Here is a 113,778-nt window from a genome sequence, read left to right on the forward strand (position 1 = left end):
ACTGGCTTATAACGTAGTGCGTCGAGAAGCCAGTCAGGCGGCTGTAGCTCATAAGCGGGCTCCCAGCGAGGTGAGTTTCAAGTTTGCCTGTCAGCACATCGCCAGCCATCTAGTGGTCATGGCCGGAGCGGTCTCGCCCTCACACACGCCAAGACGCCTGGACGAGCTTCGCGGCAGCATTGGTGTGCTCTTCATAGTAAAACGCCCCAGGCCTGCGAGGCCTAGGGCGGTGAAGATGTCTAAAACCCGGTATCCGGTTAACCGCAAGGCTGCTCCGCTTAAGTGAACAGCATTGCGCTATCAAGCGGGGCTTTTCATTGGGCGATTATTAAATCAGATCGCTTCATTCCAGCGAATGTGCGTAATACCCAATTGTTGCGCTTTGATGCGCGCGGTTTCGAGGTTGGCGTGTGCGGCGATTTGACGGTCGGAGTCGGGATAAGCATGGGCGGACGCCGAATGTATCGCCTCGACATCGGAAAACTGTTCGGCCAGTTTGAAAAAGTGCTGACGAACGCCGTCGAACATATAGTGCACGGCATAGGGGATGAGTTTGCTCATATACTCCTCCTTGGGCCGAAGCTCAGTTTTTGAGAGTGGCTCGATGTCGGGTTCGTTCAGTTCTTTGGCGGAATGAACCCGGTCCATCAACTCAAACCTCTTCCAGCGTCAGAAAATCGGGGTGGGAGGCCCGATAACCCAAGGTCTTGTCGATCCAGGCGTTCAGCTCGTTGACCATGACTGGAGGTTTACCCGGATAGCGTTCGAGGGTTGTACGCAGGAGGTCGCCGATAGTGGCAATTGAATGCAGGTTGCGGGTCTTTATGTATTGCCCGATAAAACAGTCGAGTGGGTAATGTTCTGTCTTCGAAAGATAAACACACGCCAGACCATCGACTTGATTAATTATGAAATCGTCGCGCAATTTAATTCTCTGCAAGGCTTGTTGCTGTAAGGATTTCCTTGGTTTATTGACTCTCTGGTCAATTGCGGGGTGCCGAGGGAATGCGGCGAGCATGCTATCCATAGTTATTCTGAATGTATTGAAATGTCAGACAGGCGGTTAATAGTTAAATCGCCAAACAAAGGCAAGTGTTTCTTGGATGAGACGACATGTGTAACGATTAAGTGTTGAATATGTATATATAACTGTTGCTTATTCCTGCATTTATGTCTGTATTGATACGTTCAGGGTGTTTCATCAATCAGTGCAACGCCTTGATTTCTTGAATTGCCCACTGCTCTGTCAACCTTGTACCACTCGAAAACCTCGCTGACTTCACCCTGCAACAGCGCCATCTGCTCTGCGCGTTCTTTGGGGGTGGCCGGGTCAAGCCATTCCCGCGCCAGCGGCGCAGACAACACCACGGGGCGCCGGTCATGAATGTCGAGCATGCCGCCCGCACTGTCGGCGGTGATGATCACAAAACCGTCGTCGGCCCGCGACTCACCCCCCGCGCCGGGAAACTGTCCGATCGCCGCGCATAAAATCGGCGCCCGGTCCCGTCGGCGGATGAGCCACGGTTGCCTCGTCGAATCCCCGGTGTCGACCCATTCGAACCAGTTGTCGATCGGCACGATCGCGCGGTGCGGCCAGATCGCCCGGAAGAAGGCGCCGTGGGCGACTTTTTCGACCCGTGCATTGATCGGTGCCGCCCGATCCTTCGCCCAGTGCGGCCGCCATCCCCAGCGCTGAAAATCGGCGTGCAAGCCGTTGCTCTCCAGATGCAGGAGGGCGAGTTGCGTGGTGGGCGCCGCGTTGTAGCGGGCCAGCGGCTCATCACCGACGTGGTTGATCAACGCGTCGGGGATGCTCAGCACGGCGACAAAATCGTGAATGCCACGGTACTGCGACAGGCGTCCGCACATAGGCCGATACTCCCATTGAAGAGCTCCGATTGAAGAACTCTGACTGGAGATTTCAGCTTAGTTGCTCAGATCACATGGGCGCGCTGCAACTCGGTCAACGACAAGGCCTTGAGGCGAGCGAGCAGCGGGTCGCGCCGGTCACGAGGATGGGCCAGTTGCACCGCAAGCTCCTGACGAATGCTGCTGGGGCGATTGTCCATCACCAGCACCCGATCACTGAGGTACAGCGCTTCATCCACGTCGTGGGTCACCAGCAGCAGGGCGATGGCGTGACGTTCGCCCAGTTGCAGCAGCAGGTCCTGCAGTTTCATTCGGGTAAAGGCGTCCACCGCGCTGAAGGGTTCGTCGAGCAACAGCACCTGCGGTCGCGAGTAGAGGCCGCGAGCGATCGCCACCCGCTGCGCCATGCCACCCGACAGCGCTTTGGGCAGGGCTTGAGCAAAACCGCCGAGGCCGACTTCGTCGATCAGTTGCGCGACCCAGGCTTTGTCGTATTGGTTGTCGGCGCTGAAACCGATGTTCTGTTCGACTGTCAGCCATGGCATCAGTCGCGGCTCCTGGAACACAAAAGCGACTTCCCCGGCGCTGCTGAACACTTCGCCCTCAAAGTCCTTTTCCAGGCCGGCGATGATGCGCAGCAACGTGCTTTTCCCGCAACCGCTGGGCCCCAGCAGGCTGACGGCCTCCCGGGGTTGTAGTTGCAAATGGATGTTCTTGAGCACGGTGGTGGCGGCGAAGGTTTTGCGCTCGACGCGAATGTCCAGCAGGTGGTCGGTCATGGCTCAATCCTCTGCGTTTTGGCCGTTGAAGGTGTCGCGCCAGGCGAGGAAACGTTTCTCCAGGCCGGCGAGGATGCCGTCGCTGAGTTTGCCCAACAGCGCCAGCACGATGATTGCCGCCAGCACGATGTCCGGGCGTGAAGTCTCGCGACCGTCGCTGAGCAGATACCCCAAGCCTTTGGTCGCGGCGATCAGTTCGGCGGCGACCAAAAACATCCAGGCCAGGCTCATGCCGCTGCGCAACCCGGTGAACAGACCGGGCAGGGCGGCGGGCAGCAAAATTCGGCGCACCAGTCGCGGCCGGCTGAAACCGTACATCTGCCCGACTTCCACCAGTTTGCGGTCGATGTCGCGGATCGCCGCGACGCCGTTGAGGTACACCGGGAAGAAGGCACCGATGGCGATCAAGACGATTTTCGAGGTTTCGTCGATGCCCAGCCACAGCAGCAACAGCGGCACCCAGGCCAGACTTGGAATCGAGCGCAGGCCGGCGAACGTCGGCTCCAGCCAGGCTTCGGCTTCGCGGCTCAAACCGACCCACGCAGCAAACACCAGGGCCAGACCGGCGCCGATGGCGAAACCCAACAGCACCCGCAACAGGCTGGCGCTGATGTGCTTCCACAGCGCGCCTTCGGCGAGGTCGCTCAAGGTCAGCGCGATCTCGCTGGGGGCCGGCATTTGGTAGGACGGCAACCAGCCGATACGCACGACGAATTCCAGCACGAGGAGGATCAGCACCGGTAGGGCGAGGGCCTTGAGGCGGAGTTTTCAGGCGTTGTTGAGGCGTCGGAGTGCGGGCAATGCCAGCGGGGCGGACAGGTGTTTGCTTTTGCTGGTCATTGGGTTCTCCGGTCACGACGAATCAAGATCAAGAGATCGCAGCCTCGTTTCACTCGACAGCTCCTACACGAGCCACGGTTTCTTTGAAGCCGATGTCGATCAGTTGGTCGATCACTTGATCGACATTCACCCCACGACGAACCAGTTCTTCGGAAACCAGGATCGGTGCGGCAGCCTTGGAGGCGATCACATCCTTGGCGGTCAGTTGCGGGCTGCTCAGGTCGGTGCGCGACAATTGCAGCTTGGCCACTTCCAGCGGCAGACCGGATTCGCCAGCGAGTAGCTTCGCCAGTTCCTCGGGATTTTTTACCGCCCACTCGCGAGCTTGCTCGTAGGCATTCAGTACGGTGTCGATGGTGTGTGGGTGTTCTTTGGCATAGCTGTCGGTGACGCTGACCACGCCGTAGCTGTTGAAATGAGTGTTGCGATAGAGCAACCGGGAGCCGGCCTGAACCTGGCTCGCGGCCATGTGCGGATCGAGTCCGGCCCAGGCGTCGATGTCACCTTTTTCCAGCGCAGTGCGACCGTCCGGGTGCTGCAAATGCACCAGTTCCACATCGTCTTTGCCCAGGCCTGCCTGTTGCAGGCTGCGCAGGGTAAACAGGTACGGATCGGTGCCCTTGGTGGCGGCGATTTTTTTACCTTTCAGATCGGCCACGGTCTTGTAGGGCGAATCCTTGCGCACCACCAACGCCGTCCATTCGGCGCGGCTGTAGACGTAAACCGATTTGATAGGGCTGCCATTGGCGCGGCTCAGCACGGCGGCGAGGCTGGCGGAGGAGGCGAAGTCGACGCCGCCGCTGTTGAGGTATTCCAGCGAGCGGTTGCTGCCCTGGCTCAGCACCCAGCTGACCTTGGTCTGTGGCAGGGCTTTTTCCAGAAAGCCGAAGTGTTTGAGCACCAGGCTCACGGGCGAGTAATAGGCGTAATCCAGATGCACTTCGGCCGGTGGCGCTTCAGCGGCCTGGGCAAGCGGTAGCAGGCTCAGCGCCAGGGCGCAAGCGCTGAGCAGAGACCTGACGTGGGGAAAACGGAAGGTGGTTTTCATGGGACAGCTCCAGGCAAGGCGGCGAAGTTCTTATTTCCAAAAAAACATTTTTTATAAATGCTTCCTGCATAAAAGGAATATTGCATGCTCTGTGCCATGTTTTACGTGACGAGTGTTTTCAAGGCCTTGGAGCTGAAGCAGGGGCAGAGAAATGTTCAAGGGAAAACAGTCTGTTTAGTCGCTGTTGCTGGGCAAACACTGTTCGCTGCTGGTCATGAGCTTATGCATAAATCGAATTTTAAAAGCCTCTTGTAAGAGCGTTATGGTCTATCGCAATAACCCTCAAGGAGCCCCCGATGAACCTGTCCCGATTCGTGCGCAGTCTGCTGACTAGCGCACTGTTCGCCGCACCACTGGCTTACGCCGCCGAGCCCGTCGTCCTGCACGTCGGTGATCAGAACTACTACAACGTTCGCGCTTCGGTGGAGGCATCGGGCGTACTGAAAGACGCGCCTTATACTGTCGACTGGAAGCACTTCCAGGCCGCCGCGCCACTGGCCGAAGCGCTGAACACCGGCGCGCTGGATCTGGGTTTTCTCGGCGATTCGGGTTTTCTGTTCCTCGCCGCCAAGCAGGCGCCGGTGAAACTGATCGGCGTCTCGCGGCAAAACCCCGACACCATCGCCTTGCTGGTGCCCAAGGACTCACCGGTCAAAACCATCGCCGATCTGAAGGGTAAGAAAGTCGCTTATTGGCCCGGTGCCTGGAGCCAGCAACTGACCCTGCGCGCCCTTGAAAAAGCCGACCTGCCGGAAGACTATGTCGACTTCATCAAACTGATGCCGATCGATGCCGCCGCCGCGTTGCCTCAGGGCAGCATCGACGCGTTCCCGGTCTGGGAGCCTTACATCTCTCAGCAGATTCTGTTCTCCGGCGCCCGGCCGATCCTCACCGCCAAGAACCTGATGCCCGGCCTGAGCGCCATCGCCGCCTCGACGCCGTCGATCGACAGCAAACGCGAAGCCATTGCCGACTTTCTGGTGCGCCTGAAAAAGGCCCGGGCTTGGGTCGACAATCACACCGACGAGTACGCCGATCTCTGGGCGAAGAAAGCCAACCTTGACCAGAACGTCTCGCGCCATTGGTTGCGCCAGGCCCACATGACCGTCGGCCCGGTGGATGCGCAGGCCGCAAAGGATCTGCAAAGCACCGCGGACTTCCTGTTCAAGGTAAAAGCGCTGCCGGCTGCGTTGGCGACTGCACCGATTATCGACAGCTCGTTTCAGCAGGCGTTTGACCAGTAACCCACGATGCCGGGCAGCACTGGAACCAAACACTGTGTACCCTTATCCAACCTCGGCCCGCAGCGACCTGCGGGCCGACGAAGGATGAACGGGCGAAGGATTTTTGCCCTTTGAAGTGTTGATCGTAACGGTCTGGCCCAAGGCAAAACATGAAACAGCTGTTCAAGGTTCTATCTGCATTCATCATCGCCACAGGGCTGGTTGGGTGCATCGCTTCTCCCATCGAAATGACGCCGCAGACCGAACAGCGTCTGAGTGCGCAACCACCGATCCGTTTCCTGCTGACCTTCGACGACGGTCCCAGCGCATCGAGTTTCTGGAATCCGACGATGACGGTGCTCGACAGTCTGGCCACAAACCCGGTGCAACCGAACCTCAAAGCGGTGTTCTTCGTGCAGACCGGTGCGCCACGTGCCGGCAACAGCGAAATCGGTCGCGAGGTCATGCGCCGTGAACACGCAGAAGGGCAGATACTGGGCTTCCACACGGCCACTCACGGGCACACCAATCATCGGTCTCTGAGCCCGGAGGACCTGGAGCAGTCGCTGACTAAGGGCAGCGCTGACATCGCCGCGATCACCGGCGCGCCGCCGACCCTGGTACGTCCGCCATTCTGGAACTATGACAAACGGGTCTTCGCCGCCTATCAGCAACACGGCATGCATGTGCTGCTGACCGACCTGAGCGCCAATGACGGCAAGATCTGGGGCTTCAACGCCAGCCCCCGGCGGCGGGCCCACTTCTTGCGCACAATGTCCGAAGTGCGCGAGCGCATCGCCCTTGGCGAATTACCGGTGGTGGACGGGGTGATTCCGGTGGTGGTGACCTTCCATGACCTCAATCGCTATACCGCCCGGCATACTCGCGAGTACCTGCAAATCCTGCTCGACAGTGCACAGGCTGCCGGTGTGAAAACCGCCGAAAAGCCCTTTTACGACGACACGGCAGCGCTGCAACGGGCCGCCATGGCGCGTACCGTTCGCGACAGTTCACAGCCGGTTAAATTGCCGGGGCTCTGGAATTGGATCTGGGGTGGGGATTCTCACTGAAAGGTCGCCAAAGTGAGAAACAGCTAACACTTATTTTCAGCATTGGCGAGCGCAGGATGGGAAAAGCCCATCTATGCTGAGCAAGTTGGATCCGATTAATGGCCACGGAGGCGCCTGTCATGGTTTCAGTTCCTGAGCTTTGCCGCATTGTTGAGTCCGGTTTTCAACCGCGTTCCTGTGCCTGCACGGTGAATCCGGACGGAACGTTACGGATCAAAGTCTACGAACCCGCCGCCGGGCGAATTGATCTGTTGATTACTGGAGTATCGCCAGCACGGCTGACCACCGTTCGCGATATCTCCAATCTGATTGGCGAGTTGCGCATCGAGATGCGCGCCGGTCGTCGGGCGTTTGCCGGCTGAAGTGGATCTATGTAACAGCTGGCGTAGCCTGCGTTCGGTTCGGGCCGCGTTCGGACGAAGCGGTCGTGAAATCAGGCACTGCGGTGTTTCAGGTGAACTGCGGATACCGGTTTTACGACTGCTTCGTCCGAACGCGGCCCGAACCGAACGCAGGCTTCGCCAGCTGCGGATCGCGTTACAACTGCAATTACTTCCGCGGCTGCAGTTCATCAATCATCTGCAAGCAATGATTCAACCCCGGCGATACGTCGCCCACGCGCCTGCTGAGAATAATCGGCGAGGTCGCGTTGTCTTCCAGCAGCGGCGTGAAACCAATGTCGTCGCGGTGCAACAATTGCACCGAGGCCGGCACCAGGGTGACGCCGATTCCCGCTCCCACCAGACCGATGGCTGTTTGCAGCTCATTGGTCCATTGCGCCACATGGATGCTCACGCCATAGGATTCGAATAACGCGATGACGTGATCGGCGTAGCTGGGCCGCGGGTTGCCGGGGTACAGCACGAACGGTTCTTTCGCCAGTTCGCGAAGACTGATCGGCCCGGCCAGTAATGGGTGACCGGCGGGCAGGGCGGCGACCAGTCGGTCTTCAGTCAAAACAGTCTGGATGATCGCCGGGTCGTCGATGCGGATGCGGCCGAAACCGATATCGATACGCCCGGCCTTGAGCGCCTGAACTTGCTGCAGCGTGGTCATTTCCGAGAGCCCCAGTTCAAGCTCCAGGGGCTCGCCGCTGCGCAAACGGCGAATCAGTTCCGGCAGCACGCCGTACAGCGTCGACGGGGCAAAACCGATGCCCAGCCAGGTCTTTTCGCCGAGACCGATCCGTCGCGTGTTGTCGCACACCTTGCCCAGTTGCTCGAGCAGGGCGGTGGAGTGTTCATGGAAAAATCGGCCGGCGTCGGTCAGCTTCAGCGGCCGCCCGCGTTCCAGCAACAACACCCCGAGTTCATCCTCCAATTGCTGCATCTGCCGACTCAGGGGTGGTTGGGCAATGTGCAGAAGCTCGGCGGCGCGGGTGAAGTTGAGGGTTTGAGCCAACACCTGAAAATACCGCAGGTGACGCAGTTCCATGGAGCCTCCAGATGCAAGTCGGTTTCATACCTTAAAGGTATCAAGTCAGACCAATTCTATATTGGCTTCCCGAAAAAAGCCGTACCAGAATCGGTTCCAGAACTTTAAGAACCTGACGGGTATCGACATGCTTGCAACAGCCATTGAATCGATCGAGACGATCATCGTCGATCTGCCGACCATCCGCCCGCACAAGCTGGCGATGCACACCATGCAGAACCAGACCCTGGTGATCATTCGCGTGCGCTGCGCCGACGGCATTGAAGGTATTGGCGAATCCACCACCATCGGTGGCCTGGCCTACGGCAACGAAAGCCCTGACAGCATCAAGACCAACATCGACCGACACTTCGCACCGCTGCTGCTGGGCCAGGACAGCGCCAATGTGAATGCCGCGATGTTGCGCCTGGAGCGCAGCATCCGTGGCAACACCTTTGCTAAATCAGGTATCGAAACCGCCTTGCTCGACGCTCAGGGCAAGCGCCTTGGGCTGCCGGTCAGCGAGTTGTTGGGCGGCCGCGTTCGCGATGCCCTGCCAGTGGCGTGGACCCTGGCCAGTGGTGACACCGACAAGGACATCGCCGAAGCGGAAAAAATGCTCGACCTGCGCCGCCACCGGATTTTCAAACTGAAAATCGGCGCGGGTGAGGTCAACCGCGACCTGGCCCACGTCATTGCGATCAAAAAAGCCCTGGGCGACCGCGCCAGCGTGCGGGTCGATGTCAATCAGGCCTGGGATGAAGCGGTTGCGCTGCGCGCCTGCCGGATCCTGGGAACCAACGGCATCGACCTGATCGAACAGCCGATCTCTCGCAATAACCGCGCCGGCATGGCGCGCCTGAACGCCGTGAGCCCGGCGCCGATCATGGCCGACGAATCCATCGAGTGCGTGGAAGATGCGTTCAATCTGGCCCGTGAAGGCGCGGCCTCGGTGTTTGCCTTGAAGATCGCCAAGAACGGCGGCCCGCGTGCCGTGCTGCGAACCGCTGCGATTGCCGAAGCGGCCGGTATCGGCCTGTACGGCGGCACCATGCTCGAAGGTGGCATCGGCACCCTGGCCTCGGCCCATGCCTTTGTCACGCTGAACAAGCTGGCGTGGGACACCGAGCTGTTCGGCCCGCTGCTGCTGACTGAAGACATTCTCAGCGAGCCGCTGGTCTATCGCGATTTCGAGTTGCACGTGCCGAAAACACCGGGCCTGGGCCTGAGCCTCGATGAAGAACGTCTGGCGTTCTTCCGTCGTGACAAAACGTCTACTGCCATTCATCACGCCTGAGGAGAGCATTATGCTGTTCCACGTAAAAATGACCGTGAATCTGCCGGTCGACATGAATCCGCAAGCAGCCGCCAAATTGAAGGCTGACGAAAAAGCCCTGGCCCTGCGCCTGCAAGAGCAAGGCAAGTGGCGTCACCTGTGGCGCATCGCCGGGCACTATGCCAATTACAGCGTTTTTGACGTCGACAGCGTGCAGGAACTGCACGACCTGCTCATGCAATTGCCGCTGTTTCCGTACATGGCGATCGAGGTCGACGCGATGTGCCGGCATCCTTCTTCCATCCGCGAGGATGACCGCTGAACCCAGCCTGTTCAGTTCGCTACGCTAATAATTACAAGATGAGGAACCCACCAAAATGAACGTCAAGATTTCCCACACTGCCAGTGTCCAGAAGTTTCTCGAAGAGGCCAGCGGTCTGCTCAACGACGCCGGCGACCCGCGGGTCAAGGCCCTGGTCTACCGCATCCTGCGTGATTCGGTGAACATCATCGAAGACCTGGCCGTGACCCCGGAAGAGTTCTGGAAAGCCGTCAACTACCTCAACGTGCTGGGTGCGCGTCAAGAGGCCGGGTTGGTGGTGGCCGGGCTCGGTCTGGAGCATTACCTCGACCTGCTGATGGACGCCGAAGACGAGCAGGCCGGCAAGGCCGGCGGCACACCGCGAACCATCGAAGGCCCGCTGTACGTGGCGGGTGCGCCGCTGTCGGAAGGCGAAGCGCGACTGGATGACGGCGTCGATCCGGGTGTGGTGCTGTTCATGCAGGGCCAGGTCAAAAACACCGCCGGCGAACCGTTGGCCGGCGCGGTGGTGGATGTCTGGCACGCCAACACCGGCGGCACTTATTCCTACTTCGATACCACTCAATCGGAGTTCAACCTGCGTCGTCGTATCGTCACCGATGCCGAAGGTCGTTATCGCTTGCGCAGCATCGTGCCGTCGGGCTATGGCTGCCCGCCGGACGGTCCGACCCAGCAACTGCTCGATCAATTGGGCCGTCATGGTCAACGGCCGGCGCACATTCACTTCTTCATTTCCGCGCCGGATCATCGTCACCTGACCACCCAGATCAACCTCGATGGCGATCAATACCTGCACGACGATTTCGCCTATGCCACCCGTGACGAGCTGATTGCCAAAATCACCTTCAGCGACGATCCACAGCGTGCAGCGGCGCACGGTGTCAGCGGTCGATTTGCCGAAATCGATTTCGATTTCACCTTGCAGACCTCCGCGCAACCCGACGAGCAGCAACGCCACGAACGGGTCCGCGCACTCGAGGACTGATCGCGGGATGTGAGCGAACCCGACCTTGTGGGAGCGGGCTTGCTCGCGAAGGGGCCATCAGCTTCAGCATCAACGCTGACTGACACACCGCCTTCGCGAGCAAGCCCGCTCCCACACGGGTTTCGGTAACTGACTGGCAGCACGTCGGCCTACTGACACACCGTTGCGCGCACTGTTCTAGAATGGCCCGACGTTACCTATAACAACAATGAGAGTTACCCGATGATGCAAGCGCAACTGTTGAGTCAGCGCAGCACCGTATTCGACCACGCCGACCCTTACGCGGTGTCTGGCTACGTCAATCAGCATGTCGGTAACCATTGCATTCTGATGCCCCGGGCCGGGCGACCGCTGGCCAGTCTCAATCATCGCAAGTTTGCCAGCCTCGACCTGTGCCGCATCAGCTATGGCGGCAGCGTACGGGTTACTTCCGGTGCGCTGGAAAGCATCTATCACCTGCAAGTTCTGCTGCGCGGCAACTGCCTGTGGCGCGGCCACGGCCAGGAACACTACTTCGCGCCCGGCGAGTTGCTGCTGATCAATCCCGACGATCCGGTGGACCTGACGTATTCCGACGATTGCGAAAAATTCATTCTGAAAGTCCCTACCCCGTTGCTGGAATCCGTGTGCGATGAACAGCGCTGGCGCTATCCGGGGCAGGGCGTGCGGTTTCTGGAGAACCGTTATCAGCTCGATGAACTGGAAGGCTTTGTCGGTCTGCTGGCGATGATTTGCCAGGAAGCTGAGGCCACCGAGCAGATTCCCAGGGTGCAGGAGCACTACGCACAGATCATCGTCAGCAAGATGCTCAGCCTGATGAAGACCAATGTCAGCCGGATCAGTCTCGGCTCACAGACGGCCACGTTCGAGGTGATTGCCGACTACATCGCGGGCCACCTCAAACAGGACATCGACAGCGAAGAACTGGCGCGCCAGGCGCGGATGAGTTTGCGCTCGTTGTACGGATTGTTTGAACGCAACGCCGGCACCACGCCGAAAAACTACATCCGGCAAAAACGCCTTGAGCGCATCAACGCCTGCCTGAGCGACCCGACCTGCAACGTGCGCAACGTCACGGAAGTGGCCATGGATTACGGCTTCCTGCACCTGGGCCGGTTCTCCGACAGTTACCGCAAACAGTTTGGCGAACTGCCGTCGGACACCCTCAAACGCCGCCACTGAAACACCGGACCCCGTAGGAGCTGCCGCAGGCTGCGATCTTTTGATTTTGCTTTTTAAAGGCAAGATCAAAAGATCGCAGCCTGCGGCAGCTCCTACGGGGTTCTTGCATTTTGCAGTAAACGGATACGGGTCTGCACCCAGCGGATAGTCCGCCACTTCCGCCCGTCCTAGCATGGCCCTGCCTGAATAAAAACAATGGAGGCGGCGGCCATGTCCCTGCGACCCGAATACCTTCACTCCCTGCTCGAAGATGACAAAGAACAGGGCATCTATCGCTGCAAGCGCGAGATGTTCACCGACCCGCGGCTGTTCGATCTCGAGATGCAGTACATCTTCGAAGGCAACTGGCTGTACCTGGCCCACGAAAGCCAGATCCCCAACAAAAACGACTTCTACACCACCACCATGGGGCGCCAGTCGATCTTCATCGCGCGCAACAAGGACGGTGAGCTCAATGCGTTCCTCAACGCCTGCAGCCATCGTGGCGCGACGCTGTGCCGGCACAAGTCCGGCAACAAAAGTTCGTACACCTGCCCATTCCATGGCTGGACCTTCAACAACTCCGGCAAGCTGCTCAAGGTTAAGGATCCGGCCGAAGCGGGCTACCCGGCGAGCTTCAACTGCGAAGGCTCCCACGACCTGACCAAGGTTGCGCGTTTCGAGTCCTATCGCGGCTTCCTGTTTGGCAGCCTCAAGGCTGATGTCGTGCCGTTGGTTGAACACCTGGGCGAGTCGGCAAAGATCATCGACATGATCGTCGACCAGTCCGCCGATGGCCTGGAAGTATTGCGCGGTTCCTCCAGCTACATCTACGAAGGCAACTGGAAACTCACCGCCGAAAACGGCGCCGACGGCTATCACGTCAGCTCCGTGCACTGGAACTACGCGGCCACCCAGAACCAGCGCAAGCAGCGCGAGGCCGGCGATTGCAACCCGACCATGAGTGCCGGCAGTTGGGCCAAGCAGGGCGGTGGTTTCTACTCCTTCGACAAGGGCCACATGTTGCTCTGGACCCGTTGGGCCAACCCTGAAGATCGCCCGTTGTACGAGCGTCGCGACGAACTGGCCCAGGACTTCGGCAAGGCCCGCGCCGACTGGATGATCGAGAACTCGCGCAACCTGTGCCTGTACCCGAACGTGTACCTGATGGACCAGTTCAGCTCACAGATTCGCATCGCCCGGCCGATCTCGGTCGACCGTACGGAAATCACCATTTACTGCATCGCCCCCAAAGGCGAAAGCGACCACGCCCGTTCGAGCCGGATTCGTCAGTACGAAGACTTTTTCAACGTCAGCGGCATGGCCACCCCGGATGATCTGGAAGAGTTTCGTTCCTGCCAGACCAGTTATCAGGGCAGCGTGACCGCCTGGAACGACATGTCCCGTGGCGCCGAACACTGGATCGAAGGCGCCGATGAGGCGGCCAAGGAAATCGACCTGCATCCGCTGCTCAGCGGCGTGCGCACCGAAGACGAAGGCCTGTTCGTGCTGCAACACAAGTATTGGCAGCAGACCATGCTCAAGGCCCTAGCCGCCGAGCAGTCCGAACTGATTCCTGTGGAGGCCGTGCAATGACCATCACCTATGACACCGTGCGCGATTTTCTCTACCGCGAAGCGCGCTACCTCGATGATCGGCAATGGGACGAATGGCTGGAGTTGTACGCCCCGGACGCAACGTTCTGGATGCCGTCCTGGGACGACAACGACGAGTTGACCGAAGACCCGCAGCGGGAAATCTCGCTGATCTGGTACGGCAACCGCACTGGCCTGGAAGACCGCGTCTTCCGCATCAAGACCGAGCGTTCCAGCGCCACCATGCCGGACACCCGCACCTCGCACAACATCAGCAACATCGAGCTGCTCGAGCAGGCCGACGGCTTCTGCAAGGTGCGCTTCAACTGGCACACCCTGAGCTTTCGCTACAAGACCGTCGACAGCTATTTCGGCAGCAGTTTCTACACCCTCGATGTGCGCGGTGAAAACCCGCTGATCAAGGCCAAGAAAGTGATCCTGAAGAACGACTACGTTCGCCAGGTCATCGATGTTTACCACCTGTGAGGCAGCCGTCATGACTCATTCCATCGCATTCAATTTCGAAGACGGCGTCACCCGATTTATCGACGCCAACGCCGGCGAAACCGTGGCCGATGCCGCGTATCGCCAGGGCATCAATATTCCACTGGATTGCCGCGACGGCGCCTGCGGTACCTGCAAATGCTTCGCCGAGGCCGGCCGTTATGATTTGGGCGAGGAGTACATCGAAGACGCGCTCAGCGCGGAAGAAGCGGAGCAAGGTTTTGTCCTGACCTGCCAGATGCGCGCCCAGAGCGATTGCGTGGTGCGCGTGCCGACCTCATCCGAGGTGTGCCGCACACGTCAGGCCAGTTATGACGCGACCATCAGTGCCGTGCGCCAGTTGTCCGACAGCACCATCGCGCTGTCGATCAAAGGCGAAGCCCTGAGCAAACTGGCGTTCCTGCCGGGGCAATACGTGAACCTCGGGATTCCCGGCAGCGAGCAGACCCGCGCCTATTCGTTCAGCTCGTTGCAGCGCGACGGCGAGGTCAGTTTCCTGATCCGAAACGTGCCCGGCGGCTTGATGAGCAGCTTCCTCACCGGCATGGCCAAGGCCGGCGACAGCATGAGCCTGGCCGGGCCGTTGGGCAGCTTCTATCTGCGCGACATTCGCCGTCCGTTGTTGCTGCTGGCCGGTGGTACGGGACTGGCACCGTTCACGGCGATGCTGGAAAAAATCGCCGAGCAGGGCAGTGAGCATCCGCTGCATTTGATCTACGGCGTGACCAACGATTTCGATCTGGTGGAGATGGATCGACTCGAAGCCTTCGCCGCACGAATCCCGAACTTCAGCTTCAGTGCCTGCGTGGCCAACCCGGACAGTCAGCACCCGCTCAAGGGCTACGTGACCCAACACATCGAACCGCAGCATTTGAACGAAGGCGACGTCGATGTTTACCTGTGCGGCCCGCCGCCGATGGTCGAGGCCGTCAGCCAGTTCATTCGTGAAAAAGGCATCGCGCCGACAAACTTTTACTACGAGAAATTTGCCGCCAGCGCGGCGTAAGAATTCTCTGCGGCATTGTCCCTGTAGGAGCTGTCGAGTGAAACGAGGCTGCGATCTTTATAAGGGCGACATCAAAAGATCGCAGCCTCGTTTCACTCGACAGCTCCTACGGAGGGGTTGGCGCAAACACGAGGTATGTATGAACAGATTCCACGAAAAAGTCGCGCTGATCACCGGCGCCGCCCAAGGCATCGGTCGGCGCGTTGCCGAGCGCATGGCGGCGGAAGGGGCGCGGTTGATTCTGGTCGATCGCTCCGAGCTGGTGTTCGAGGTTCAGCAGCAATTGGGGCAGGGCAGCCAGGTGCTGGCGCTGACCGCAGATCTTGAGCAATACAGCGAATGCAGCCGCGTGATGCAAACCGCCGTCGAGCGTTTCGGGCGTCTGGATGTGCTGGTCAATAATGTAGGCGGGACGATCTGGACCAAGCCTTTTGAGCATTACGAAGCGTCGCAGATCGAGGCCGAAGTGCGCCGTTCGCTGTTCCCGACGCTGTGGTGCTGTCATGCCGCGCTGCCGTTCATGCTTGAGCAGGGGAGTGGCGCTATCGTCAACGTTTCGTCCATCGCCACGCGCAGTGTCAATCGCGTGCCGTACGGTGCGGCGAAGGGTGGGGTCAACGCGCTGACCGCTTGCCTGGCCTTCGAAACCGCCGGTCGCGGGATTCGGGTCAATGCCACCGCACCCGGTGGCACCGAAGCGCCGCCGCGGGTGATTCCGCGCAACAGCGCCGATCAGAGCGAGCAGGAGAAGGTCTGGTATCAGCAGATTGTCGACCAGACGCTCGACAGCAGTTTGATGAAGCGCTATGGCACGCTGGATGAACAGACAAGCGCTATTCTGTTTCTGGCCAGCGACGAAGCGTCCTATATCACCGGCATGATCATGCCGGTCGGTGGCGGCGACCTGGGCTGACGCGACTGGCCAACAACCCATCCTCAATCGGAGTCATCGTGATGAGCGACAAACCCACGATCGTGCTGGTCCATGGTTTTTGGGGCGGTGCTGCCCACTGGAACAAAGTCATCGCGGGTGATGGGCATCACCCAGAAAGCGCCACTGGCCAGCACCTTCGGCGACACCATTAACACGGTGGCGTGGAAGAAGAAGCCGTCGTGGTATCAGGTTTCCACAGATGACAGGATGATCGCACCACAAAATCAGCAGTGGATGGCGGAGCGGCTGAACGCCAGGGAGATCCTGACCCTGAACGCCAGCCATGCGTCCCTGGCGTCGATGCCGGTCGAGATTGCAGCGTTCATCGATAAGGCCGCGACGGCGTTGGCCGCAGGATAGAGAGCCTTACAGGCGACGCTGAAACGCTTTGATGATTCTGAGCGTGGCGTCGCTTGTGTTCAGGTTCTGTACCGCGTCCAGCGGATACCAGATGCAATCGAAAATTTCGTTTTGCGGGCGGGCCTCGCCCGGGTTCGTCACAAAGGCCTCGTACACATGGTGTCGGGTGCTGGCCGTTTGCATCTCCATCAGGTACAGCATCCCGTCGACCCCAAGCCCTGTCTCTTCCTGAAGCTCTCGCGTGGCGGCGTCGGCAATGGCTTCACCGCGCTCAACCTTTCCGCCGGGTAGCATCCAGCGACTCCTTGGCTTGCGCACCAGGAGAATGTGCCGGTCCTGCTCGCAAATGACGGTCGCGCGTACTTTCATGTGTTACCTGATTGCCGTTTGTCATAAATCAGTCATAAAAATGCAATATTCGAGCCGGGGTGTCTGTCTCAAGGGTTGGAGTGATGGTCGAGGTTGAAAGTGCAACCGGATGCCGAAATTCTGGCGCGACGTCTGGTCGGCACTTCATGGAAGGTCGGGTGTAAGGTATTCAAGTGAATCTAGGATCATCACTGCCGAAATGGAGGTGACTATGAGCGTTCCAATGCTGACCAAAATGCACATGAACGGTTATGACGTACTCAGCGTGAACAACGGCCCATGGCGAGTGTGCACCAAAGGTGACCGGCTTGGAGCCTTTGGCAGTAGAGAGGAAGCACTGGCCTTTGCGGCCGCTCTTCCCGGCTACAAGGCCAAAGCAAGTCGGCCTGCACGCAGCCAGAAATCAGATAAATAGCGCACTTGCAGCCCCGGTTCGCAGGGGCTTTTCTTCGCTGGGCGCTGAGGTCCCGGGCTAATAACCGCCGCCGGTGCTGCGGGAAGGCTCTCGGGCTTTTTGTTGCGCGTGGCTCCATTCCGCGCAAGTCATGAAGCTTGTATGGTCGACCTTGCCCTTGCCATCGAAACTGACGTTGTACGTCTGCTGATGGCCGGCCTGCGTGAGCTTGTAGTCAAAGCACGTGCCAGGCTCAACGGTGCGATCCGTTATGGATAAGGGCTGGCCGCCAATCTGCTGGACTTGATCCTTGCTCATGCCGGTCTCGACCTTTGCGACCAACGGCTGATCCCGATAGACACGCGACTCGGTGCTGCAGCCACCCGACGCTGCCAGTACAACGACCAGCGCGCATAGAGGCTTGTGCATGGCAGCGCTCCTGCTAATGAGCTTTCGTTCGAGTGATAAACTTGGCTTTCACTTCCTCGGCATAACCCTTCAGTCGTTCTTCATCTCCCTGAAATAACTCGCACAGTTTTAGGGTTGCTTGCGCATCCACATCATTGCCGGCCAAGCGTAGCTGCTCTGCGATGCGCAAAAGCTCTACCGCTGACCATCTCAAATCCGACGCAACGCTTTGCAGGTTACGCCGAAGTTCGTTTTCAGATTCGTTAAGCCACATGATGACCTCCTGCCAATCCCCGCTACGAAATTTTAGTCCCATTTCACAGGTCAGGGAGTTTTGTTCGTCTGGGCCGTGGGTGCAGCCTTTTGTCGGGAAAATGAACGCGAACCCGCAGTTCTGATGTCGTAGTGAGGTAGTGAATTTTTGCTAGGGCGAGGCAACTTCAAATGACGGCTACCGATGATTTTAGATTTCATGCCCATGAGCTGATGGTTGATCTGGACGCGGCCACCACGGAAATGATGAAACTGATTTCTGCGCATCAGCTGAGCGGCCCGGAATGGGAACGGGTTACTCAATGGCAGCATGAAGCGTATGAAAGATGGATGACTTATCTGAACGAGAGGTCGTATCCGGATCCCGGGGATCACAACGCCCCGTGCTGAGTTCTGTGTAACGGATGGATGTCCGGGCAGCGACGCGCTACATTTCCTTTTTTCGGGATAAGGACGCGTCATGCGCAATTTGATTGGGGGAGTAGGGTTGGCGTTGCTGGCGGGCTGTTCGTTGCCCGCGTCCCTGGTGCCAGGTGAGCCCAATCTCAGCAAGTACAGCAACAAGACGCCAAAAGACTATGCCGCGTGCGTTCTTCCGGCGTGGCAGCGGGAGATACCCAGCACGACCCAATCGGCGATTTCCAATGGCTACAGGGTCACGGCGCCGAGCATCATCACGGCCGACGAGATCGTGGATATCGTGAAATCGAAGGATGGCAGCCACGTATCGCTTTATCAGGGGCCGCCCTGGGCGAAATCCGGGGCGTTGCGTCAGGCAGTGCGTGATTGTCTGTAAGGTCTAGTCGGTGATATCGGTCACCTGGATGATCGGGTCGTCGCTTGCCTGAGCGCTCGCACCGATTTTCTTTTCCCGACGATCGTTCATCCAGTTGTCCACCTCAGCATTGAATTGCGCCGGCGCTTTTCGTCCAACCTTCCTGGCGAGATCAAGAATGGTCTGCTGGGCGAGAGCGTCTTCCATGCGTTTCTGCGCGGTCATCATGGCGGCATGCACCGAGCACTGACCTGCCAGCGCCCACGCCGGCGCGGAACCTTCGAACAAGGCGCAACGCCCCCGAATCTCTCGGCAATCGAAGATGAGCTTCTGGCCGTCGATGGCATTGACGATATCCAGAAGGCTGATTTCGTCAGAAGGCCGGGCCAGCTTGAACCCGCCGCGCACGCCTTCAGTGGCGACCACCAGTTTTGCCTTGGCCAGTTTGGTGAAAATTTTTGCCAGATAGTCCTGTGGTACGCCTTGCAGCTCAGCAAGGTCACGCACGCTCGCTTCACGGGTGTCGCCGCCATTGCCCACCAAAAAAATCAGGCAATGAATGCCGTACTCAACGCCTGCGCTGTAAAGAGACATATCAATCTCCGACTAAAGGTGTCGTAAATGTTAACAGCGGAAAGCGAGCCGAGCAACGCATCCGGTCGCGTATTCACTGCTCGTTGTGCGGCAGAGTTGGCTGTTTATAGCCTTTTCTGGACAAATCAAACTTTTCGATACTAACCATCAGTAATTTCGTTTTGTTTCAAGTAACTAGGATCAATATAGTCGCCGTTGTCCGGTCAGCAGTGGTAAGCAGTCGCTACCGAAGAGCGTGACCTTTAACGAATTCATCACTTGGTCTTCTCCCCGGAGTTAAAAATGAAACAGCACATCTTGGTTATCGGCGCAGGTTTCGGTGGCATGTGGACGGCTTTGAGCGCCACGCGTCTGTTCGACATTCATGGTCACAACGACGTTGAAGTGACCGTTCTGGCCCCTCAGGCCGAGCTGCGAGTCCGTCCGCGCTTCTACGAACCGAATGCTCACCAACTGGCCGCACCGATCGGCGAACTGTTCGATGCGGTCGGCGTCAACTTCATCAAGGGCTCTGCCGAAACCATCGACGTTGAGCAAAAACGTGTCGGCTACCTCGATGCATCCGGCAACCAGCAAGTGTGCAGCTACGACAAACTCGTTCTGGCGACCGGCAGCCGCCTGGCATTGCCGAACACGCCAGGTGTGGCAGAACACGCCTTCGACGTGGACCAGATCGAACAGGCCGTACGCCTGGAAAATCACCTCAAGTCCCTGGTGAACCTGCCAGAAAGCCAAGCTCGCAACACCGTAGTGGTGGCCGGCGGTGGCTTCACCGGGATTGAAACCGCGACTGAAATGCCTGCGCGGCTGCGTGCCATCCTGGGTGATCGCGCCGACATCGAAGTGATCATCGTTGATCGTGGCGAGAAAGTTGGCGGGTCCATGGGCGCCGAGATCGCCAAGTCGATCGCTGAAGCCAGTATTGAAACGGGTGTGAAATGGCGCTTGAAATCGTCGGTCGTCGCCGTCGATGAAAACGGTGTGACGCTGGCCGATGGTCAGCGCATCGATGCCAAAACCGTGGTCTGGACCACCGGTGTACGCGCCAGCTCGTTGACCGAGCAGATTCCGGCCGAACGCGATCACCTGGGCCGTCTGCACGTCGACGCTCACTTGAAAGTCATTGGCCAGGAAGACATCTTCGCCACCGGCGACGTCGCCTACGCCGCCACCGATGACATCGGCAACTTCGCACTGATGACCTGCCAGCACGCTATCGTATTGGGTCGCCATGCCGGCAATAACGTTGCTGCGCAGATTCTGGGCGTGGATCCGACTCCGTATAGCCAGCCTAAATACGTGACCTGTCTGGATTTGGGAGCTTGGGGTGCGGTTTACACTGAAGGTTGGGATCGCCAGGTCAAGCTGGTCAAACAGGAAGGCAAGTCGCTCAAGACGCAAATCAACACCCAGTGGATCTACCCTCCGGTGGCCAATCGCAAAACTGCATGGGCAGCGGCGGATCCGTTGATTCCGATTGCCTAAAAGTCGTTAGTGTTATCTCGATAACGCTGCCAGCTTAGAAAAAATCCCGCCCGGGTTCTCTTGGGCGGGATTTTTTTTGCGCCTTGAACGGTTGCGGTCGTGAAATTTAACGTGTACTTTTTCATGAAAATATAAGTATAAAAATTCACGAGGCCTGCATGTTTCAGCAATCTACCCAGCACGTCGCCAGCTATTACGCCCACACCTGTGCCGATCGTCTGTTCGATCGAGCCGCGTTGGAGGTCGAGCAGGACACTGACGTGTTGATCATCGGGGCCGGCTTCAGTGGATTGCATACGGCGTTGCGTCTGGCACTCGCCGGCAAGCGCGTAACGTTGCTGGAAGCCAGTCGGGTGGCCTGGGCCGCCTCGGGGCGCAATGGCGGTCAGGCCATTCTAGGTTGGTCGTGTGACATGCCGCCGTTGGAGGCAGCGCTGGGTTATGAGCGCGCGCGCCGGTTATGGGACAGCATGCGCTGGGCGGCACGGGAGTTGCGAGACTTGCCCGCGCGCCATGGTTTTGATTGTGACTATCGGCCTGGTCACCTCTGGACGTCGGTGATGCCGCGTCGGGTGAGTCTGCTGACAGAATGGCAACACGAGGCCAGCCACAAGTGGGGCCACGATGGTTTGCAGTTCATTTCGCGCGAGGCATTACCTGATTGGGTCGCCAGTGAGCGTTACCAGGCAGGTCTGTTCGATCCTGAAGGCGGGCATTTGAATCCGCTGAAATTGGCGCTCGGCCTGGCCGCTGCGATTGAACAGGCCGGTGGACGTATTCATGAACAGAGCAAGGCGTTGAGTTATCACGAAGAAGGCGATCGTTACGTGGTCACCACTGAGCGCGGTCGCATTCGCGCCGACGTGCTAGTGCTGGCGTGCAACGCCTACCTTGATCGGCTTGATCCGGAGCTTTCGAGTTGCGTGTTACCGGTTGGCACCTATCAGGTGGCCACCGCGCCACTTTCAGAGGAGCAGGCAACAGCGTTGCTACCCAGCAATGTATGCGTCACCGACAACCAGTTTGTTCTCGATTATTTCCGCCGTACGCCGGACAACCGTCTTCTGTTCGGCGGTGGTTGCACCTATTTGGGCGGCATGCCGAAGGACATCGCCGCTGCGACTCGGCCCTATCTGGAACGCGTGTTTCCTCAGCTCAAGGGCGTCGAACTGGACTTTGCCTGGGGAGGACACATCGATCTGACCCTCAAGCGCACGCCTGACATCGGTCGATGTGGCGATCTCTACTGGCTACAGGGTTACTCCGGGCATGGCGTGCTGCCGACTTTGGCCGGGGCGCGTGCCGTGTCCGACGCGATACTTGGCCAGCCGGATGAGCTGGCGTTGTATCAGGGTTTGATCAACGGCAGTTTTCCCGGTGGAAAGTATTTGGCAGCACCGATGGAAGCCATCGGCAAGGCCTGGTATCGGCTGCGCGACAGTATTTGAAGCATCAATTTCGGGAAGCTTTTAGATGGACATGCAAGAAGAAATCTCGGCGCTGGCGATCCTGATCCAGGACCTGCGCAAACACAAAAAGTACACGCTGAAAGACCTGGCGGACAAAATCGGTCGTTCGGTCGGCTTTCTCTCGCAAGTCGAGCGGGGGTTGTCACGTCCCACGGTGGCGGACTTGACCGCCATCAGCGAAACACTCGGCGTGCCGACCACCTATTTCTACAGCCTGCCCAAGCCCATGGCATTGCCTTGGGTGACCCGCCCGGATGAGCGACGCACGCTGTATTACGCCGACGGGATTACCGACATCCTCGTCTCTCCGAAAATGAGGGCGTCCTTTTCAATGCTTGAAAGCCAACTGGAGCCCGGCGCCAGCAGTGGTGATCGGCACATGAACGACAGCTCGGAGCAGGGTGGCTATGTCCTCGAGGGTGAGCTGACGCTGTGGCTGGATGACGATAAACCGGTGACATTGCGCACCGGCGACAGTTTTCAGCTGGCCAGTCATACGCATTGTCGCTACGGCAACCTCTCGGATCAGCTCGCCCGGGTGCTTTGGGTTTACACCTGATAAAAACATCAAGGAACACTAACGATGGATGCTGTCTGCTCTGATCTGGTTGCTGAGGTTCGCGCGTTTCGTCAGCGCTTCCCGCAGGTGCGTTACGTTGACCTGATTTCCCTGGATATCCCCGGGCATTTTTACGGTAAGCGCTACCCGATAGAAATGCTCGAGAAGGTCGCCGCAGGCACCGCGCTCAAGCTACCGCAAAACTGTGTGTTGCTGGGCACGCAGGGAGGTCTGTTCAAAATCGGCGACTACTGTTTCAACGACGGCGACCCGGATGCTTTACGCCACCTGGTGCCCGGTACGCTCAAGCCCGTGAGCTGGGAAAAACAACTGCTGGGGCAAATGCTGATTACCTCAAGCGGTACTGAAAAGCCTATCGTCTTCGAGCCGCGCGAAGTGTTGGCGCAGGTGCTCGAGCGCCTCGGCCGAAAAGGGATTTTCCCTGTGGTCGCGTTCGAACTGGAGTTCTATCTGTTCGATCGCCAATTACGTGACGGCTTGCCACAGTTCCCTCGCGATCAGCTGACCGACGATGCCGATGATCAGCCGAACATGCACATCGAACGGCTGTCGAGATTTTCACCGGTACTCGATGACATGGTCGAGACGGCACGGGCGCAAGGCATCGATGCCACGGTGATCACTGCGGAGCTGGGCCCGGGCCAGTTCGAGATCAATTTCGGTCACCTTGACGACGGCCTGCGTGCGGCCGACTGGGCGGCCCTGTTCTGCCGCAGCACACGGGGCGTGGCCCTCAAGCACAACCACCGCGCCAGCTTCATGGCCAAACCTTACTTGCAGCACCCCGGTAGCGGCATGCATGTGCATGTGAGCCTTTACGACGAGGCGGGAACCAACCTGTTGGCGGCTAACGATCAGCAGGCGCTGCGCCATGCGGTGGCCGGTTGCCTTGAAGTGTTGCCGCATTGCATGCCGATCTTTGCACCGAATCACAACGCAATGCGTCGCTTGAGCGGCACGGTGAATGTCGCGACGCGCGCCAGTTGGGGCTTTGAAGATCGTGACGCCTGTCTGCGGGTGCCTGAGTCGGACGCTAAAAATCTGCGCATTGAACATCGCCTGGCGGGCGCGGATGCCAATCCTTATCTTGTGTTGGCGGCGATTCTGGTCGGGCTGGAGCAAGGGCTGGAAGTGGGTCGTGAACCGATTGCATCTCTCAACGAAGATCGTGGCAGCGGAATCGAATTCCCGTTGGAGATGCTGGAGGCCGTGCGTTCGATGCAAAACAACGCGCAGATGCGCGAGGGTTTGGGGGCGGAGTTTGTAGATGTCTACTGCGAAAACAAGCGCCAGGACCATTTGGCGTTCCTGCAGGACATCAGTGCGCGGGAGTATCGCTGGTACCTCTAAATCAGTCCTTGTCGACGCTCGACCATAAAAAATGTGTGGATATTTAATGAGTTAGACGTTTTAGTAACTGGATAGTGAATCAAAATATCTTGTTACAGGCAGAAATATTAAGTAATATTCGCCCCGCGTTCACCACCACGGTTTATGCATTTTGAGTCCCAGGCGTCCATCAGCTGCCTGGGATTTTTTTTGCCTGAAATTCGGCATTTGCTCAATTTCAGTGGACCGCTGAGGATCTCGGAACAGGCATGCGCTCAAACCTGGAAACCGCTTTGATCCAGAAACGCCGATAAGCTGTTTTGTCCGGGGCCAACGGTTTGTGGCTGGACCATACATGCTCGGCTTTCAAGCTGGCGCGATACGCCTCCCACTCCTTCTCCTCGGCGACTTCCTTAGCCCTGCGTTCATCATCGAAATAGCCCAGTACATACACTTCGCCCTGATCGATGCCGTGCTCGATCAGTAGGTAGATATCTTTCATCAGCTTTAACCCGCTGCTACACATGCCAGGATCCCCAGACGATGGGGCATTGTCCTGACTATCGGCAAGCATTTTCGATAGTTGAGTTTTATCGATGAATGGCAAGGCACAGCACCGGCCTTGACCGGCGCTGTGTCTTTGAGTGATCTACGGCAGCGCTTGACCCACCATCGGCGCACGCTTGGCGAATCTCATCAGCCAGTAGTAACTCAGGGCGGGCACCAGCAGCCCGACGATCCAGGCCAGGTCTACGCCATCCAGGGCATTGGCCACCGGACCGAACCAACGTGGTGTTCATGAAGGGGATTTCCAGGGCGATCGCCAGCACGAAACTGCCGCAAGCGATCCAGTTGATACGCCCGTTCATGTTGGCACCGAACCAGATGAAAAACAGCGAGCCGGGTTGGCCATGGCGTTCGGTCTCAGGGATGAAATCGATGTGGTGGTGCAGGCGTCGCTGACCAGCCGAATGTGATAACCCAGGGCGAAGGCATCGAACACCGTGCTGAGCACACAGACATCGGTCAACACGCCGCAGACGATCAGGGTATCGACCCCGAGCACCTTGAGTCGGGCGTCCAGGTCGGTTCGGTGGAAGGCGCTATAACGGCCCTTGTCGATAATGAGTTCATCAGGCTGCGGCGCCAGACGTTCGATGATTTCCACTTGCCGGGTGCCGGCGCGATAGCTGCTGGGGCCGCCATCGCCCGCTCGCGGTTCGCCGCGCGGCAAATCACTGCCGTCGGCCTGATTAATGTGACGGGTATAGATAACAGGCACCCGCTGACGGCGGGCGGTCTCGAGCAGGGCGGCGGTGTTGGCCGCCACAGTGTCGAAGTGTTCCAGGACGAAACCGTCCTCCTGTTGCATGTCGATGATCAACAGCGCGTTTTTATTGTTCATAGAGCAAACCTGATCATGGGCGAAGCACAATGCACCGGACACGCTTCGCGATAACGAGACGTGGGGTGCGTGAATTCCAGTTCGGGTGGGCTCAGGGAACGAGTTGCCAGAAGCCGTTCTGCTTGGCAGTAACGCTGGCGCGCAGGCGCTTGAAATGGAGATGCGAAGCGGTCCATTCGCCGCGCAGGTAAGCCTGCTAGGCGCCGGAGGGAAGGGCGAGTGATGGGCTGCGATCATTGATCATTGGAATCGACCCTACACGTCAGTCAGCCCCCCCCCCGGCTTCGCGTCCGAGGGGCAGGGTAGTGGACTCAGCGAAACGCTGGCACCACGTGTTTGATAAACAGCTCCAGGGATTTTTTCTTCTCCGCGTGGGGCAGGCTGTTATCGCACCAGAAGCTGAACTCGTCGACCCCCAGTTCCTGGTAATACTTGATGCGCGGGATGATTTCTTCCGGGGTGCCGATCATGGCGGTCTTGTGCAGACTCTCCAGTTTGAACTCCGGGCGCTCGGCGAACTTCTCTTCCGGGCTCGGCGCCAGGAAGCCGTTGACCGGCACTTCCTTGTTGCCCGAACCAGGCATCGAACGTGCGATAGAACTTCGAGATCGCCTTGGCCCCGACTTTCCAGCCTTCCGGGTCATCCGCCGCGTGGACGTGGGTGTGACGCAGCACCATCAGTTGCGGGCGTGGCACGTCCGGGTTGTTATCCAGCGCGGCCTGAAACTTGTTCTTCAGGTCGAGGACTTCTTCGTCGCCTTTCATCAGCGGCGTGACCATGACGTTGCAGCCGTTGGCCACGGCGAAGTTGTGTGAGTCCGGGTCGCGAGCGGCGATCCACATTGGCGGATTAGGCTTCTGGATTGGCTTCGGTACGCTGGTGGACTTCGGGAATTTCCAGATATCGCCATCGTGAGCGTAATCGCCTTGCCACAGGGCGCGCACCACCGGAACCATCTCGCGCAGCGCTTGACCGCCGGAGGAGGCGGGCATGCCGCCGGCCATGCGGTCGAACTCCACCTGATAGGCGCCACGGGCCAGACCGACTTCCATGCGACCGTTACTGATCACGTCCAGCAGTGCGCATTCGCCAGCGACCCGCAACGGGTGCCAGAACGGCGCAATGATGGTGCCAGCGCCGAGGTGAATGGTGGTGGTTTTGGCGGCCAGGTAGGCCAACAGCGGCATCGGGCTCGGCGAGATGGTGTATTCCATGGCGTGGTGTTCGCCGATCCAGACGGTGCTGAAACCGCCGGCTTCGGCCATCAGGGTCAGTTCGGTCAAGTCTTCGAACAGCTGACGGTGGCTGACGCTTTCGTCCCAACGTTCCATGTGCACGAACAGGGAAAACTTCATGACGCTTACCTCGGATCTTTTATTGTTGGCCTGTCGATCGGGAGTCGGCTGGCTGATTATTGGAGTATCGAAATTCGCAATATGCGCAAAATATTTTCTGGATCAGGCGAGCACGGGCAGGGCGCCCATCTTGCCGTGGCAATACACCAGTGGTCCGGCGTTCTGCTGGGGCACGATCAGGTTTTTCACCGCGCCGACCATGATCGCGTGGTCGCCCCCTTCATATTCGCGCCACAACTCGCATTCGATGACCGCTGTGGCATTGGCCAGAATCGGGTTGCCCAGCTCGCTCAAGGTCCACTCGATGCCTTGCGCCTTGTCCTTGCCTTTGCGCGCGAAGGCATAGGCTTCGCTCTGCTGGCCGCCGGACAGGACGTGAATGGCAAAGCGTTTGTTCTTGATCAGTACCGGATAGGAATCGGAGCTGTAGTTGGGGCAGAACAGCACCAGGGCTGGGTCCATGGACAGCGAGCTGAAGGCGCTGGCGGTCAGGCCGACGATGTGGCCATCGTCATCCAGCGTGGTGATCACAGTCACCCCGGAAGGAAACGAACCCATCACTTGTTTGTAGATGGCGGCATCGATCATGGGACGGTCCTCTGGCGGTGTAATGCGGGTTTTTATGTGTTTATAGGTCTGATGGTATACCGTAATACATATTTTGCAAGGGCTTTTTTTTTTGGCCCGATAAACGTACATTTTTGGTTTGTAGCCAATGTTTACGGGGCTTTCAGCCCGTTTAAGCGGGCGCTGATGCCTGAGGATTGCGGCTCAGATGGGCGCTAAAAGACCGGATCAGTCTTGTTAAAAAGATGGAATACCATAATATGACCGGCATCTGAGGGGCAGCCAAAGAGTTCCCCCGGTTTGGCTTCGTACAACTATAAGATCAGACAAACTAGAGTTCATGCACATGTCCCAGATGTCCCGGCAAGACCCCCTGATCGAGAATCACACGGTCGATTACGTCCCGCTCGCGGAACGCCACGGGAAGGCCCGCGACCTTTTCACTTTATGGTTCAGTACCAACATTGCACCGCTGCCCATCGTGACCGGCGCCATGGTGGTTCAAGTGTTCCACCTCGACCTGTTCTGGGGCCTGCTGGCAATTGCGCTCGGGCATATGGTCGGCGGTCTGGTGATTGCCCTCGCGTCGGCTCAAGGGCCGCGCATGGGGATTCCGCAGATGGTGCAGAGCCGCGGCCAGTTCGGCCGTTATGGTGCGCTGCTGATCGTGTTCTTTGCGGCGATCATCTACATCGGCTTTTTCATCTCCAACATCGTGCTGGCGGGCAAGTCGATTGTCGGCATCGCGCCTTCGGTTCCGGTGCCGGCGAGCATCCTCATCGGCGCCCTCAGTGCCACCGCGATCGGGGTGATCGGCTACCGCTTCATTCACACCCTCAATCGCATCGGAACCTGGGTCATGGGCAGTGCCTTGCTTGCCGGTTTCCTTTACATCTTCGCCCATGACCTGCCGGCGGACTTCTTCACTCGCGGCGGTTTCAACCTGTCGGGCTGGCTGGCAACGGTGTCGTTGGGGATCATCTGGCAGATCAGCTTCTCGCCTTATGTGTCGGACTACTCGCGTTACCTGCCGGCGGATATCGGGATTGCCCGTCCGTTTTTTGCCACGTATCTGGGCGCGACCCTGGGCACCATTCTGTCGTTCACTTTCGGCGCGGTGGCGGTGTTGGCCACACCGGAAGGTACTGAGGCGATGGCGGCGGTGAAGCAATCCACTGGCTGGCTGGGGCCGATTCTGATGGTGCTGTTTCTGCTCAACATCATCAGTCACAACGCCTTGAATCTATATGGCGCGGTGCTGTCGATCATCACCTCGATCCAGACCTTCGCCAGTCAGTGGACGCCGAGCATCAAAGTGCGTGTGGTGTTGTCGAGTGTCGTGCTGGCGGGTTGCTGTTTTATCGCATTGGGCGCTTCGGCGGATTTCATCTCGCAGTTCATCGGGTTGATTCTGGCGCTGTTGCTGGTGCTGGTGCCTTGGGCGTCGATCAACCTGATTGATTTCTATCTGATCAAGCGTGGCAACTATGACATTGCCTCGATCTTCCGTGCTGATGGCGGGGTTTACGGGCGGTTCAATCTGCATGCGATTGTTGCGTATTTCATCGGGATTATCGTGCAGCTGCCGTTTGCCAATACGTCGTTGTATGTCGGGCCTTATGCCAATCTGGTGGACGGGGCTGATTTGTCGTGGCTGGTGGGGTTGGTGGTGACTTGTCCGTTGTATTACTGCCTGGCTACGCGTGGGCAGGGGCAAGAGAGCAAGGCAGCGAAACTGGGTTACACACACTAGCGCCCGACTTGAGTTCGCGTCTGGAATGCCCGGCTTCTGCCGGGCTTTTTTTTTTGCGCTAGGGTGTGTGTATATCCGTTTCTTCGGTAACGGCTGCTTAGGGGTCCGCCCTTACGGCGGGTCACTTGGAAAAGCCCCAAGTAACCAAGGGCTCTTGCCCCTTTCGTTCGGTGCCTCGCCTAGGCTCGGCATGCCCTCGCTCCGGTCCTGCTCCGTGGGCCCGCCGCCATCGGCCATCCATGGCCGGGGGCGGCTAACCCGGCATCCATGCCGGGTTGCCCACTGCGCAGAACCTGCGCTCGGCCTCTCGAGGGGGCGTGCACCGCAAACGCCAAAGCGAGGCGGCCTACCGGCCGGCCTGACTTCAAGCGAACGCATTTCCCTGTAGGAGCTGTCGAGCGAAGCGAGGCTGCGATCTTTTGATCTTGCTGTTGCTGTTGCCGTTGCCGTTGCTGTTGCTTTGCTTTGGCTTCAGATCTGCCGCCCCTTTTCCAGAGGCCGAACGCAGGCGTTGCGCAGGGGGCACCTCGGCATGGATGCCGAGGTAACCGCCCCCGGCCATGGATGGCCGATGGCGGCGGGGCCCCGGAGCAATGCCGGAGTGAGGGCATGCCGAGCCTAAGCGAGGCACCGAATGGCGGGGCAAGAGCCCTTGGTTACTTGGGGTTGGGCGGCATTCCGTATTTCCAAGTGACTCGCTGTAAAAGCGAAACCGCCAGCCGCCGTTACCAAAACAATGGATATGCCCCCAACCCAAAAAGCAAAAAAAAAAGGCCGCCGCAACCAGACGTTGCGGCGACCCGAGGGTGACAGATAAATCACGGCCCACTGGCATGGGCCGGCGCCAAATCAATGAGCCCCAGCAGCCTTGTTCAAATCACTCTCAGCCCATTCGGTATAAACGCAAGCATCCGCAGTAGCCCAGCGCACGCGCACCGGATCGCCAGTCTTCAGCGGCATGCCGGCAGCGGAGAGCGCCTTGACAGTCATCGAGGTGCCGCCCGAAGTCATGACCGTGCAGGTCTGGCTTTCACCCAGGAACAGCACTTCACCGACAATCGCCGAGACTTCATTCCAACCTGCCGCCAGCGGTTCCCGAGCCGCTTGCTCAACGCTCAATGCCAAGGCTTTTTCCGGACGAACCATCAGCAGCACATCCTGATTGGTTTGCAATCCTGCGGTCAGTCGAATCGACAATGATTGCCCTTCAAACGTAGCGACCGCATTGCCCTGAGCCTTGAGTTTGAGGAAGTTCGAGTTACCAAGGAACGAAGCCACAAACGCATTCGGCGGATTCTGGTACAGGTCGTAGCCGCTGCCCAAACCGACAATTTTGCCGTGGCTGAAGATCGCGATGCGCTGGGACAGACGCATGGCTTCTTCCTGGTCGTGGGTCACGTAAACAATGGTGATGCCCAGGCGCCGATGCAGCTGGCGCAGTTCATCCTGCAAGTCTTCGCGCAGTTTCTTGTCCAGCGCACCGAGCGGTTCGTCCATCAGCAGGATGCGTGGTTCATAAACCAGCGCCCGAGCAATCGCCACACGTTGCTGTTGGCCGCCGGACAGTTGCGAAGGGCGGCGATGGGCGAACTGTTCCAGTTGCACCAGCTTAAGCATCGCATCGACCCGGCGCTCGCGTTCGGCGCTGGCCAGTTTGCGAATGGCCAGCGGGAACGCGATGTTGTCGCGTACCGACAGGTGCGGGAACAGCGAATAACGCTGGAACACCATGCCGATGTCGCGCTTGTGCGGCGGTACGTTGACCAGCGACTGGCCATTGACCAGGATCTCGCCGCTGCTCGGGGTTTCGAAGCCGGCGAGCATCGACAGCGTTGTACTTTTACCAGAGCCGCTGGAGCCGAGGAACGTGAGGAATTCACCGTCCTTGATGTCCAGCGAGATGTCGTCCACGGCGGCAAAATCGCCGTAGTACTTGTTCAGGTTGCGCAGGCTTACTAACGGTTGGTCGCTTTGTTGGGCTTTGATCACTGCACTCATGTCGTACTCCTGGCGCTCAGGCGCTGATTGGATTGCGCCGGCGAAGGGCGGCGGCGATCACCATGACCAGTACCGAGAGGCCGATCAGCAGCGTCGAGGCGACGGCGATCACGGGCGTCAGGTCCTGGCGCAGGGTGGTCCACATTTTCACGGGAAGGGTTTGCAGGGTCGGGCTGGCCATCATCACGCTCAACACCACTTCATCCCAGGAAACCAGAAACGCAAACAGCGCGCCGGCCACCATGCCCGGACGAATCGCCGGAAAGGTCACCTTGAACACCGCTTGCAGGCGTGAGGCGCCGCAGATCACCGCGGCATCCTCGATCGACTGATCGAACAGCTTCAGCGAGTTGATGATCGAGATGATGGTGAACGGCAACGCAACAATCACGTGGCTGACCACGAAGGCGAACATCGTCCCGGTGTAGCCCAGTTTCAGGAACAGTGCGTACACCGCCACCGCGATGATCACCAGCGGCACGATCATCGGCAGGGTAAACAGACCGTAGAGCAATTCGCGGCCCGGGAAGCGCCCGCGCACCAGTGCAAAAGCGGTCGGCAGGCCCAGCGCCACGGCGAAGACCGTGGTCAGTACCGCGACTTTGAGGCTGGCCACGGCCGCGTTCATCCAGTCGGCGTTGGAGAAGAACTGGCCGTACCATTTCAGCGTCCAGCCCGGCGGCGGGAACACCAGCCACTGGGAGGAGCCGAAGGACAGCAGCACGATGAACACGATCGGCAACAGCAAAAACAGCGCGATCAAACCCGTCGTGAAGTACAGGCCGAAGCGCATGCGCCGGCTCATGGCATTGGGGGTCAGGAGCATGACGGCTTACCTCGCGTTGCTGGCGCCAACCGGGGATTCCGGCTGAAGCTTCAGGTAGAAGTAGAACAACACCAGCGTAATGACGATCAGCAACGCGGCACCGGCGCTGGCCAGGCCCCAGTTGAGGAACGACTGCACCTGCTGAATGATGAACTCGGGCAGCATCATGTTCTGCGCACCACCCAGCAGCGCCGGGGTGACGTAGTACCCCAGCGACATCACGAACACCATCAGGCCACCGGAGAACAACCCCGGCCGGCACAGCGGCAGGAACACCCGGAAGAAGTTGGTCCAGGGGCTCGCGCCGCAGATCGAGCCGGCCTGCAGGATCATCGGGTCGATGGCCTGCATGGTCGCCTGCAGCGGCAGCACGATGAACGGGATCATGATGTAGCTCATGCCGATCACCACGCCGGTGAGGTTATGCACCATTTCCAGCGGTTGATCGATGATGCCCATCGCCATCAGCGCCTTGTTGATCACCCCGGAGGCTTGCAGCAACACCAGCCAGGAATAGGTCCGGGCGAGGAGGCTGGTCCACATCGACAGCAACACGATGTTGAGGATCCAACGACCCCAGCCCCGGGGCACCAGGGTGATGGCCCAGGCCAATGGAAAGCCGAGCAGCAGGCTGAACAGGGTCACGAGTCCGGCCACCGAGAAGGTGTTGAGCAAGACCCGTGCATACGCCGAGTTGGCAAACAACTGCTCGTAGTTGCCCAGCCCCGGTACCGGCTCCAGCACGCCACGCAGCAGCAGCCCGATCAGCGGCGCCAGAAAAAACAGGCCGAGGAACAGCAGGGCGGGGATCAGGTTGCTTGAACCGCGCCAGCGCTGTGCCATGGAAGGGGATTGGTTCATCGCAGCCGCCTTGCCGAGTGCCGAGCCGGCAGCGCCAGTGGCGCTCCCGATCTGCGTGGGTTGGAGGGACGCGGTTGCCGTCATTTTCATTTGACCAGCCATTCGTTCCACCGTGTCGCGATGGCCGGACCGTTTTTGGCCCAGTACGCGAAATCAAGAGTGATCTGATCCTTAGCGTAGGCAGTCGGCAGGTTAGGGGCCAGCACCGAATCCAGGCGCGCCACGCTGTCAACGTTGACCGGCGCATAGGCGGTCAGGTTGGAGAAGTCAGCTTGTCCTTTGGCGCTGCTGGCATTGGCCAGGAACTTCATGGCCGCGGCCTTGTTTTTTGTCCCTTTGGGCACGACCAGAATGTCGGCCATGACCAGGTTCTGTTTCCAGCTCACGCCCACCGGTGCGCCGTCTTCCTGCAGGGCGTGGATCCGGCCGTTCCAGAACTGCCCCATGCTGGCTTCGCCCGAGGCGAGCAACTGTTGCGACTGCGCACCGCCGCCCCACCAGACGATGTCTTTCTTGATGGTGTCGAGTTTCTTGAAGGCGCGATCCAGGTCCAGCGGGTAGAGCTTGTCGGCGGCTACGCCATCGGCCAGCAGCGCCAGTTCAAGCACGCCCGGGCTTGGCCATTTGTAGAGGGCGCGTTTGCCGGGATAGGTCTTGGTGTCGAACAGCGCGGACCAGTCCTGGGGTTTGCTGGCGCCGAGCTTGCCTTCGTTGTAGCCGAGGACGAAGGAGAAGAAGAACGAACCAACGCCGTGGTCGGAGACAAACCGCGGGTCGATTTTATCGCGCTGGATGACTGAGAAATCGAGGGGTTCGAGCAAGCCTTCGGCGGCGGCGCGCAGGGCGAAGTCCGCTTCGACGTCGACCACGTCCCACTGCACATTGCCGCTTTCGACCATGGCTTTGAGTTTGCCGTAGTCGGTCGGTCCATCCTGGACCACGGTGATGCCGCTGGCTTTGCTGAACGGATCGGCCCAGGCCTGCTTTTGCGCATCCTGGGTGCTACCGCCCCAGCTGACGAAGTTGACGCTTTCGGCCGCCATTGCCACGTGACTGGCCGTGGCCAGTAAACCCGCGAACAGTACTGCGGTTGCACGTTTGTTCAACACCATTTTCACGCCCTCATTTGTTGTGTTTTTGAGCGGGCTTGGTAATGCCCGCCTATCGGGAGCAGTAGGTCCATCTGGTCTCTAAAGGCGACCGTGCCAAGGGCTGTTATTAGTGCTTTCCCTGGCGGGGGCACTTGGCTGAGTCGTTCGGTCTATGGAATATCATATTATGGTATTCCAAACTTTGTGCAAGCACTTTGCCTTACCGGCTATCAGCCAAAAAAGGTTTTTTTTAACGTCAGGCCACGGGTAGTGGCCTTCACGTTTATAGAAAGAAGCCAGGAATCATTCGGTGAAAGGGATACTTTCCACCACTTCCAGGTCGTAACCGGTCAAGCCGGCATATTTCAACGGCGGGCCAAGATGACGCAGCTTGCCCACGCCAAGATCCTGCAGAATCTGCGCCCCGGTACCCACTTCAGAATAGATGCGCGACTGCGAACGGCTGAACTGCCGTGGCGGCTGGGTCAGTTGCGGCACACGCTCCAGCAGCGCCTGTGACGACTCATGATTGGCCAGCACCACCACCACGCCACGACCTTCCTCGGCCACTCGCTGCAACGCCGCCCACAACGTCCAGTTGGACGGACCGCTGTATTCGGCGCCTACCAGATCGCGCAGCGGATCGATCACATGCACGCGCACCAGCGTCGGTTCGTCCCGGTGCAACTTGCCCATGACCATTGCCATGTGGACGCCGCCTTCGATGCGGTCTTCAAAAGTGATCAGCCGGAAAGTGCCATGCACTGTGGGCAGTTCACGTTCACCGATACGCACCACAGTGCTTTCGGTGCTGAGGCGATAGTGGATCAGGTCGGCGATGGTGCCGATCTTGATCCCGTGCTTGCGCGCGAACCCTTCCAGGTCCGGGCGGCGGGCCATGGTGCCGTCATCGTTCATCACTTCGACGATCACCGAGGCCGGGGTGAAGCCTGCCAGGCGTGCCAGGTCGCATCCGGCTTCGGTGTGACCGGCGCGAGTCAGCACGCCGCCTTCCTTGGCGCGTAGCGGGAAAATATGACCGGGTTGCACCAGGTCGGCGGGCCCCGCATTAACGGCGACCGCAGTTGCCACGGTACGCGCCCGGTCGGCGGCGGAGATGCCGGTGGTCACGCCCACGGCGGCCTCGATGGACACGGTGAAAGCGGTGCTGAACACGCTGCCGTTGCTCGGCACCATCTGCTCCAGCCCGAGGCGTTGGCAGTGGTCGTCGGTCAAGGTCAGGCAGATCAGGCCGCGAGCTTCCCGGGCCATGAAGCTGATCGCCTCGGCCGTGCAGCAATCGGCGGCCAGCAGCAGGTCACCTTCGTTTTCCCGATCCTCGTCATCGACCAGGAGCACCATCTTGCCTTGTCGATAGTCTTCGATAATTTCTTCGATGCTGTTGAAGGCCATGCTGGGATTCTCAGTGTTTGATGGAAATATTTTGTGGTATACCATAATACAAAATAAACCGAGAGGTCACTATGAAGGCGTACTGGATTGCTCATGTAGATGTCACCGACCCCGATCAATACAGCCAATACACCCAGCGGGCACCGGCAGCCTTCGCGTTGTATGGCGGGCGGATGTTGGCCCGGGGCGGGCGCAGCGAAGCGCTGGAAGGCGGGCCCACGCCGCAGCGCAACGTGGTGATTGAGTTCGACTCGTACGAACAGGCGCTGGCCTGCTACCAGTCGGAGGAATATCAGCAGGCGAAACGGCACCGCGAGGGCGTGGCTCGGGCTCAGATAATTATTGTCGAGGGCGTGGCGCCCTGAGGGAGTTAGCGAATGAAGTGGATCTTGCCGGTATCGTCGTTGCCGATGTAGATGCCGTAAACCCCGGCTTGGCGTTCCTCGATATAGCGTTCGAGGATCTGCCGGATCGCCGGGTAATAGATGCTGTCCCAAGGGATGTCCTCGGGCGCGAAGAATTTGTAGTCGAGGGTTTCCGGCCCGTACTGGCCGGTGATCTCCAGGGCGATGGCGCGGAAGATGATGTACACCTCGCTGATCTTCGGCACGCTGAAGATCGAGTAGGGCGAGAGAATTTCCGCGCGCACGCCGCTCTCTTCCCAGACTTCGCGCAGCGCTGCCTGTTCGGTGGTCTCGCCGCCTTCCATGAAGCCGGCCGGCAGCGTCCAGGTACCAGGGCGCGGCGGGATGGCGCGCTGACACAGCAAATACTTGCCGTCCTGCTCGATGATGCAGCCGGCAATGATTTTCGGATTGATGTAATGGATGTAGCCGCAACCGTGGCACATCAGGCGCTCGTGCGTATCGCCCGGCGGCAGCTGGTGACCGAGGTCACTGCCGCCGCACTTTGGGCAAAAGCTCGGGCTGAACATCTTTAGCGACCTATGCGCGGTTCTTTAAGCGCGATCGGCAGGGTGATTTTCGGGATCGTGCCCGTTTCTTCCTGCTTGCCCTTAAGGTAATCGAGGGCGACTGTCGCGGCGGCGCGCACGTGATCGACGCAAGCCTGGTGGGCGGCGAGGGGATCGCCACTCTTGATCGCCTCGACCATGCGTTCCATTTCCTGATTGCTCGCGCCGCGACGGTTTTCCTGGGACACCGACGTCGCCCGCAGGTAGCTGATCCGTGCCTGCAACTGACGCAGCTGAGTGGCCGCGACATGGTTGCCGGAGCCTTCGAGCAGTACATCGTAGAAACCCTGAACCGAATCGATGACCTGTTGCAGCTCGCCGTCCTTGAGGGCCTTGCGGTTTTCCTCGAGGGCTTTTTCCAGGGCCTTGATGTCCTTGGCCTTGGCGCGCAGGGTGAACAGCTGGACGATCAGGCCTTCGAGCACGCAACGCAGCTCGTAGATATCACCGGCATCGGAGAGGGTAATGATGGCGACCCGTGGGCCCTTGGCATCGGCGAATTCCACCAGGCCTTCGGATTCCAGGTGACGCAAGGCTTCGCGTACGGACGTGCGGCTGACGCCCAGGCGATCGCACAGATCGCGCTCGACCAGACGGTCTCCCGGCAGGAGCTGGAAGTTCATGATGGCGCTTCGCAGTTTATCCAGCACGATTTCGCGCAGGGTAACGGGGTTGCGATTGACCTTGAAGCTGTCGTCGAGTGGCAGGCGTTTCATGGGGTCCGCTCTGAGTGTGGCTGTCCATGCAAAAAGAGCACTTCGATCGCAAGAATCTCCGTGCTCGGTCAGATCAAACAGCCAAGGGTTAACTGGAGGCCTCGGCATCGGCTTCGGCGAACGCTTCACGGGCGAGCCGGAAACTGTCTACGGCAGCGGGGACACCGCAATAAATACCGACCTGAAGCAGAATTTCGCGTATTTGTTCACGAGTCAGTCCGTTACGCAAGGCGCCACGTACATGCAGCTTGAGTTCGTGAGGCCGATTGAGGGCCGAAATCATGGCCAAGTTTATCATGCTGCGCTCTTTAAGCGACAAACCCTCACGGCCCCAGACGTGGCCCCAGCAGTACTCGGTGACCATTTCCTGCAGTGGCCGGGTGAAGTCGTCGGCGTTTTCGATGGAGCGTTTCACGTAGGCTTCGCCCAGTACCTGGGTGCGGATTTTCAGGCCTTTTTCGTACTGTTCATTGTTCATCATCATCCTCTCACCGCAGATCCCTTGTGGGAGCGGGCTTGCTCGCGAAAGCGGTGTGTCAGTCAACATCAATGTTGAATGTGCGACCGAATTCGCGAGCAAGCCCGCTCCCACAGGGTTTTGAGTAAACCCGTCAGGCCAAAGCGGGCAGGGGACCCAGCTTGCCTTTGTGATAGATCATCGGCGTCACCGGTTGCTCGGGCAGAATCAGGTTCTTCACCGCGCCGACGATGATCGCGTGATCACCGCCGTCGTATTCGCGCCACAGTTCGCACTCGATGATCGCCGTGGCGTTGCCCAGCAGCGGATTGCCCAGCGCGCTCAAGTGCCAGTCGATGCCATTGGCCTTGTCTTTGCCTTTACCGGCAAACGCATAGGCTTCGGCGGTCTGGTCGGCGGACAGCAAGTGAATCGCGAACTGCTTGCTGTCGCGCAGGATCGGGTACGTGTCAGAGGCATAGTTGGGGCAGAACAGCACCAGTGCCGGATCGATCGACAGCGCACTGAAAGCGCTGGCGGTAATGCCGACGATGCCGCCGTCCGGGGCCAGGGTGGTGACCACCGTGACCCCGGATGGGAACGAGCTCATGACGTCTTTGTAAATGCCGGGTTCGATCATTTCGTCAATCTCCTAGCGCATCACAAACGGATCAGGCATTGGCGCCTGGGAGAGGTTGATCCACACCGTTTTCAGCTCGGTGTAGGCCAGTACCGAATCGATACCGCTCTCGCGTCCATAGCCGCTGTTCTTGAAGCCGCCGATCGGCGCCATGGCCGACACGGCGCGGTAGGTGTTGACCCAGATGATCCCGGAGCGCACGTCCCGGGCCAGGCGATGAGCCCTGCCCAAATCGCGAGTCCAGATGCCGGCGGCGAGGCCGAACTGCGAGTCGTTGGCAATCGCCAAAGCTTCGGCTTCATCTTTGAAACGGATGACCGAGGCCACCGGACCAAAGACTTCTTCCTGCATGATCTTCATCGAGTTGCGGTCGCATTCGAACAGGGTCGGCTCGTAGAACCAGCCATCGCCCAGATTCTGCGGACGCTTGCCGCCCAGGCGCAGGCGCGCACCTTCGGCGATGGCATCGGCGACCAGGCCTTCGACCACGGCCAGTTGCTGTGCGGTGGCCATCGGGCCCATTTCGCTGCTGTCTTCCTGCGGGTTACCGATGCGGATGCGTTTGGCGCGTTCGACCAAACGATCGACGAATTCATCGTAGATTTCGTCCTGCACCAACAATCGCGAGCCGGAGACGCAACTCTGGCCGGAGGCCGCGTAGATCCCGGCAATCGCGCCGTTGATCGCACTGTCGAGGTCGGCGTCGGCGAAGATAATGTTCGGCGATTTGCCGCCCAGTTCCAGCGACAGCTTGGCGAAGTTCTCGGCACTGCTGCGCACCACGTGCCGCGCCGTCGCGGCACCACCGGTGAAGGCGATTTTGCGGATCAGCGGATGACGGGTAAGGGCCGCGCCGGTGCTTGGGCCATAGCCGGTGACGACGTTGACCACGCCCGGCGGGATGCCGGCTTCCAGCGCCAGACGCGCCAGTTCGAGAATGGTTGCCGAAGCGTGTTCCGACGGTTTGATCACGATGGTGTTGCCCGCCGCCAGGGCCGGGGCGAGTTTGATCGCGGTCAGATAAAGAGGGCTGTTCCACGGAATGATCGCGGCGACCACGCCCATGGCTTCGTGCACCGTGTAGGCAAACAGGTCCGGCTTGTCGAGGGGCAGGGTGCCGCCTTCGAGTTTGTCGGCCAGGCCCGCGGTGTAGTGGAAGAACTCCGGCAAGTAGCTGACCTGACCACGGGTTTCGCGGATCAGCTTGCCGTTGTCACGGCTTTCCAGCTGCGCCAGGTGTTCCTTGTTTTCAGCGATCAGATCGCCCAGGCGCCGCAGCAGTTTACCGCGGGCGGTGGCGTTCAGACCGCGCCAGGCCGGGCTGTCGAAAGCCGTCTGCGCAGCCTGTACGGCGCGCTCGACGTCGGCTTCGTCGGCATCGGGCAGTTCGGCCCAGGCTTGGGCCAGCGCCGGGTTCAGGCTTTCAAAAGTCTTGCCGGACAGGGCATCGACCCATTCACCGCCGATGCACATCTGGAAGCGTGCGAGTGTCATGCAACGATCCCCTTTATTTGGTTTTGTCGGGAGTGCGCCGTGTCGAGAAACTCCAGCAGCAGCTGGTTGACCAGGCGCGGTGATTCTACGGGCATCATATGCCGCTGCTCGGCGAGCACGGCAACTGTCGCGCCGGGAATGCGTGCGGCCAATTGCTCGGCCATTACCGGTGTGGAACCCGGGTCCAGCTCACCGGTGGCGATCAGAGTCGGCACCTGAATGCTGCCCAGATCGTCAGCGCGGTACATGTCCTGGGTCGCGAACAGCTCATAGGTGGTCAGGTAACCCTGCGGGTCATTGTCTGCCAGGGTTTGGCGCAAGGCCGCAATCTGCGCCGGGTTGGCGGCCTGATATTCGCGGCTGAACCAGCGCGACAGGGCGGCTTCGGCGTTGGCATCCGGTCCGTGCTCGGCCGCTTGAGCGGTGCGGGCGATGACGCCGGCACGCTGTTCGGGGCTGCGATTGAACACGCTGTTGAGCACCACCAGGCCTTGCAGGCGTTGCGGGTAATGCAAGGCAAATGCCCGGGCCACCAGTCCGCCCATGGAAAAGCCGATCACCGTCGCCTGGGGCAATTGCAGGTGATCGAGCAGCTCCAGCAACTGGTCGGCATAGCCGAGCAGGGGAGTGCCGCTTTCCGGGCGCGGGCTGGCGCCATGGCCGAGCATGTCGTAGGCAATTACGCGGTACTTCGTGGCCAGGCCAACGACCTGGCCGCCCCACATTTCTTTGTTCAGGCCCACGCCGTGGATCAAAACCACGGGCTGGCCTTGGCCGGTCGCCAGGTAACTGGTGCCAGCCGGGGTGAGTTCAGCGGTGAGCCGAATCATGGAGCGCTCCTGCATGCCTTTTTGTTGTTGTTACCGACCTTGCTTACTGGGCGTTTTCAGCGGCCAGCTCTTCCAGATCGATGTAACGGTTGCCGATACGTGGGTGCAGGCGGCCGCCATCGGCGCAACCCAGTACCACCACGATTTCGTCGGCACGCGGTGCATCTTCGATTTGCATTTCCAGGGTGATGTAGTGCGAACGCAGGCCTTCGTCGTCCTTGTGCATCATCGGAATCTGGATCGAAGTGCCCGGGCCGCCGCGCTTGTTGGTGAAGCTCAGGTAGCTCTTGGCTTTCACCGCTTCGCGGTAATGGTTGCCGAAGCGCAGGGTGTGGATGACGGCGGAGGCGTGTTCGATTTCACCGTCGGCGCCCACGACAGCAGCCTTGCCGTAAGCCTCGATCTTCTGGGCGCCGCCGATGATGCCGACCAGACGCTCGACCATCAGCGCACCGAGGTCGGAGCAATTGGCGCGAATTTCCGGTTTCAGGTCTTCGACAAAGCCGCGACCCAGCCAAGGGTTTTTCATCACGACGGCCAGCCCGACCATGGTCACTGGCTTATCGGTGGCCTTGCCGCCTTCGATAAAGGTTTCTTCGACATAGCTGACGATCTTGCGGATTTCGAAACTCATGAGCTGCTCCGTATAGGGTGAGAGTGTCTGTGCGTCTGATGGTATACCATAATACCGGCAGCGCAAGTCCCTGAAATGAGTTTCTGGTCGGACGGTGGTGAAAAGGGAAGAAGGAATGGCTGTTGCCAATAAAAAACCAAAAAAACCCGGCTGATAAGGCCGGGTTTTCCATTGAGTATTAATGCCTGCTACCGCGAGATGATCCCGTGATCGATCGCGTATTTGACCAGGGCCGCCGGTTTGTCGATGTTGAGTTTGCGACGGATGCTCAAACGATGGGTTTCTACAGTGCGAACGCTGATGTCCAGTTCGCGGGCCATCTCCTTGTTGTTCAGCCCTTGAGCCATCTTGTACAACACCTGGCTCTCGCGCGGTGTCAGCTCGTTGTCGGTATTTTTATCGGCGATGAGCCGCTGGGCGATCTCGGCACTGTAGAACGTGCCGCCACTGGCGATGGCTTCGATCGCCGCGATGATTTCCCGCGACGGTGAGTTCTTCAGCACATAGCCGCTGGCCCCCGCGCGAACGGACTCACTCACGTATTCATTATTGTCGTACATGCTGAGCACCAGCACCTTGAGCGACGGGTACTGGCTGCGTAACACCCGGGTCAGCTCAAGCCCGTTCATGTCCCGCAGGCTGATGTCGACCAGCAACAGGTCCGGCTGGCAGCGCCCGACCATTTCAATGGCATCCGCGCCACTCTCGGCTTCGCCCACCACTTCCAGGGGGGCCATGACCGCCAGCAGTGCTTTGATCCCGTCGCGGACCAGGGCGTGATCGTCGACCAGGGCGACGCGGATCGGGTAGGGCAGGTTCATCGCGGGTATTCACTCTTGTTGTCAGGGGGCGAGTCAGCGTGTTGTACCGGGCATTTTCATTGGCAGCCAAACGTCCAGCTCACTTCGTCCCGGCATCGAGATCAGGTCGAATCGTCCACCAAAATGCTCGACACGCTCACGGATATTACGCAGGCCAATGCCCGCGTGACGACGTTCGACCTGGGCGACGTTGAAACCGATACCGTCATCGACCACCGTCAACCGTATGGAATCTTCGGCCCCGTGCAGGGTAATGGAGACGTTTTTAGCCTGGGCATGTCGTTCAATATTAGTCAGGCCTTCTTGCACGATGCGAAACAGCGAGACCGCTGCCCCATCAACCAGGTGACAGTCGAATTCGTTGTCGTTGTAAGTCACCACCAGGCCGCTGCGTTGCTCGAATTCTGCGGCGAGTTGACCGATCGCTGCCGGCAGGCCCAGGGTGTCGAGCAGCGAGGAACGCAAGTCATGGGAGAGGCTGCGCACCTCGCCAATCGCTTCCCCCAGGCGTTCCGTGGCGTCTCTCAGCGTACTCAAACCCTTGTCGTGTGCTTGCCCATTCTCGAGCAGATGGCTGGCCAGCTCGAACTGAAACTTGATGGAGACCAGTAGCTGGCTGATGCCGTCGTGCAGTTCACGGGAAACCCGTGAGCGCTCTTCTTCTTGCAAGCTGACGATACGCTGAGTCAGGCGCTGAAGTTTTTTGTCGGCCAGACGATGCTCGCTGACGTTCAGCGTCATGCCGCTGGCGAAGACAAACAGCACCGCCACGAGGGCCACCGCGGCAATCGCCAGCATGGTTTTACGAATGCCCTGGGCCACTTCGTCACGCGCCTGCTGGGTCGCGCGCTCAACGTCTTCAAGGTAAATGCCGGTGCCGAGCATCCAGCCCCAACGATCCAGCATCACCACATAGGCGAGCTTGTCGGTCACCTGGCCGGAAGAGGGTTTGTTCCAGGCATAGCGTTGAAAGCCTTCGCCCGATTGCGCACTTTTGAGCAGCGCCTGGATCACGGGCAAACCGTGAGGGTCCTTCATGTCCCACAGGTATTTGCCCACCAGCTCGGACTGGCGGGCGTGCATCAGGCTGCGACCCTCGTGGTCGTAGACGAAGAAGTAGCCATTGATGCCAAAGCTGAGCTTGCGCAGTTCTTCCAGCACTTGTTGCTGGGCGTGTTCGTCACCGTGGCCGTCGTCGTACAGCGGCTCGATCAGGCTTTGCGCCATTTCGACGTAGTTCTTAAGTTCTGCGCGCTTGCTCGCCAGAATGCTGTCTTCGATCAGTTGTGCCTGTTGTTCACCCAGTTGCCGGTTCATGGAAATCACCAGCGCGCAGATGACGGCGATGGCCAACACCAGCGGCAGAATCCCGAGCGCGACGATTTTGTGTTTGAGCTGCATCTCTGCTCCTGTCCGGACCGAGGGAAGGCGAAGGCCCGGCATCATATGCCAAAGATACGCGCGTCCAGTAGCGGTGCTGGACGGAATGACCTGTGGCTGGCTTGTCGGGTCGCCGCATCGGTGCGATGGCGGCCTTTGGGCCGACCATGCTGTTGTTGACTGAGTACATATCCATTTCTGCGGTAACGGCCACCTATGGTTCCGCCCTTACGGCGTGTCACTTTGGCAAACGCCCCAAAGTAACCAAAGGTCTCGCCCCGAGCGTCCGGCCCCTCGCCTAGGCTCGGCGTTCCTTCGCTCCGGTATCCATCCGGGGACACTGCCCTCCGGTCTGCTGCGCGACGACCTACATGCAGCGTGTTCGACTGCGTCGAACGGCGCTGCGCGCCACTCCCCGGATGAACACCTCCACTCAGCCTCCCGAAGGGGCGGGTGGATCAAGATCAAGATCAGGAGCTGCAGGCGAGCTAACGCTCGGCCTGATGAGTGGTGAGGAGCGAAAGGTGTACGCCGATCCGTTGTGGGAGCGAGCTTGCTCGCGATGGCGGTGTATCAGACGACATCAATGTTGAATGACAGATTGCTTTCGCGAGTAAGTCGGATCGCCGCACCGCCGCTCTTACAAGAAGATCAGCGTCATCTACGTAGAACTACGTAGACGCCATGTACGTAGTAACGCGGATTTATTTGTAGACGGCATGCGGGGATATTGGGCCAGCTCCGCACAGCGGACACAATTATAAAAATTACCGCCGCAGTCCACTGGCTGTCGGCAGGAGACACGCTATGCCCCGTCTGGCTAAACACCTCGCCTGGTTTGCCGTGGCTGTCCTGGGAGCGTTTGCGCTAAGTGTCGTGGCCCTGCGCCGCGGCGAAGCGATCAACGCCCTCTGGATCGTAGTCGCAGCAGTCGCTATCTATCTTGTCGCTTATCGCTACTACAGCCTGTTCATCGCCACCAAGGTGATGCAACTCGACCCCAATCGTGCCACGCCCGCTGTCGTTAACAATGACGGTCTGGACTACGTGCCGACCAACAAACACGTACTCTTCGGTCACCACTTCGCCGCCATCGCTGGCGCGGGGCCGCTGGTCGGTCCGGTCCTGGCGGCGCAGATGGGCTATTTGCCCGGTACGCTGTGGCTGATTGCCGGCGTGGTGCTGGCCGGTGCCGTTCAGGACTTCATGGTTCTGTTCATGTCCACCCGCCGCAACGGTCGTTCCCTGGGCGACATGGTCCGTGAAGAAATGGGCCGCATCCCCGGGACCATCGCGCTGTTTGGCTGCTTCCTGATCATGATCATCATCCTCGCGGTGCTGGCGCTGATCGTGGTCAAGGCCCTGGCTGAAAGCCCGTGGGGTATTTTCACAGTGATGGCGACCATCCCGATCGCGATGTTCATGGGCATTTACATGCGCTACATCCGCCCGGGTCGCATCGGTGAAATCTCCGTTGTCGGCGTGTTGCTGCTGCTCGGTTCGATTTGGCTGGGCGGGCAGATTGCCGCTGATCCGGTCTGGGCCAAGGCCTTTACCTTCACCGGGATCCAGATCACCTGGATGCTGATCGGCTACGGTTTCGTCGCGGCAGTATTGCCGGTGTGGCTGATTCTGGCGCCGCGGGACTACCTGTCGACCTTCCTCAAAATCGGCACCATCGTGGCGTTGGCGATCGGCATCCTGATCACCATGCCCGACCTGAAAATGCCGGCGCTGACCCAGTTCATCGATGGCACCGGACCGGTGTGGAAGGGCGGTCTGTTCCCGTTCCTGTTCATCACCATTGCCTGTGGCGCGGTCTCCGGTTTCCACGCGCTGATTGCTTCCGGCACCACGCCGAAGTTGTTGGCCAGCGAAGGCCATGCCCGTTACATCGGTTACGGCGGCATGCTGATGGAATCCTTCGTCGCCATCATGGCCATGGTTGCTGCGTCGGTGATCGAACCGGGCGTGTACTTCGCCATGAACAGCCCGGCGGCGCTTGTCGGCTCCGATGCTGTTTCGGTGGCTCAGACCGTCAGCAGCTGGGGCTTTGCGATTACCCCGGAAGCGCTGCAAGCGGTGGCCAAGGACATCGGTGAAACCACCATCCTGGCCCGTGCCGGCGGTGCGCCGACCCTGGCGGTCGGTATCGCGCAGATACTGCACCACCTTCTGCCGGGTGAAAACACCATGGCATTCTGGTACCACTTCGCGATCCTGTTCGAGGCGCTGTTCATCCTGACGGCTGTGGACGCCGGTACCCGTGCCGGACGCTTCATGCTGCAGGACTTGCTGGGCTCCTTCGTGCCAGCGCTGAAACGCACCGAATCCTGGACCGCCAACCTGATCGCAACCGCCGGTTGTGTGGCGATGTGGGGTTATCTGTTGTACCAGGGCGTGATCGATCCGTTGGGTGGCATCAACACCTTGTGGCCGTTGTTCGGTATCTCCAACCAGATGCTGGCCGGTATCGCGCTGATGTTGGCGACCGTTGTGCTGATCAAAATGAAACGCCAGCGCTATGTCTGGGTCACCATGTTGCCCGCCGTGTGGTTGCTGATCTGTACCACCACCGCCGGCTTCATCAAGCTGTTCGATGCCAACCCGGCGATCGGTTTCCTGGCCCTGGCCAAGAAGTACAGCGATGCCCTGGCCAACGGTCAGATCCTCGCCCCGGCCAAGAGCATCGACCAGATGCAGCACGTGATCTACAACGCCTACACCAACGCAACGCTGACCGCGCTGTTCTTGCTGGTGGTCTTCAGCATCCTGTTCTTTGCACTCAAGGTCGGTATCGCCGCTTGGGGCACTAAAGAACGTACGGATAAAGAAGCGCCATTCCAGGCACTGCCGGACGCTTGATCGAGGATTGCAGCATGTTCAATGACCTGAGTCGCCTCGGTAAATACCTCGGTCAGGCCGCGCGCCTGATGGTCGGCATGCCCGACTACGACACCTACGTCGAGCACATGCAAACCAAGCACCCGGACAAGCCGGTGATGAGTTACGAGGTGTTCTTTCGGGAACGCCAGGAAGCTCGTTACGGAAGCAAGGCTGGGCCGAAGTGCTGTTGATGGTCGGTGGCAGTGAGGCCACCTGAATAGCTAATGAAGAACCCGGCTGATGAGGCCGGGTTTTTTTTTGAGTGAATGGCGTTGGTCGATCCGTGTTGAGTCAGCTTGCGGGGATGGTTTGGAGCGTTTCGAGATCCAGCAGGGTGAAATAACCACGGTCCGGCCGCCAGCCACCCGTATCGATGTGAATCACATTGCCAAGGCTGACGGGCATATAAAGCGGCGTATGCCCTACGACCAGTGCGCGCAGGCCTTCAACGCCATGCGTTTCCTGCTGATCGATCCGCCTTCGTGACCACATGCAGTAGTGCTGCGCTTCCTGCAGACGCCTGTTGCTTTCCGGCGACTCCAGTTCCTTTCGCAGCTGCTGCCATGATGGAAATGGACAATCGGCGTGCACGATGCCGATCAGGCCGTGTGCCGTTTCGACTTCGATCGCGATAGGGAGCTTGGCGAACTGCGCCGCGAATGCTTGCTTCTCGATCAACGACAGGCCCGTGAACCATGAGCCCCCGTTGAGTATCCAGCTGTCGATGTCGCAGGTATCGAAATACACCACGTAGTCGTCATGGTTGCCTCGCACCGGGTGGAACCATGGTTTGTCCAGCCAATCGAGCGCGTCACGGCACTCGGGCCCGCGGTCAATCAGATCGCCAACACTGAATAGCCGATCTACCAAGCGGTTGAACCCGGCTGCATCCAGTGCGGCCTGCACCCCAGTGAAATGGCCATGAATATCACCGACCGCGAAATCTCGGCCGGCAACATTTGCGGCGAAGTGCTTCACGCGCGACATCTCTACAGTTTCGAACATGGGAATGCCACTCCGGCAGCTCCCCAACGGGCTAGTCAGTTGAGTTTAGGCCAGAAAGTGGTACTCGATCGTTAGCGCGCCGACAGGTAGTCCTTTACCGCCTGCCCGACAGGCTGCCCGGATCAAGCATCGTCAGAGCGAGTAGGCCGTCGCTTGCCCGAAATGGTTGTCCTGCACTCCGGCGATAAGGTGCAGAGGCATGTGTTGCGCATCCATGGATGGAACTTCGAAACTCTCCACTATCGGGGTGGGGCGCTCACTCAGCCCGGTCGACTCTTCGATAAGAGCCTTGGCCATTCTCGCGTGGTTCGCTGCGATTTCATTGAGAGTTGACACGTTACATCTCCCGGTGACTGACCAAGCGCATCGCTGGCGTCCTAAGCGTTAATTAAAGTGCTGCCGCGTCAGAATTACGTCGTTCTGGGGCTGCTACGAGCGTCTTCTGCAAACCTTAAGCCAGGAATAGTCAAAAAAATCGCGCAGCGTTTTTGATGCGACGAATGGTGGTGCCGCCATAGCGGTTGGCTGTTAAGGGGATATTTCCTGAGCCTATAAGGCCGGGGAAAAAGGTGATTAGACGTGCCGAAGTTGTTTTGTTAAAAAAATAGTGCATGGCTGCTATTGGCGCGCCAATGCATCTCCATTCGGTTAGATGGAAATCGCCCAACATTGAGCTGGGCAACGATCAATGAGTCTGATGCCGATACAGGGATAAGTAACTGCGACTTTGGCCAACTGCTCGCGCACAGAGGTATTGGGCTCATTGATCACCTTTCTCTTCCTCAGGTTGATCCTTTCGACGAACAACATCGCACAGCGTTCTGCTGGTTGCTCGGGTGACGCCGCGCTACAGTCACCCCTTTCAGGACAAGGAAGTATCATGTGTATTTTGAAAGTAGCAGTGACTCGACCCATTTTCCGCCAATGGCTGATCACTGCTTCTATCGGCTTTTTTGCAGTGGCGGGCGGTGCGCAGGCTCAAACCACGCCACAGGCGAACCAGGAGATAAAGGGCTTGCTGGATTTTGTGGAGCGCAGTGAGTGCAAGTTCGTGCGCAACGGCAGTGAATACCCTGGGCCCCAGGCTCGGGCACATCTCGAAAAGAAGCTGGATTATCTCGAAGGCAAGAACCTGGTGAGCAGCGCAGAAGACTTCATCGATCTCGCTGCCACTAAAAGCAGCATGAGTGGCAAAGCCTACGAAGTGCGTTGCTCAACAGGCGTCCAGCCGACGAGCACCTGGCTGAAGACAGAGCTGCAGAGACAACGCCAGCTCCATTGAGCCTACCCCCGAAACGAGAAAGCCCAGTGCAACTGCTGGGCTTTTTCGCTTCGGGGATTCGAAAGTCGTTGTCGACGCCGGAGCGGGGGTGAAACGGACTGAATTACAGAACGCTTTCCATAATAGTGATGGAAGACATGCCGAAAGACGATGATTCCACCAAACCCCAGAAACGACAAAGCCCTGACTAATCAGGGCTTTGTCGGTACAAATATGGCGGAGGCGATGGGATTCGAACTCATGGACCTGTTACAGTCGACGGTTTTCAAGACCGTTGCCTTAAACCACTCGGCCACACCTCCGTTTGCGTTGCGGGCGCCATAATACCTGAATGAAACACACTGTCAAACTCTCTGCATAGCTTGTTACAGAGCGTCTGTTATGATCTTTGCGACTGAACGTTTCAAACCAACAGGAGTGTCGCCATGCGCGAACAGGATTACGCAGTTAATAACAGCGTGCAGGCTGAGCAGCTAGAGGTTAGCCGCGTCCTGCGCAACACTTACGGCTTACTCGCTCTCACCCTCGCATTCAGCGGCGTGATGGCGTTTGTCGCTCAGCAGATGCGTGTCGGCTACCCGAACGTTTTCGTGGTGCTGATCGGCTTCTACGGCCTTTTCTTCCTCACCAACAAACTCCGTGATTCGGCCTGGGGCCTGGTGTCGGCATTTGCCCTGACCGGTTTCATGGGGTTCCTGCTCGGCCCGATCCTCAACCGTTACCTGGGTATGCAGGGCGGCGCCGAGGTGGTCAGTTCGGCCTTCGCGATGACTGCGCTGGTGTTCGGCGGTCTGTCGGCTTATGTGCTGATTACCCGCAAGGACATGAGCTTCCTGGGTGGTTTCATCACTGCAGGCTTCTTCGTGCTGCTGGGTGCGACGCTGGCGAGCCTGTTCTTCCAGATCAGTGGTCTGCAACTGGCGATCAGCGCAGGTTTCGTGCTGTTCTCCTCGGTCTGCATTCTGTTCCAGACCAGCGCCATCATTCACGGCGGCGAGCGCAACTACATCATGGCGACCATTAGCCTGTATGTATCGATCTACAACCTGTTCATCAGCTTGTTGCAGCTGTTCGGCATCATGAGCCGCGATGACTAATCGTCAGCCTTGAGGAAAAAACCCGCTTCGGCGGGTTTTTTCTTGCCTGCGATTTGAGTAATGGATCACGCCATCGGTGGCAAGCGACGCTTGACCGGGGTTTTCTTGACGATTGCAGTGTTGGTTTCGGCGTGGGTGTTTAGACGGTCGAGCAGGGTGTCCAGTTGTTCCATCGAACGCACATGCAGGCGTGCGATGAAACAGTCGTCGCCGGTGACTTTGTCGCACTCGGTAAATTCGGGAATGGCCTGAATCTGCCGTTCCACTTCCTGCAACTGGCCTGGCAGCGGACGAATACGGACGATGGCCTGGAGTTGATAGCCAAAGCATTTGGGGTCGATCTCGACGGTGTAACCCTTGAGCACGCCACGCTCTTCGAGGCGGCGCAAACGCTCGGCGACGCTGGGCGAGGACAGGCCGCTGATCTGCGCCAGAGCCTTGAGCGAGCGGCGTGAGTCTTCCATCAATGCCGTAATCAGCACTTGGTCGATATCGTCGGTCATGGCGAAACCCCTATTAGGCAATTAATTCAAACCGCCTTGATAAAAAAGGCAGAAATCGAGTTTAGCCTGCTTTTTGCGCTGGAGAAGCCCCTCGGCGGATTGGCATACTTTGGGCTCAAACACAGGAGTCTGATGATGGACAAAACAATACGTCACGGGTCATTCGAAATGACCGCCGCCATGCTGATTTCCGGGACCATCGGCTGGTTCGTGCTGGTGTCCGGGCAACCGGTGCTGGACGTAGTGTTCTGGCGTTGCGTGTTCGGCGCCGGCACGTTGTTGCTGATCTGCGCGGCATTCGGCTTCCTGCGCCCCGGCATTCTGACCCGCACCACATTTTTGCTGGCCGTGCTCAGCGGCGTGGCGATTGTCGGCAACTGGGTGCTGTTGTTTGCTTCTTACTCCCGCGCCTCGATTGCCATCGGCACCGCGGTTTACAACGTTCAGCCGTTCATGCTGGTGGGGTTGGCCGCGTTGTTCCTCAACGAGAAAATCACCCTGCAGAAACTGTTCTGGCTGGGCATCTCGTTTCTCGGGATGCTGGCGATTGTCAGCGCACATGGCGGGCAGGGCGAGAGCGGCAATGATTACCTGATAGGCATCGCTCTGGCGCTGGGGGCGGCATTCCTTTACGCGATTGCCGCGTTGATCATCAAACGCCTGACCGGCACACCGCCGCATCTGATCGCGCTGATTCAGGTCCTCACCGGCGTGCTGTTACTCGCGCCATTCGCGCACTTTTCGGCGCTGCCGCAAGCGCCCAGCGCGTGGGCCAGTCTGGTCACCCTGGGCATTGTCCACACCGGCGTGATGTACGTGCTGCTCTACGGCGCCATTCAAAAACTGCCGACGGCACTGACCGGCGCACTCTCGTTCATCTATCCGATTGCGGCGATTTTCGTTGACTGGTTTGCCTTCGGCCATCGCCTGGAGCCGCTGCAATGGATCGGTGTTGCCGCGATTCTGTTGGCCGCTGCCGGCATGCAACAGGGTTGGAGCCTTAAGTTTCGTCGGACGGTGACGACGCAGTAAGCCGTCAAGAAACCTCAGATGTTCCAGCGCGGTGCCGTCTTGGCCAAGCGCTGGCGCATCTCGCCGATGTTGACGGCTAACTGCCGGACCAATAACCGGTAGCCGTCCAGCGGATTGTAAACCGGCGCGGTCAGGCTTGAATCCGACGGCAGTTCGACGGGCCGACTGAGCCGCTGGGACGCACCGGATTTCAGCGCCCGGGCCATACCAATCAGTTGCACCCGAATCAGCCGATGCTCGGCTTTCAAGGCCGATTGCAGATGGGCCATGGCATCGGGGTCACTGGCGTCAGGTCGGGTGTTGCCGAGGATTTCCAGGGTGCTGACGCACATCCGCAGATGACGCTGAATGGCATCGAGTTCGGTCATGGAGATCCGTACTTCTTTGGACACCGATGGCATCAACGAGCGCAGTTGCACCATCACCGTGTTCAGGCGGCCCACGAGTTTATGGTGTTCGTCATCGGTGACCGATTGGCCATTGATGATGCGCCCGTAAATCGTCGCGCAGTCGCGCAAGGCATCGGCCAGGTTGTAGCGCCAGGAATAAACCGCGTAGAGCGGCAGCGCGAATGAAAACGCCAGGGCCAGGGCGATGCCGATCAGGATGTCCACCCCACGCCACAACCCGTCGGTAATCGGATTGTCGCCATGCCCCGCGACGATAAACACGGTAATCGCCGAGAGCAACGCGGTGTAACCGCCCTTGCCGATGGCGTGGTACGAGAAGAACCCGCAAACCACGGCCATCGCGAAATAGGTCAGCCACGGCATCCCGAGCCAGGCCTGTTGCGCCACCAGCAGCAAGCCCACACCGGCACCGATCAAGGTGCCGATGGCGCGCTCGGCGGCTTTTTTGCCGATGTTGCCGTGGTGCTGCAAACCGCCGATCACCACCAGCATCGTCACCGACGCCCACTCACCGTGGGGCAGATGGATGCCGGTGGTCAGCAGGATCGTTGCCAGCAACCCCAGCGACACACGTACCGCGTGGATCACCCTGGCGTGGCGATAGCGCCGGTACGGGTCCAGCAACGGACGCAGCAGTCGGCGCATTAACGGTGGCAGTCGATTGGCTCTGAATGTGCTCAGGCTGGTCTCCTCAGAAGATGTAATCGGTGGTCAGGAAACTCGAACTGCGTCCGCTGATGATCTCGCTGATGAGTTCTTTGTTGGTTTCCTGGAACTTGGTTGCCACCAGTGTCCGGATCGAAAACACCCGCAGCGCATCATGCACCGACAGCGTGCCTTCGGCGGAGTTCTTGCGGCCGTTGAACGGGAAAGTGTCCGGGCCGCGCTGGCACTGGGCGTTGAGGTTGATCCGCCCGACCTGGTTGGCGAAGGTGTCCACCAGCCGGCCGACAGCCACGGGGTTGGTGCCGAAGATACTCAACTGCTGGCCGAAGTCCGATTCCAGGACGTAATCGATCACCGTGTCCAGATGCCGGTAAGGCACGATCGGCACGACCGGGCCGAACTGTTCTTCCTGATAGACGCGCATCTGCGGCGTCACCGGGTACAGCACGGCGGGGTAGAAGAATGATGCGCGGGCTTCACCGCCGTTGGGGTTGACCACGGTGGCGCCTTTGCTCACGGCATCCGCCACCAGCGAGTGCAGGTAATCGACCTTGCTCGCTTCCGGCAACGGCGTCAGCGCCACGCCGCTGTCCCACGGCATGCCGGGTTTGAGGTTGGCGAGTTTGGCGTTGAATTTCTCGATGAACGAATCGACCACGTCTTCATGGACGAAGAGGATTTTCAGCGCGGTGCAGCGCTGGCCATTGAACGACAGCGAGCCAGTGAGTGCTTCGCTGACGGCGTTGTCCAGATCCACCTCAGGCAGCACGATGCCAGGGTTTTTCGCATCCAGGCCCAACGCCGCGCGCAAGCGGTGCGGTTTTGGATGGAGTTTTTTCAGGTCGCTGGCGGCCTTGTTGGTGCCGATAAACGCAAAGATATCGATCTTGCCGCTGGCCATCAGCGCGCTGACGGTCTCGCGGCCGCTGCCGTAGATCACGTTGATCACCCCGGCCGGGAAGCTGTCGCGGAACGCTTCCAGCAACGGACGAATCAGCAGCACACCCAGCTTGGCCGGTTTGAACACCACGGTGTTGCCCATGATCAGCGCCGGGATCAGCGTGGTGAAGGTTTCGTTCAACGGGTAGTTGTAAGGTCCCATGCACAACGCCACACCCAGCGGTACGCGGCGGATCTGGCCGAGGGTGTCCTGTTCCAGTTCGAAGCGGCTGGAGCGGCGGTCGAGCTCCTTCAGCGCGTTGATGGTGTCGACGATGTAGTCGCAGGTGCGGTCGAACTCTTTCTCCGAGTCCTTGAGGTTCTTGCCGATTTCCCACATCAGCAACTTGACCACGGCTTCGCGCTGTTCACGCATGCGTCCGAGGAAGGCTTCGACGTGCTGAATGCGTTCGGCCACGCGCATCGTCGGCCACAGGCCCTGGCCCCGGTCATAGGCGCGGACGGCGGCGTCGAGGGCGGTCAATGCGGTGTCGGCATCGAGCAGCGGCGTGCTGCCGAGGATCACTTGTTCGTCACCATTTTCACCCGTCAGGTACACCGGGCTGCGGACCTGGGCGAGGGGCCCGGACCAGGTTTTCAGCTCGCCGTCGACCAGGTATTCACGCTGCTCGGTCTGGCCGTCGAGGCGGTATTTTTCCGGGATGTCGGTGGCGTCGGGAAACAGGTTGCCAAGGATGTGTGCTGTGGTCATGTCGCTACCCCGTCTGGATTGGGTGATGCGGATAAGGTCTGTTATCGCTACGCACTGCCATCAGGTCAAGGCCTGATCACAACGCGGGTGTCGAAAGTGGTGGCGAGAGGCTGCCTATTACAGACTGCGCGCTCGATCAGCATAGCTGAATCGTTTTACCAGATGGCAACACGGATTGTCATGACCTACAGCACACGCAGTCTTGATCGGTTGAAAGAGGGATGAAAGTGGTGGTTTTTGACCTGAAAACACACAACGGCCGATGCTGCGGTTAAACTTCGCGCTCTTTCTAAAGGAGTTCATATGAGTTACTACCAGCCGGGCATTCTCGCCACCCCAGTTCCGCCTCAAGCCCGTCATATGTTCTTCGCACTCGAATCCGCCGCTGCATTGCCGGCCGCGCTGGAGAACCTGCAGGGGCTGGTGGACGGGAAGTCGGCAGTGGTTGGGTTCGGTGAGTCCCTGGTCAAGGCCCTCAAGGGGCAGATTGAAGGCCTGCGCGCCTTTCCAGCGTTGACCGGTGTCGGCGTCGATAACCCGTCGACCCAGCACGCGCTCTGGTGCTGGTTGCACGGTGTCGACCGTGGCGAATTGCTCAACCGCAGCAACGCCATCGAAGCGGCGCTGGCCCCGGCCCTGCGCCTGGTGCAGATGAACGAAACCTTCCGCCACCTCACCGGCCACGACCTGACCGGTTACGAAGACGGCACCGAAAACCCTCACGACGAAGCCGCCGTCGCCGCTGCGCTGGTGAGTGACGGCGCTGACGGAATGGTCGGCGGCAGTTTCGCCGCGATCCAGCAGTGGCAGCACGACCTGAAAGGTTTCCACGCGAGGCCGTCCCATGAGAAGGACAACATCATGGGCCGTCGTTTGAGCGACAACGAAGAGCTAGACGACGCGCCGATCTCCGCTCACGTCAAACGCACCGCCCAGGAAAGCTTCGCCCCCGAGGCATTCGTGGTGCGCCGTTCCATGCCCTGGATCGAAGGCGACCGCGCCGGCCTGATGTTCCTGGCCTTCGGTTTCTCCCTCGACGCCTTCGAAGCCCAACTACGCCGCATGAGCGGTCTGGAAGACGGCATCACCGATGGTTTGTACCGCATCAGCCGGCCGATCACCGGCGGCTACTACTGGTGCCCGCCGCTCAAGGACGGTCATCTGGACCTGCGCGCACTGCGCATCAGCTAAACATCAGGGAGTGAGTATGAACGTGGTGCGTTGGGGCATGATCGGGTGTGGCAGCGTCGCTGAACGCAAGAGCGGGCCGGCCTTCTACAAGGCGCCCGGCTCGGCGCTGGTGGCGGTAATGGGCCGGCGTCTGGAGGCAGTGACGGATTACGCCGCGCGCCACGGCATCGCTCGGGTCTACACCGATGTGGACGCGTTGATCAATGATCCCGAGGTCGACGCGGTATACATCGCCACGCCGCCTGACAGTCATCACGCTTACACCTTGAGGGTGGCCGCCGCCGGCAAACATTGCTGCGTCGAAAAACCGATGTCGTTGAATGCCGGGCAAAGCCGTGAGATGCAAAAGGTCTTTGCCGATGCCGGGCTGCACCTGTTTGTTTCCTATTACCGGCGTTCACTTCCACGCTTCCAGCAAGTGCGGCAATGGCTGGAGGAAGGGCGGATCGGCGAGGTCCGGCACTTGACCTGGACCTTGACCAAAGCGCCATCTCCGACCGATCTTGGCGGTACTGATAACTGGCGCACCGACCCGGTAATTTCCGGCGGTGGTTATTTCGCCGACCTGGCCAGTCATGGCTTCGACCTGTTCCAGTACCTGCTCGGTGACATCGTCGAAGTCGCCGGGTTTACCGCGCACCAGGCCGGTTTGTATACCGCCGAGGATGCCGTCAGCGCCAGTTGGCGGTTTGCTTCGGGCGCCCTGGGTATGGGGTGCTGGAATTTCGTTGCGGACCGACGTGAAGATCGGGTCGAGCTGATCGGCAGCAAAGGCCGGATCAGCTTTTCCGTATTCGATGAACATCCGGTTCAGCTTGAAGCCGATGAAACCCTCAGCCTGCACATCGAAAATCACCACCACATTCAATGGCATCACGTACAGGGTATGAACGCCCATATCCGTGGAGAAGCGCAGCATCCAGCCGTGGCCGAGCAGGCATTGAAAACCGATTGGGTGATGGACCAGATCCTCAAACGCCGCTAACGCTCACTGAACGCCCCGCCGATGTAGCAGCTGCCGAGCATCGTGAGGCTGCGTTCGGCGGCGAAGCCGTCGTAAACCCTGAATGCGAGGTTGTACTGACATACCGAGTTGCCTGATTTCACGACGGCTTCGCCGCCGAACGCAGCGTCACGCTGCTCGGCAGCTGCTACAAGTCCGCGGTCGTTCGGCGAATCTAACCTTATGCTCAAACAGTATTTCTCAAGCCTCCCATTAGAACTTTAAGATCACGTCATAACTCGTTATAACAAGTGATCTGCCATGACCGATAACGTTCTCTCCCTCAGTAGCGTCCCGCTGCACACCCAACTGCGGGATGTGCTGCGCGCCCGCATCCTCGACGGCGAATACCCGCAAGACAGTCAGATGCCTTCCGAAAGCGAACTCGGCGCGCTGTTCAAAGTCAGCCGCATCACCGTGCGCCAGGCCTTGGGGGATCTGCAGAAAGAAGGGCTGATCTTCAAGATCCACGGCAAGGGCACCTTCGTCGCCAAGCCGAAAACCTTCCAGAACGTCAGCACCCTGCAAGGCCTCGCCGAGTCCATGACCGGTCGCGGCTACGAGGTGATCAACCGCCTGCGCAGTTTCAAATTCATTCCCGCCGACAAACTCGTTGCCGAGCGCTTGCACGTCGCCGAAGGCGAGACGGTGGCGCAGATCAAACGCGTGCGGCTGATCAACCGCGAGCCGATTTCCCTGGAGATCACCTACCTGCCCAAGGCCATCGGCGAGCGCCTGGAGAAGGCCGATCTGGTCACTCGCGACATTTTCCTGATCCTGGAAAACGACTGCGGCCTGGCGCTCGGTCACGCGGATCTGGCCATCGACGCAGTGCTGGCCGACAGCGACCTGACCCAGGCGCTGAACGTCGAGCCCGGCTCGCCGATCATGCGCATCGAGCGTTTGACCCACGACGCCAGCGGCCAGCCCGTGGACTTCGAACACCTTTACTATCGCGGCGATGCCTTCCAGTACCGCCTGCGGATCGACCGGCAAAAAGGGGCGCAGGCATGACTCACGGCTCAATGACTAGAAAGACGCTCGAACAGGAATACGACATCGTCGTGATCGGCGGCGGCACCGCAGGACCGATGGCGGCAATCAAGGCCAAGGAACGCAACCGCGATTTGCGCGTGTTGCTGATCGACAAGGCCAACGTCAAACGCAGCGGTGCGATCAGCATGGGCATGGACGGCCTGAACAACGCGATCATTCCCGGCCATTCGACGCCGGAGCAATACACCAAGGAAATCACCATCGCAAACGACGGCATCGTCAATCAGGCGGCGGTCTATGCCTACGCGACCCACAGCTTCGAAACCATCGAGCAACTGGACCGCTGGGGTGTGAAGTTCGAGAAGGACGAAACCGGCGACTACGCGGTGAAAAAGGTCCACCACATGGGCGCCTACGTGCTGCCGATGCCGGAAGGTCACGACATCAAAAAAGTCCTGTATCGCCAGTTGAAACGGGCGCGGGTCAGCATCACCAATCGGCTGGTCTGCACACGCTTGCTGACGGACGAAGAGGGCGCGGTCAACGGCGTGATGGGGTTCGACTGCCGCACCGCCGACTTCCACGTGATCAGGGCCAAAGCCGTGATCCTCTGCTGCGGCGCCGCCGGACGTCTCGGTTTACCGTCCTCGGGCTACCTGATGGGCACCTACGAAACCCCCACCAACGCTGGCGACGGTTACGCCATGGCCTATCACGCCGGGGCAGAACTGGCGAACCTCGAATGCTTCCAGATCAACCCGTTGATCAAGGATTACAACGGCCCGGCCTGCGCCTACGTCACCGGTCCGTTGGGCGGCTACACCGCGAACAACAAGGGCGAACGCTTCATCGAGTGCGATTACTGGAGCGGCCAGATGATGTGGGAGTTCCACCAGGAGCTCGAAAGCGGCAACGGCCCGGTGTTCCTCAAACTCGATCACCTGGCCGAGGAAACCATCCAGAACATTGAAGAGATCCTGCACAGCAACGAACGTCCGAGTCGCGGCCAGTTTCATGCCAATCGCGGCACCGACTACCGCACGCAAATGGTCGAGATGCACATCTCGGAAATCGGCTTTTGCAGCGGTCACTCGGCATCGGGTGTGTGGGTCAACGAGAAGGCCGAAACCTCGGTCAAGGGTTTGTACTCGGCGGGTGACATGGCCGCGGTGCCGCACAACTACATGCTCGGCGCGTTCACCTACGGCTGGTTTGCCGGCACCAACGCGGCGGATTTTGTCGCCGGTCGCGAATTTTCAGCGGTCGATGCCCAGCAGATCGAAACAGAAAAGGCCCGGGTCTACGCACCGCTGGACCGCGAACACGGTCTGCCGCCAGCGCAAGTGGAGTACAAGCTGCGACGTTTTGTGAACGACTACCTGCAACCGCCGAAAGTGACCAAAAAAATGCAGATCGGCCTGCAACGCTTCAGCGATATCCAGCGCGATCTCGATCAGATCAAGGCCCACAACGCCCACGAACTGATGCGCGCCATGGAAGTCAGCATGATTCGCGACTGCGCCGAAATGGCCGCCCGTGCTTCGCTGTTCCGCGCCGAAAGCCGCTGGGGGCTTTACCACTATCGGGTCGACCACCCGCAACGCAACGACAGCGACTGGTTCTGCCATTGCCACCTGAAGAAGGATGAAAACGGACTGATGACCAGTTTCAAGAAAGCCGTCGAGCCTTACATCATCCCGCTGGGCGCCGATGAAATGCAGGCCTACGACCGGCTGCGAGTCGGTGCCTTTGCTGCCTGAGCCTCACCAAAAGAGAGACCGCGAAAATGGCCTATCAACCCCAGGAAATCTTCTTCCGCTCCAACGCGCCCGTCACGGTCGATGAGGACCTTTGCATTGCCCACAAAGGATGCACCGTGTGCGTCGACGTGTGCCCGATGGACCTGCTGGCGATCAACCCGGCCACGCAAAAGGCCTACATGGCGTTTGACGAATGCTGGTATTGCATGCCGTGCGAAAAGGACTGCCCGACGGGCGCAGTGAAAGTCGAAATCCCTTATCTCCTGCGTTGACTGACAGGACGCCATCGCGGGCAAGCCCGGCTCCCACAGGTTTCTTTGGTGTCTGCAAAATTTTGGATTCAGCACAAATCACTGTGGGAGCGGGCTTGCCCGCGAAGAGGCCAGTCCAGACAACCACAAAGCCATCCGGCAACCACCGGACGCCTGATTCAAACACCCCTCGTTTCCCACCGCGCCCTGATCGTGGCGGAGACGAACATCCTATAAATGATTCGAGGGGATTTACCTATGTCTTTGCCAATATTGCTGCGTGCAGCATTTGCCGGTCTGGTACTGGCCTCATTCACCCTGTCGGCGTCGGCCGAAACCATCCGCATTGCCATCGGCACCCAGGACACCACCATCAACTGCGCCGCCGGCGGCCTGTTGATTCGCGAGCTGGGCTTGCTGGACAAATACCTGCCCCACGACGGCTCCTACAAAGACGCCAAGTACGATGTGGAGTGGAAGAACTTCACCAGCGGCGCGCCCCTGACCAACGAGATGGTCGCCGGCAAACTCGACTTCGGCGCCATGGCCGATTTCCCCGGTTCGTTCAACGGTGTGGCGTTCGAAACGGCGGGCAAGCACAGCCTGTTTATCAGCGTGCTGTCGGGTAGCATCAAGGGCAGTGGCAACGGCATCGTGGTGCCGAGCGCCTCGAGTGTGCAGTCGCTGGCCGAACTCAAGGGCAAGACCATTTCCGTGCCGTTCGCCTCGACGGCGCACGGCATGTTGCTGCGGGCCGTGGCTGCCCAAGGCTGGGACCCGCTGAAAGACGTGAACATCATCGCCCAGCCGCCGGAAGTTGCCGGCTCGGCCTTGCAGGCCGGGAAGATCGACGCCCACGCCGACTTCGTGCCGTTCGCCGAACTGTTCCCCAGCCGTGGTTTCGCTCGCAAGATCTATGACGGCGCCCAGGCCAATGCGCCGACTTTTCACGGTGCGTTAGTGGATCAGGCCTACGCGAAAAAGTACCCGGAAATTGTGGTGGCTTACCTGCGTGCAAGCATTGAAGCCAACCAGTTGCTCGCGGCTGAACCGGAGAAATACAGCGAGTTGATCGCCAAGGTCACCGGCGTCGATGCCGAGGTCAATTACCTGTTCCACGGTCCGCTGGGCGTGCAAACCCGCGACCTGAGCTGGAAGCCGGAATACCGTCAGGCCGTCGGGACGGCCATCGATACCCTCAAGCTGTTGAAGAAGGCTGATCGCGGGTTGGACCTCAATACCTTCATCGACGACCAATACATCCGCGCTGCATTCAAGGCCTCGAATCTGGATTACACCGCGCAACTGGCCAACTACGGACAGACGCCGCTCAAGGCGGTGGATGCGTCGAGCGGCAAAGCCATCACCGATTTCAGTCATGTGGCAGAGATCTGGGTGCGTGGCGAGCCGAAGGTTCGGCAGTACGCCTCGGCGGAGTCGGCGTTCACCGCGTTGGCCAGCCTGAAGCAGGAAGGCAAAAACATCCGCGCGGTGTATGCCCAGGCGAGTGACAGCGGGATCAAGTTGCTGGCGGATCAGGCGTGGTTTGCCAGTGATGTGAAAGGGCGCCTCAGCGCGTTTCTGCTCAAAGGCCAGGCCCAACAATTCGCCACGGCACAGGGCGGAAAAGTCTTCGACTTCACCGACGCTACCACCCAGGCCGTCGCCGTCCGCTAACCCCCGGAAACCGCAATCCCCTGTGGGAGCGGGCTTGCTCGCGAATGCGATTTTTCATTCAACATTGATGTCGACTGATCCATCGCATTCGCGAGCAAGCCCGCTCCCACAGGATCTCGGTTGAGAGGAAGTATTGTGTACAGATCCTATTTACGCTGGATCCCCCGAGCCGCTTCACTGCTGCTCTGCCTTGTATTCTGGCAACTCGCCGCCAGCCACCACTGGAACCTCGGCCTGGTCACCTTCGCCAATGTCCCGACGCCACTGGCGGTCATCGAAGCCGCCCTCGGCCTCGGCGACTCCGGCAAGCTCGCGCAACACCTCGGTAGCAGCCTCAGCCGGGTCTTCGCCGGTTACTTCGCGGCGCTGATCATCGGCATCGCGTTGGGCCTGGCCATCGGTCGCTCGAAATGGGCTGAAGACCTGCTGCTACCACCGCTGGAAGTCCTGCGCCCGATCCCCGCCGTGGCCTGGATTCCACTGGCGATCCTGATGTTCCCCTCGTCAGAGCTGTCGATGGTCTTCATCACCTTCACCGGCGCACTGTTCCCGATTTTGCTCAATACCGTGCATGGCGTCGAAGGCGTCGACCCACGGCTGATCGCCTCGGCGAAAAGCCTCGGGGCAGGGCGCCGGGCGATTCTGCTGGAGGTGATCCTGCCAGGCGCTGCGCCGAGCATCATCACCGGCCTGGCGATCGGCATGGGCACCTCATGGTTCTGCCTGGTGACCGCCGAAATGATCTCCGGCCAGTACGGCATCGGTTATTACACCTGGGAGTCCTACACCCTCCAGAACTACGCCGACATCGTGGTCGGCATGTTGCTGATCGGCGTACTGGGGATGGGCAGCAGCCTGCTGATCAAACGTCTGGGCGGGCTGTTCACGCCCTGGCACCGACCACGAGGAAAAGCCTGATGAGCGTGATGCAAACCCCTGAAGGACGGATCGACATCCGCCAACTGTCCATCGTCCTCGGCGAGGACAAGCAAGCCTTCGAAGCCGTGCAAGGTCTGGATTGCCAGATCGAGCCGGGGCAATTCGTGTGCATTCTCGGGCCGTCCGGTTGCGGCAAATCGACCCTGCTCGGTGCGCTGGCCGGTCATCTGCAACCGCGAACCGGCACCCTGAAAGTTGACGGTGCGCAGGTCCTGGGCCCATCGCCGCAGCGGGGCATGGTGTTCCAGCACCACACGCTGTTCCCTTGGCGCACCGTGCGCGACAACGTCGCTTTCGGCCTGAAAATGCGCGGCATCGGCAAAACCGAACGGCACCAGGCTGCCGACGAAATCCTTGCCCTGGTGGGCCTCGAAGGGTTTGCCGAGCGCTGGCCTGACCAACTCTCCGGTGGCATGCAGCAACGGGTCGAAATCGCCCGGGTGCTGATCAACCGCCCGCGCCTGTTGCTGATGGACGAACCCTTCGGCGCCCTCGATGCGCTGACCCGGTTGAACATGCAGGAGCTGCTGCTGGACATCTGGACGCGAATTCGCACTACCGTGGTGTTCGTCACCCATGACATCGATGAAGCGCTGTTCCTCGCCGATCGGCTGCTGGTCATGAGCTCGCGCCCGGGCCGGATCATCGAAGACCTGCGCCTCGATTTTCCACGGCCACGCACCACCGAACTGGTCACCAGCCACGAGTTCTCCCGCTTGAAGCGCCATTGCCTCGAATTACTGCGTCACGAAGACGGTCGGCAGTTACCGCGCCTGAACCCTCTCGGACTTCCCCTTGAAAACAAACTGCCGCGATTTGCCCTATGACCTCTCTATTTGATGTAACCGATAACGACGACATTCTCGCCCTGCAACCGCGCCTGAAGGATGAAGATCCCGGCGTGCGCAGAATTGCCCTGATCGAACTGGCCGACCTTGAAGAGCCGGACGGTTTGCTTTGGCTGGTCAATCGCCTTGCGCAAGACCCGACCGAAGAAGTCCGCGCCGAAGCCGCACGCTTGCTTGAAGCCTGGGAGGACACACCTGTGGTCGAAGCGCTGTGCCAGGCCCTGACCGATCCTTCCCAAGCTGTGCAAGCGGCCGCCGCGCAAAGCCTTAGCCTGCTCAAGACCGAGGCGGCGGGCAGGGTGATTCTGCCGTGGACCGGGCATACCGATATCAACGTGCGCATCGCCGCTTTCCGGGCACTGCGCGAGTTGCGCTTTCCCGATGCCGCCGCTGCCGCTTTAGGGGCATTGACCGATGAAGACGCCAGTGTTCGCCGCGAAGCCGTTGGTGTACTCGGCTGGCTCAAGCAACTCGATGCCTTGCCGGCCCTTGCCCGATTGGCCAGTGACGACCCGGACACCGAAGTCCGCCGCGCTGCCACCGGTGCCCTTGGCCTGGCCTCCGACGCCCACGTGCTGCCGGCGCTGCGCCAGGCCTTGCAGGACGCCGCCTGGCAAGTGCGCGAAGAAGCCGCCACCACGCTGGGCAAGGTCGGTCACGTCGACGCCGGGCCGGCCTTGGTCGAAGCCTTGAGTGACGCGTACTGGCAAGTGCGCCTGCGCGCCACCCGTAGCCTCGGTCGTTTGCGTTACGTCCCGGCCCTTGAAGCGTTGATCGAAACCCTCGGCCACCGCATCAGCAACCTGCGCAAGGAAGCCGCCCTGGCGCTCGGAGAGTTGAACGACCGAGGCGCCATCGCACCCTTGCAGGCCGCCCAGGATGACGGCGACCCGGAAGTGCGCAAAGCCGTGCGCATCGCCTTGAGTCAGCTGCAATGAACCCGGTGGCGATTGGCAATTCCCAAGGTAAACAGCAGCTGCGGTTGAACTGGCCGGATGGTCGCGAGCAGTTGTTGGGCCACGTTGAGTTGCGCCGCCAATGCCCGTGCTCGCAATGCCGGGCGTTTCGGTTGCAGGGGTTGAGGGTGAAAGTCGATCCTCGCATTCGAGTGACCGAACTGAACGCCCAGGGCTACGGCCTTCAACTCATCTTCAGCGATGGCCATGAGCGAGGCATCTATCCATGGCCCTACCTGGCACAACTCACCCCCGAACCTACTGAAATCTAATGTGGGAGCGGCGGTGCGACGATTCGACTTGCTCGCGAAGGCGGTGGGTCAGTCGACATCAATGTTGAATGTTGAACCGCATTCGCGAGCAAGCCCGCTCCCACATTTAATTGGTGTTTACCTCAGGTTGTGTGGTCGACCGCCAGCTGACTGGCGGTCCTTGCCAGAAAAAAGCCAAAAGAGTACAAATGTACTCCATGACGACTTTAACTCCCCGCCGTACCGCCATCCTGACCTTTATCCGCGATCGAATCGCCGAGCATGGCCAGTCCCCGAGCCTCGCTGAAATCAGCGAGGCGTTCGGTTTCGCCTCCCGCAGCGTGGCGCGCAAGCATGTGCTGGCGCTGACCGAGGCCGGTTTCATCGAGGTCAATGCGCATCAGGCCCGGGGCATTCGTTTGCTCGGGCAACCGGCGCGGCCCGAGTTGCTGGACATTCCGGTACTCGGCCGGGTGGCGGCGGGTGCGCCGATCGGTGCCGATGCCGAGGTTCACAGCCGCTTGCTGCTCGACCCGTCGATCTTCTCGCGGGTGCCCGATTACATGCTGCGGGTCCAGGGCGACTCGATGATCGAGGACGGCATTCTCGACGGCGATCTGGTGGGCGTGCACCGCAATCCCGAGGCGGTCAACGGCCAGATCGTCGTCGCACGGCTCGACGGCGAAGTCACCATCAAACGTTTCGAACGGGTCGGCGAGGTTGTCCGATTGCTGCCACGCAATCCGGCCTACAAGCCGATCATCGTCGACGCCAATCAGGACCTGGCCATCGAAGGGGTGTTCTGCGGTCTGGTGAGGCAAGGGTGATGGGCGCCGTCGTTGCGCTGGATACGCTGCTCAATGGCGGCCAGGTCTGGAAGGGCCGGCCTGCGCCCCCGGCCGTCAGCCCGCAACCCACCGGGCATGCCGCGCTGGATGCGGCGTTGCCTACGGGCGGTTGGCCGGAAGCGGCGCTGACCGAAATCCTTTTGGCCGGGCAGGGTGTTGGTGAGCTGCAACTGGTGTGGCCGGCGCTGGCGCGGTTGTCCGCCGCGGGCGAGCGCATCGTGCTGGTGGCGCCGCCTTACGTGCCATACCCCCAGGCCTGGCAGAACGCCGGGGTCGATCTGCGCCAGTTGTCGATCATCCAGGCCAGCGAGCGCGATGCCTTGTGGGCGGCGGAACAATGCCTGCGTTCGGGCAGTTGCGGCGCCGTGCTGTGCTGGCCGCACAAGGCCGATGACCGGGCGTTGCGGCGCTTGCAGGTGGCGGCGGAAACCGGCTCGACCCTGGCGTTTGCCTACCGCTCGATCAATGAGGCGATCAACCCTTCGCCAGCGGCGCTGCGCATCGCCATCGATGCCAGGCCTGCGCAATTGCGCGTACTCAAGTGCCGGGGCGGGTTGGCGCGTTCGGCGCTGATTGCCTTCCCCGTGGGACATTGAGGTTGCCATGCGCTGGGTCTGCATTCTCTTCCCGCAATTGGCGCTGGACGCGGTACTGCGTCAGCGCGCCGATCCCGATGAGCCGCTGGCGCTGCTGACCGGCCCGGCCCAGCGTCGGGTGTTGCAAGCGGTCAACGCTTCGGCCCGGGCGCTGGGCTTGCGTCCGGGCCAGTCGATGACCGCCGCCCAGGCCTTGAGCAAAGGGTTTGTCACGGCTGAATACGACGCTGCCGAGATCGAGCACTGGCAGCAGTTTCTGGCTGCCTGGGCTTATCGATTCAGTTCACAAGTCAGCGTGCATTACCCGCGTGCGGTGGTGTTTGAAATCGAGTCCAGCCTGGGATTGTTCGGCGCCTGGCCGCAATTCGAGGCGCGGTTGCGGACCGAACTCGGCGAGCTGGGGTTTCGCCATCGGATTGTTGCCGCGCCCAACCCGGTGGCCGCACGGGTGCTGGCCAACGCTTATGACGGTCTGGTGGTGCCCGACGATCAAGCCTTGCAACATTATCTAGGGCAGTTGCCCATCGACCGGATCGGGCTGGAAACCAGCGTTGCCACCGCGTTGTCGCGCATGGGGCTGCGCACCTTGAGTCAGGTTCAGGCGTTGCCTCGCCATAGCCTGGCCCGGCGTTTCGAGGCCCAGGTGCTCAAGCATCTGGACGCCTTGCTCGGGTTACGGCGGCTGGCGCTGGCGTTCTACCTGCCGGCGGACCGGTTCGATGTGCGCATCGAGCTCAACTTCGATGTGCAGTCCCATCAGGCGCTGCTGTTTCCGTTACGCCGATTGACCGGTGACCTGTCGGCATTTCTTTGCGGTCGGGACAGCGGCGTGCAGCGTTTTGACCTGCATTTGGAGCACGCCGGGTTGCCGGACACCGTCATCAAGGTCGGCCTGCTCAGCGCCGAACGTGATCCGGCGATGCTCTTTGAACTGGCCCGGGGCCGGTTGGAGCACGTCCAGGTCGAGGCCCCGGTGCGCGGTTTTCGCCTGCGCGCCGAAGACTTGCCGGCCTTCGTTCCCCAGTATCAGGAGCTGTTCGACGACCGCCCGCAACAATCCTTGCCGTGGGAGCAACTGCGCGAACGCTTGCGCGCGCGGTTGGGAGATGACGCGGTGCAGGGCTTGCGGTTCCAGGCCGATCACCGGCCGGAATGCGCGTGGCAGGCCAGTGTCGACAGTCAGCGCTGTGCAGGGCTGCCTGCCGTACAACGTCCGGGCTGGCTGCTGACTGAACCGCTGGCGGTGCCCGAAGGTTCGACGCGCATCCTGATGGGGCCGGAACGCATCGAGTCCGGTTGGTGGGACGGCGCCGATGTGCGCCGCGATTACTTCCTGATCGAAACCCGTTCCGGCCAGCAGGGCTGGGCCTATCGTGCGGTCGGTGAGGACGGCCCGTTGTGGCTGCAAGGCTGGTTCGCATGAGCATCGACTATGCCGAGCTGCACTGCCTGTCGAACTTCAGTTTTCAACGCGGTGCTTCCAGTGCCCTCGAACTCTTTCAGCGGGCGAAAAAGCAGGGCTATCAGGCCTTGGCGATCACCGATGAATGTACCCTGGCCGGTATCGTCCGCGCCTGGCAAGCGGCCAAAGCCGTGGAGCTGCCGCTGATCATCGGCAGCGAAGTGCGCATCGAGAACGGTCCGAAACTGGTGTTGCTGGTGGAAAGTCTCGAGGGTTACCAGACACTGTGCCGACTGATTACCCGAGCGCGGCGCCGCACGCAGAAAGGCCAGTATCAAGTGCTGCGGGAAGACTTCAGCGAACCTTTGCCGGGGCTGTTGGCGTTGTGGGTGCCGGACGCGGTCGATGACTTCGAACAGGGCCACTGGCTGAAACAGACCTTCGTCGATTGCCTGTGGCTGACCGTCCAGCTGCATCGCGGCCAGGACGATACCCGACGACTGGGCGCACTGCTGGCTCTGGCGAGGGAGCTGCGAATCCCGGCAGTGGCCAGCGGTGACGTGCACATGCACGCCCGTGGGCGACGCGCCTTGCAGGACACCATGACCGCGATCCGTCATCACCTGCCGGTGGCGGAGGCCGGGTTGCGTCTTCATCCCAATGGCGAGCGGCATTTACGCAGTCTCGATGCCCTGCAATCGATCTACCCGCAAACACTGCTCGACGAAACGCTGAACATCGCCCGGCGCTGCACCTTCGACCTCGGTCAGTTGCGTTATCAATATCCCCGAGAGTTGGTGCCGGAAGGCCAGACAGCCACGTCCTGGCTGCGTCATTTGACCGAAGAGGGCATCGCGTGGCGCTGGCCAAAAGGCCCGCAGGCCCAGGTGCTGACGCAGATCGACAAAGAACTGGAGCTGATCGCCGAGCTGGGCTACGAAAGCTATTTCCTGACGGTTCACGACATTGTGCGTTTCGCCCGTGAGCAAAAAATCCTGTGTCAGGGCCGTGGTTCGGCGGCCAACTCGGCGGTGTGCTTTGCCTTGGGCATCACGGAAATCGATCCGGATCGCACCACGCTGTTGTTCGAGCGCTTTCTCTCCAAAGAGCGCAACGAACCGCCGGACATCGACGTCGATTTCGAACACGAACGCCGTGAAGAAGTCCTGCAGTACGTGTTCCAGCGTTATGGCCGGACCCGCGCGGCGCTGACGGCGGTGGTCAGCACGTATCACGCGGCCGGCGCGGTGCGTGATGTGGCCAAGGCCTTGGGTTTGCCGCCGGATCAGATCAACGCCCTGGCCGATTGCTGTGGCCACTGGAGTGATGAAACACCGCCCGTGGAACGCCTGCTTGAAGGCGGGTTCGATCCCGAAAGCCCGGTGCTGCGCCGGGTGCTCAGCCTGACGGGGCAGCTGATCGGTTTTCCCCGACACCTGTCCCAGCACCCCGGCGGTTTCGTGATTTCCGAACAGCCTCTGGACAGCCTGGTCCCGGTGGAAAACGCCGCCATGGCCGAGCGCACCATCATCCAGTGGGACAAGGACGACCTCGATGCCGTCGGGCTGCTCAAGGTGGATATCCTGGCGTTGGGCATGCTCAGTGCGATCCGCCGCTGTTTCGATCTGTTGCGCCGTCATCGCCATCGGGACCTGAGCCTGGCGACGATCCCGTCCGAAGACTCGCAAACCTACGACATGATCGGCCGTGCCGACACCATTGGCGTGTTCCAGATCGAGTCCCGGGCGCAGATGTCGATGCTGCCGAGGCTCAAACCCCGGACCTTCTATGACCTGGTGATCGAGGTGGCGATCGTCCGTCCGGGGCCGATTCAGGGCGGGATGGTGCATCCGTACCTGCGACGCCGAAACAAGGAAGAACCCGAGATCTATCCGTCCCCGGCACTGGAAGTCGTGCTCAAGCGCACGCTGGGCGTGCCGCTGTTCCAGGAACAGGTGATGCAGATTGCGATTGTCGCCGCCGACTACAGCCCCGGCGAGGCCGATCAGTTGCGCCGCTCCATGGCTGCCTGGAAACGCCACGGCGGGCTGGAGCCGCACAAGGATCGTCTGGCCGCCGGGATGAAGAAAAACGGCTACACGGCCGAGTTTGCTGCGCAGATTTTCGAGCAGATCAAAGGCTTCGGCAGTTATGGTTTCCCCGAGTCCCACGCCGCCAGTTTCGCCTTGCTGACCTACGCCAGTTGCTGGTTGAAATGCCACGAGCCGGCGGCCTTCGCCTGTGCGCTGATCAACAGCTGGCCCATGGGTTTCTACAGCCCGGACCAGATTCTGCAGGACGCGCGCCGGCATCATTTGCAGATTCGCCCGGTGGACGTGCGCGCCAGCGATTGGGATTGCAGCCTCGAACCGATCACCGGTGCCCAGCCGGCGATCCGTATGGGGTTGCGGATGATCAAGGGCTTTCGCGAGGACGATGCCCGGCGCATCGAAACGGCGAGGTCGAAGGGGGCGTTTATCGACATTGCCGACCTCGGCGAACGGGCGCGACTCGATGCCCGCGCCCAGGAACAACTGGCCGATGCCGGTGCGCTGCGTGGACTGGCCGGCGACCGTCATCGGGCGCGCTGGGAAGTGGCGGGGGTGCAGAAACAGCTCGGCTTGTTTGCCGGTCTGCCGAGTCAGGAGGAGGGCGCGGTGTCGTTGCCCAAACCCACCGTTGGCGAGGACCTGCTAGCCGATTACAACAGTGTCGGCACCACGCTCGGTCCGCATCCGCTGGCTCTATTGCGGGGTGAATTGAAAGCCCGGCGCTGCCGCAGTTCGAAGGAGCTGCTGGAGGTTGAGCATGGGCGACCGGTCAGCGTCGCCGGGCTGGTAACCGGTCGACAACGCCCGGGCACCGCCAGTGGTGTGACCTTTGTCACCCTTGAAGATGAGTTCGGCAACGTCAACGTCATTGTCTGGCGCGACCTGGCCGACCGGCAGCGCCAGGTGTTGGTCGGCTCGCAATTGCTCAAGGTCGACGGGCGCTGGGAAAAGGAAGGCGAGGTGCGGCATTTGATTGCCGGACGGTTGAGCGACCTGAGTCCATTGCTGGATGGCATCAGCGTACGTAGCCGCGATTTCCGCTGATCTGTGCCTATACAACACCCTCTGTAGCAGCTCCTACAGATGTGTGTTTGCCAATCCACTGACGCCAATAAAAATTAAACACTGTCCTCCATGGTGGCACTTTGGCATAATGCCGGCCGCCGACGTCCCGCACGTCGATTGTCGATTTGATGCCCCCTCGCTTTTTTGCCGCTGCAACCCGCAGTGGCAAGCTATTGCCGTGCCGGGATAAACCGTTTTTCAAAAGGAATGCACAGTGAGAATGATCTCTCGGATGTTGGTATCGGCGGCAGCGGTTGCCGTTTTGGGCGCGATGGCCGGGTGTGCGACCGAAAGCTCGCGCGCCTTGCCGGTAGAAAAGGTCGAAAGCGCCAGCCTCGCTTATGCGGGCGTTCGCGTACCCATGGCGGTCGGCAAGTTCGACAACCGTTCGAGCTACATGCGCGGGATCTTTTCCGACGGTGTAGATCGCCTTGGCGGTCAGGCCAAGACCATCCTGATCACTCACTTGCAGCAAACCAACCGCTTCAGCGTGCTGGATCGCGACAACATGGGCGAGATCCAGCAGGAGGCCGCGATCAAGGGCCAGTCCCAGCGCCTCAAGGGGGCCGACTTTGTGGTCACTGGTGATGTCACCGAATTCGGCCGCAAAGAGACTGGCGATCACCAGTTGTTCGGCATTCTCGGTCGCGCCAAGACCCAGGTGGCCTACGCCAAGGTCAATTTGAACATCGTCAACATCAGCACCTCGGAAGTCGTTTATTCGACTCAGGGCGCGGGCGAATACGCCTTGTCCAACCGTGAAGTCATCGGCTTTGGCGGCACCGCTGCCTACGATTCGACCCTCAACGGCAAAGTGCTCGACCTGGCCATGCGCGAGGCGATCAATCGTCTGGTGGACGGCATGAATGCCGGTGCATGGAAACCGGGCAACTGATCAAGGTCGAAGACAAGGAGCGGTACAAGCATGTTCAAGATTTATGCGAAATGGGCGCTGATGGCGTCGACCGTGCTGGTCAGTGGCCTGTTGGCCGGCTGCAACAGCGGCCCGAAAACCCTTTACCAGTGGGAAAGCTACCAGCCGGAAGTCTACGAGTACTTCAAGGGTGAAGAGCCCAAGGAAGCTCAGGCCGAAGCCCTGGAGCGCGACTTGCAGAAAATCAGGTCCACCGGCAAGACGCCGCCGCCTGGCTACCACGCTCATTTGGGGTTGTTGTACCTGAGCATGGGCAAGGACGATCAGATGGTGCAGCAATTCAGAACCGAAAAGACGTTGTTCCCCGAGTCGACGCCGTACATGGACTTTCTGCTTAAAAACGCCAAGACCGGAGACACCCAATGATCGCGCGCTCATTGAAACTGATGGCCGGGCTACTGGCTCTGGCGGTACTCGGCGGTTGCGTCAGTCCCAAGACCGTGGACTATTCGGCATACAAGCAAAGTCGTCCGAAAACCATTCTGGTGCTGCCGCCGCTGAACAACTCGCCGGACGTCAAGGCGTCCTACAGCCTGTTGTCGCAGGTCACGTACCCATTGGCTGAAGCCGGTTACTACGTGCTGCCGATCGCCCTGGTCGATGAGACGTTCCGCCAGAATGGCTTGACCACACCGGCGGATATCCATCAGGCACCGGCCAACAAACTGCAAGAAATCTTCGGTGCCGATGCTGCGCTGTACATCACTGTGACGGACTATGGCACTCGCTACATGATCATCAACAGCGAAACCGTGGTTACGGCCAGCGCGAAACTGGTGGACCTCAAGAGCGGCACCACCCTGTGGACCGGCTCGGCTCGGGCTTCGAGCGAAGAGGGTGGCAATAACGGTGGCGGTGGTTTGATTGGCATGCTGATTACGGCTGCGGTCAAGCAAGTGATCAACAGTTCAACCGATGCCGGTCACCCGATTGCCGGTGTGACCAGCGCTCGGCTGCTGTCGGCAGGACAACCGGTGGGGTTGCTGTACGGACCGCGTTCGCCGAAATACGGCACTGACTGATGTCCGCAATCCCGTAGGAGCTGTCGAGTGAAACGAGGCTGCGATCTTTTGATCTTGTTTTTTAAAAGCAAAGTCAAAAGATCGCAGCCTCGTTTCACTCGACAGCTCCTGCAGGGTTTGGGTACGTGGGCAGAGTTCTATTTGGCTTCTGGCCAAAACCGCTCCCCACCCCCCGGCGCCTCCGTCCAGGCCTGCAACGACCGTGTCGGCAAATCGAAATAATCGCGCGTACGCGCATACCCATGCCCACCCATCCGGCCAATCGCATCCAGCCCCAACTGATCGATATACAAGGTTTTCGGGTCGATCAATTCATCCCGCACATGGGCCATCAGCACTTCGCCAAAGATGATCTCCCGTGACTGCCCGATGGACAGCGCCATCATCCTTCGGCACTCCAACGCGACCGGAGCTTCGCCAATCCGTGGGCATTTGACCGTGGTCCCGGGAATGGCAGTAAGGCCCGCAGCAGTCAGTTCGTCGAAACCGGGGGCGAACGGCACGGCGCAGACGTTCATGGCTTCCACCAGGGCATCGCTGACGATGTTCACGGTGAATTCCTGATTGAGCTGGATATTGCGCGTGGTGTCCTTGGGGCTTTGGTCGCCGTAGTTTTCCACGCCCAACGCGAGGATCGGCGGGTCGGCCGAGAGGGCGTTGAAGAAGCTGAAGGGCGCTGCGTTGATCCGACCTTCGCCGTCGATGGTGGTGACCAGGGCAATCGGCCGTGGCACCACGCTACCGATCAGAATCTTGTATTTGTCTCGCGGGCTCAATTGGCTGAAGTCGAAGCTTTGCATGGGCAGAATTCTCTAAAGAAGGGGATCAATCGCGCTCAGCGGCGCGCGTGCGCTGTAGTCGTCAGCGAACGGGATGGCCGGTTTGAACAGGTCTTTCCAGTCCGGTTGGCCGCAGGCCCGGTCGCTGTGGCTGCGCATCAGTTTTTCGAATTGTTGTTGGGCCTGGCGTTGCAGGGCGGGGTAGTCGACGCCTTGAACCTGACCGTCTTGCATCACGCAGCGGCCGTCGATGTAGCTGGCGATGCAGTCGTCACCGCGCCCGGCCAATACCAGGTTTTTCAGTGGGTCGAACAGCGGCCCCAAATGCAGGCCGCGAAGACTGAACACGGTGATGTCGGCCTTGGCGCCCGGTGCCAAACGGCCCAGATCATCGCGACCCAGGGCCTTGGCGCCGCCGAGGGTGGCGGCGTTGTACAAATCCAGGGTGCTGGTGAGCAAGTTCCCGCCCTCCATCAATCGCGCGATGTTGAGACCCTGGCGCATGTTTTCCAGCAAATCCGCCGGCCAGGTGTCGGTGCCCAGGGCGAAATTGATGCCCTTGGCCCGATAGCGACCGAAAGAGTTCAGTACCTCACCGTCACGGGCAAACACCACCGGGCAATGCACCAGACTCGTGCCGCCATCCACCACGCGTTGCAGATCGTCATCGCCTGAGGTGTAGATGCCGTGTGGCAGCAGACTGCGCGGGGTCAGCAGGTCCAGTTGCTGCAACCAACCCAGCGGCGAAGTACCGCGCAGTTGCTCGACCATCGCCACCTCACCGAGCCCCTGGCAACAATGCAAACGCATCGGCGCGTTCAGCTCCAGGCTGAGCGCGGCGGTGCGTAGCAGCAGGGCCGGGGTGCAGGTCTGGATGCGATCCGGCAGCAGCGCGCCGCGAATCAAACCCTCGTGCGCGCCGTCGAAATCATGGAAAAACCTGACAGCGGCATCGAGCCCGGCCATGCCTCGCGCTTCATCCCAGTGATGCCCGAGGGTTCCATCGGCGCGCCAGTAACTCATGCCGCTCATGTAGCAGGGGCCGAGGTAAGTCCGCAGCCCCAACTCGGCCGCCACACCGGCCACCGCAGAAAATTCGTCGTAGGTTTCGGCCCACTCGCGGTAATACATCGAGGTGATCGGCATGGCGGTGGTGATGCCGTTGCGGATCAACTGAGTGAAGGCGTAGCGGTATTTGAAAACTTCTTCATCAGGGCTGTAACTCTCCTGCGGACCGCTCGCCAGGTAGTCCCCGGACCACATCCGGCCCATGTCGCGTTCATCGCCGTTGTCCAGCGTCAGCACCGTCGAATCAAGATCCCCGAGCGCATCCAGATCGATGAAGCCCGGGCCGATCAACGCGTTGCCGTAATCGATCCACTGATCCACCGGCCCCGGATAATCGCGCCCGACAAACACGATGCGCGAACCTTCGAACACCACTTCGCCGTCGCGCCACAGCACATGCTGGGTGCCGTCGAACCCGACCACGCAACTGGCTTTCAATCCAATCCTTTTCACAAGCGACTTTCCAGCAGTCGGCCACCGGAGGCGATCAACTCACCACAGCGATAAACCTGCCGCACCGGTCGCGACACCACCGCCTCACCCAGCGTCTGCACCGGCATCAGCAGAAAGTCCGCTGGCGCACCGATCTGCACTCCATAACCTTCACAGCCCAACGCCCGAGCACCATTCACCGTCGCTGCTTCGAACGCCGCCGCCAGTTCATCGTCCTTGTTCAAGTCGAAACGAAACGCCAGCAGCATCGCCCGTTCCAGCATGTCGCCATTGCCCATGGGCGACCAGGCATCACGAATGCCGTCCGAACCCAGGCACACGTTCACCCCGGTCTCACGAAGGGCGAGGAACGGTGGCACCGCGCAATCGGCCGGTGCCGAACTCATCAGGGAAATGCCCAAGGCCGCCAAACGCTCGGCCACCGGTTTGACCTGACTCCACGGCAACATCCCAAGGCAGTAGGCGTGGCTGATCATCACCCGACCCTGACGCCCGAAGCGTTCGGTGTAGTCGGCGATCAGTGCGATCTGCCACAGGCCCAGTTCGCCCTTGTCGTGCAGGTGAATGTCGACGCCACGCTTGAATTCACTGGCCAGCTTAAACACGAAGTCGAGCTGGGCGATCGGGTCGTTGTCGATGCCGCACGGGTCGAGGCCGCCGACATTTTCCACGCCCAGGGCCATGGCTTCGCGCATCAGTTCGGCGGTGCCGGGGCGGCTGATCAGGCCGGTTTGCGGGAACACCACCAGTTGCAGGTCGATCAGGTCGCGGTAACTTTCGCGCAACTGTTGCATGGCCTCGACATGGCGCAGGCCGAATTCCGGGTCGATGTCGACGTGACAACGCATCGTCAGCGAGCCACGGGCGATGCAGTTTTCCAGCAGGGCGCCAGCGCGTTGAGCGATGGGCGCGTTGACTTCACGCAGCACGCGGCGCTCGTTGGCGATGTAGTCCTTGAGCGTCGGGCCGGCGCTGTTCGCACGCCAGGGTTGGCCCCAGAGGGTTTTGTCGAGGTGGACGTGGCTTTCAACCAGGGCAGGGGTGAGGAGCTGGTTTTGGCCGTCGATGTCGGTGGTGGTGAGGGCCGTGGCCGATGCCGGGCGGCGTTGCTTGAACAGGCCGTTTTCGATCAGCAGGTCTTCGGCGGTGGAGCCGTAGGGGCGCACGTTGCGTAGCCAGCGGGGTTGAGTCATTGCATACCTCTTTTTCAGAATTTAGAGCATCGGTGCCTGTGCTGGCCTCATCGTCGGAACGCCGCCCGGAGCAAGCTCGCTCCCACAGTGGTTTTGTGTTGAACATGGAATGTGTGAACAACCCAATACCCTGTAGGAGCGAGCTTGCTCGCGATGGCCGCGACTCGGTTTAAAGCCAGCCAATCAACCCTTGAGCTTCGACCAGATCCGGTCCTGCAGCTCACGCGCCTTGTTGCTGCACTCTTTCTCCGGGCGCAAGCGCGAGGCGAACTCATCGGGCATATTGATCGCGTCCATCACCCGCCATTTGGCGTCGATCAGTTTGTCGCTCTGGATACCGTTGTCGTAGGCGATGGCGTTGGACACGGCGGCGGCGTTTTCCGGTTTCATCATCCAGTCGATAAAGATCTTCGCGTTGCCGGGGTGCGGGGCGCTTTTCGGTACGGCGAAGTTGTCCTGGAACATCGCCAGGCCTTCGCGCGGGTACACGTACTTGATGGTGCTTTTTTGCAACGTGGCCCGGGCGGTGGAACCGTTCCAGTTCTGCATCATGATCACTTCACCGGAGGCCATGCGGTCGACGGTGTTGTCCGAGCTGTACATCTTCAAGTGCGGTTTCTGTTTTTGCAGTAGCTCCAGAATGCGCTTGGCGTCCTGCGGGTTTTCGCTGCATTCGTCGACGTTCAGGTAATGGCTGGCGGCGTTGATCACACTGCTGGAGGTGTCGAGGGCGGCGAGTTGGCCTTCGAGTTCCTTGCGCGGTTCGAAGAACTCTTTCCACGAATCGTCCAGCTTGCCGCCGGGCACCCGTGCGCTGTCATAGGAAAACCCGGTGGTGCCCCACAGGTACGGGGCGGAGAACTTGCGACCGGGGTCGAAACTCGGATCACGGAACGCCGGTTTGACGTACTGGAAGTTGGGCAGGGTCGACGCGTCGATTTGCAGTAGCAGGTTCTGGTTGATCAACGTGCGCATGATCGACTGCGATGGCACGATCACGTCGTACGCCGCGCCGCCGGCCTGCAACTTGGCCAGCAGGGTTTCGTTGCTGTCGTAGCCGTCCATGGTGACCTTGATCCCGGTCTCCTTTTCGAACTTGGCCAGCAGTTCCACCGGGTAATAGTCGGTCCAGTTGTAGAAGAACAATTCCTTGGGTTCGGCGGCCTGGGTGTTGAACGCCGTGAAGCAACTCAGGGCCAGACCGGCGACAGCGAAACGCATGCTTTTGATGTTCATAGATGTACGCTCCAGAAGTACCACGAAGGACAAAGGCTCATTGGTTTTTGCCGCGCTGTCCCAGCCAGAAGGCCAGTACCACCAGCACGATGGAAATCACCAGCATCAGGGTCGAGATCGCGTTGATCTCCGGCGTGACACCGGACTTGATCGCCGAGAAGATGTACACCGGCAACGTCGTCGAACCGGGTCCGGCAACGAAGAAGGTCATGATGAAATCGTCGAGGCTGACCACGAACGCCAGCACCGAACCGGACAACACTGCCGGCCACAGCAGCGGCAGCGTCACTCGACGAAATACTTGCCACGGGTTGGCGTACAAATCGTTCGCCGCCTCCAGCAAGCTCTTGTCGAGGTCATTGAGCCGTGCACGGATCGGCAGGTAGGCGAAAGGAATGCAGAAGCCGATGTGCGCAACAATCACCGTCAGCAAACCGAGCTTGATCCCCAGCGCCATGAACAGCAGCAGAGTGGCCACGGCGGTGACGATCTCCGGCAGGATCAGCGGCAGGTTGATCCCGCCCTCGACCATCTTCTGTCCATAGAACGGCCGGTACGTCGCCAGCGCTGCGAGCAACGCAATGGCCGTGGCGCAGACTGTGGCGATGCCGGCGACGATGATCGAGTTCAGCGCGGCGGTCTGGATCGACGGGTTGGCCAGAATCCTTCCGTACCAGGCGAACGAGAACTCGGTCCACACCGTCGCCGAACGGTTGGCGTTGAAGCTGTGGGCGATCAGCACGAAGATCGGCACGTACAGATAGGCCAGGATCAACAGGCTGACTTCCCGGGTCAGGGGCAGTTTTTTCAGGTGCAGGGCGATCATGCGGTGGCTCCCCGATGCAGGGTTTTAGCGGTGCTGCGGCTATAAAGGGCGTAAAGCACCAGGGACAGCAGCAGAATTCCCAGCAGCAGGAACGACAGCGAACTGCCCAGCGGCCAGTTACGCGCGGTGCCGAACTGTTGCTGGATCAGGTTGCCGATCATCAGCGTCTTGCCGCCGCCGAGAATCGCCGGGGTGATGAAGGCACCGAGGCTCGGCACGAACACCAGCAGCGCGCCGGCAATCACGCCGGGCATCGACAGCGGCAGGATGATCCGCCGCAACGCGTGCCAGCGATTGGCACCGAGGTCGTAAGCCGCTTCCACCAGGCGCCAGTCGAGTTTTTCCAGGGTCGAGTAGATCGGCAAAATCATGAACGGCAGGAAGCTGTAAACCAGCCCGACGCTGACCGCGAAGTCGTTGTAGAGCAGGGTGATGCCGCCCGCCTGCGGGAACAGCGCATTAATGCTTTGGGCGACCCAGCCGTGTTCGCGCAGGATGATCAGCCAGGCGTAGTTGCGGATCAGCAGGTTGGTCCAGAACGGAATGGTGATCAGCAACACCATGAGGTTGCGCCGACGTGGTGTCAGGCTCGACATCCACAAGGCCACCGGGAAGCCGAACAGGAAACACAGCAACGTGGTGCCACCGGCCTGGAACACCGAGCGCAACAGCGCCTGGGCATAGACCCAGTTCAGTTCCAGTTCACCGTCGAAACCTTCCTGGAAAAACAGCTGCACGTAGCTTTGCAATTGCCAGTTGGCCTGCCAGTCGACGCCGCCATACACATTGCGCGGCAACAGGCTGATGTAGCCCATGATGCCGAGCGGAATGGCGATCAGCGCCAGCAAAGTCAGAACCACCGGGCTGAGCAACAGCGCACGGTTGAGGGCGGGAGAAGTGCTGCTGACGCTCATCTCAGGCCTCCATCAACAGGCAGGCGTGGGGCGGCAGGTTGACCGCGATGCGATCGCCGACCACCCGGCCGCGGTTCAGGCCTTCGTTGTTCTCGCGTAGCATGACCTTGATGTCGTTGTTCAACCGGCACTGGTAAAGGGTCGCGGTGCCGACATACAACACCGCTTCAATCACGCCGCGCAGGTGATGCGGTTGCGCCGGGTCGACCAATTGCGAACGTTCCGGACGGAACGCCAGTTGCACGCTGGCGCCGTCGAAGCCTTGAGCCGGGCAAGGGATTTCCACTGGCATGCCGCTCGGCACGAACAGTTTTTCGTTCTGCTGGCCGCGCTTGAGGTGACCGGGGAGGAAGTTAATGTCGCCGATAAACTGAGCAACGAAGCGATGCTGCGGCCGTTCGTAGATATCGTTCGGTGTGCCGATTTGCAGGATCTTGCCGGCGGACATCACGGCGATGCGGTCGGACAGCGTCAGCGCTTCTTCCTGATCGTGGGTGACGAAAATGAAGGTGATCCCGGCTTCCTTCTGTACGCGCTTGAGTTCGACCTGCATTTCCTTGCGCAGCTTCAAGTCCAGCGCCGACAGCGGTTCGTCGAGCAACAGCACTTTGGGTTTCGGCGCCAGGGCCCGGGCCAGGGCTACGCGCTGCTGCTGGCCGCCGGACAGCTCGGCCGGTTTGCGCTGGGCCAGGTGTTGCATTTGCACCAGCGCGAGCATCTCATCGACCCGTTGCGGGATGAGCTTGCGATCAAGACCCTGCATCTCGAGGCCGAAGGCGATATTCTGCGCGACGCTCATGTGCGGAAACAGCGCGTAGCTCTGGAAGACGGTGTTGACCCGGCGCTTGAACGGTGGCAAATCATTGACCGGTTCGCCTGCCAGACGAATCTCGCCTTCGCTGACCTGTTCGAAGCCGGCGATGGTCCGCAACAAAGTGGTCTTGCCGCAGCCGGAAGGGCCGAGCAGGGTGAAGAATTCATTGTCGGCAATGTCGACTGAAACGTTGTCGAGGGCTGGAGCCAGCCCCGGATCGTCGGAATACCGCTTGGAGACGTTACGCACTTCAATCGCTGTTGGATGACCCATATTGGTGCATTCCTCTAATTATTGTATGCAATATCTGGATGCAATCTAGAAATAACCGGATTAATCTGCTCGTGCAACCCCCTTTTTCAAAGGCTGCTCATCGCCTGGGGCCGGTTGTTTAGTGCTAAAGGAGTGTTCAGATGACCGAGAAAAAACTCGAGACCACGGTCGACCGCGTCTACCAAGGGGTTTACGAGGCGATCAGCAAACGTTCATTGCGTCCCGGGATGAAGCTCGGCGAAGCCTCATTGGCCGAACTTTTTAATGTCAGCCGGACGTCGGTTCGTGCCGCGCTCAAACAGTTGGAGGCCGATGGCCTGGTCACCACCGAGCCCAACAAAGGAGCGTCGGTGTCGTTGCCCAGTGATGAGGAGATCCGTTCGCTGTTTGAAACGAGGCGCCTGATCGAGATCGGCATCGTCACTGAGCTCTGTCGTCGTCGTGATACTGCCGTGACCCAGGACCTGCGTGATCACCTGTTACTGGAGGATGAAGCGCACCGCAGCGGCGACCATGAACGGTTGATTCATCTGCTTGGCGAGTTCCACATCAAGCTCGCGCAAAGCCTGAACAACCCGGTGTTGCTGGACTGGTTCCGCAAGCTGATTTCCCGCGCCTCGCTGTACGCCGCCGCGCTGGATGACGACAGTCATGAAGCCTGCCGCGATGATGAACACCTGCGGTTGATCGAGTTCATCGAAGCGGGCAATCAGAGCGCTGCGATCGAACTGACCTGCATGCATTTGAATGGTATCGAGAAGGCCATTCTCGACGTCGCCGCCACGTTGAAAACCGGCTACCACCCGCTCAAGCACCTGATCGAGGTTTAGTCGCGAGATCCGTAGCAGCTGCCGAGCTGCGCGAGGCTGCGTTCGGCTGCGAAGCAGTCGTGAAATCAAACACCTCGGTGTGTCAGGACAAACTCGCATGCAGGGTTTACGACTGCTTCGCAGCCGAACGCAGCCTCGCAGGCTCGGCAGCTGCTACAAGGTTCGTCCGCAGGGCAAACTCCCTCGCCACAAAAGCCTGGATGAGGTGAATTAGCTAACCTCTATGAAACCATTGGCGAAGGCGGTGCTCGAAACAAACGGGCACGCACCGTCCTCATGCCGTTGCGATCCCTTAAGCCAGTCATCTACAGGGATACAGAGTCAGTCGATGCAGTTTCTAGACGATAGCCATGGGTGTGCAGGCTGGAACGGTGAAATGGCTGGGCGCATCCGCGCGTTCGACTGGAGTCTGACTGAGCTTGGGGACATGGACACCTGGCCCGCAAGCCTGTGCAGCGCGGTGCAGTTGATGCTCGCGTCGCCACTGCCGATGGTGATGCTATGGGGCCGGCAGGGTTACATGATCTATAACGACGCGTACTCGACGTTCGCCGGTGGCCGCCATCCTTACCTGTTGGGTTCCCCGGTGGAACTGGGTTGGCCGGAAGTCGCCGACTTCAATCGGCATGTGGTCGATACCTGCCTGGCCGGCGGCACCTTGTCCTATCGCAACAAAGTCCTGGAGTTGCTGCGCGACGGGGTTCCCGAAGACGTCTGGCTGGACCTCTATTACAGCCCGGTCGCTGATGACGACGGGAAACCGGCCGGGGTCATGGCGATAGTGGTCGAGACCACCGAGCATGTGATTTCCGAACGCCGTCGTCAGGCCGCCGAGGACGCCTATCACGCCGACAACGAACGGGTGCGCCTGGCGCTCAATGCCGGGGCTTTGCTCGGCTCGTTCGTCTGGGACATCAAGGGCAATGCGCTCTCCGGTGACGAGCGTTTCGCCCGCACCTTTTCGTACCCGCCGGAGCAGAACCTGGCCGACCTGCCAACGGACATCGCCGAAGCACGGATCCATCCCGATGACCGCAGCTGGGTGCAGGAGCAGATCAACCAATCAGTGGAAACCGGCGAACCCTTTAACGCCGAGTATCGGGTCCTGCGCCCGGATGGCAGTTATCTGTGGGTGCAGGCGAGTGGTGGCTGCGAGTTCAATCAGCAGGGCGAACCGTTCCGTTTTCCCGGGGTCTTGATCGACATCCACGAACGCAAGACCGCCGAAGAATCCCTGCTCAAGTTCACCCGCAATCTGGAGCAACGCGTTGCCGACGAAGTCGAGGCGCGGCTGGCCGCTGAAGAACAATTGCGTCAATCGCAGAAACTCGAAGCCATTGGTGGCCTCACCGGCGGCGTGGCCCATGACTTCAACAACTTGTTGCAGGTGATCGCCGGCAACCTGCACTTGCTGGCGCGGCATGAGCCGGACAATGCCAACGTGCAGCGCCGCGTCAGTGCGTCGATTGCCGCAGTCGAGCGCGGCGCCAAACTGTCTTCGCAATTGCTCGCGTTCGCCCGTCGTCAGCCCTTGTCGCCAGCGGTCTGCGACCTGCGGCAGGTCTTCGATGGACTCGGGGAATTGTTGCAGCGGGCGCTGGGGGAAACCATTCAGATCAACTTCACCGCTGCGGAAGCTCTTTGGCACATCTACGTGGACCACAATCAACTGGAAAACGCCATCCTCAATCTGGCGATCAATGCCCGGGACGCCATGAACGGCGAGGGGACCATTGACCTGAGCGCCGAGAACATCGCCCTTGACAGCAAGTTTTGTGCAGGCAAGGGCATCGTCGCCGGCGACTATGTCTGCGTAGCGGTGGCTGACAGGGGTATCGGCATGTCGCCACAGGTGCTCGCGCAGGCTTTCGAACCGTTTTTTACCACCAAGGCCGATGGCCAGGGCACGGGTCTGGGCCTGAGCATGGTGTTCGGTTTCGTCAAGCAAAGTGGTGGGCATATCGAGATTTCCAGCGTGGTCGGGCAGGGCACTCGAGTGCAGCTGTATTTCCCTCGCAGCCTGCGCCCGATGCTCAACGAAACGACACGTCATGACCCGCAACAGCGAGGCGGACACGAAACCATTCTGGTGGTCGAGGACAACGAGGCGGTGCGCAGCGCAGCGGTGGAGTTACTGCGTGAAGAGGGTTATCAAGTGCTGACGGCGGCCAACGGCGACGCCGCGATGCAGATGTTGCTGGATGGCGCCGTGGTCGACCTGATTTTCACCGACGTGGTCATGCCCGGCCTGATCAAAAGCTCGGACCTGGCCGCCTGGGCCAAGATGCAGACGCCGCCGCTGGCCGTGCTGTTCACCTCGGGCCACACCCGTGACATTATTTCGCGCAATCACCAACTCAGCCCCGACACTTACTTGCTGAGCAAACCCTATGGTCCCGAGGCGCTGACCCAAATGGTCCGCACCGTGCTAAACGGCTGAGAACAGCCCCCCTGTAGGAGCTGCCGCAGGCTGCGATCTTTTGATCTTATGGCGGTCTTGACATTGCCAGGATCAAGATCAAAAGATCGCAGCCTGCGGCAGCTCCTACATTTGTATCGCGTTCATCCACATCATTCCTTTAAGGCCGCTCATGACATCCAAGCGCACTTCCAATTCCCCCTCCGGCATGGTCAGGGTGCGTGGCGCCCGGGAACACAATCTCAAAAACGTCGATGTCGACATCCCCCGGGATGCCCTGGTGGTGTTCACTGGCGTGTCCGGTTCGGGGAAATCGTCGCTGGCGTTCTCGACCCTCTACGCCGAAGCGCAACGCCGCTATTTCGAATCCGTGGCGCCTTATGCGCGGCGTCTGATCGATCAGGTCGGGGTGCCGGACGTCGACTCCATCGAAGGCTTGCCGCCCGCGGTGGCGCTCCAGCAACAACGGGGTACGCCGAGCACGCGCTCTTCGGTGGGCAGCGTGACGACGTTGTCGAGCCTGATCCGCATGCTGTACTCCCGGGCCGGCAGTTATCCGCCGGGGCAACCGATGCTCTATGCGGAAGATTTTTCGCCCAACACGCCCCAGGGCGCGTGCGCCGAATGTCATGGGCTGGGGCGGGTGTATGAAGTCACCGAAGCGCTGATGGTCCCGGACCCGAGCCTGACCATTCGCCAGCGCGCGGTCGCCTCCTGGCCCACCGCCTGGCAGGGACAGAACCTGCGCGACATCCTGGTGACCATGGGTTACGACGTCGATAAACCCTGGCGCGATCTGCCGAAAAAACTGCGCGACTGGATTCTCTTCACCGAAGAAACACCCACGGTGCCGGTGTATGCCGGGCTCACTCCCGAAGAAACCAAAATTGCGCTCAAACGCAAAATGGAACCGAGTTACCAGGGCACGTTCACCGGCGCCCGGCGCTACATCCTGCACACCTTCAGCCATTCCCAAAGCGCGCTGATGAAGAAGCGCGTCTCGCAATTCATGCTCGGCAGCCCGTGCCCGTTGTGCGATGGCAAACGGCTCAAGCGCGAGGCGTTGTCGGTGACCTTTGCCGGTTACGACATCGGCGAACTGTCGCAGATGCCGTTGCTGCAAGTGGCCGAAGTCTTGAAACCAGTGGCCGCTCACAGCTACCTCGAACAGACCGAGGTGGCGGGTGAGGTATTGACGCACGACCAGACCCGCGTGGCCCGCGAGCAACGAGTGGCCCACGGCGCCAGTGGTCACGCCAACGCGCCGGATGTACGCCACACACCGAACCTGTCAGTGGAGAAACGCCTGGCCGCGCAGCGGATCGCTCAGGACTTGCTGGAACGGGTCAGCACATTGACCGATCTGGGGCTCGGTTACCTGGCGCTGGAACGCAGCACGCCGACGCTGTCGTCCGGTGAGTTGCAGCGTCTGCGTCTGGCGACACAATTGGGTTCGCAGTTGTTCGGCGTGATCTACGTACTGGATGAACCGTCGGCCGGTCTGCACCCCGCGGATGGCGAAGCATTGTTCGAAGCGCTGCAACGCCTGAAGGCTGCCGGCAACACCTTGTTCGTGGTCGAGCATGACCTGGAAACCATGCGTCGCGCCGACTGGTTGATCGACGTGGGCCCGGCGGCCGGCGAGCATGGCGGGCAAGTCCTGTACAGCGGACCGCCGCCAGGGTTGGCGCAGGTGACGAACTCGCAGACGCGCGCTTATCTGTTCGCCGAGCAGGTCACTCAGCCCCAAGCCAGCCGTAAGGCGAACGATTGGCTACGGCTGGAAGGCATCACTCGCAATAACCTGAACAACCTCAGCGTCGAGTTTCCGCTGGGCTGTTTTACCGCGGTGACGGGCGTCTCCGGTTCCGGTAAATCGAGCCTGGTCAGTCAGGCGCTGCTGGAACTGGTGGGCGCGCATCTCGGGCGCACGGCAAGCGATAGCGAACCGGAAACGTTGAGCCTGGAGGATGACGCACCACAAGTCAGCGGCGGTCAGGTCACGGCGGGACTGGAATCGATCAAGCGCCTGGTGCAAGTCGATCAGAAACCTATCGGCCGCACGCCGCGTTCGAACCTGGCGACCTACACCGGTCTCTTCGACAACGTGCGCAAACTGTACGCCGCCACACCCGAGGCGCAGGCCGAGGGATACGACGCGGGTCAGTTTTCCTTCAACGTTGCCAAGGGCCGTTGCCCGACGTGCGAAGGTGAAGGCTTCGTCAGCGTCGAATTGCTGTTCATGCCCAGCGTCTATGCACCGTGCTCGACCTGTCACGGCGCGCGTTACAACCCCGAGACGCTGGCAATCATCTGGCAAGGGTTGAACATCGCCCAGGTGTTGCAGTTGACGGTGGACGAAGCGGTCACGGTGTTTACCGAGCAACCGGGTATTCGTCGTTCTCTGGAGGTGCTGCGCGATATCGGCCTGGGTTATCTGCGCCTCGGCCAGCCGGCGACCGAGCTGTCGGGCGGTGAAGCCCAGCGGATCAAACTGGCCACCGAGCTGCAACGCAACCAGCGCGGGGCCACGCTGTATGTGCTCGACGAGCCCACCACCGGTTTGCACCCAAGGGATGTAGATCGCTTGCTCGAACAGTTGAATACGCTAGTGACGGCGGGGCATACGGTGATCGTCGTCGAACATGAAATGCGCGTGGTGGCGCAGAGTGACTGGGTGATCGACATCGGCCCGGGGGCGGGGGATCAGGGCGGGAAGATAGTCGTCAGTGGCACGCCACAGAAAGTCGCCAACAGCAAAAAGAGCCGGACCGCACCGTTTTTGGCCAGAACCCTAGGGTAAATCAAAAGATCGCAGCCTTCGGCAGCTCCAGGTGTACGCCGATACTTTGTAGGAGCTGCCGAAGGCTGCGATTTTTTGATCTTAAACGCTGTCGAGCGTGCGCCGCACCTTGTCCAGCAGTTCATTGATCTGGAACGGCTTGATCAGCATCTCCATGCCATCGCCGAGGAACACCTGACGGTTGATCGCGGTTTCGGCATAACCGGTCATGAACAGGATCGGCAGTTTTTCGCGCCAGCCCCGTGCCACATCGGCCAGCTCGCGGCCGCTCATGCGCGGTAGTCCGACGTCCGTCAGCAGCAGGTCGATAGACTCATCGTTTTGCAGGCGCTCGAGGGCACCTTCGATGTCGCCCACCTGCGTGCAACGGTAACCGGCATCCACCAACACTTCGGCCACAAACATGCGCACCGACGGCGTGTCCTCGACGATCAATACATGTTCGCCGGCACCCTGAAGATCGACGGTGGCTGACTCGGCTTCGCAGTCGGTGGGGTCAGAGCTGGCCGGCAGCATGATGGTGACTTCGGTGCCGCGCCGGGCGACGCTGCGGATGTGTGCATCGCCACCCGATTGCCGGGCGAAACCGTAGAGGGTCGACAACCCCAGCCCCGTGCCCTGGCCCAGCGACTTGGTGGTGAAAAACGGGTCGAACACCTTGTCGATCACGCTGTGTTCGATACCGGTGCCGTCATCGCGCACAGACAACGCGACATACGCACCATCGGCCAGATTGGGATCGCCATGGGAATAGGCGGCATAGGTGCTGACCCAAATGTTGCCGCCTTGGGGCAAGGCATCGCGAGCGTTGATCACCAGATTGAGCATCGCGCTTTCAAGCTGAATGGGGTCGACCAGGGCGATGGCGGCTTTAGAGGTCAATTCGAGTTTCAAGGTAATGCGCTCGCCGATAGTGCGCACCAGCAATTCTTCAAGGGAACGCACGTGCTCGTTGATGTCCACGGGCCGGGTATCGAGAGGCTGTTGGCGCGCGAAGGCGAGCAGGCGATGGGTCAGGGACGCGGCACTCATGGCCGAGTTCAAGGCGGCTTCGGCGTAAAACTGAACCTTGTCGGTGCGTGAGGCGGCGATACGTTTCTGAATCAATTCCAGGCTGGTGATGATGCCGGTCAGCAAGTTATTGAAGTCGTGGGCGATGCCCCCGGTCAGCTTGCCCAGCGCATCCATTTTCTGCACTTGCAGCAGCTGAGCTTCGGTTCGCGCTCGCTCGGCGACTTCTTTGGCCAACTGGGTGGTGGCGTCGTCAAGCCGGGCCAGGTGCGAGCGTTCGCGGTGCCGGTGTTCAGTGACATCCTCGACAAACACCAGGCTCAGTTCCGGTGTGCGGTACGGCGAAATCTGCCACTCGGTTTCGCGAGCCTCGCCGTGGACCCGCATGCTCAGCGTGCCTTTCCAACGTTCGCCATAGGCCAGACGCAGACGCAGTTCCTCGATGACGACGTCCTGATCCTCGGCAAAGCACTCGCGCAGGGTGTCCGGGTTGAGGTTGTCCTGAATCAGCTGCGCGAAGGCATGGTTGCATTCATGCACCTTCAACTCGGCATCCAGCACCGCGATGGGCGCCGAGACATTGACAAAGATTTCCCGAAACCGCGCCTCGCTTTCGCGCAGGGCATTTTCGGTTTCACGCACCCGCAGCAAGGTGCGCAAGGTCGCGAGCAGCACATCCGGATCCACCGGGTGGATCAGGTAGGCATCGGCACCCGCGTCCAGGCCGGTAATGATGTCGCCGGTCTGGATCGAGGCCGCCGATACGTGAATCACCGGTAGCAGGGCGGTGGCGGGTTCGGCGCGCAGTTTGCGCACGATGTCGAAGCCACTCATGTCTGGCAGATTGACGTCGAGGATCAGCGCGTCGATCGCCACGCTGTCGATCAGCTCCAGGCCCTCGGTGCCGGTGCCGGCTTCGAGCACTTCATAGCCGTGACGCTCCAGGCGACGGCGCAGGGCGTCCCGCGTGGCGATGTTGTCGTCGACGATCAGCAAACGGATGTCACGCTTCATCGACGGGCTCCATGGCGATAGCCAGCGGGGTTCAGCTTTGCAGGTTCCAACGGGGCTGGAGGCCGTCGCTGTACATGATCAATAAGTGTCCGTTCACTTGAGCATAGTCAAAGGATTGCGCCTTTCGATATTGGCCGCCGCCGATGCCGGGGTGGGAGGCCAGGCCGCGGGATTTGTCGGGCGCAATAGGCAGGCCCCGGCGCACATGGACTCCAGTAGGAGCTGCCGAAGGCTGCGATCTTTTGATTTTGATTCGGCCTTGCGATGGAACCCTGTCCCCCGGGCGGCTTCGAATCTTCAAGGCCCGACTGTTTCAGCCGCGCACATGCAGTGATGAACGAGGTACTTATGCAAGATGACAGTGATCTTGAGGAAGAGGCGAAAACCGCCGAACCGGAAAGCGCAGACAAAGCGGTCGACCAGAAGCAACTCCACACCGATAACGACAATGAGTTCAGCCCGGGTTTCAAGCCGAATCCCGACCGGCCCAAACCCGGGGATGACACCGATGCCGACATCGACACCGATGGCGGCTAGCCAAGTCGTGAAAAGGCCGCATCAATCGATGCGGCCTTTTTGTGGGCGTTATTTACTGGGGTGAGCAGCCTGGAGTTTTTTCGCCATATCCAGATGTTTCTCCAGCGCCGGCAGCATTTTTTGCGCGAAACCTTTCAGGTCCGTGGCGCCTTTGACTTTGTCGTCCGTCACGGTGTTGGCTTCTTTCTTGAATAGCTCGATGGTGTCTTCGTGAGCCTTCACTTGATTGTTGGCATAGGCCGCATCGAAAGATTCATCGCGCAAGTCGAGGATTTTCTCTTTCGCCTGTTTGACCAGCGTCGTGCTGTCCGGTACCTCGATGTCATTCTTTTTCGCCAGTGCCGCCAGTTCATCATTGGCCTTGGAATGGGCGGTGATCATCATATTGGCGAATGCCTTGATGTCCGCCGATGAACTTTTTTCCAGGGCCAATCGGCTCGTTTCGATTTCCGCGATGCCGCCCGCGGCCGCGTTGTCGACGAAGTCATTGGAAGTGGCAGCGAATACCGTGCCCATGCTGGTGCTCAAGGCAACGGCCAACGTGAGGTGGCGCAGGGTAAATCGGTCCATTGGTTATTCTCCACACAGGTTTTCATGGGCGATCGATTGATCGTTAACGTGTGGAGGTTTACGAGCGGACAAAGGTTTTATTGCGTTTACGGCAGGGCGACGAACGGGCACCGCTGGTCTGATAGGCGGTCGACAGAACCGGCTAACCAAGGCCATTCTGATAGTTGGTGAACGCAATTGATCGCGTTTGCCTCCGATCAACAAACGGAGGTGTTCCATGCCGGTGCCACACGACCTTTATCAGGACCTCAAACTTTCAAAGGAAGATATCCAGCAAAAACGCACCAAGGATCCGTTATTGGATTCACTGATCAACAAGTATTCGCAGGCGGACGCCGACGTCGTAAAGGCCGAAACCGCCAAATCGGATGCGCCCAGCGATGACGCATTGAAGAAACTCAAGGAGAAGCGCGTGCAGGTTAAGCAAAAGATCGTTGATCGGCTCCAGACGCCGTCCTGACGCGCCCTGTCTGGTCACCGACGATCGGTGACTGAAAAATTGGAACGGCGATAAATACCGGCACCTCGAATGTTCAGAGTCCGAATTTACGGCTCCATGCGAGGTGCCTCATGACCGAACCACTCATCCCCGGTAAAGAAAAGTTCCCCAGCGAAGAGCAGGGTGGCTACGATCCCATTCCGACACATCCCGAGCCTTTGAGTCCGGGACGCACCACCGTCAATCCGGAAGATGAACCGGGTATCGACGAACTGCCGAACAACGAAGGTGCCATCCCGATGGACGAGGATGACTCCACCGCCATGGACCCGGAAAGGGTGCTTGAGGAAACGGATAATGCGGTGCGCGATGGTGAGATTCCCCGCTAGATCGAGACCGCCGACGCTTCTGTAGCAGCTGGCGAAGCCTGCGTTCGGCTGCAAAGCAGTCGTAAACCTGAGCACGCGACCTTCCTGACACACCGAGTGAACTGATTTCACGACTGCTTCGCAGCCGAACGCAGGCTTCGCCAGCTGCTACATTATTGAGCTTACTTATGTAACGCCGTACTGAGTGGCAATCGCGCCATATGTTTGGCCTTCAACGACCCGAAATACAACCAATCTCCATACTCGCGAACGGTCGTGATCGGCGAGTAGTTGTCGCGGCTACCGTCCTGCAAGTTGGCGATCACTTTACCGTCCAGGCCCAGCGCGAAGGCGCGTTTCTCCACCGGTTTAGGCAGGACAGTCATGGCCCGCACGATCATCTTGCGCACGAAGGGATGCGGCGCGGTGGCATCGAGCAGTGCGTTGCGCGGTGCATAAAGCGCCACCCAGAAGCGGTCGCGACCATTGAACGCGAGGTTGTCCGGCAACCCTGGCAGGTTGTCGATGAATAGATCACGGGTGCCGGCTTTCGGCCCGCTCAACCAGTAACGACTGATGCGATAGGCGCCCGTTTCGTTGACCAACACAAAGGCATCGTCCGGTCCCAGCGTCACGCCGTTGGCGAATTCCAGCTTATCCAACAGGACCGCGGTCTTGCCGGTCTGGAAGTCATAACGCAGCAAGCGGCCATCGCCGCCGTGCTCGATGATCGCTTCGCCGTCACTGCCGTAGCCAAAGCGACTGGAGGCATCACTGAAATAGGCGTAGTGCCCGGATTTGTCGATCGCCACGTCGTCGGTGAAACCGAAGGGCACGCCGTTGGCCGCCGTGGTCAATGGAATCAATCGGCCCTGGGCATCCAGTGACAGCAAGCCCTTGACCCCGTCGGCAATCACCAGCAGACCGTTGGGATGACGGGCCAGGCCCAAGGGTCTGCCGCCTGTATCGGCCAGATCCTTGGTGACCTTGCCGTCGAGGCTGGTACGGATCAATCGGCCGTCATTCAAACCCGTGATGAGGACGTCTCCCTCCAGCAGCAACGCTTCCGGCCCCTCGATATCAGCGGCGCCGACGCGCTCCACGCCTTTGAGGCGCTGATTGTCGGCGTAGATGCCGCTGGTGAGGGAGGGCGCCGGCGGCGGTGTCCAGGCCACCGGTTGAACCTTGGTCGGCATCAGCAGCAGAAAGGCGCCGATGGCGACGATCACCAGCAACAGCACATGGCGAAACTTGACGGTTCGACTCACGCGCTGACTCCTGCCGGGGCCAACTGTTTTTGCGCCATCTCGCGCAATGCCAACATCGAAGCTGCCCACTCACGATCGATGCGGCGCTTGAGCAGCAGTCGATTGGCAATGCGCATCGCCAGGCCGCTGAACTGGTACTCCAGAGTGCGCACAAAGCGTGTGCCTTGGCTCAGGGCCTCACACTCGTAAGTCACCACTAAAGACAACCCGTGATCGTCATGGGCCCAGGCACTCCAGCGACGTCCAGGCAGGTATTCGTTAACCTCCCAGTGCAAGTGTCCCTCACGCCCCCCCGCCTTGATGTCTTCCTCGAACCGCCCCCCGGCATGCAGCGGACCGCCCTGGCCATCGACCTTGAGGGACGAGGGATGCCACTCCGGCCAACGGGTCACGGTGCTGGCATAGGCGAGCACGTCAATCGGGTCTCCAGCAATATCGATCTGATGCTGCATGCGGGTCATGGTCGTTCTCGTCGGGTGCAGGTCCGTCGGCTCCGGTTCCCAATAGAGGGTGCCAAACAGGTAGTCCATCAGCGGAAAAACGATATTGAAATTGCGTTCCTGCATCAGCTCACGACGGTGATGCAGTTCATGCAGGCGGCGCATCTGGCGGATCCACGGCAAGCGTGTGAAGGGGTTCTCCGGCGGCAGGTGCTCGCAGGCATGGAACACTTCATAGGTCAGGTAGCCGAGGACCAGACAGCCGCCGAACAACCCGGCGACGTTGGCATCGAACTGCTCAAGCAGCCACCAGACGGGCAGGGTGATGACGACCGTGTGCAACACGATCAGCCAGGCTGGAAACAGAATCACCCGCCAGTCCCGGGCACTGTCGTAGGTCATGTGGGCAGGCGCGAAAAAGCTGTGATGGTCGCCGGCATGGCGTGCGTAGAACATTCGCGCGAAGTTTTTTTTATGATGCCCCAAGTGCCGATGGACCATGTACACGCCGAAGTTGAAGAACAACAACGTCAACGGCATCGCCAGCCATTCCAGTGGCTGAACCTGGTGCACGGTGCTCCAGAATCCGCCGATGGCCAGCAACCCGAACAGCAGCACAAAAGCGCCGTGCAGCCATGGGTTGTAGAGCGGATGAATAGCAGCGCGGTAGCGGGCGCGAAATGCTTCGGTGGTCTGCCTCACTGCAATCACCTGTAGTTATTGTTATCTCCAGCAGATTAGACGATCCCGGCGTTTCAGGCGGGCCGAACCGTGAGGTCACAAATGCCATGGGCCGGTGCAAACCGGATTCAGGTCAGCGGGTTCCAGCGTTGCGACCAGTCATCGTCGGAGTTGATCACTTCGCGCAGCAGATCGAAGGCTTGTTGCAGGGTCGCCGAGTCGCGGTCGCGGGAGTAAACCAGATAAGTCGGGTAGCTGAATTCCGGGGCTTTGGGCACTTGCTCCAGCACACCGCTTTGCAGATAACTCTGGACCACCCGGGTGCGGAAGTAGCCGCTGCCTCCGTTTTCCAGAATGTACTGCAAACCCAGTGGGCCGAGGTTGAAGCTCCGCGCGGCTTTGGCTTTTTCGGGCAGGGCCGCATCGTGTTGACGGCGGAAGTCCGGGCCCCAGTCGATGTACACGTAGGGATCGGGTCTTGCGGCTAGACGGATGAGGACCAGTTTTTCTTCCAGCACCTGTTCGACTTGCAGGCGTGGCCAATACTCGGGCTGGTAAACCAGCGCCGCATCCAGAACCCCCAGTTCCAGTTGGCGCAGCAGGTTTTCACCGTCACGAATTTCCATGCGCAGAGCGTGGCTGGGGATCTTCTCGCGCAGCGCGCCGGCCCAGCTGAGCATCAGCGGGTTGCACAGACTGACTTCGCCACCGATGTGCAACACGTCGCGGTAACCCTCGGGCAACGGCAAGTCCCGTCGCGCCGCTTCCCAGGTTTCGACCAGTTGATTGGCGTAGACCACGAAGGCTTCACCGTAGGTGTCAGGCGCGCACCGGCGCGGTTGCGCACGAACAACGTACTGCCTAGCTGGCTTTCGAGTTTCTGCACGCGCGCAGTGATCGCGGTCTGGGTGACGTGGAGTTTTTCGGCGGCTGCGGCAAGGCTGCCGTGGCGGACGATTTCCAGAAAGGTGCGGGCGAGATCGATGTCCATGGGGCGGCCGGTGCGGGAAGTGCAGGCATTGTAAACGGATACCGCCGGATCAGTTCATGTAGCAGCTGGCGAAGCCTGCGTTCGGCTGCGTAGCAGCCGTAAAGTCGGCACATGCGGTGTGTCAGGAAGACCGTGCAGCAGGATTCACGACTGCTGCGTCCGAACGCAGCCTTCGGCAGCTGCTACCCGGATCGAGGAGCTGCCGCAGGCGGCGGTCTTTTAGCGGCTCATTTCAAAACGCAAAACACGAACAACCAAAGGCCCCCCAGAAACCGGCGAAATCACTGACAGGTGCCGAGGACAGCCGCGCCCGTTCATGGCGATGGGCATGCACCGCGCAAGCCCCGACACATTGATGAACCTGCGCCGTCAGCGGCGCCAGGGGTTTCCAATGGCCCGGTACTTTGGCGACTGGCGACCACTCAGGCACCACCGGGACGGGAGGTGGCCCGAGTTTTTCAAACTCGACGCTGCCGTAGACAATCTTGCCGTCGACGATGGTCAGTACCGATTCGATCCATTTGACCGCTTCATCCTCGATGTGGAAATAGTCCGCCGACAGCGCAATCAAGTCGGCCAGTTGCCCGACCTTGATCTGGCCTTTTTTGCCTTGTTCGGAGGAAAACCAGGCGCTGCCGTGGGTAAAGAGTTCCAGCGCGGTATCGCGGCTCAAGCCTTGCGGGTACAGCGCCAGACCACCGACGGTGCGACCGCTGATCAGCCAGTACAGCGAAGTCCAGGGGTTGTAGCTGGAGACGCGCGTGGCATCGGTGCCAGCGCCGACTGGAATGCCTTCGGCCAGCATACGAGCGATGGGCGGCGTGGCTTCGGCAGCCTTGGCGCCGTAACGGTCGACGAAGTATTCGCCCTGGAATGCCATGCGGTCCTGGATCGCGATGCCGCCACCCAAGGCTTTGACCCGTTCGATGTTCTGCGGGGTGATGGTTTCGGCGTGGTCGAAAAACCACGGCAAACCGTCGAACGGAATGTCGCGATTGACCTTCTCGAATACGTCGAGCATGCGGCTGATGGATTCGTTGTACGTGGCGTGCAATCGGAACGGCCAGCGCTGCTCAACCAGATGGCGGACCACCGGTTCCAGTTCCTGCTCCATGGTTTGCGGCAGGTCGGGGCGGGGCTCGAGGAAGTCTTCGAAGTCGGCCGCCGAGAACACCAGCATTTCCCCGGCACCGTTGTGCCGTAGAAAATCGTCGCCCTGACCGTAGTGGGAGGTGCTGGTCCAGTTTTTGAAGTCGGTTAGTTCTTCCTTGGGTTTCTGCGTGAACAGGTTGTAGGCAATGCGCACCGTGAGCTGTTGGTCTTTGGCCAGTTGCTGGATGACTTGATAGTCGTCCGGATAATTCTGATAACCGCCGCCAGCATCAATGGCGCTGGTGACACCCAGACGATTGAGTTCGCGCATGAATTGGCGGGTGGAGTTGACCTGGTATTCCAGCGGCAGTTTCGGCCCCTTGGCCAGGGTCGAGTAGAGAATCATCGCGTTTGGGCGGGCGATCAGCATGCCCGTCGGGTCGCCATTGGCATCGCGCTGGATTTCGCCACCCGGCGGGTTCGGTGTGTCACGGGTATAACCGACCACTTTCAATGCCGCGCGGTTGAGCAGGGCACGGTCGTAGAGGTGCAGGACGAACACCGGGGTGTCTGGCGCGGCCTTGTTCAGTTCATCAATCGTCGGCAGGCGTTTTTCGGCGAACTGGAATTCGTTCCAGCCACCGACCACTCGCACCCATTGCGGCGTGGGTGTGCGGTCTGCCTGATCCTTGAGCATGCGCAGCGCGTCGACCAGTGAAGGGACGCCTTCCCAGCGCAGTTCGAGGTTGTAGTTCAGGCCACCACGGATCAGGTGCAGATGCGAGTCGTTGAGACCGGGAATCACCGTGCGACCGTGCAGGTCGATAATTTGGCTGCCGGGACCTTGCAGGGCCATGGCCTGGGCATCGCTGCCGACCACCACAAAGCGTCCGTCCTTGATCGCGACCGCGCTGGCCTGAGGTTTTTTGCGATCGACGGTGTGCAGGCGTCCGTTGTACAGGATGAGGTCGGCGGGGGCGTCGGGCATGGTTTTACTCCCTGCGATTAGCGGGCTGATCCAGGCACCGACGGCGCCTGCCGAAAGGCCTTGCAGTACACGGCGGCGGTTAAATCCGTCGTGGTCGTCAGGTGGGCTCATGGGCAGTGCTCCGCGCAAAGGATCTTCATAAAAAAGCGAGGGCAAACAGCCGATGTCTGACGCATGCGGCCAGAAGGAATATAGACGGCAAATCCACAGGTAGCCGTTTTCCAATGGCGAAAAACGACGAATCCCGCCACGAGGGCGGGATTCGTTTGCAGCCAGGCGTGCCCCCGAAGGTCGGGAGCGGCGCGCTTAGGCCGGGAACAGCTCGGACAGTTTCATGGCCAGCATCATGTCGCCTTCGGCGCGCAGTTTGCCGCCCATGAAGGCTTGCATGCCGTCAGTTTCGCCGCTGACGATGCCTTCCAGGGTTTCGCCGTCCATGACCAGAGTCACCTGGGCGTCCGGGTTTTCGCCTTCCTGGAGCTCGCAGGTGCTGTCCTTGACGATCAGCGAGAAGTTCTTGGTGTCGTCGATGCGGAAACCGAATACCAGGTCCAGACCGGCAGCAGCGGCTGGGTTGAACTTGGCTTTCATTGCTTGTACGGCATCAGCTACGGAGGTCATGGTTCGATCCTTTCTTGGGTAATTAGAGCTGGGTGAATACAGCCAGGGTCACAATAGTCCGGACTCAGCGAAACGTGATGAGTTCCGGGGTCTTCAACAGTTGCAGGTGCGCATGACTGTTGAAAGAAGACAGAGCCACCTCGCGACCGCGAAACTTCAGCAGGTTGAGCGAGGTGTTGACGATTTGCCAGTTCAGTTCAAACGCCTGCCTGGCAGGCATTTGCGTAATGAGGTGGAGCAGGGCCGTGATAGTGCCGCCGGAGGTGAACACGGCGATTTTCTGGGTGTTGTCGGCGCTTTCGAGGATTCGCTGCAGACCGGCCTGCACCCGTTCGACAAACCCCAGCCAGCTTTCCAGGCCCGGTGTGTCATAGGTGCCGGCGAGCCAGCGTTCGATAATCAGGGCGAAGATGCGCTGGAACTCACCGCGATTTTGCGCGGCATTGCGCAGGATGTGCAGCGCTTCGGGTTCGTCCGGTAACATGGCCGGCAGCAGCGCGCGGATCACCGCGTCGGCGTCGAACTCATTGAAAGCGGAATCGATTTCCAGCGCGGGAACCGGCAGGCCTGCCGCAGCGAACTGTTCCAGTGCGCTGTTGGCCGTGTGCTGCTGGCGGCGCAGATCGCCCGAGAGGCAGCGATCGAAGCTGATACCCAGCTCGGCGAGGTGCTGGCCGAGGACTTCTGCCTGGCGAATACCGGTCGGCGACAGGACGTCATAGTCGTCTGCACCAAAGGAGGCCTGGCCATGTCGAATCAAATAGATACTGCCCACGTCCGCGTCATCCCGGTACGTTGAAGGTTCGGCGAGGTTATGAGGATGAGGGTGAGCTGTCAATGAAAAAACATACGCTTGTTTGAAATGCCCGTTACAGGGCTGTTGCCAGAGGTTTCACGGCTGGTCGCCGGGGCGGCGCATGGGTATGCTGGAGGTATCCCGCGCGCATTTTTGCAGCGCATCGTATTAAAGGAGTCCCTGTGGAGTTTTTTGCGGAGTACGCAGTTTTTCTGGCTAAGACCGTGACACTGGTGATCGCCATTCTGGTGGTCCTGGCCAGTTTCGCGGCGTTGCGCAGCAAAGGTCGACGCAAGTCGGTCGGCCAGTTGCAAGTCAGCAAACTCAATGATTTCTACAAAGGGCTGCGCGAACGTCTGGAGCAAACTTTGCTCGACAAGGACCAGCTCAAGGCCTTGCGCAAGGTCGAAGCTAAAACCGAGAAAAAGCAAAAGAAGAAAACCGAGGCCAAGCCACGGGTGTTCGTGCTGGATTTCGATGGCGACATCAAGGCGTCAGCCACTGAAAGCCTGCGCCATGAAATCACCGCGCTGCTGACCCTCGCCACGCCCAAGGATGAAGTGGTGCTGCGTCTGGAAAGCGGCGGTGGCATGGTTCACAGCTACGGCCTGGCGTCCTCGCAACTGGCGCGTATCCGTGATGCCGGTGTGCCGTTGACCGTGTGCATCGACAAGGTCGCGGCCAGCGGCGGCTACATGATGGCGTGCATCGGCGAGAAGATCATCAGCGCGCCGTTCGCGATCCTCGGCTCGATCGGTGTCGTTGCGCAGCTGCCTAACGTCAACCGCCTGCTGAAAAAGCACGACATCGACTTCGAAGTGCTGACCGCGGGCGAGTACAAGCGCACCCTGACGGTGTTTGGCGAAAACACCGAGAAGGGCCGTGAGAAGTTCCAGGAAGACCTGGACATCACTCACCAGTTGTTCAAGAACTTCGTTTCCCGCTATCGCCCACAATTGGCCATCGACGAAGTGGCCACCGGTGAAATCTGGCTCGGCATCGCGGCGCTGGATAAACAACTGGTGGACGAGCTGAAAACCAGCGATGAATACCTCGCCGAACGTGCCAAGAAGTCCGAGCTGTACCACTTGCACTACGCCGAACGTAAAAGCCTGCAGGAACGCATCGGCATGGCGGCCAGCGGCTCGGTCGATCGTGTGCTGCTGAGCTGGTGGAGCCGGTTGACCCAGCAACGCTTCTGGTAAGCACCGTCGTGTAATCGTTTACGCCGGACACAAAAAAGCCCTGAACCGGATTTCCGATTCAGGGCTTTTTGTTTTACGCGTACTTAGCGGCGACGGAACAGCGGCAGCGGTTCGTCGGTAGCAGCCTGATAGGTCACCGAGAAGTCCTTGAGACCTTCCAGGGCTTCGTACGGGTCTTTATCGGCGCGGATCGCAAAGGCGTCGAAGCCGCAGCGGTGCAGGTAGAACAGCTGGTCGCGCAGCACATCGCCGATTGCCCGCAGTTCACCTTTGAACCCGTAACGGTCACGCAGCAGGCGGGCGTTGGAGTAGTTGCGGCCATCAGTGAAGGCTGGGAAATTCAGGGCGATCACCTGGAAATTTTCCACGTCGTCACCGATTTCTTCCGCTTCTTCATCGGCATCCAGCCATACGCCCAGGCCGCCATCGCGGGCCTTGAGCATGCGGCTGTGTTCGCGCCACAGTTGCAACGGGACGATCAGGTCGTCGCAGTTGCTGACCTCGTCGATGTTGAAGTCCTTGGGCAGCAAGTGCCAGGTTTCGTCGACGACCTCGTTGTTCTTAATTATTCGCTGCATAGACGCGCTCCTTGAAGAGGTCGATGCCAATACGCTGATAGGTGTCGATGAAACGCTCGTCTTCGGTACGTTGTTCGATGTACACGTCGATCAGCTTTTCAATCACATCAGGCATGGCTTCCTGGGCGAAGGATGGGCCGAGGATCTTGCCCAGGCTCGCATCGCGACTGGCGCTGCCACCGAGGGACACCTGATAGAACTCTTCGCCTTTCTTGTCCACCCCGAGAATGCCGATGTGGCCGACGTGGTGGTGACCACAGGCGTTCATGCAGCCGGAGATGTTCAGGTCCAGTTCGCCGATATCGAACAGGTAATCCAGGTCTTCGAAGCGACGCTGGATCGACTCGGCGATCGGGATCGACTTGGCGTTGGCCAGGGAGCAGAAGTCGCCGCCCGGGCAGCAGATGATGTCGGTCAGCAAGCCGATGTTCGGCGTGGCGAAACCCTGTTCGCGCAACTCGCCCCACATCGCGAACAGTTGAGTCTGCTCAACGTCGGCCAGAATGATGTTCTGCTCGTGGGAGGTGCGCAACTGACCGAAGCTGTAACGGTCGGCCAGGTCGGCAACGGCATCGAGCTGCTTGTCGGTGATGTCGCCCGGTGCAACGCCGGTCGGCTTCAGGGACAGGGTCACGGCTACATAACCGGGCTTCTTGTGAGCCAGGGTATTGCGGGTGCGCCAGCGCGCGAAGCCCGGGTGTTCTTTATCGAGTTCGGCCAACGCCAGGGCCTGGTTGTCCAGAGCCTTGTACTCCGGATCAACGAAGTGTTTGGCCACGCGATGCACTTCGGCTTCGGTCAGCGTGGTCTGGCCACCGCGAAGGTGTTCCATCTCTGCGTCGACTTTTTGCGCGAAGACTTCAGGGGTCAAAGCCTTGACCAGAATCTTGATCCGCGCCTTGTACTTGTTGTCACGACGGCCGTAGCGGTTGTAGACCCTCAGGATGGCGTCGAGGTAGCTCAACAGGTCTTGCCACGGCAGGAATTCATTGATGAACGCGCCCACCACCGGGGTACGGCCGAGACCGCCACCCACCAGCACACGGAAGCCCAGCTCGCCAGCAGCGTTGTGCACCGGCTCAAGGCCGATGTCATGGACTTCGATGGCCGCACGGTCGGAAGTCGAACCGTTGATGGCGATCTTGAACTTGCGCGGCAAGTAAGCGAATTCAGGGTGGAACGTGGTCCATTGGCGGACGATCTCGCACCACGGGCGCGGATCGATCAGCTCGTCGGCAGCGACACCGGCGAACTGGTCAGTGGTGACGTTGCGCAAGCAGTTGCCGCTGGTCTGGATAGCGTGCATTTGCACGGTCGCCAGCTCTGCAAGGATGTCCGGGATGTCTTCCAGCGCCGGCCAGTTGAACTGTACGTTCTGCCGGGTGCTGATGTGGGCATAGCCCTTGTCGAAGTCACGGGCAATCCTGGCCATCATTCGCGTCTGGCGCGAAGTCAGTTGGCCGTAAGGCACCGCCACCCGCAACATCGGCGCGAAGCGCTGGATATAAAGGCCATTTTGCAGGCGCAGAGGGCGGAATTCTTCTTCGCTCAGCTCGCCTGCCAGATAGCGTCGGGTCTGATCACGGAACTGCTTGACGCGGTCCTCGATGATCCGCTGATCGTACTCGTCGTATACGTACATATAAGTCCTGTTCTCAGGCTTGGGCCGGTCGGATCCAGTTGCGTTTTTCGCTAGCTGAAGTCTCCGATACTGCCTCGGCAATTCTGCGCGCACGGCCGCGCACTCCCAACGGAGCCGGGGCAAGATACCAGTTTGCAGTTATGCGCAAAAGTGATGTTTGAGTATATGTAAAGAACCAAAACGACTAATGAAGGCCAATGAGGTAAAACCCACATTTGTGGTGCGGGCAATCATCGTCTTAACTGTGCTCGAGTCTTTATGCAATCACCGATAAAACCGACAAGAGGCGATGCAATGAGCAACCCTACCAAAACGTCAAAACCCGATAGCACGGTCGATGCTTGGGCCATTCTGTTCCTGATCATCCTGGTCGTGAGCACAGCGGTATTTTGGGTCAGCCATCAATAACCGACCCCGTCCGGGCCCCATTCCGACGATTGTCGGACAATAACCGGAATAAACGCCGTTTTCCGGGACTTCGCTGGCTATAATGCGCGGCGAATTGCCGGGGGGCTCGGACGATCAATGTTGAAGTTTTTCTACTCATTCCTGCTGATGTGCGGCGCGGTTTATGGACCCGGTGTGCGCGCGGAATCGGTGTTGTTCCTGAATCCCGGAGCCACTCAGGAAGCCTTCTGGGTCAGTTACTCGCAATTCATGCAGGCGGCAGCCACGGATCTGGGCATTGATCTGCGAATTCTCTATTCCCGGCGCATGCCGGAGCTCACGCTGGCGCAAGCCCGTCAGGCGCTGCAAGGCCCCGAGCGTCCGGACTATCTGGTTTTCGTCAACGAACAGTACGTCGCCCCACAGATCATTCGCCTGGCCCAGGGCAGCGGGGTGAAGCTGTTTATGGTCAACGCGTCCCTGACGGCCAATCAAATGAGCCTGCTGGGTGAGCGCCCTGAGCGCTTGGGCAGCCTGGTGCCCAACGACGAGGAGGGTGGCTACCTGATGCTCAAGGAACTGATTCGCCAGCATCCGCCCGCGGCGCCCGGTCAGGTCATCGAGTTGCTGGCGTTTTCCGGCCTGAAGATCACCCCTTCGGCGCAACTGCGCGAGCAAGGCATGATGCGGGCCTTGGCCGAACACCCGGAAGTGCACTTGCGCCAACTGGTTTACAGTGGCTGGACCCGGGAACGGGCGTATGAACAGGCCAAACTGCTGTTCAAGCGTTACCCGAAGGTCTCGCTGGTGTGGTCAGCCAATGACGAAATGGCGTTTGGCGCCATGCAGGCGTACTCGGAGGCGGGTGGGCTACCCGGCAAGGATGCGTTGTTCAGTGCGGTCAACACCTCGCCGGCGGCGTTGCAGGCGACGGTCGACGGACGCATCAGCGTGCTGTTGGGCGGGCACTTCACATTGGGCGGCTGGGCGCTGGTGGAGTTACATGATCTTGAGCAGGGCGTGGATCTCACCCATTACGGCGGCCGAGACCGGCGAATCCCGTTGTTGCAACTGATCGACAAGGCCCAGGCCAAGCGATTGCTGGCCATGGGAGAATCACCGGATTACGGCGTGAACTTCCGCCGTCTTTCAGCCAAGGGCCGGCCGACGTCGTATCGCTATCCGTTCAACCTGCAAACCTTGATGCGCTAAACCCCGGCCAGGTGCACCACCAGTTGCACGATGCCATACAGCGTCAATGCGAACACCGCGGTGAACAAAATCCCCAGAATCACGAAATGACTGGGCTTGCCGTGAGTGAAGTCCCGCGCCCGGTTCTTCCCGCTCTGCACCCCGAACGCTGCCGCTATGACGCTGTGCAGCATCTGCCAGAAAGTGGGCGGCTTGTTGTCGCCTGGATCGTCCATAAACCCCTAGTCTCCCGTTTGAGTAAGACAAGCATAGACAACCCACGGAAAGAAGATCGGCGCTGGCGCTACCCGGTATAAATATGTACCGCCCTGTACGGCAAACCTGCTGATTGACTGGTGCTTCATTTACAGCATCAGGTATTGCCACATGAGTGGAATCCCATCGGCCCAGGAAAAGGGCCTTCACAACCATTTCATCAAAAAAAAGCTGCACCATCGGATACGCCACCTGACCCCGGCAAACATCCGGGCCCTGGATCGGGCGAGAACACCAGGAGGCCTGGCCGAAAATGCCATGCCGGACTGGTTTCAGAAGGCCCCCAGCGACCAACGGCAAACTGTACGGGACGACCAGAAGCGCAGTCGAACCTCCAACGAAACCCTGGCCAAAACACTCGCCGGGCTCAAAGGGGTCACCGAATTCGCGCAACCGTTGCTCGAAGCGGCGTTGCAAAAAAAGTTCGGGTTGAAAGTTGATGTTGCGCAGACCTGGCTCTACGAGCCCTTTGCAGGCTCGCTGACCACTCGCCAGACCCTGCTGCAATTGGCACTGCGCAATTTTGAAGAAGACCAGGCGTTTGATGAAGGTGACGTCATTGCTGAACGAGGTATACGGGCTGCCTATCTGGAAACTCAAGGAGGACCTTACGGTTGGGACTATCCGGAAAAGGGCCCTTCAACGCGCTACAGGATCAAGAAGCTACCGATAAAACCCGCCGATTTCGCCTCGCTATGCCGTGAACTGGATATCGGCAAGCAGTATCAGGAACACCTGACGGCGATGTTTGACGCCGCGGACAGGGCGGCCACCGTGCGTACCCAAACGGTCGACGCGTGGAAGGACAGTCTGCGGGTGCATGCCCATATCGCCCGCCTCAAATCGCTGATCACGCCATCGGCCTACAGCACATTGCTGGCCGTGCTCAACGGCGACCAATCGGCAGCACTGGACGGTGAGCGCGTCACTTGCAGTCAGTTACATGTGCTGGGGTCGCCTGTCAGTGAGCTGTTTGTCATTGGCGCAAGCCGGCGCAAAGGTAAAAAGGTCAACTTCAGCTGGACCAATCCCGGTGTAAACCTGTTTGACGTACTGGGTTACCAGGACTCGCGGATCATCGTCTGTATTCCGGGTGATCCGGTGGCGCCGGTCATGGAATATGCCTCGCTCAAGGCCTTTGAAAATGACCTGAGCTACAGGCTGCGCGATGTGAATTACCAGCGCTCTTTCCTCAGGCTCATCCCCCACGGTGATGCGGGCAAGTTCCTCGGCAAGATCAAGACTGCTCTGCAAACACTCAAATGGAACCCGGATTTCCCATACCGTAAAGAGACCCTCTTGGGGCACATGGACGGAATCTACGAAAATGTTTACCGGGACGAGCCGGCTCTTGATATCAGTGAAGAATTTTTTGACACGCAGCTGTTCGGCGAGCTGTACACGCGGCACCAGACGCGCCTCAAGGAGACTGCCGAGCAACTGGCGGTGCCGACGGCCAAGGTCGATCATGACGCCTGGTATGAACGACTCGCCCGCTATGCCGAGTGGGGACTGAACATACTCAACGTGGCCGCATTTTTTGTGCCCGGCCTGGGCGAGGTAATGATGGCCGTGATGGCTGTGCAACTGACCACAGACATTTATCACGGGGTTGAAGCCTGGAGCATCGGGGACACGGATCAGGCCTGGAGCTATTTGAAGTCAGTGGCCGTGAACATCGCATTCATGGCGGCTGTCGGCGCGGTTGCCAGTAAAGCGCCGAAAGTGCTGTCCACACCCATCGTTGATGGCCTGGTCAAGGTCAAATTGCCGTTTGGCAGCGAACAGTTGTGGCGGCCTGGCTTGACGCCTTACCTGAGCGACAGGGTCTTGCCGGCGGGGCTCAAGCCCGACACGCTTGGGCAGTATGAAGTGGGCGGCAAGACCTATATCAGGCTCGAAGGTAATGTCTACGAAAAAACCTTCGACCCCACGCTGAACAAATGGCGTCTCAAACACCCGACGGCCCCGGACGCTTACTCCCCCGTTCTTGAACACAATGGTGAGGGCGCGTGGCGTCATCGTTTCGAGCGCCCGCTGGAGTGGGATCGTGCCACCTTGTTACGACGTCTTGGGCCGGTCACCGACGGTATTGACGCGGCGACGCTGGAGAAAATCGCCGATATCAGCGGCGTTAACGACGGCGTGCTGCGCAAGATCCATACGGATAACCTGCGCTTGCCATCAGCGTTATCCGACACGTTGCGGCAGTTTCAAATCGACCGTCAGCTTAATGACATGATTGAACAGATTCGTCTCGATCAGTCGGTGCCGGACAGCCGCTACAACGACGTCTTGCCGCAAGTGATCAATATGCCGCGCTGGCCGCAGGGGCGGGTGATCGACGTGTTCGACAATGCAAGCCTGAGCGGTGCTTCGTCCCGCTACGGTGAGGCGTCGACACCCGTGAAGCCGAACATCAGGATTTCCCGTGAGGATGTGTCTGCCGGGAAATTGCCCGAACGAGTGCTTGCGGCACTGGATGAGGAAGAAATTGTTCGCTTGCTGGGGGGGGAAGGTGCGCGGGTCGAGGCAGAGCGTGAAGCGGTTTTTCGACAACAGCTTGGCGCCCAGCTTTCGGGCAACAAAACCTCATTGTTCGACAAACTCAGCCAGGACTCCAAGGCAACATCGCGTGAAATTCAGGCGCTGCAACGTACTTTCCCCAGTCTATCGACGGACGCGGCGCAAGAAGTCCTGGCCAATGCCACAGCCAAGGAGCGGCTGCACATCAAACAAACCGGCCGACTCCCGAGCAGTCTGTTGCTCAAGGGGCGTGCGCGCGCCCGGGTGACTCGGCTGAACAAGGCCCTGGCCGGATTGCAGCTGGAGAGCATGGCGTCATCCGACAGCCAGCGCCTGGCGCTGCACAGCCTGGAAAAACTCCCCGGCTGGCCGAAAAACCTGCGCCTGGAAGTTCGTCAGGGCGATTGCGGTGGAAAACTGCTCGACAGCATCGGTAGCGAGACGGCCGAGCAAGTCAAATACCTGGTCAAGGACGGCTATCAGCATCATCAAGCCAACCAGTTCCAGGCCTTCGACCAGCAAACAAACTCGTTGAACAGCGTGCCCAAAGAAGGCGACAACTTTTTCTCTTCGGTCATGCATGCGTTGCCGGGCGACGTCCGCACTCAGTTGGGCATGCCCAATGTGGCGCAGGGTGCCAAGTTACAAAAGACATTGACCACCTATGCCATGGGCCACCGTGACCAGATGATGGAAACCCTCGTGCCCAATGCCGCCACGCCACGATTCCGTCCGCCGGTGCGACTGGCCGACGGCAGGGTCGGCTACCCATTGAGTGGGCGAGGTGCCGGGGCAACGGTGAATTCCTCGTTGGTCTCCAGGTTGCGGGATGTCTATCCGAACTTCTCCGATGAGATGGCGGAATCGATGGTCATCCAGCTTGCGCTGGATGGCATGACCGAAACGCAGATCGCCAATTTTCTGAACATGCGGGGCCGGGAATACGAGGCGCTGACGGCGCAGCTCGAACAATGGGTACACAGCGGCGGCCAGAATACTGTCCGCCATCAAGTCGCACAAAACATTAAAGACGTCTGGCAGCAGAGGGGTATTTACGATGGCGATGCCAGTGTTTATCTGGACGTGGGCGCTGTAGACAGCTTGCCGGAACTGTCCGGCAACTTTCCCAACGTAAGTCGTCTGAATATGAGCGTTGGTGGAGTATTGAGTCAGACACCGCAAGCCTTTGTGCGCCAGTTCCCCAACGCCCGGTCGCTAAGGTTGGGGATCCAGGATGGCGTCGATAGGGTTCAACTGGCCGAGAGGCTAAAGGCACTGCCGAGTATTCGTGAACTGCGGATGGCAGGGCCGCTGGGTCCGCAATTCACTGAAGCTGCCCAATCGGTGATAGACGCGATGCCACAACTGCAACGATTGGACGTGATCGGCATGGCGGACGAGCTGGATGTCAGTCGCCTGACTCAACTGCATTCGTTGAGCGTGTACGGAACGACAGAGGCCTGGCCGACGGGCGCTCTGCAATTGCCGCAGCTCAGGTCGCTGGATCTCACCCACTCAAACGTCAAGACACTTCCCCCTGAATGGCTATCCGGTCATGAATCACTGTGGCCTGGCATGAAACTCAACTGGGCCAGGCTGAGCACTGAGGACTTCGTGAAGGCATACGAGTATGTGCACGACAATCCTGCGCATTTGCAGGATGCCGGGCAAATGCTGGATCGTTATTGCCAAGGCACGCTACACAGCGCCCTGGAGACAAGCGACGAGCTTTCGAAGATTGCCCTTGGGCGAATGAAGGCTGAGGGGTTTGCAGGGCGGGCGTTGCTGGCACGGATCAATGCACTGCGCCAGGATGGACAGGTATTGCGACAGCAACTGGAGGCGTGGCAACAGCGAACACCAAGAGCCAATGGCCGGCAAGTCAACATTCGGGAACGAGAATCCGTTGCCCGGCGAATCCGTGAGTGCTGGCGTGATGGTCTGCGTAAACGCTATGGCGGTACGGAGGAGGCACAATCTTCGCAACCTCAGGCCGGACCTTCAACGGTGCGGCCATGGCCTGTCATGCCGCGACAAATCATTTCATCGAATCTTGATTTGTCCGGCTGGGCGCTGGGCGATCTGCCTGAACTGCCAGCGCTGTCAGCAACGAATTTTGCCCATGTGCAAACCCTGCAAATGTCGGGTGTGGTGGCCTCATCCGAGGATTTCAGTCGTTTTTTGAGCGGCTTCACCGACATTCGCGGGTTGGATCTGAGTGGCAATCAACTGCAGGATCTTCCGTCGGCATTGGGCAACCTCGGAAAACTCAGTGATCTGCAGCTGAGCCGAAATCACCTGACAATTACCCCGAGTATGCAGCAACGCTTGAACCGGTTGTCTGCCCTTGAAAGCCTGGACTTGCGCTATAACCGGCTCGATTCGCTGGATGTCAGCGCCATGACCCGCTTGAAGACCCTGCGTGTGGGTCATACCGCCATTAAAGACTGGCCAAAAGGTGCGTTGGACTTGTCCGGCCTCGACAGGCTCGAGTTGAACAACAGCGAGATCACGACGATTCCTGAGGCTGCCCTGACCGGCCATGACGCTCTAAGGATCGATATGATTGGCTGTCGGTTGACGGCCAAGGCCCGCACCGATTTGCTGGCGAGTACTTCTTCCGAAAATCCCATGGGTATCTCCAGAGCCAGCTTGCAGGCGGGCATTACCATGGGTGAACCAGAGTATTTTCCGGTTCTGGTCGCGCAAAATCCGGACTTGTTACTGCCGCTGCCCGTTGTACCTGGCAATGACCTGACACGCTTGACCCCGCAAGCCCGCTTGAAAAGGCTTGACCCGGATCTGCCAGGCGCCGATGCGATACAGATGATTGATGAACTGACGTTACGCCATGGCGGCGCTGGCCCCCTGTATGAGCAACTGGCCAAATGGGACAGACAACATCAGGCATTGACGAAGACCCTGAACACATGGATCGAAACCCCACCACAGCAGATGGGTGAATCCTCTGTGTGGATTGCAGCCACCGAGCGTCGTCAGGCGGCTGACCGGATAATGGCGTGCTGGAGGCAGAACCTCCGCGGGGCGCAGGCCGTGGAGAGCGCATCGGGAGGTTATATCCTTGATCTGTCCGATAACCCCTTGGGCAATCTCCCGGCTCTACCCGCCGACTTCGCTCATGTCGGTGCGTTGAACCTGAACAACGTGTATCTGAGAGAAGAGGGGCTAAGCGATTTCCTCGGCGCGTTTACTCATGTTCATACCTTGGCGCTGAATGCCAACGCATTGAGTGCCTTGCCAGAGTCCGTGACCTCATTGAACAGCCTCAAGCGACTTTCTGCGGTCAATAACCGTTTGTCCAATGCGCCTCAGCTCCAGCGTCAGCTTGCAGGATTGAGCAACCTGGAGTCATTGAACCTGGCGGAAAACTGGCTTGAGTCGCTGGATGTCAGCCCTCTTACCCGTTTGCAGGCCCTCGATCTGAGTGGCAATCGCCTGGTCATGTGGCCGCAGGGAGCGCTTCAGCTCCCCTCGCTCAGCGCACTGGATTTGCGCGACAACATGATCGAGTCCATTCCGCCGCTCCTGATGGCCGACGAGCGCAGGGTATTGCGTGCGGGCACGAATCTGGCGAGCAACGAAACTCTGGATGCCGCGAGCCTGCTAATGCTGCGTAATCAGGTGCAGGCGGGCGAGCAGATAGTGGGATGGACGCCTGAAGAGATTGACGAGGCGTTGGAGCCGTTTAACCGCAGTAGCGACAGCGGCGGCTTTACCGACAGCGATAGTGATGACTCGATCGCAAGTGACGTAGAGGTGGATATGGATGAGGTGACAGGTACCGGCGCCCGTGAGCGATGGATCGCTCTATCAGCAGCCGACTCAGAGGAATTGATACGGATATGGAATGACTTCGAGCAAGCGCAAAACAATCGGTTCTTCTTCAATCTGCTGAGCAAAATGGAAGGTACGACAGACTTCCTGACGGGACGTGCTGATCTTGTGCGGCGGGTCCATACCGTACTGAGGGTGGCCGATAGCGACGCAGGTCTGAGGGATACGATATTCGAAATGGCGAGGTCTGGCGCAACCTGCGTTGATGGTCAAATCCTGTTGTTCAGCGATATAGAAGTGAAGGCTTTCGAATTTGAGACCGCGAAGTCAATTTCCCCGGGCCAACAAGGCAACGTCTTGTTCAGACTTGGCAGGAGCCTGTTTCGCCTGGGGAAAGTCGAGGAAATCGCTAACCGTGACATTGTCCAGCGACAGGCACAGCGCCGTTCAACTGATCCGGCGGAAGTGCGGTTAGCCTATCGCATCGGCCTTGCCGAGCGACTTGAGTTGCCGGGGCAACCAAGAGGTATGCGCTACAGCGGCAACGTTTCGTCTGCCATGCTGGATGCGGCCCATGCTGAAGTGATCGCGGCAGAACAATCATCGGCATTTCTTGATGATTTGGTCGGCCGCAAGTACTGGAGCGACTATTTGAAGGACAAATACCCTGAACGGTTCGCCCAGGTGCGAGAGGGTTTCGCAGCCAGAGAGCATGATGTAGACGAGGCGTATCCAAATTACGGCGAAGGCGCGCAGGAGCAGTACAAAACCGCCATGCAGGCGATAGAGGCAGACCTTCTCTTCGAGCAAGGGAAGTTGGTGCGCGAATTGTCTGAAAAAGAACGGACGCTGGTGGGGTTGTAGCGTTTACCTGCAGCTTTCATAAGAACCCCGGGAGTCGCACCAGTCGACTCCCGGGACCACCATCAGTTGTCGTAACCCAGGTTCGGCGCCAACCACCGCTCGGTCACACTCAACTCCTGACCCTTGCGCGACGTGTAGCTCTGCACCTGATCCTTGTCGATCTTGCCCACGGCAAAATACTGCGCCTGCGGGTGAGCAAAGTACCAACCGCTGACCGCTGCTGCCGGGAACATGGCGTAGTGCTCGGTGAGGAACACGCCGCTGCGGCCGGCTTTCATTTCCGAGGCCTCAGGGTCCAGCAACTTGAACAGCGTGGATTTCTCGGTGTGATCCGGGCAGGCCGGGTAGCCCGGGGCAGGGCGGATACCGGTGTATAGCTCTTTGATCAGCGCCTCGTTGTCGAGCGTCTCGTCCTTGGCATAACCCCAGTAGTCTTTACGGACCTGCTGGTGCAGCCACTCGGCGCACGCCTCGGCCAAACGGTCGGCCAGTGCCTTGACCATGATCGAGTTGTAGTCGTCGCCGGCATCCTGATAGGCCTTGGCCACTTCTTCGGCACCGATCCCGGCGGTGGTGATGAAACCACCCACGTAGTCGGTCACTTCGCTGTCCTTCGGTGCAACGAAGTCAGCCAGGGAGAAGTTCGGTTTGCCGTCGGTCTTGATGATCTGCTGACGCAGGTGATGCAGCTTGGCAATCGGCTTGCCGTCATCGCCGTAGACTTCAATGTCATCCTCACGCACCTGGTTGGCCGGCCAGAAGCCGAACACCGCACGGGCGCTGATGAGTTTCTCGTCGATCAGCTTGGCGAGCATTTCCTGGGCATCGGCGTACAGCGAGGTGGCGGCTTCACCGACCACTTCATCCGTGAGGATGCGCGGGAATTTGCCGGCCAGGTCCCAGGAGATGAAGAACGGCGTCCAGTCGATGTATTCGGCCAGGACTTTCAGGTCGATGTTGTCCAGCACCTTGGCACCGGTAAACGTCGGTTTGATCGGCTCGTAAGTGGTCCAGTCGAACTGCGGCTTCTTGGCGATGGCCGCCGGATAGCTCAGGCGTTCGGTACGGGCGCTGCGGTTGGCGGTGCGCTCGCGGACTTCGATGTATTCCAGGCGAGTCTTCTCGATGAACGCCGGCTTCAATTCCTTGGACAGCAACTGCGTCGCCACGCCCACGGCGCGGGAAGCGTCGGTGACGTAGATCACTGCGTCGTTGCTGTATTTCGGCTCGATCTTCACCGCCGTGTGCGCTTTCGAGGTGGTCGCGCCACCGATCATCAGCGGCAGATGGAAGTCCTGACGCTGCATCTCACGTGCGACGTGGACCATTTCATCCAGCGAAGGTGTGATCAGGCCGGACAAGCCGATGATGTCGCACTTCTGCTCCTTGGCCACCTGCAGGATTTTCTCCGCCGGCACCATCACGCCGAGGTCGACGATGTCATAGCCGTTACAGCCCAGCACCACGCCAACGATGTTCTTGCCGATGTCGTGCACGTCGCCTTTTACCGTGGCCATGAGGATCTTGCCCTTGGCTTCCGGCTTGTCGCCTTTTTCCAGTTCGATGAACGGGATCAAGTGGGCCACGGCCTGCTTCATCACGCGGGCGGATTTCACCACCTGCGGCAGGAACATTTTGCCGGCGCCGAACAGGTCGCCAACGATGTTCATGCCGGACATCAGCGGGCCTTCGATCACTTCAATCGGGCGGGCGAACGACTGACGGGATTCTTCAGTGTCTTCAACAATGTGCGTGGTGATGCCTTTGACCAGCGCATGCTCCAGACGCTTGTTGACGTCCCAGCCGCGCCATTCTTCGGTCTCGGCTTCCTTGACGCTGCCGTCACCCTTGTACTTGTCGGCAATGGCGAGGAGGGCGTCAGTGCCTTCCGGGGTGCGGTTGAGCACTACGTCTTCAACGGCGTCACGCAGTTCGGCCGGGATCTGGTCGTAGATCTCCAGCTGGCCGGCGTTGACGATACCCATGGTCAGGCCGTTGCGGATCGCATATAGCAGGAACACCGAGTGGATCGCCTCGCGCACCGGGTTGTTGCCGCGGAACGAGAACGACACGTTGGACACACCACCGGAGGTCAGCGCATACGGCAGTTCGTCACGGATGTAGGCACAGGCGTTGATGAAGTCCACAGCGTAGTTGTTGTGTTCTTCGATGCCGGTGGCGATGGCGAAGATGTTCGGGTCGAAGATGATGTCTTCCGGCGGGAAGCCGACTTCGTTGACCAGAATGTCGTAGGAGCGTTTGCAGATTTCTTTCTTGCGCGCTTCGGTGTCGGCCTGGCCGGCTTCGTCGAAGGCCATCACGACGACTGCGGCGCCGTAGCGTTTGCACAGTTTGGCGTGATGAATGAACTGCTCGACGCCTTCCTTCATGCTGATGGAGTTGACGATGCCCTTGCCCTGGATGCACTTGAGGCCGGCTTCGATCACTTCCCATTTTGAAGAGTCGATCATGATCGGTACGCGGGAGATGTCCGGCTCACCGGCAATCAGGTTGAGGAAGGTCACCATGGCCTTCTTCGAATCGAGCATCCCTTCGTCCATGTTGATGTCGATCACCTGGGCGCCGGCTTCGACCTGTTGCAGGGCGACTTCCAGGGCTTCGGTGTAGTTGTCTTCACGGATCAGGCGGGCGAACTTGGCTGAACCGGTGATGTTGGTCCGCTCGCCGACGTTGATGAACAACGAGTTGCGATCGATGGTGAACGGTTCCAGGCCCGACAGGCGGCAGGCCTTTGGAATGTCCGGGATTTCACGCGGCGCATAACCGGCCACCGCTTTGGCGATGGCTTCGATATGGCCCGGCGTGGTGCCGCAGCAGCCGCCGACGATGTTCAGGAAGCCGCTTTGGGCGAATTCTTCGATGACTTTTGCGGTTTCCGACGGCAGTTCGTCGTACTCGCCGAATTCGTTCGGCAGGCCGGCGTTCGGGTGCGCGGAAACGTGGGTGCTGGCCTTGTTCGACAACTCTTCCAGATACGGGCGCAATTCGCTGGCGCCAAGGGCGCAGTTCAGACCGACCGAAATCGGCTTGGCGTGGGCCACGGAGTTCCAGAAGGCTTCGGTGGTCTGGCCGGAGAGGGTACGGCCGGAGGCATCGGTGATGGTGCCGGAGATCATGATCGGCAACTCGACGCCGAGTTCTTCGTACACACCTTGCACCGCGAAGATCGCCGCTTTGGCGTTCAGGGTGTCGAAAATGGTTTCGATCAGGATCAGGTCGGCGCCGCCTTCGATCAGGCCTTTGGTGGCCTCGGTGTAGTTTTCCACCAGTTCATCGAAGGTCACGTTGCGGTAGCCGGGGTTGTTCACGTCAGGCGACAGCGAGCAGGTGCGACTTGTAGGACCGAGGACGCCGGCGACGAAGCGCGGCTTGTCCGGGGTTTCCAGGGTCTTGGCGTCTGCAACCTTGCGCGCCAGACGTGCGCCTTCTACGTTTAGCTCGTACGCCAGGCCTTGCATGCCGTAATCGGCCTGGGACACCTGGGTGGCGTTGAAGGTGTTGGTTTCCAGAATGTCGGCGCCGGCATCCAGGTAGGCTTTCTCGATGGCGCCAATCACGTCCGGGCGCGTCAGGATCAACAGGTCGTTGTTGCCCTTGACGTCACTTGGCCAGTCGGCGAAGCGTTTGCCGCGGTAATCCTGCTCTTCGAGCTTGTAGCTCTGGATCATCGTGCCCATGCCGCCATCGAGAATCAGGATGCGCTCTTTGAGGGCGTGCTTGAGAGCTTGAAGGCGAACACTGCGATCGGACATTTGGACTACTCGGAAAGACCATGACGAAGGGGCGGGATAATAGCAAACCTGTGCGGTTTTAGAGCATGTCCCGGTTTTGCATGAATATCGCTCATGTTGGAGTGGGGTGCAGACCGGTAGAATCGCGGCGTTTTTTCAAGATCGGGACCAGGGATATGTCTTATCGCGTCATCAGCATGGTTTTGCTGTTTTTAAGCTGGGGCGCCGCCGCGCAGGATCCGGCCATTTCCTCTGCCATTTCCTACAGCCGCGACATACAACCGATCTTCACCGAAAAGTGTGTGGCCTGCCATGCCTGCTACGACGCCGCCTGTCAGCTCAACCTGGGCAGTGGCGAAGGGGCTGCCCGTGGCGCAACCAAGATCCCGGTCTACGACGGCGAACGCCGCCAGGCTGCCGCGCCGACCCGGCTGTTTTATGACGCCTTCGGCAAACGCGCCTGGCAGCAAAAGGACTTCTATTCGGTACTCGACGCACAGGGCAGTCAGGCCGCGTTGATGGCGCGGATGCTTGAGTTGGGCCACAAAACCCCCTTGCAACCCAACGCCAAGCTGCCGGAGGACATCGTCCTTGGACTGAACCGGGAAAATATGTGCGCCCTGCCGGCCGAGTTCGACGGCTACGCCCGTTCACATCCCAAAGAAGGCATGCCGCTGGCGGTCACCGGCCTGACCGACCAGCAATACCAGACGCTGCAACGCTGGCTGGCGTCCGGCGCGCCGATTGACGAGCAAGGTCTTGTGCCGAGCGCCAAAGAAGCGTTGCAGGTGGTGCAGTGGGAAAACCTGCTCAACGCACCGGGCGCACGGCAAAGTCTGGTGGGGCGCTGGTTGTTCGAGCATTGGTTTCTCGCTCATCTCTATTTCAAGGACGGCGAGCCGGGGCATTTCTTTCAGTGGGTGCGTTCGCGCACGCCGACCGGCCAGCCGATTGATCTGATCAACACACGTCGACCGAATGACGATCCGGGCACTCAGGTGTATTACCGCTTGTGGCCGGTGCAAGGCGTGATTGTGCAGAAGACCCACATCACCTACCCGTTGAGCGCGGCGAAGATGGCTCGGATCAAAAGCCTCTTCTATAACGGCAACTGGCAGGTCGACGCCTTGCCGGGCTACGGGCCGGAGCGTCGGGCCAATCCGTTCACTACGTTTGAGGCGATCCCGGCCCAGGCGCGTTATCAATTCATGCTCGATAACGCCGAATACTTCGTCCGTACGTTTATTCGCGGCCCGGTGTGCCGCGGCCAGATCGCCACCGACGTGATCCGCGATAACTTCTGGGCAATGTTCCAGGCGCCTGAGCACGACCTCTACATCATCGATCCGAAGTATCGCGGCCAGGCCACGCCATTGCTGGCGATGCCGGGGCAGAACGACGATGTCGGCAGTGTCCTGAGCCTGTGGCATGACTACCGCAACAAGCGTAACCAGTACGAAGCGCTGCGCCGTGACAGTTACGCCGATGCGCCCGCGCCGAGCTGGTCCACCTTATGGGCCGGTAACGATAACGCCTTGCT

General features: G+C 59.8%; 104 protein-coding genes, 1 tRNA gene and 7 pseudogenes (1 of these 112 only partly in view). 54 read left to right on the forward strand and 58 right to left on the reverse strand.

Annotation, left to right across the window (positions count from 1 at the left end):
- Positions 1-286 (forward strand): annotated as a pseudogene (locus tag CUN63_RS25270) (IS4 family transposase); the annotation flags it as partial.
- Positions 287-333: 47 nt separating this feature from the next.
- Here the strand turns inward: CUN63_RS25270 and CUN63_RS25275 are convergent.
- From CUN63_RS25275 to CUN63_RS25300, 6 genes and pseudogenes are all read right to left on the reverse strand, one after another.
- Positions 334-561, reverse strand: coding sequence for a DUF6555 family protein (locus tag CUN63_RS25275; RefSeq protein ID WP_129443466.1), 228 nt, complete (start codon positions 559-561; stop codon positions 334-336).
- A 91-nt stretch (positions 562-652) separates the two neighbouring features.
- Positions 653-925 carry a hypothetical protein gene (locus tag CUN63_RS25280; RefSeq protein WP_129445155.1) on the reverse strand — a complete coding sequence of 91 codons (273 nt, stop codon included), beginning with the start codon at positions 923-925 and terminating at the stop codon, positions 653-655.
- Between the two features lie 263 nt (positions 926-1,188).
- A complete protein-coding gene (locus CUN63_RS25285; protein WP_129443468.1) occupies positions 1,189-1,869 on the reverse strand; it encodes an SOS response-associated peptidase in 681 nt (226 codons plus the stop codon).
- 65 nt (positions 1,870-1,934) lie between these two features.
- On the reverse strand, positions 1,935-2,648 hold the full coding sequence (locus tag CUN63_RS25290) for an ABC transporter ATP-binding protein (RefSeq protein WP_129443470.1): 714 nt from the start codon (positions 2,646-2,648) through the stop codon (positions 1,935-1,937).
- Positions 2,649-2,651: 3 nt separating this feature from the next.
- Positions 2,652-3,488 (reverse strand): annotated as a pseudogene (locus CUN63_RS25295) (ABC transporter permease).
- Positions 3,489-3,537: 49 nt separating this feature from the next.
- Positions 3,538-4,536, reverse strand: coding sequence for an aliphatic sulfonate ABC transporter substrate-binding protein (locus tag CUN63_RS25300; RefSeq protein ID WP_129443472.1), 999 nt, complete (start codon positions 4,534-4,536; stop codon positions 3,538-3,540).
- Between the two features lie 296 nt (positions 4,537-4,832).
- On the opposite strand from CUN63_RS25300, the gene CUN63_RS25305 reads away from it, so the two are divergent.
- From CUN63_RS25305 to CUN63_RS25315, 3 genes are all read left to right on the forward strand, one after another.
- Entirely contained in the window at positions 4,833-5,780 is a 948-nt protein-coding gene (locus CUN63_RS25305; protein WP_129443474.1) for an ABC transporter substrate-binding protein, read from the forward strand.
- Positions 5,781-5,929: 149 nt separating this feature from the next.
- The gene (locus tag CUN63_RS25310) at positions 5,930-6,829 is read left to right on the forward strand and encodes a polysaccharide deacetylase family protein (protein WP_129443476.1); all 900 of its coding nucleotides are present in this window, start codon (positions 5,930-5,932) and stop codon (positions 6,827-6,829) included.
- Positions 6,830-6,948: 119 nt separating this feature from the next.
- Positions 6,949-7,191 carry a DUF1652 domain-containing protein gene (locus tag CUN63_RS25315; protein ID WP_129443478.1) on the forward strand — a complete coding sequence of 81 codons (243 nt, stop codon included), beginning with the start codon at positions 6,949-6,951 and terminating at the stop codon, positions 7,189-7,191.
- A 187-nt stretch (positions 7,192-7,378) separates the two neighbouring features.
- Here CUN63_RS25315 and CUN63_RS25320 read toward each other — a convergent pair whose 3' ends face one another.
- Positions 7,379-8,263: a LysR family transcriptional regulator gene (locus CUN63_RS25320; RefSeq protein WP_129443480.1), complete on the reverse strand. Its 885-nt coding sequence runs from the start codon at positions 8,261-8,263 to the stop codon at positions 7,379-7,381.
- A 127-nt stretch (positions 8,264-8,390) separates the two neighbouring features.
- On the opposite strand from CUN63_RS25320, the gene CUN63_RS25325 reads away from it, so the two are divergent.
- The 9 genes and pseudogenes from CUN63_RS25325 to CUN63_RS25375 form a co-directional block, all read left to right on the forward strand.
- On the forward strand, positions 8,391-9,539 hold the full coding sequence (locus tag CUN63_RS25325) for a muconate cycloisomerase family protein (protein WP_129443482.1): 1,149 nt from the start codon (positions 8,391-8,393) through the stop codon (positions 9,537-9,539).
- Between the two features lie 10 nt (positions 9,540-9,549).
- Positions 9,550-9,840 carry a muconolactone Delta-isomerase gene (gene catC, locus CUN63_RS25330; protein ID WP_129443484.1) on the forward strand — a complete coding sequence of 97 codons (291 nt, stop codon included), beginning with the start codon at positions 9,550-9,552 and terminating at the stop codon, positions 9,838-9,840.
- A gap of 55 nt (positions 9,841-9,895) precedes the next feature.
- Positions 9,896-10,825: a catechol 1,2-dioxygenase gene (catA, locus tag CUN63_RS25335; RefSeq protein ID WP_129443486.1), complete on the forward strand. Its 930-nt coding sequence runs from the start codon at positions 9,896-9,898 to the stop codon at positions 10,823-10,825.
- Between the two features lie 222 nt (positions 10,826-11,047).
- Positions 11,048-12,007, forward strand: a complete 960-nt coding sequence (locus tag CUN63_RS25345) for an AraC family transcriptional regulator (RefSeq protein ID WP_129443488.1) — start codon at positions 11,048-11,050, stop codon at positions 12,005-12,007.
- 210 nt (positions 12,008-12,217) lie between these two features.
- A complete protein-coding gene (gene benA, locus CUN63_RS25355; RefSeq protein WP_129443490.1) occupies positions 12,218-13,582 on the forward strand; it encodes a benzoate 1,2-dioxygenase large subunit in 1,365 nt (454 codons plus the stop codon).
- Positions 13,579-14,067 (forward strand): benzoate 1,2-dioxygenase small subunit, encoded by a 489-nt coding sequence (benB, locus tag CUN63_RS25360; RefSeq protein ID WP_095129739.1) that lies wholly within the window; start codon positions 13,579-13,581, stop codon positions 14,065-14,067. The genes benA and benB overlap by 4 nt, the downstream gene beginning before the upstream one ends.
- A 10-nt stretch (positions 14,068-14,077) precedes the next feature.
- The gene (gene benC, locus CUN63_RS25365) at positions 14,078-15,091 is read left to right on the forward strand and encodes a benzoate 1,2-dioxygenase electron transfer component BenC (protein WP_129443492.1); all 1,014 of its coding nucleotides are present in this window, start codon (positions 14,078-14,080) and stop codon (positions 15,089-15,091) included.
- Between the two features lie 139 nt (positions 15,092-15,230).
- Positions 15,231-16,004 (forward strand): 1,6-dihydroxycyclohexa-2,4-diene-1-carboxylate dehydrogenase, encoded by a 774-nt coding sequence (locus CUN63_RS25370; protein ID WP_129443494.1) that lies wholly within the window; start codon positions 15,231-15,233, stop codon positions 16,002-16,004.
- 117 nt (positions 16,005-16,121) lie between these two features.
- A pseudogene (locus tag CUN63_RS25375) lies at positions 16,122-16,385 on the forward strand (alpha/beta hydrolase); the annotation flags it as partial.
- A gap of 6 nt (positions 16,386-16,391) precedes the next feature.
- Here the strand turns inward: CUN63_RS25375 and CUN63_RS25380 are convergent.
- A complete protein-coding gene (locus CUN63_RS25380; RefSeq protein WP_129443496.1) occupies positions 16,392-16,754 on the reverse strand; it encodes an NUDIX hydrolase in 363 nt (120 codons plus the stop codon).
- Between the two features lie 211 nt (positions 16,755-16,965).
- Here CUN63_RS25380 and CUN63_RS25385 point away from each other — a divergent pair, with 211 nt between their 5' ends.
- Entirely contained in the window at positions 16,966-17,169 is a 204-nt protein-coding gene (locus CUN63_RS25385) for a hypothetical protein (protein ID WP_008154564.1), read from the forward strand.
- A 57-nt stretch (positions 17,170-17,226) separates the two neighbouring features.
- Here the strand turns inward: CUN63_RS25385 and osmE are convergent, their stop codons facing one another.
- Both osmE and CUN63_RS25395 read right to left on the reverse strand, forming a co-directional pair.
- Entirely contained in the window at positions 17,227-17,577 is a 351-nt protein-coding gene (gene osmE / locus CUN63_RS25390; protein WP_129443497.1) for an osmotically-inducible lipoprotein OsmE, read from the reverse strand.
- A gap of 13 nt (positions 17,578-17,590) precedes the next feature.
- Complete coding sequence (locus tag CUN63_RS25395) at positions 17,591-17,830, reverse strand: hypothetical protein (RefSeq protein WP_129443499.1); 240 nt, start codon at positions 17,828-17,830, stop codon at positions 17,591-17,593.
- Positions 17,831-18,000: 170 nt separating this feature from the next.
- On the opposite strand from CUN63_RS25395, the gene CUN63_RS25400 reads away from it, so the two are divergent.
- Both CUN63_RS25400 and CUN63_RS25405 read left to right on the forward strand, forming a co-directional pair.
- Complete coding sequence (locus CUN63_RS25400) at positions 18,001-18,219, forward strand: hypothetical protein (protein ID WP_129443501.1); 219 nt, start codon at positions 18,001-18,003, stop codon at positions 18,217-18,219.
- Positions 18,220-18,289: 70 nt separating this feature from the next.
- Positions 18,290-18,625, forward strand: a complete 336-nt coding sequence (locus CUN63_RS25405) for a hypothetical protein (protein ID WP_129443503.1) — start codon at positions 18,290-18,292, stop codon at positions 18,623-18,625.
- Positions 18,626-18,628: 3 nt separating this feature from the next.
- On the opposite strand, the gene CUN63_RS25410 is transcribed toward CUN63_RS25405, so the two are convergent.
- The gene (locus CUN63_RS25410) at positions 18,629-19,198 is read right to left on the reverse strand and encodes an Rrf2 family transcriptional regulator (protein WP_129443505.1); all 570 of its coding nucleotides are present in this window, start codon (positions 19,196-19,198) and stop codon (positions 18,629-18,631) included.
- 282 nt (positions 19,199-19,480) lie between these two features.
- Here CUN63_RS25410 and CUN63_RS25415 point away from each other — a divergent pair, with 282 nt between their 5' ends.
- Entirely contained in the window at positions 19,481-20,683 is a 1,203-nt protein-coding gene (locus CUN63_RS25415; protein WP_129443507.1) for an NAD(P)/FAD-dependent oxidoreductase, read from the forward strand.
- On the opposite strand, the gene CUN63_RS32800 is transcribed toward CUN63_RS25415, so the two are convergent.
- On the reverse strand, positions 20,680-20,886 hold the full coding sequence (locus tag CUN63_RS32800; RefSeq protein WP_371928191.1) for a hypothetical protein: 207 nt from the start codon (positions 20,884-20,886) through the stop codon (positions 20,680-20,682). The genes CUN63_RS25415 and CUN63_RS32800 overlap by 4 nt on opposite strands.
- Here CUN63_RS32800 and CUN63_RS25425 point away from each other — a divergent pair.
- The 3 genes from CUN63_RS25425 to CUN63_RS25435 are packed head-to-tail and all read left to right on the forward strand — an operon-like array spanning position 20,842 to position 24,082.
- Positions 20,842-22,131, forward strand: a complete 1,290-nt coding sequence (locus tag CUN63_RS25425; protein ID WP_129443511.1) for an FAD-binding oxidoreductase — start codon at positions 20,842-20,844, stop codon at positions 22,129-22,131. The genes CUN63_RS32800 and CUN63_RS25425 overlap by 45 nt on opposite strands.
- A 25-nt stretch (positions 22,132-22,156) precedes the next feature.
- Positions 22,157-22,711: a helix-turn-helix domain-containing protein gene (locus CUN63_RS25430; RefSeq protein ID WP_129443513.1), complete on the forward strand. Its 555-nt coding sequence runs from the start codon at positions 22,157-22,159 to the stop codon at positions 22,709-22,711.
- A 24-nt stretch (positions 22,712-22,735) separates the two neighbouring features.
- Positions 22,736-24,082, forward strand: coding sequence for a glutamine synthetase family protein (locus CUN63_RS25435; RefSeq protein ID WP_129443515.1), 1,347 nt, complete (start codon positions 22,736-22,738; stop codon positions 24,080-24,082).
- A 217-nt stretch (positions 24,083-24,299) separates the two neighbouring features.
- Here the strand turns inward: CUN63_RS25435 and CUN63_RS25440 are convergent, their stop codons facing one another.
- From CUN63_RS25440 to CUN63_RS25460, 5 genes and pseudogenes are all read right to left on the reverse strand, one after another.
- Positions 24,300-24,563: a hypothetical protein gene (locus CUN63_RS25440; RefSeq protein WP_129443517.1), complete on the reverse strand. Its 264-nt coding sequence runs from the start codon at positions 24,561-24,563 to the stop codon at positions 24,300-24,302.
- Between the two features lie 147 nt (positions 24,564-24,710).
- Positions 24,711-24,924 (reverse strand): annotated as a pseudogene (locus CUN63_RS25445) (cytosine permease); the annotation flags it as partial.
- A gap of 2 nt (positions 24,925-24,926) precedes the next feature.
- Positions 24,927-25,466, reverse strand: a complete 540-nt coding sequence (locus CUN63_RS25450) for an isochorismatase family cysteine hydrolase (protein WP_256657590.1) — start codon at positions 25,464-25,466, stop codon at positions 24,927-24,929.
- Between the two features lie 311 nt (positions 25,467-25,777).
- A pseudogene (locus CUN63_RS25455) lies at positions 25,778-26,822 on the reverse strand (LLM class flavin-dependent oxidoreductase).
- Between the two features lie 102 nt (positions 26,823-26,924).
- Positions 26,925-27,410, reverse strand: coding sequence for a flavin reductase family protein (locus CUN63_RS25460; RefSeq protein ID WP_129443519.1), 486 nt, complete (start codon positions 27,408-27,410; stop codon positions 26,925-26,927).
- Positions 27,411-27,735: 325 nt separating this feature from the next.
- Between CUN63_RS25460 and CUN63_RS25465 the strand changes: the two genes are divergently transcribed.
- Entirely contained in the window at positions 27,736-29,142 is a 1,407-nt protein-coding gene (locus tag CUN63_RS25465) for a cytosine permease (protein WP_129443521.1), read from the forward strand.
- Between the two features lie 849 nt (positions 29,143-29,991).
- Here CUN63_RS25465 and CUN63_RS25475 read toward each other — a convergent pair.
- The 5 genes from CUN63_RS25475 to ribBA all read right to left on the reverse strand — a co-directional run bounded on the left by CUN63_RS25475 (position 29,992) and on the right by ribBA (position 35,331).
- Complete coding sequence (locus tag CUN63_RS25475; protein WP_129443523.1) at positions 29,992-31,140, reverse strand: ABC transporter ATP-binding protein; 1,149 nt, start codon at positions 31,138-31,140, stop codon at positions 29,992-29,994.
- 16 nt (positions 31,141-31,156) lie between these two features.
- Complete coding sequence (locus CUN63_RS25480; protein WP_129443525.1) at positions 31,157-31,966, reverse strand: ABC transporter permease; 810 nt, start codon at positions 31,964-31,966, stop codon at positions 31,157-31,159.
- A 6-nt stretch (positions 31,967-31,972) separates the two neighbouring features.
- Entirely contained in the window at positions 31,973-32,917 is a 945-nt protein-coding gene (locus tag CUN63_RS25485) for an ABC transporter permease (RefSeq protein WP_165353330.1), read from the reverse strand.
- The gene (locus CUN63_RS25490; RefSeq protein ID WP_129443529.1) at positions 32,914-33,939 is read right to left on the reverse strand and encodes an ABC transporter substrate-binding protein; all 1,026 of its coding nucleotides are present in this window, start codon (positions 33,937-33,939) and stop codon (positions 32,914-32,916) included. The genes CUN63_RS25485 and CUN63_RS25490 overlap by 4 nt, the downstream gene beginning before the upstream one ends.
- 282 nt (positions 33,940-34,221) lie before the next feature.
- Complete coding sequence (gene ribBA, locus CUN63_RS25495; protein ID WP_129443531.1) at positions 34,222-35,331, reverse strand: bifunctional 3,4-dihydroxy-2-butanone-4-phosphate synthase/GTP cyclohydrolase II; 1,110 nt, start codon at positions 35,329-35,331, stop codon at positions 34,222-34,224.
- Positions 35,332-35,402: 71 nt separating this feature from the next.
- Here ribBA and CUN63_RS25500 point away from each other — a divergent pair, with 71 nt between their 5' ends.
- Positions 35,403-35,696 carry a DUF1330 domain-containing protein gene (locus tag CUN63_RS25500; RefSeq protein ID WP_129443533.1) on the forward strand — a complete coding sequence of 98 codons (294 nt, stop codon included), beginning with the start codon at positions 35,403-35,405 and terminating at the stop codon, positions 35,694-35,696.
- A 5-nt stretch (positions 35,697-35,701) separates the two neighbouring features.
- Here the strand turns inward: CUN63_RS25500 and CUN63_RS25505 are convergent, their stop codons facing one another.
- The 9 genes from CUN63_RS25505 to CUN63_RS25545 form a co-directional block, all read right to left on the reverse strand.
- Positions 35,702-36,265 (reverse strand): NUDIX hydrolase, encoded by a 564-nt coding sequence (locus CUN63_RS25505; protein WP_129443535.1) that lies wholly within the window; start codon positions 36,263-36,265, stop codon positions 35,702-35,704.
- Between the two features lie 2 nt (positions 36,266-36,267).
- Entirely contained in the window at positions 36,268-37,020 is a 753-nt protein-coding gene (locus tag CUN63_RS25510; protein WP_129443537.1) for a GntR family transcriptional regulator, read from the reverse strand.
- Positions 37,021-37,108: 88 nt separating this feature from the next.
- A complete protein-coding gene (locus CUN63_RS25515; RefSeq protein ID WP_129443539.1) occupies positions 37,109-37,498 on the reverse strand; it encodes a carboxymuconolactone decarboxylase family protein in 390 nt (129 codons plus the stop codon).
- A gap of 133 nt (positions 37,499-37,631) precedes the next feature.
- Positions 37,632-38,117, reverse strand: coding sequence for a flavin reductase family protein (locus tag CUN63_RS25520; RefSeq protein ID WP_129443541.1), 486 nt, complete (start codon positions 38,115-38,117; stop codon positions 37,632-37,634).
- A 12-nt stretch (positions 38,118-38,129) separates the two neighbouring features.
- Complete coding sequence (locus CUN63_RS25525; protein WP_129443543.1) at positions 38,130-39,611, reverse strand: aldehyde dehydrogenase; 1,482 nt, start codon at positions 39,609-39,611, stop codon at positions 38,130-38,132.
- Complete coding sequence (locus CUN63_RS25530; protein ID WP_129443545.1) at positions 39,608-40,441, reverse strand: alpha/beta fold hydrolase; 834 nt, start codon at positions 40,439-40,441, stop codon at positions 39,608-39,610. Before CUN63_RS25530 ends, CUN63_RS25525 begins: the two co-directional genes overlap by 4 nt.
- Positions 40,442-40,484: 43 nt before the next feature.
- On the reverse strand, positions 40,485-41,075 hold the full coding sequence (locus tag CUN63_RS25535; protein WP_042728218.1) for an amino acid synthesis family protein: 591 nt from the start codon (positions 41,073-41,075) through the stop codon (positions 40,485-40,487).
- A gap of 188 nt (positions 41,076-41,263) precedes the next feature.
- Positions 41,264-41,896: a response regulator transcription factor gene (locus tag CUN63_RS25540; protein ID WP_033057767.1), complete on the reverse strand. Its 633-nt coding sequence runs from the start codon at positions 41,894-41,896 to the stop codon at positions 41,264-41,266.
- Between the two features lie 33 nt (positions 41,897-41,929).
- Positions 41,930-43,297: a cache domain-containing protein gene (locus CUN63_RS25545; protein ID WP_129443546.1), complete on the reverse strand. Its 1,368-nt coding sequence runs from the start codon at positions 43,295-43,297 to the stop codon at positions 41,930-41,932.
- Between the two features lie 786 nt (positions 43,298-44,083).
- On the opposite strand from CUN63_RS25545, the gene CUN63_RS25560 reads away from it, so the two are divergent.
- Both CUN63_RS25560 and CUN63_RS25565 read left to right on the forward strand, forming a co-directional pair.
- Positions 44,084-46,141 carry a carbon starvation CstA family protein gene (locus CUN63_RS25560; protein ID WP_129443550.1) on the forward strand — a complete coding sequence of 686 codons (2,058 nt, stop codon included), beginning with the start codon at positions 44,084-44,086 and terminating at the stop codon, positions 46,139-46,141.
- Between the two features lie 14 nt (positions 46,142-46,155).
- Positions 46,156-46,353: a YbdD/YjiX family protein gene (locus tag CUN63_RS25565; RefSeq protein ID WP_007900300.1), complete on the forward strand. Its 198-nt coding sequence runs from the start codon at positions 46,156-46,158 to the stop codon at positions 46,351-46,353.
- A 100-nt stretch (positions 46,354-46,453) separates the two neighbouring features.
- Here the strand turns inward: CUN63_RS25565 and CUN63_RS25570 are convergent, their stop codons facing one another.
- Positions 46,454-47,167 carry a metallophosphoesterase gene (locus CUN63_RS25570; RefSeq protein WP_129443552.1) on the reverse strand — a complete coding sequence of 238 codons (714 nt, stop codon included), beginning with the start codon at positions 47,165-47,167 and terminating at the stop codon, positions 46,454-46,456.
- A 132-nt stretch (positions 47,168-47,299) separates the two neighbouring features.
- On the reverse strand, positions 47,300-47,503 hold the full coding sequence (locus CUN63_RS25575; RefSeq protein WP_129443554.1) for a hypothetical protein: 204 nt from the start codon (positions 47,501-47,503) through the stop codon (positions 47,300-47,302).
- Positions 47,504-48,047: 544 nt separating this feature from the next.
- Here CUN63_RS25575 and CUN63_RS25580 point away from each other — a divergent pair.
- The gene (locus tag CUN63_RS25580; RefSeq protein ID WP_129443556.1) at positions 48,048-48,449 is read left to right on the forward strand and encodes a DUF5329 domain-containing protein; all 402 of its coding nucleotides are present in this window, start codon (positions 48,048-48,050) and stop codon (positions 48,447-48,449) included.
- Between the two features lie 214 nt (positions 48,450-48,663).
- Here CUN63_RS25580 and CUN63_RS25585 read toward each other — a convergent pair.
- Positions 48,664-48,751 (reverse strand) — tRNA-Ser (locus tag CUN63_RS25585).
- Positions 48,752-48,874: 123 nt separating this feature from the next.
- On the opposite strand from CUN63_RS25585, the gene CUN63_RS25590 reads away from it, so the two are divergent.
- Complete coding sequence (locus tag CUN63_RS25590) at positions 48,875-49,546, forward strand: Bax inhibitor-1/YccA family protein (RefSeq protein ID WP_008155030.1); 672 nt, start codon at positions 48,875-48,877, stop codon at positions 49,544-49,546.
- A 65-nt stretch (positions 49,547-49,611) separates the two neighbouring features.
- On the opposite strand, the gene CUN63_RS25595 is transcribed toward CUN63_RS25590, so the two are convergent.
- On the reverse strand, positions 49,612-50,049 hold the full coding sequence (locus tag CUN63_RS25595) for an Lrp/AsnC family transcriptional regulator (RefSeq protein ID WP_008155029.1): 438 nt from the start codon (positions 50,047-50,049) through the stop codon (positions 49,612-49,614).
- A gap of 135 nt (positions 50,050-50,184) precedes the next feature.
- Here CUN63_RS25595 and CUN63_RS25600 point away from each other — a divergent pair, with 135 nt between their 5' ends.
- Entirely contained in the window at positions 50,185-51,081 is an 897-nt protein-coding gene (locus tag CUN63_RS25600; protein ID WP_129443558.1) for a DMT family transporter, read from the forward strand.
- Positions 51,082-51,095: 14 nt separating this feature from the next.
- Here CUN63_RS25600 and CUN63_RS25605 read toward each other — a convergent pair whose 3' ends face one another.
- Positions 51,096-52,136, reverse strand: coding sequence for an FUSC family protein (locus CUN63_RS25605; RefSeq protein WP_178082672.1), 1,041 nt, complete (start codon positions 52,134-52,136; stop codon positions 51,096-51,098).
- Positions 52,137-52,182: 46 nt separating this feature from the next.
- Positions 52,183-53,808: an NADP-dependent glyceraldehyde-3-phosphate dehydrogenase gene (locus CUN63_RS25610; protein WP_129443560.1), complete on the reverse strand. Its 1,626-nt coding sequence runs from the start codon at positions 53,806-53,808 to the stop codon at positions 52,183-52,185.
- A gap of 303 nt (positions 53,809-54,111) precedes the next feature.
- On the opposite strand from CUN63_RS25610, the gene CUN63_RS25615 reads away from it, so the two are divergent.
- Both CUN63_RS25615 and CUN63_RS25620 read left to right on the forward strand, forming a co-directional pair.
- Positions 54,112-54,999, forward strand: a complete 888-nt coding sequence (locus CUN63_RS25615) for a Dyp-type peroxidase (RefSeq protein WP_129443562.1) — start codon at positions 54,112-54,114, stop codon at positions 54,997-54,999.
- A 16-nt stretch (positions 55,000-55,015) separates the two neighbouring features.
- On the forward strand, positions 55,016-55,984 hold the full coding sequence (locus CUN63_RS25620) for a Gfo/Idh/MocA family protein (RefSeq protein ID WP_129443564.1): 969 nt from the start codon (positions 55,016-55,018) through the stop codon (positions 55,982-55,984).
- On the opposite strand, the gene CUN63_RS25625 is transcribed toward CUN63_RS25620, so the two are convergent.
- A complete protein-coding gene (locus CUN63_RS25625; RefSeq protein ID WP_256657592.1) occupies positions 55,981-56,193 on the reverse strand; it encodes a hypothetical protein in 213 nt (70 codons plus the stop codon). The genes CUN63_RS25620 and CUN63_RS25625 overlap by 4 nt on opposite strands.
- A 70-nt stretch (positions 56,194-56,263) precedes the next feature.
- Between CUN63_RS25625 and CUN63_RS25630 the strand changes: the two genes are divergently transcribed.
- The 15 genes from CUN63_RS25630 to CUN63_RS25710 all read left to right on the forward strand — a co-directional run bounded on the left by CUN63_RS25630 (position 56,264) and on the right by CUN63_RS25710 (position 71,598).
- The gene (locus tag CUN63_RS25630) at positions 56,264-57,016 is read left to right on the forward strand and encodes a GntR family transcriptional regulator (protein WP_046048525.1); all 753 of its coding nucleotides are present in this window, start codon (positions 56,264-56,266) and stop codon (positions 57,014-57,016) included.
- Positions 57,017-57,027: 11 nt separating this feature from the next.
- Positions 57,028-58,758, forward strand: coding sequence for a fumarate reductase/succinate dehydrogenase flavoprotein subunit (locus CUN63_RS25635; protein ID WP_129443567.1), 1,731 nt, complete (start codon positions 57,028-57,030; stop codon positions 58,756-58,758).
- A 26-nt stretch (positions 58,759-58,784) separates the two neighbouring features.
- Positions 58,785-59,030, forward strand: coding sequence for a ferredoxin family protein (locus tag CUN63_RS25640; RefSeq protein WP_007946457.1), 246 nt, complete (start codon positions 58,785-58,787; stop codon positions 59,028-59,030).
- A gap of 249 nt (positions 59,031-59,279) precedes the next feature.
- A complete protein-coding gene (locus CUN63_RS25645; RefSeq protein ID WP_165353331.1) occupies positions 59,280-60,686 on the forward strand; it encodes an ABC transporter substrate-binding protein in 1,407 nt (468 codons plus the stop codon).
- 135 nt (positions 60,687-60,821) lie between these two features.
- Positions 60,822-61,604 (forward strand): ABC transporter permease, encoded by a 783-nt coding sequence (locus CUN63_RS25655; protein ID WP_129443569.1) that lies wholly within the window; start codon positions 60,822-60,824, stop codon positions 61,602-61,604.
- Entirely contained in the window at positions 61,604-62,452 is an 849-nt protein-coding gene (locus tag CUN63_RS25660; RefSeq protein WP_129443571.1) for an ABC transporter ATP-binding protein, read from the forward strand. The genes CUN63_RS25655 and CUN63_RS25660 overlap by 1 nt, the downstream gene beginning before the upstream one ends.
- On the forward strand, positions 62,449-63,411 hold the full coding sequence (locus tag CUN63_RS25665; protein WP_129443573.1) for a HEAT repeat domain-containing protein: 963 nt from the start codon (positions 62,449-62,451) through the stop codon (positions 63,409-63,411). Before CUN63_RS25660 ends, CUN63_RS25665 begins: the two co-directional genes overlap by 4 nt.
- On the forward strand, positions 63,408-63,701 hold the full coding sequence (locus CUN63_RS25670; protein WP_129443575.1) for a DUF971 domain-containing protein: 294 nt from the start codon (positions 63,408-63,410) through the stop codon (positions 63,699-63,701). Before CUN63_RS25665 ends, CUN63_RS25670 begins: the two co-directional genes overlap by 4 nt.
- A gap of 188 nt (positions 63,702-63,889) precedes the next feature.
- The gene (gene lexA / locus CUN63_RS25680) at positions 63,890-64,507 is read left to right on the forward strand and encodes a transcriptional repressor LexA (protein ID WP_129443577.1); all 618 of its coding nucleotides are present in this window, start codon (positions 63,890-63,892) and stop codon (positions 64,505-64,507) included.
- Positions 64,507-65,124 (forward strand): translesion DNA synthesis-associated protein ImuA, encoded by a 618-nt coding sequence (imuA, locus tag CUN63_RS25685; RefSeq protein ID WP_129443579.1) that lies wholly within the window; start codon positions 64,507-64,509, stop codon positions 65,122-65,124. Before lexA ends, imuA begins: the two co-directional genes overlap by 1 nt.
- A gap of 7 nt (positions 65,125-65,131) precedes the next feature.
- A complete protein-coding gene (locus CUN63_RS25690; RefSeq protein WP_129443581.1) occupies positions 65,132-66,547 on the forward strand; it encodes a DNA polymerase Y family protein in 1,416 nt (471 codons plus the stop codon).
- Positions 66,523-69,621: an error-prone DNA polymerase gene (locus CUN63_RS25695; RefSeq protein ID WP_165353283.1), complete on the forward strand. Its 3,099-nt coding sequence runs from the start codon at positions 66,523-66,525 to the stop codon at positions 69,619-69,621. Before CUN63_RS25690 ends, CUN63_RS25695 begins: the two co-directional genes overlap by 25 nt.
- A gap of 241 nt (positions 69,622-69,862) precedes the next feature.
- Positions 69,863-70,537: a CsgG/HfaB family protein gene (locus CUN63_RS25700; RefSeq protein WP_165353332.1), complete on the forward strand. Its 675-nt coding sequence runs from the start codon at positions 69,863-69,865 to the stop codon at positions 70,535-70,537.
- A gap of 60 nt (positions 70,538-70,597) precedes the next feature.
- Positions 70,598-70,942, forward strand: coding sequence for a DUF4810 domain-containing protein (locus CUN63_RS25705; RefSeq protein WP_371925536.1), 345 nt, complete (start codon positions 70,598-70,600; stop codon positions 70,940-70,942).
- Positions 70,939-71,598, forward strand: a complete 660-nt coding sequence (locus CUN63_RS25710; protein ID WP_129443587.1) for a DUF799 domain-containing protein — start codon at positions 70,939-70,941, stop codon at positions 71,596-71,598. Before CUN63_RS25705 ends, CUN63_RS25710 begins: the two co-directional genes overlap by 4 nt.
- A 137-nt stretch (positions 71,599-71,735) precedes the next feature.
- On the opposite strand, the gene CUN63_RS25715 is transcribed toward CUN63_RS25710, so the two are convergent.
- The 7 genes from CUN63_RS25715 to CUN63_RS25745 all read right to left on the reverse strand — a co-directional run bounded on the left by CUN63_RS25715 (position 71,736) and on the right by CUN63_RS25745 (position 79,154).
- Complete coding sequence (locus tag CUN63_RS25715) at positions 71,736-72,398, reverse strand: flavin reductase family protein (protein ID WP_129443589.1); 663 nt, start codon at positions 72,396-72,398, stop codon at positions 71,736-71,738.
- Between the two features lie 12 nt (positions 72,399-72,410).
- On the reverse strand, positions 72,411-73,898 hold the full coding sequence (locus CUN63_RS25720; RefSeq protein ID WP_129443590.1) for an amidohydrolase family protein: 1,488 nt from the start codon (positions 73,896-73,898) through the stop codon (positions 72,411-72,413).
- A complete protein-coding gene (locus CUN63_RS25725; RefSeq protein ID WP_129443592.1) occupies positions 73,895-75,091 on the reverse strand; it encodes an amidohydrolase family protein in 1,197 nt (398 codons plus the stop codon). Before CUN63_RS25725 ends, CUN63_RS25720 begins: the two co-directional genes overlap by 4 nt.
- A gap of 183 nt (positions 75,092-75,274) precedes the next feature.
- Positions 75,275-76,327, reverse strand: a complete 1,053-nt coding sequence (locus tag CUN63_RS25730; protein ID WP_129443594.1) for an extracellular solute-binding protein — start codon at positions 76,325-76,327, stop codon at positions 75,275-75,277.
- Between the two features lie 37 nt (positions 76,328-76,364).
- Entirely contained in the window at positions 76,365-77,153 is a 789-nt protein-coding gene (locus tag CUN63_RS25735; protein ID WP_129443596.1) for an ABC transporter permease, read from the reverse strand.
- Positions 77,150-78,067 carry an ABC transporter permease gene (locus CUN63_RS25740; RefSeq protein ID WP_129443598.1) on the reverse strand — a complete coding sequence of 306 codons (918 nt, stop codon included), beginning with the start codon at positions 78,065-78,067 and terminating at the stop codon, positions 77,150-77,152. The genes CUN63_RS25735 and CUN63_RS25740 overlap by 4 nt, the downstream gene beginning before the upstream one ends.
- Position 78,068: 1 nt before the next feature.
- Positions 78,069-79,154: an ABC transporter ATP-binding protein gene (locus tag CUN63_RS25745; RefSeq protein WP_129443600.1), complete on the reverse strand. Its 1,086-nt coding sequence runs from the start codon at positions 79,152-79,154 to the stop codon at positions 78,069-78,071.
- Positions 79,155-79,294: 140 nt separating this feature from the next.
- Between CUN63_RS25745 and CUN63_RS25750 the strand changes: the two genes are divergently transcribed.
- From CUN63_RS25750 to uvrA, 3 genes are all read left to right on the forward strand, one after another.
- Positions 79,295-79,984: a GntR family transcriptional regulator gene (locus CUN63_RS25750; RefSeq protein WP_129443602.1), complete on the forward strand. Its 690-nt coding sequence runs from the start codon at positions 79,295-79,297 to the stop codon at positions 79,982-79,984.
- 328 nt (positions 79,985-80,312) lie between these two features.
- Positions 80,313-82,424: a PAS domain-containing sensor histidine kinase gene (locus CUN63_RS25760; protein ID WP_129443604.1), complete on the forward strand. Its 2,112-nt coding sequence runs from the start codon at positions 80,313-80,315 to the stop codon at positions 82,422-82,424.
- A 151-nt stretch (positions 82,425-82,575) separates the two neighbouring features.
- Positions 82,576-85,206 (forward strand): excinuclease ABC subunit UvrA, encoded by a 2,631-nt coding sequence (gene uvrA / locus CUN63_RS25765; RefSeq protein ID WP_129443606.1) that lies wholly within the window; start codon positions 82,576-82,578, stop codon positions 85,204-85,206.
- An 81-nt stretch (positions 85,207-85,287) separates the two neighbouring features.
- Here the strand turns inward: uvrA and CUN63_RS25770 are convergent, their stop codons facing one another.
- Positions 85,288-87,231, reverse strand: a complete 1,944-nt coding sequence (locus CUN63_RS25770) for a response regulator (RefSeq protein WP_129443608.1) — start codon at positions 87,229-87,231, stop codon at positions 85,288-85,290.
- A gap of 37 nt (positions 87,232-87,268) precedes the next feature.
- Positions 87,269-87,418 (reverse strand): annotated as a pseudogene (locus CUN63_RS32395) (ATP-binding protein); the annotation flags it as partial.
- Positions 87,419-87,579: 161 nt separating this feature from the next.
- Between CUN63_RS32395 and CUN63_RS25780 the strand changes: the two are divergent.
- On the forward strand, positions 87,580-87,768 hold the full coding sequence (locus CUN63_RS25780; RefSeq protein ID WP_129443610.1) for a hypothetical protein: 189 nt from the start codon (positions 87,580-87,582) through the stop codon (positions 87,766-87,768).
- Between the two features lie 48 nt (positions 87,769-87,816).
- Here the strand turns inward: CUN63_RS25780 and CUN63_RS25785 are convergent, their stop codons facing one another.
- Complete coding sequence (locus tag CUN63_RS25785) at positions 87,817-88,338, reverse strand: DUF4142 domain-containing protein (protein ID WP_129443612.1); 522 nt, start codon at positions 88,336-88,338, stop codon at positions 87,817-87,819.
- Positions 88,339-88,555: 217 nt separating this feature from the next.
- Here CUN63_RS25785 and CUN63_RS25790 point away from each other — a divergent pair, with 217 nt between their 5' ends.
- Both CUN63_RS25790 and CUN63_RS25795 read left to right on the forward strand, forming a co-directional pair.
- Positions 88,556-88,798 (forward strand): hypothetical protein, encoded by a 243-nt coding sequence (locus CUN63_RS25790; RefSeq protein ID WP_129443614.1) that lies wholly within the window; start codon positions 88,556-88,558, stop codon positions 88,796-88,798.
- Positions 88,799-88,908: 110 nt separating this feature from the next.
- Positions 88,909-89,166 carry a hypothetical protein gene (locus CUN63_RS25795; RefSeq protein ID WP_129443616.1) on the forward strand — a complete coding sequence of 86 codons (258 nt, stop codon included), beginning with the start codon at positions 88,909-88,911 and terminating at the stop codon, positions 89,164-89,166.
- A gap of 161 nt (positions 89,167-89,327) precedes the next feature.
- On the opposite strand, the gene CUN63_RS25800 is transcribed toward CUN63_RS25795, so the two are convergent.
- From CUN63_RS25800 to CUN63_RS25825, 6 genes and pseudogenes are all read right to left on the reverse strand, one after another.
- Entirely contained in the window at positions 89,328-90,413 is a 1,086-nt protein-coding gene (locus CUN63_RS25800; RefSeq protein WP_129443618.1) for an SMP-30/gluconolactonase/LRE family protein, read from the reverse strand.
- The gene (locus tag CUN63_RS25805; RefSeq protein ID WP_129443620.1) at positions 90,410-91,555 is read right to left on the reverse strand and encodes an SRPBCC family protein; all 1,146 of its coding nucleotides are present in this window, start codon (positions 91,553-91,555) and stop codon (positions 90,410-90,412) included. The genes CUN63_RS25800 and CUN63_RS25805 overlap by 4 nt, the downstream gene beginning before the upstream one ends.
- 107 nt (positions 91,556-91,662) lie before the next feature.
- Positions 91,663-92,525 (reverse strand): annotated as a pseudogene (locus tag CUN63_RS25810) (LysR family transcriptional regulator).
- A 232-nt stretch (positions 92,526-92,757) separates the two neighbouring features.
- Positions 92,758-94,605 (reverse strand): amidohydrolase, encoded by a 1,848-nt coding sequence (locus tag CUN63_RS25815; RefSeq protein ID WP_129445158.1) that lies wholly within the window; start codon positions 94,603-94,605, stop codon positions 92,758-92,760.
- A gap of 306 nt (positions 94,606-94,911) precedes the next feature.
- Positions 94,912-95,226, reverse strand: coding sequence for an SCP2 sterol-binding domain-containing protein (locus CUN63_RS25820; protein WP_008154977.1), 315 nt, complete (start codon positions 95,224-95,226; stop codon positions 94,912-94,914).
- A 64-nt stretch (positions 95,227-95,290) separates the two neighbouring features.
- Positions 95,291-96,001, reverse strand: a complete 711-nt coding sequence (locus CUN63_RS25825) for a histidine phosphatase family protein (protein ID WP_129443622.1) — start codon at positions 95,999-96,001, stop codon at positions 95,291-95,293.
- 203 nt (positions 96,002-96,204) lie between these two features.
- Here CUN63_RS25825 and sohB point away from each other — a divergent pair, with 203 nt between their 5' ends.
- Complete coding sequence (sohB, locus tag CUN63_RS25830; RefSeq protein ID WP_129443624.1) at positions 96,205-97,227, forward strand: protease SohB; 1,023 nt, start codon at positions 96,205-96,207, stop codon at positions 97,225-97,227.
- An 83-nt stretch (positions 97,228-97,310) separates the two neighbouring features.
- Here sohB and CUN63_RS25835 read toward each other — a convergent pair whose 3' ends face one another.
- Together CUN63_RS25835 and CUN63_RS25840 are read right to left on the reverse strand one after the other, a co-directional pair.
- Positions 97,311-97,805 carry a DUF934 domain-containing protein gene (locus CUN63_RS25835; protein WP_129443626.1) on the reverse strand — a complete coding sequence of 165 codons (495 nt, stop codon included), beginning with the start codon at positions 97,803-97,805 and terminating at the stop codon, positions 97,311-97,313.
- A complete protein-coding gene (locus CUN63_RS25840; protein ID WP_129443628.1) occupies positions 97,789-99,447 on the reverse strand; it encodes a nitrite/sulfite reductase in 1,659 nt (552 codons plus the stop codon). The genes CUN63_RS25835 and CUN63_RS25840 overlap by 17 nt, the downstream gene beginning before the upstream one ends.
- Positions 99,448-99,972: 525 nt before the next feature.
- Here CUN63_RS25840 and CUN63_RS25845 point away from each other — a divergent pair.
- Positions 99,973-101,046, forward strand: coding sequence for an ABC transporter substrate-binding protein (locus tag CUN63_RS25845; RefSeq protein WP_129443630.1), 1,074 nt, complete (start codon positions 99,973-99,975; stop codon positions 101,044-101,046).
- Here the strand turns inward: CUN63_RS25845 and CUN63_RS25850 are convergent.
- Positions 101,043-101,261 (reverse strand): DUF2970 domain-containing protein, encoded by a 219-nt coding sequence (locus CUN63_RS25850; protein ID WP_129443632.1) that lies wholly within the window; start codon positions 101,259-101,261, stop codon positions 101,043-101,045. The genes CUN63_RS25845 and CUN63_RS25850 overlap by 4 nt on opposite strands.
- Positions 101,262-101,412: 151 nt before the next feature.
- Between CUN63_RS25850 and CUN63_RS25855 the strand changes: the two genes are divergently transcribed.
- Positions 101,413-108,486 (forward strand): NEL-type E3 ubiquitin ligase domain-containing protein, encoded by a 7,074-nt coding sequence (locus tag CUN63_RS25855; RefSeq protein WP_129443634.1) that lies wholly within the window; start codon positions 101,413-101,415, stop codon positions 108,484-108,486.
- Between the two features lie 62 nt (positions 108,487-108,548).
- Here the strand turns inward: CUN63_RS25855 and metH are convergent, their stop codons facing one another.
- Positions 108,549-112,259, reverse strand: coding sequence for a methionine synthase (metH, locus tag CUN63_RS25860; protein WP_129443636.1), 3,711 nt, complete (start codon positions 112,257-112,259; stop codon positions 108,549-108,551).
- 155 nt (positions 112,260-112,414) lie between these two features.
- Here metH and CUN63_RS25865 point away from each other — a divergent pair, with 155 nt between their 5' ends.
- Positions 112,415-113,778, forward strand: partial view of a fatty acid cis/trans isomerase gene (locus CUN63_RS25865; RefSeq protein WP_129443638.1) — the 5' portion only. 931 nt of this gene lie beyond the right edge of the window; 1,364 of the gene's 2,295 nt are visible here — the first part of the coding sequence; its start codon is at positions 112,415-112,417; its stop codon lies off the right edge, out of view.

This window comes from Pseudomonas sp. ACM7, assembly GCF_004136015.1.
Taxonomy (GTDB): domain Bacteria; phylum Pseudomonadota; class Gammaproteobacteria; order Pseudomonadales; family Pseudomonadaceae; genus Aquipseudomonas; species Aquipseudomonas frigoris.

Bases quoted from the DNA above. Each gene is read 5' to 3' on its own strand.
- CUN63_RS25275 (WP_129443466.1), bottom strand. From the start codon at position 561: ATGAGCAAACTCATCCCCTATGCCGTGCACTATATGTTCGACGGCGTT.
- CUN63_RS25285 (WP_129443468.1), bottom strand. From the start codon at position 1,869: ATGTGCGGACGCCTGTCGCAGTACCGTGGCATTCACGATTTTGTCGCC.
- CUN63_RS25290 (WP_129443470.1), bottom strand. From the start codon at position 2,648: ATGACCGACCACCTGCTGGACATTCGCGTCGAGCGCAAAACCTTCGCC.
- CUN63_RS25300 (WP_129443472.1), bottom strand. From the start codon at position 4,536: ATGAAAACCACCTTCCGTTTTCCCCACGTCAGGTCTCTGCTCAGCGCT.
- CUN63_RS25305 (WP_129443474.1), top strand. From the start codon at position 4,833: ATGAACCTGTCCCGATTCGTGCGCAGTCTGCTGACTAGCGCACTGTTC.
- CUN63_RS25310 (WP_129443476.1), top strand. From the start codon at position 5,930: ATGAAACAGCTGTTCAAGGTTCTATCTGCATTCATCATCGCCACAGGG.
- CUN63_RS25315 (WP_129443478.1), top strand. From the start codon at position 6,949: ATGGTTTCAGTTCCTGAGCTTTGCCGCATTGTTGAGTCCGGTTTTCAA.
- CUN63_RS25320 (WP_129443480.1), bottom strand. From the start codon at position 8,263: ATGGAACTGCGTCACCTGCGGTATTTTCAGGTGTTGGCTCAAACCCTC.
- CUN63_RS25325 (WP_129443482.1), top strand. From the start codon at position 8,391: ATGCTTGCAACAGCCATTGAATCGATCGAGACGATCATCGTCGATCTG.
- catC (WP_129443484.1), top strand. From the start codon at position 9,550: ATGCTGTTCCACGTAAAAATGACCGTGAATCTGCCGGTCGACATGAAT.
- catA (WP_129443486.1), top strand. From the start codon at position 9,896: ATGAACGTCAAGATTTCCCACACTGCCAGTGTCCAGAAGTTTCTCGAA.
- CUN63_RS25345 (WP_129443488.1), top strand. From the start codon at position 11,048: ATGATGCAAGCGCAACTGTTGAGTCAGCGCAGCACCGTATTCGACCAC.
- benA (WP_129443490.1), top strand. From the start codon at position 12,218: ATGTCCCTGCGACCCGAATACCTTCACTCCCTGCTCGAAGATGACAAA.
- benB (WP_095129739.1), top strand. From the start codon at position 13,579: ATGACCATCACCTATGACACCGTGCGCGATTTTCTCTACCGCGAAGCG.
- benC (WP_129443492.1), top strand. From the start codon at position 14,078: ATGACTCATTCCATCGCATTCAATTTCGAAGACGGCGTCACCCGATTT.
- CUN63_RS25370 (WP_129443494.1), top strand. From the start codon at position 15,231: ATGAACAGATTCCACGAAAAAGTCGCGCTGATCACCGGCGCCGCCCAA.
- CUN63_RS25380 (WP_129443496.1), bottom strand. From the start codon at position 16,754: ATGAAAGTACGCGCGACCGTCATTTGCGAGCAGGACCGGCACATTCTC.
- CUN63_RS25385 (WP_008154564.1), top strand. From the start codon at position 16,966: ATGAGCGTTCCAATGCTGACCAAAATGCACATGAACGGTTATGACGTA.
- osmE (WP_129443497.1), bottom strand. From the start codon at position 17,577: ATGCACAAGCCTCTATGCGCGCTGGTCGTTGTACTGGCAGCGTCGGGT.
- CUN63_RS25395 (WP_129443499.1), bottom strand. From the start codon at position 17,830: ATGTGGCTTAACGAATCTGAAAACGAACTTCGGCGTAACCTGCAAAGC.
- CUN63_RS25400 (WP_129443501.1), top strand. From the start codon at position 18,001: ATGACGGCTACCGATGATTTTAGATTTCATGCCCATGAGCTGATGGTT.
- CUN63_RS25405 (WP_129443503.1), top strand. From the start codon at position 18,290: ATGCGCAATTTGATTGGGGGAGTAGGGTTGGCGTTGCTGGCGGGCTGT.
- CUN63_RS25410 (WP_129443505.1), bottom strand. From the start codon at position 19,198: ATGTCTCTTTACAGCGCAGGCGTTGAGTACGGCATTCATTGCCTGATT.
- CUN63_RS25415 (WP_129443507.1), top strand. From the start codon at position 19,481: ATGAAACAGCACATCTTGGTTATCGGCGCAGGTTTCGGTGGCATGTGG.
- CUN63_RS25425 (WP_129443511.1), top strand. From the start codon at position 20,842: ATGTTTCAGCAATCTACCCAGCACGTCGCCAGCTATTACGCCCACACC.
- CUN63_RS25430 (WP_129443513.1), top strand. From the start codon at position 22,157: ATGGACATGCAAGAAGAAATCTCGGCGCTGGCGATCCTGATCCAGGAC.
- CUN63_RS25435 (WP_129443515.1), top strand. From the start codon at position 22,736: ATGGATGCTGTCTGCTCTGATCTGGTTGCTGAGGTTCGCGCGTTTCGT.
- CUN63_RS25440 (WP_129443517.1), bottom strand. From the start codon at position 24,563: ATGAAAGATATCTACCTACTGATCGAGCACGGCATCGATCAGGGCGAA.
- CUN63_RS25450 (WP_256657590.1), bottom strand. From the start codon at position 25,466: ATGAACAATAAAAACGCGCTGTTGATCATCGACATGCAACAGGAGGAC.
- CUN63_RS25460 (WP_129443519.1), bottom strand. From the start codon at position 27,410: ATGATCGATGCCGCCATCTACAAACAAGTGATGGGTTCGTTTCCTTCC.
- CUN63_RS25465 (WP_129443521.1), top strand. From the start codon at position 27,736: ATGTCCCAGATGTCCCGGCAAGACCCCCTGATCGAGAATCACACGGTC.
- CUN63_RS25475 (WP_129443523.1), bottom strand. From the start codon at position 31,140: ATGAGTGCAGTGATCAAAGCCCAACAAAGCGACCAACCGTTAGTAAGC.
- CUN63_RS25480 (WP_129443525.1), bottom strand. From the start codon at position 31,966: ATGCTCCTGACCCCCAATGCCATGAGCCGGCGCATGCGCTTCGGCCTG.
- CUN63_RS25485 (WP_165353330.1), bottom strand. From the start codon at position 32,917: ATGAAAATGACGGCAACCGCGTCCCTCCAACCCACGCAGATCGGGAGC.
- CUN63_RS25490 (WP_129443529.1), bottom strand. From the start codon at position 33,939: ATGGTGTTGAACAAACGTGCAACCGCAGTACTGTTCGCGGGTTTACTG.
- ribBA (WP_129443531.1), bottom strand. From the start codon at position 35,331: ATGGCCTTCAACAGCATCGAAGAAATTATCGAAGACTATCGACAAGGC.
- CUN63_RS25500 (WP_129443533.1), top strand. From the start codon at position 35,403: ATGAAGGCGTACTGGATTGCTCATGTAGATGTCACCGACCCCGATCAA.
- CUN63_RS25505 (WP_129443535.1), bottom strand. From the start codon at position 36,265: ATGTTCAGCCCGAGCTTTTGCCCAAAGTGCGGCGGCAGTGACCTCGGT.
- CUN63_RS25510 (WP_129443537.1), bottom strand. From the start codon at position 37,020: ATGAAACGCCTGCCACTCGACGACAGCTTCAAGGTCAATCGCAACCCC.
- CUN63_RS25515 (WP_129443539.1), bottom strand. From the start codon at position 37,498: ATGAACAATGAACAGTACGAAAAAGGCCTGAAAATCCGCACCCAGGTA.
- CUN63_RS25520 (WP_129443541.1), bottom strand. From the start codon at position 38,117: ATGATCGAACCCGGCATTTACAAAGACGTCATGAGCTCGTTCCCATCC.
- CUN63_RS25525 (WP_129443543.1), bottom strand. From the start codon at position 39,611: ATGACACTCGCACGCTTCCAGATGTGCATCGGCGGTGAATGGGTCGAT.
- CUN63_RS25530 (WP_129443545.1), bottom strand. From the start codon at position 40,441: ATGATTCGGCTCACCGCTGAACTCACCCCGGCTGGCACCAGTTACCTG.
- CUN63_RS25535 (WP_042728218.1), bottom strand. From the start codon at position 41,075: ATGAGTTTCGAAATCCGCAAGATCGTCAGCTATGTCGAAGAAACCTTT.
- CUN63_RS25540 (WP_033057767.1), bottom strand. From the start codon at position 41,896: ATGAACCTGCCCTACCCGATCCGCGTCGCCCTGGTCGACGATCACGCC.
- CUN63_RS25545 (WP_129443546.1), bottom strand. From the start codon at position 43,297: ATGCAGCTCAAACACAAAATCGTCGCGCTCGGGATTCTGCCGCTGGTG.
- CUN63_RS25560 (WP_129443550.1), top strand. From the start codon at position 44,084: ATGCCCCGTCTGGCTAAACACCTCGCCTGGTTTGCCGTGGCTGTCCTG.
- CUN63_RS25565 (WP_007900300.1), top strand. From the start codon at position 46,156: ATGTTCAATGACCTGAGTCGCCTCGGTAAATACCTCGGTCAGGCCGCG.
- CUN63_RS25570 (WP_129443552.1), bottom strand. From the start codon at position 47,167: ATGTTCGAAACTGTAGAGATGTCGCGCGTGAAGCACTTCGCCGCAAAT.
- CUN63_RS25580 (WP_129443556.1), top strand. From the start codon at position 48,048: ATGTGTATTTTGAAAGTAGCAGTGACTCGACCCATTTTCCGCCAATGG.
- CUN63_RS25590 (WP_008155030.1), top strand. From the start codon at position 48,875: ATGCGCGAACAGGATTACGCAGTTAATAACAGCGTGCAGGCTGAGCAG.
- CUN63_RS25595 (WP_008155029.1), bottom strand. From the start codon at position 50,049: ATGACCGACGATATCGACCAAGTGCTGATTACGGCATTGATGGAAGAC.
- CUN63_RS25600 (WP_129443558.1), top strand. From the start codon at position 50,185: ATGGACAAAACAATACGTCACGGGTCATTCGAAATGACCGCCGCCATG.
- CUN63_RS25605 (WP_178082672.1), bottom strand. From the start codon at position 52,136: ATGCGCCGACTGCTGCGTCCGTTGCTGGACCCGTACCGGCGCTATCGC.
- CUN63_RS25610 (WP_129443560.1), bottom strand. From the start codon at position 53,808: ATGACCACAGCACACATCCTTGGCAACCTGTTTCCCGACGCCACCGAC.
- CUN63_RS25615 (WP_129443562.1), top strand. From the start codon at position 54,112: ATGAGTTACTACCAGCCGGGCATTCTCGCCACCCCAGTTCCGCCTCAA.
- CUN63_RS25620 (WP_129443564.1), top strand. From the start codon at position 55,016: ATGAACGTGGTGCGTTGGGGCATGATCGGGTGTGGCAGCGTCGCTGAA.
- CUN63_RS25630 (WP_046048525.1), top strand. From the start codon at position 56,264: ATGACCGATAACGTTCTCTCCCTCAGTAGCGTCCCGCTGCACACCCAA.
- CUN63_RS25635 (WP_129443567.1), top strand. From the start codon at position 57,028: ATGACTAGAAAGACGCTCGAACAGGAATACGACATCGTCGTGATCGGC.
- CUN63_RS25640 (WP_007946457.1), top strand. From the start codon at position 58,785: ATGGCCTATCAACCCCAGGAAATCTTCTTCCGCTCCAACGCGCCCGTC.
- CUN63_RS25660 (WP_129443571.1), top strand. From the start codon at position 61,604: ATGAGCGTGATGCAAACCCCTGAAGGACGGATCGACATCCGCCAACTG.
- CUN63_RS25665 (WP_129443573.1), top strand. From the start codon at position 62,449: ATGACCTCTCTATTTGATGTAACCGATAACGACGACATTCTCGCCCTG.
- CUN63_RS25670 (WP_129443575.1), top strand. From the start codon at position 63,408: ATGAACCCGGTGGCGATTGGCAATTCCCAAGGTAAACAGCAGCTGCGG.
- lexA (WP_129443577.1), top strand. From the start codon at position 63,890: ATGTACTCCATGACGACTTTAACTCCCCGCCGTACCGCCATCCTGACC.
- imuA (WP_129443579.1), top strand. From the start codon at position 64,507: ATGGGCGCCGTCGTTGCGCTGGATACGCTGCTCAATGGCGGCCAGGTC.
- CUN63_RS25690 (WP_129443581.1), top strand. From the start codon at position 65,132: ATGCGCTGGGTCTGCATTCTCTTCCCGCAATTGGCGCTGGACGCGGTA.
- CUN63_RS25700 (WP_165353332.1), top strand. From the start codon at position 69,863: ATGATCTCTCGGATGTTGGTATCGGCGGCAGCGGTTGCCGTTTTGGGC.
- CUN63_RS25705 (WP_371925536.1), top strand. From the start codon at position 70,598: ATGGCGTCGACCGTGCTGGTCAGTGGCCTGTTGGCCGGCTGCAACAGC.
- CUN63_RS25710 (WP_129443587.1), top strand. From the start codon at position 70,939: ATGATCGCGCGCTCATTGAAACTGATGGCCGGGCTACTGGCTCTGGCG.
- CUN63_RS25715 (WP_129443589.1), bottom strand. From the start codon at position 72,398: ATGCAAAGCTTCGACTTCAGCCAATTGAGCCCGCGAGACAAATACAAG.
- CUN63_RS25725 (WP_129443592.1), bottom strand. From the start codon at position 75,091: ATGACTCAACCCCGCTGGCTACGCAACGTGCGCCCCTACGGCTCCACC.
- CUN63_RS25730 (WP_129443594.1), bottom strand. From the start codon at position 76,327: ATGAACATCAAAAGCATGCGTTTCGCTGTCGCCGGTCTGGCCCTGAGT.
- CUN63_RS25735 (WP_129443596.1), bottom strand. From the start codon at position 77,153: ATGATCGCCCTGCACCTGAAAAAACTGCCCCTGACCCGGGAAGTCAGC.
- CUN63_RS25740 (WP_129443598.1), bottom strand. From the start codon at position 78,067: ATGAGCGTCAGCAGCACTTCTCCCGCCCTCAACCGTGCGCTGTTGCTC.
- CUN63_RS25745 (WP_129443600.1), bottom strand. From the start codon at position 79,154: ATGGGTCATCCAACAGCGATTGAAGTGCGTAACGTCTCCAAGCGGTAT.
- CUN63_RS25750 (WP_129443602.1), top strand. From the start codon at position 79,295: ATGACCGAGAAAAAACTCGAGACCACGGTCGACCGCGTCTACCAAGGG.
- CUN63_RS25760 (WP_129443604.1), top strand. From the start codon at position 80,313: ATGCAGTTTCTAGACGATAGCCATGGGTGTGCAGGCTGGAACGGTGAA.
- uvrA (WP_129443606.1), top strand. From the start codon at position 82,576: ATGACATCCAAGCGCACTTCCAATTCCCCCTCCGGCATGGTCAGGGTG.
- CUN63_RS25770 (WP_129443608.1), bottom strand. From the start codon at position 87,231: ATGAAGCGTGACATCCGTTTGCTGATCGTCGACGACAACATCGCCACG.
- CUN63_RS25780 (WP_129443610.1), top strand. From the start codon at position 87,580: ATGCAAGATGACAGTGATCTTGAGGAAGAGGCGAAAACCGCCGAACCG.
- CUN63_RS25785 (WP_129443612.1), bottom strand. From the start codon at position 88,338: ATGGACCGATTTACCCTGCGCCACCTCACGTTGGCCGTTGCCTTGAGC.
- CUN63_RS25790 (WP_129443614.1), top strand. From the start codon at position 88,556: ATGCCGGTGCCACACGACCTTTATCAGGACCTCAAACTTTCAAAGGAA.
- CUN63_RS25795 (WP_129443616.1), top strand. From the start codon at position 88,909: ATGACCGAACCACTCATCCCCGGTAAAGAAAAGTTCCCCAGCGAAGAG.
- CUN63_RS25815 (WP_129445158.1), bottom strand. From the start codon at position 94,605: ATGCCCGACGCCCCCGCCGACCTCATCCTGTACAACGGACGCCTGCAC.
- CUN63_RS25820 (WP_008154977.1), bottom strand. From the start codon at position 95,226: ATGACCTCCGTAGCTGATGCCGTACAAGCAATGAAAGCCAAGTTCAAC.
- CUN63_RS25835 (WP_129443626.1), bottom strand. From the start codon at position 97,805: ATGCAGCGAATAATTAAGAACAACGAGGTCGTCGACGAAACCTGGCAC.
- CUN63_RS25840 (WP_129443628.1), bottom strand. From the start codon at position 99,447: ATGTACGTATACGACGAGTACGATCAGCGGATCATCGAGGACCGCGTC.
- CUN63_RS25845 (WP_129443630.1), top strand. From the start codon at position 99,973: ATGTTGAAGTTTTTCTACTCATTCCTGCTGATGTGCGGCGCGGTTTAT.
- CUN63_RS25850 (WP_129443632.1), bottom strand. From the start codon at position 101,261: ATGGACGATCCAGGCGACAACAAGCCGCCCACTTTCTGGCAGATGCTG.
- CUN63_RS25855 (WP_129443634.1), top strand. From the start codon at position 101,413: ATGAGTGGAATCCCATCGGCCCAGGAAAAGGGCCTTCACAACCATTTC.
- metH (WP_129443636.1), bottom strand. From the start codon at position 112,259: ATGTCCGATCGCAGTGTTCGCCTTCAAGCTCTCAAGCACGCCCTCAAA.